Annotated in this window: 99 protein-coding genes, 1 other RNA gene and 3 pseudogenes (1 of these 103 only partly in view); 44 read left to right on the forward strand and 59 right to left on the reverse strand. The window is 54.3% G+C overall.

The features are described from left to right. Nucleotides 1-114: 114 nt before the first annotated feature. The 6 genes from EKK48_09315 to EKK48_09340 form a co-directional block, all read right to left on the reverse strand. Nucleotides 115-453, reverse strand: a complete 339-nt coding sequence (locus tag EKK48_09315; protein RTL43090.1) for a hypothetical protein — start codon at nucleotides 451-453, stop codon at nucleotides 115-117. Between the two features lie 55 nt (nucleotides 454-508). Next, nucleotides 509-1,777: an isocitrate lyase gene (gene aceA / locus EKK48_09320; protein RTL43091.1), complete on the reverse strand. Its 1,269-nt coding sequence runs from the start codon at nucleotides 1,775-1,777 to the stop codon at nucleotides 509-511. Between the two features lie 357 nt (nucleotides 1,778-2,134). Next, nucleotides 2,135-2,470: a hypothetical protein gene (locus EKK48_09325; GenBank protein ID RTL43092.1), complete on the reverse strand. Its 336-nt coding sequence runs from the start codon at nucleotides 2,468-2,470 to the stop codon at nucleotides 2,135-2,137. Nucleotides 2,471-2,549: 79 nt separating this feature from the next. After that, nucleotides 2,550-2,912 carry a hypothetical protein gene (locus tag EKK48_09330; protein RTL43093.1) on the reverse strand — a complete coding sequence of 121 codons (363 nt, stop codon included), beginning with the start codon at nucleotides 2,910-2,912 and terminating at the stop codon, nucleotides 2,550-2,552. Between the two features lie 397 nt (nucleotides 2,913-3,309). Beyond that, entirely contained in the window at nucleotides 3,310-3,783 is a 474-nt protein-coding gene (locus tag EKK48_09335) for a hypothetical protein (GenBank protein RTL43094.1), read from the reverse strand. A gap of 449 nt (nucleotides 3,784-4,232) precedes the next feature. Beyond that, complete coding sequence (locus EKK48_09340) at nucleotides 4,233-5,297, reverse strand: 30S ribosomal protein S1 (protein RTL43095.1); 1,065 nt, start codon at nucleotides 5,295-5,297, stop codon at nucleotides 4,233-4,235. Nucleotides 5,298-5,636: 339 nt separating this feature from the next. On the opposite strand from EKK48_09340, the gene rnpB reads away from it, so the two are divergent. Then, nucleotides 5,637-5,982: RNase P RNA component class A (gene rnpB / locus EKK48_09345), an RNA gene on the forward strand. A gap of 269 nt (nucleotides 5,983-6,251) precedes the next feature. On the opposite strand, the gene EKK48_09350 is transcribed toward rnpB, so the two are convergent. From EKK48_09350 to EKK48_09370, 5 genes are all read right to left on the reverse strand, one after another. Then, complete coding sequence (locus tag EKK48_09350) at nucleotides 6,252-6,890, reverse strand: tetratricopeptide repeat protein (GenBank protein ID RTL43096.1); 639 nt, start codon at nucleotides 6,888-6,890, stop codon at nucleotides 6,252-6,254. Nucleotides 6,891-7,299: 409 nt separating this feature from the next. Beyond that, nucleotides 7,300-8,712, reverse strand: a complete 1,413-nt coding sequence (locus EKK48_09355; GenBank protein ID RTL43236.1) for a beta-glucosidase — start codon at nucleotides 8,710-8,712, stop codon at nucleotides 7,300-7,302. A gap of 4 nt (nucleotides 8,713-8,716) precedes the next feature. Next, entirely contained in the window at nucleotides 8,717-10,579 is a 1,863-nt protein-coding gene (locus EKK48_09360) for an ABC transporter ATP-binding protein/permease (protein RTL43097.1), read from the reverse strand. Next, a complete protein-coding gene (locus EKK48_09365; protein ID RTL43098.1) occupies nucleotides 10,491-12,017 on the reverse strand; it encodes a hypothetical protein in 1,527 nt (508 codons plus the stop codon). The genes EKK48_09360 and EKK48_09365 overlap by 89 nt, the downstream gene beginning before the upstream one ends. A gap of 511 nt (nucleotides 12,018-12,528) precedes the next feature. Continuing rightward, the gene (locus EKK48_09370; GenBank protein RTL43099.1) at nucleotides 12,529-13,482 is read right to left on the reverse strand and encodes a hypothetical protein; all 954 of its coding nucleotides are present in this window, start codon (nucleotides 13,480-13,482) and stop codon (nucleotides 12,529-12,531) included. Nucleotides 13,483-13,726: 244 nt separating this feature from the next. Here EKK48_09370 and EKK48_09375 point away from each other — a divergent pair, with 244 nt between their 5' ends. Next, on the forward strand, nucleotides 13,727-14,338 hold the full coding sequence (locus EKK48_09375) for a hypothetical protein (protein RTL43100.1): 612 nt from the start codon (nucleotides 13,727-13,729) through the stop codon (nucleotides 14,336-14,338). A gap of 283 nt (nucleotides 14,339-14,621) precedes the next feature. Beyond that, nucleotides 14,622-14,705: pseudogene (locus EKK48_09380) on the forward strand (LysM domain-containing protein). Nucleotides 14,706-15,304: 599 nt separating this feature from the next. On the opposite strand, the gene EKK48_09385 reads toward EKK48_09380, so the two are convergent. The 7 genes and pseudogenes from EKK48_09385 to EKK48_09415 form a co-directional block, all read right to left on the reverse strand. Further along, the gene (locus EKK48_09385; GenBank protein ID RTL43101.1) at nucleotides 15,305-15,886 is read right to left on the reverse strand and encodes a hypothetical protein; all 582 of its coding nucleotides are present in this window, start codon (nucleotides 15,884-15,886) and stop codon (nucleotides 15,305-15,307) included. A gap of 390 nt (nucleotides 15,887-16,276) precedes the next feature. Next, nucleotides 16,277-16,987 carry a hypothetical protein gene (locus EKK48_09390; GenBank protein RTL43102.1) on the reverse strand — a complete coding sequence of 237 codons (711 nt, stop codon included), beginning with the start codon at nucleotides 16,985-16,987 and terminating at the stop codon, nucleotides 16,277-16,279. 57 nt (nucleotides 16,988-17,044) lie between these two features. Then, on the reverse strand, nucleotides 17,045-17,773 hold the full coding sequence (trmD, locus tag EKK48_09395; GenBank protein RTL43103.1) for a tRNA (guanosine(37)-N1)-methyltransferase TrmD: 729 nt from the start codon (nucleotides 17,771-17,773) through the stop codon (nucleotides 17,045-17,047). Nucleotides 17,774-17,907: 134 nt separating this feature from the next. After that, nucleotides 17,908-19,302 carry a serine protease gene (locus EKK48_09400; GenBank protein RTL43104.1) on the reverse strand — a complete coding sequence of 465 codons (1,395 nt, stop codon included), beginning with the start codon at nucleotides 19,300-19,302 and terminating at the stop codon, nucleotides 17,908-17,910. A 290-nt stretch (nucleotides 19,303-19,592) separates the two neighbouring features. Then, nucleotides 19,593-20,426 carry a 1-acyl-sn-glycerol-3-phosphate acyltransferase gene (locus EKK48_09405; protein RTL43105.1) on the reverse strand — a complete coding sequence of 278 codons (834 nt, stop codon included), beginning with the start codon at nucleotides 20,424-20,426 and terminating at the stop codon, nucleotides 19,593-19,595. Nucleotides 20,427-20,528: 102 nt separating this feature from the next. Next, on the reverse strand, nucleotides 20,529-21,707 hold the full coding sequence (locus tag EKK48_09410) for a hypothetical protein (protein RTL43106.1): 1,179 nt from the start codon (nucleotides 21,705-21,707) through the stop codon (nucleotides 20,529-20,531). A 905-nt stretch (nucleotides 21,708-22,612) separates the two neighbouring features. Further along, nucleotides 22,613-22,894, reverse strand: a pseudogene (locus EKK48_09415) (HU family DNA-binding protein). Nucleotides 22,895-23,384: 490 nt separating this feature from the next. Between EKK48_09415 and EKK48_09420 the strand changes: the two are divergent. Next, nucleotides 23,385-24,728, forward strand: coding sequence for a hypothetical protein (locus EKK48_09420; GenBank protein RTL43107.1), 1,344 nt, complete (start codon nucleotides 23,385-23,387; stop codon nucleotides 24,726-24,728). A gap of 4 nt (nucleotides 24,729-24,732) precedes the next feature. On the opposite strand, the gene EKK48_09425 is transcribed toward EKK48_09420, so the two are convergent. Next, the gene (locus EKK48_09425) at nucleotides 24,733-25,527 is read right to left on the reverse strand and encodes a hypothetical protein (GenBank protein ID RTL43108.1); all 795 of its coding nucleotides are present in this window, start codon (nucleotides 25,525-25,527) and stop codon (nucleotides 24,733-24,735) included. Nucleotides 25,528-25,624: 97 nt separating this feature from the next. Between EKK48_09425 and EKK48_09430 the strand changes: the two genes are divergently transcribed. The 6 genes from EKK48_09430 (at nucleotide 25,625) to EKK48_09455 (ending at nucleotide 33,338) form a co-directional block, all read left to right on the forward strand. Next, nucleotides 25,625-26,431, forward strand: a complete 807-nt coding sequence (locus EKK48_09430; GenBank protein RTL43109.1) for a DUF4239 domain-containing protein — start codon at nucleotides 25,625-25,627, stop codon at nucleotides 26,429-26,431. Nucleotides 26,432-26,528: 97 nt separating this feature from the next. Continuing rightward, on the forward strand, nucleotides 26,529-27,947 hold the full coding sequence (locus EKK48_09435; GenBank protein RTL43110.1) for a serine/threonine protein kinase: 1,419 nt from the start codon (nucleotides 26,529-26,531) through the stop codon (nucleotides 27,945-27,947). A 3-nt stretch (nucleotides 27,948-27,950) separates the two neighbouring features. Beyond that, the gene (locus EKK48_09440; protein ID RTL43111.1) at nucleotides 27,951-29,765 is read left to right on the forward strand and encodes a serine/threonine protein kinase; all 1,815 of its coding nucleotides are present in this window, start codon (nucleotides 27,951-27,953) and stop codon (nucleotides 29,763-29,765) included. Nucleotides 29,766-30,341: 576 nt separating this feature from the next. After that, nucleotides 30,342-31,877 (forward strand): glycosyl hydrolase family protein, encoded by a 1,536-nt coding sequence (locus EKK48_09445; GenBank protein RTL43112.1) that lies wholly within the window; start codon nucleotides 30,342-30,344, stop codon nucleotides 31,875-31,877. Between the two features lie 57 nt (nucleotides 31,878-31,934). Continuing rightward, nucleotides 31,935-32,177, forward strand: a complete 243-nt coding sequence (locus tag EKK48_09450) for a hypothetical protein (GenBank protein ID RTL43113.1) — start codon at nucleotides 31,935-31,937, stop codon at nucleotides 32,175-32,177. A 444-nt stretch (nucleotides 32,178-32,621) separates the two neighbouring features. Further along, nucleotides 32,622-33,338, forward strand: coding sequence for a hypothetical protein (locus tag EKK48_09455; protein ID RTL43114.1), 717 nt, complete (start codon nucleotides 32,622-32,624; stop codon nucleotides 33,336-33,338). A gap of 70 nt (nucleotides 33,339-33,408) precedes the next feature. On the opposite strand, the gene gatB is transcribed toward EKK48_09455, so the two are convergent. Genes gatB through EKK48_09475 form a run of 4 tightly spaced genes read right to left on the reverse strand, consistent with a single transcriptional unit; the run spans nucleotide 33,409 to nucleotide 37,817 of the window. Continuing rightward, on the reverse strand, nucleotides 33,409-34,851 hold the full coding sequence (gatB, locus tag EKK48_09460) for an Asp-tRNA(Asn)/Glu-tRNA(Gln) amidotransferase subunit GatB (GenBank protein RTL43237.1): 1,443 nt from the start codon (nucleotides 34,849-34,851) through the stop codon (nucleotides 33,409-33,411). An 8-nt stretch (nucleotides 34,852-34,859) separates the two neighbouring features. Beyond that, nucleotides 34,860-36,170: an MCE family protein gene (locus EKK48_09465; GenBank protein ID RTL43115.1), complete on the reverse strand. Its 1,311-nt coding sequence runs from the start codon at nucleotides 36,168-36,170 to the stop codon at nucleotides 34,860-34,862. 53 nt (nucleotides 36,171-36,223) lie between these two features. Then, nucleotides 36,224-36,994 carry an ATP-binding cassette domain-containing protein gene (locus EKK48_09470; protein RTL43116.1) on the reverse strand — a complete coding sequence of 257 codons (771 nt, stop codon included), beginning with the start codon at nucleotides 36,992-36,994 and terminating at the stop codon, nucleotides 36,224-36,226. A 1-nt stretch (nucleotide 36,995) separates the two neighbouring features. Further along, nucleotides 36,996-37,817: an ABC transporter permease gene (locus tag EKK48_09475; GenBank protein ID RTL43117.1), complete on the reverse strand. Its 822-nt coding sequence runs from the start codon at nucleotides 37,815-37,817 to the stop codon at nucleotides 36,996-36,998. 436 nt (nucleotides 37,818-38,253) lie between these two features. On the opposite strand from EKK48_09475, the gene EKK48_09480 reads away from it, so the two are divergent. Then, nucleotides 38,254-38,943 carry a hypothetical protein gene (locus EKK48_09480; GenBank protein ID RTL43118.1) on the forward strand — a complete coding sequence of 230 codons (690 nt, stop codon included), beginning with the start codon at nucleotides 38,254-38,256 and terminating at the stop codon, nucleotides 38,941-38,943. A gap of 52 nt (nucleotides 38,944-38,995) precedes the next feature. Here EKK48_09480 and EKK48_09485 read toward each other — a convergent pair whose 3' ends face one another. After that, complete coding sequence (locus EKK48_09485) at nucleotides 38,996-39,265, reverse strand: hypothetical protein (GenBank protein RTL43119.1); 270 nt, start codon at nucleotides 39,263-39,265, stop codon at nucleotides 38,996-38,998. Between the two features lie 183 nt (nucleotides 39,266-39,448). Here EKK48_09485 and EKK48_09490 point away from each other — a divergent pair, with 183 nt between their 5' ends. The 4 genes from EKK48_09490 to EKK48_09505 are packed head-to-tail and all read left to right on the forward strand — an operon-like array spanning nucleotide 39,449 to nucleotide 44,721. After that, complete coding sequence (locus tag EKK48_09490) at nucleotides 39,449-40,543, forward strand: hypothetical protein (protein RTL43120.1); 1,095 nt, start codon at nucleotides 39,449-39,451, stop codon at nucleotides 40,541-40,543. Nucleotides 40,544-40,595: 52 nt separating this feature from the next. Continuing rightward, nucleotides 40,596-41,675 (forward strand): Gfo/Idh/MocA family oxidoreductase, encoded by a 1,080-nt coding sequence (locus EKK48_09495; protein RTL43121.1) that lies wholly within the window; start codon nucleotides 40,596-40,598, stop codon nucleotides 41,673-41,675. Continuing rightward, nucleotides 41,672-42,688, forward strand: coding sequence for a Gfo/Idh/MocA family oxidoreductase (locus tag EKK48_09500; GenBank protein RTL43122.1), 1,017 nt, complete (start codon nucleotides 41,672-41,674; stop codon nucleotides 42,686-42,688). The genes EKK48_09495 and EKK48_09500 overlap by 4 nt, the downstream gene beginning before the upstream one ends. A gap of 53 nt (nucleotides 42,689-42,741) precedes the next feature. Further along, nucleotides 42,742-44,721 carry a GGDEF domain-containing protein gene (locus EKK48_09505; protein ID RTL43123.1) on the forward strand — a complete coding sequence of 660 codons (1,980 nt, stop codon included), beginning with the start codon at nucleotides 42,742-42,744 and terminating at the stop codon, nucleotides 44,719-44,721. A 134-nt stretch (nucleotides 44,722-44,855) separates the two neighbouring features. On the opposite strand, the gene EKK48_09510 is transcribed toward EKK48_09505, so the two are convergent. Then, the gene (locus EKK48_09510; protein RTL43124.1) at nucleotides 44,856-46,136 is read right to left on the reverse strand and encodes a hypothetical protein; all 1,281 of its coding nucleotides are present in this window, start codon (nucleotides 46,134-46,136) and stop codon (nucleotides 44,856-44,858) included. A gap of 322 nt (nucleotides 46,137-46,458) precedes the next feature. Between EKK48_09510 and EKK48_09515 the strand changes: the two genes are divergently transcribed. Together EKK48_09515 and EKK48_09520 are read left to right on the forward strand one after the other, a co-directional pair. Continuing rightward, the gene (locus EKK48_09515; GenBank protein RTL43125.1) at nucleotides 46,459-47,634 is read left to right on the forward strand and encodes a hypothetical protein; all 1,176 of its coding nucleotides are present in this window, start codon (nucleotides 46,459-46,461) and stop codon (nucleotides 47,632-47,634) included. Nucleotides 47,635-47,680: 46 nt separating this feature from the next. After that, the gene (locus EKK48_09520; protein ID RTL43126.1) at nucleotides 47,681-49,576 is read left to right on the forward strand and encodes a PAS domain S-box protein; all 1,896 of its coding nucleotides are present in this window, start codon (nucleotides 47,681-47,683) and stop codon (nucleotides 49,574-49,576) included. Here EKK48_09520 and EKK48_09525 read toward each other — a convergent pair. The 9 genes from EKK48_09525 to EKK48_09565 form a co-directional block, all read right to left on the reverse strand. Beyond that, complete coding sequence (locus EKK48_09525) at nucleotides 49,555-50,229, reverse strand: response regulator transcription factor (GenBank protein RTL43127.1); 675 nt, start codon at nucleotides 50,227-50,229, stop codon at nucleotides 49,555-49,557. The two genes, EKK48_09520 and EKK48_09525, sit on opposite strands and share 22 nt — an antisense overlap. Nucleotides 50,230-50,398: 169 nt before the next feature. Further along, nucleotides 50,399-50,740: a hypothetical protein gene (locus tag EKK48_09530; protein RTL43128.1), complete on the reverse strand. Its 342-nt coding sequence runs from the start codon at nucleotides 50,738-50,740 to the stop codon at nucleotides 50,399-50,401. Between the two features lie 343 nt (nucleotides 50,741-51,083). Continuing rightward, nucleotides 51,084-52,649 (reverse strand): PDZ domain-containing protein, encoded by a 1,566-nt coding sequence (locus EKK48_09535; protein RTL43129.1) that lies wholly within the window; start codon nucleotides 52,647-52,649, stop codon nucleotides 51,084-51,086. 242 nt (nucleotides 52,650-52,891) lie between these two features. After that, a complete protein-coding gene (locus EKK48_09540) occupies nucleotides 52,892-54,013 on the reverse strand; it encodes a hypothetical protein (protein ID RTL43130.1) in 1,122 nt (373 codons plus the stop codon). Between the two features lie 11 nt (nucleotides 54,014-54,024). Continuing rightward, nucleotides 54,025-54,942, reverse strand: a complete 918-nt coding sequence (locus EKK48_09545; GenBank protein ID RTL43131.1) for a DUF58 domain-containing protein — start codon at nucleotides 54,940-54,942, stop codon at nucleotides 54,025-54,027. Nucleotides 54,943-55,092: 150 nt separating this feature from the next. Further along, nucleotides 55,093-56,154: a MoxR family ATPase gene (locus tag EKK48_09550; GenBank protein ID RTL43132.1), complete on the reverse strand. Its 1,062-nt coding sequence runs from the start codon at nucleotides 56,152-56,154 to the stop codon at nucleotides 55,093-55,095. 119 nt (nucleotides 56,155-56,273) lie between these two features. After that, nucleotides 56,274-57,356: a VWA domain-containing protein gene (locus tag EKK48_09555; protein RTL43133.1), complete on the reverse strand. Its 1,083-nt coding sequence runs from the start codon at nucleotides 57,354-57,356 to the stop codon at nucleotides 56,274-56,276. Nucleotides 57,357-57,367: 11 nt separating this feature from the next. Beyond that, the gene (locus EKK48_09560; protein RTL43134.1) at nucleotides 57,368-57,952 is read right to left on the reverse strand and encodes a hypothetical protein; all 585 of its coding nucleotides are present in this window, start codon (nucleotides 57,950-57,952) and stop codon (nucleotides 57,368-57,370) included. A 17-nt stretch (nucleotides 57,953-57,969) separates the two neighbouring features. Beyond that, nucleotides 57,970-58,998: a VWA domain-containing protein gene (locus EKK48_09565; GenBank protein ID RTL43135.1), complete on the reverse strand. Its 1,029-nt coding sequence runs from the start codon at nucleotides 58,996-58,998 to the stop codon at nucleotides 57,970-57,972. 1,005 nt (nucleotides 58,999-60,003) lie between these two features. Here EKK48_09565 and EKK48_09570 point away from each other — a divergent pair. After that, a complete protein-coding gene (locus tag EKK48_09570; protein ID RTL43136.1) occupies nucleotides 60,004-60,843 on the forward strand; it encodes a hypothetical protein in 840 nt (279 codons plus the stop codon). A 468-nt stretch (nucleotides 60,844-61,311) separates the two neighbouring features. On the opposite strand, the gene EKK48_09575 is transcribed toward EKK48_09570, so the two are convergent. The 11 genes from EKK48_09575 to EKK48_09625 all read right to left on the reverse strand — a co-directional run bounded on the left by EKK48_09575 (nucleotide 61,312) and on the right by EKK48_09625 (nucleotide 76,207). Next, on the reverse strand, nucleotides 61,312-61,632 hold the full coding sequence (locus tag EKK48_09575; GenBank protein RTL43137.1) for a hypothetical protein: 321 nt from the start codon (nucleotides 61,630-61,632) through the stop codon (nucleotides 61,312-61,314). Nucleotides 61,633-61,751: 119 nt separating this feature from the next. Beyond that, nucleotides 61,752-62,144, reverse strand: a complete 393-nt coding sequence (locus EKK48_09580; protein RTL43138.1) for a response regulator — start codon at nucleotides 62,142-62,144, stop codon at nucleotides 61,752-61,754. Between the two features lie 116 nt (nucleotides 62,145-62,260). After that, the gene (locus tag EKK48_09585; GenBank protein RTL43139.1) at nucleotides 62,261-62,806 is read right to left on the reverse strand and encodes a hypothetical protein; all 546 of its coding nucleotides are present in this window, start codon (nucleotides 62,804-62,806) and stop codon (nucleotides 62,261-62,263) included. A gap of 14 nt (nucleotides 62,807-62,820) precedes the next feature. After that, complete coding sequence (locus EKK48_09590) at nucleotides 62,821-63,522, reverse strand: hypothetical protein (GenBank protein ID RTL43140.1); 702 nt, start codon at nucleotides 63,520-63,522, stop codon at nucleotides 62,821-62,823. A gap of 130 nt (nucleotides 63,523-63,652) precedes the next feature. Next, nucleotides 63,653-65,446, reverse strand: a complete 1,794-nt coding sequence (locus tag EKK48_09595; GenBank protein RTL43141.1) for a hypothetical protein — start codon at nucleotides 65,444-65,446, stop codon at nucleotides 63,653-63,655. Nucleotides 65,447-65,448: 2 nt separating this feature from the next. After that, nucleotides 65,449-67,017: a DUF444 family protein gene (locus EKK48_09600; protein ID RTL43142.1), complete on the reverse strand. Its 1,569-nt coding sequence runs from the start codon at nucleotides 67,015-67,017 to the stop codon at nucleotides 65,449-65,451. Nucleotides 67,018-67,192: 175 nt separating this feature from the next. Continuing rightward, nucleotides 67,193-69,382: a hypothetical protein gene (locus EKK48_09605; protein RTL43143.1), complete on the reverse strand. Its 2,190-nt coding sequence runs from the start codon at nucleotides 69,380-69,382 to the stop codon at nucleotides 67,193-67,195. A 19-nt stretch (nucleotides 69,383-69,401) separates the two neighbouring features. Next, nucleotides 69,402-71,591: a hypothetical protein gene (locus EKK48_09610; protein ID RTL43144.1), complete on the reverse strand. Its 2,190-nt coding sequence runs from the start codon at nucleotides 71,589-71,591 to the stop codon at nucleotides 69,402-69,404. 1,006 nt (nucleotides 71,592-72,597) lie between these two features. Further along, nucleotides 72,598-73,723 (reverse strand): peptide chain release factor 2 gene (locus tag EKK48_09615; GenBank protein RTL43238.1). Its coding sequence is split into 2 segments (ribosomal slippage): nucleotides 72,598-73,650 and nucleotides 73,652-73,723, totalling 1,125 coding nucleotides; the frame shifts between segments, so codons are not numbered across the junction. A gap of 54 nt (nucleotides 73,724-73,777) precedes the next feature. Next, the gene (locus EKK48_09620; protein ID RTL43145.1) at nucleotides 73,778-74,986 is read right to left on the reverse strand and encodes an FAD-binding oxidoreductase; all 1,209 of its coding nucleotides are present in this window, start codon (nucleotides 74,984-74,986) and stop codon (nucleotides 73,778-73,780) included. 21 nt (nucleotides 74,987-75,007) lie between these two features. Then, nucleotides 75,008-76,207 carry a hypothetical protein gene (locus EKK48_09625; GenBank protein ID RTL43146.1) on the reverse strand — a complete coding sequence of 400 codons (1,200 nt, stop codon included), beginning with the start codon at nucleotides 76,205-76,207 and terminating at the stop codon, nucleotides 75,008-75,010. Nucleotides 76,208-76,618: 411 nt separating this feature from the next. Here EKK48_09625 and EKK48_09630 point away from each other — a divergent pair, with 411 nt between their 5' ends. Both EKK48_09630 and pepF read left to right on the forward strand, forming a co-directional pair. Further along, nucleotides 76,619-77,623: a carbohydrate kinase gene (locus EKK48_09630; protein RTL43147.1), complete on the forward strand. Its 1,005-nt coding sequence runs from the start codon at nucleotides 76,619-76,621 to the stop codon at nucleotides 77,621-77,623. Nucleotides 77,624-77,700: 77 nt separating this feature from the next. Then, on the forward strand, nucleotides 77,701-79,503 hold the full coding sequence (gene pepF, locus EKK48_09635; GenBank protein ID RTL43148.1) for an oligoendopeptidase F: 1,803 nt from the start codon (nucleotides 77,701-77,703) through the stop codon (nucleotides 79,501-79,503). A gap of 33 nt (nucleotides 79,504-79,536) precedes the next feature. Here pepF and EKK48_09640 read toward each other — a convergent pair whose 3' ends face one another. Both EKK48_09640 and EKK48_09645 read right to left on the reverse strand, forming a co-directional pair. Next, on the reverse strand, nucleotides 79,537-79,851 hold the full coding sequence (locus tag EKK48_09640; GenBank protein ID RTL43149.1) for a hypothetical protein: 315 nt from the start codon (nucleotides 79,849-79,851) through the stop codon (nucleotides 79,537-79,539). Nucleotides 79,852-80,144: 293 nt separating this feature from the next. Next, nucleotides 80,145-80,960 (reverse strand): hypothetical protein, encoded by an 816-nt coding sequence (locus EKK48_09645; GenBank protein RTL43150.1) that lies wholly within the window; start codon nucleotides 80,958-80,960, stop codon nucleotides 80,145-80,147. A 539-nt stretch (nucleotides 80,961-81,499) separates the two neighbouring features. Here EKK48_09645 and EKK48_09650 point away from each other — a divergent pair. The 5 genes from EKK48_09650 to EKK48_09670 all read left to right on the forward strand — a co-directional run bounded on the left by EKK48_09650 (nucleotide 81,500) and on the right by EKK48_09670 (nucleotide 84,560). Further along, nucleotides 81,500-82,630 carry a tetratricopeptide repeat protein gene (locus EKK48_09650; GenBank protein ID RTL43151.1) on the forward strand — a complete coding sequence of 377 codons (1,131 nt, stop codon included), beginning with the start codon at nucleotides 81,500-81,502 and terminating at the stop codon, nucleotides 82,628-82,630. Nucleotides 82,631-82,717: 87 nt separating this feature from the next. Beyond that, complete coding sequence (locus tag EKK48_09655; protein ID RTL43152.1) at nucleotides 82,718-83,143, forward strand: cytidine deaminase; 426 nt, start codon at nucleotides 82,718-82,720, stop codon at nucleotides 83,141-83,143. A 23-nt stretch (nucleotides 83,144-83,166) separates the two neighbouring features. Continuing rightward, complete coding sequence (locus EKK48_09660) at nucleotides 83,167-83,571, forward strand: hypothetical protein (protein ID RTL43153.1); 405 nt, start codon at nucleotides 83,167-83,169, stop codon at nucleotides 83,569-83,571. A 24-nt stretch (nucleotides 83,572-83,595) separates the two neighbouring features. After that, a complete protein-coding gene (locus tag EKK48_09665) occupies nucleotides 83,596-83,781 on the forward strand; it encodes a CPXCG motif-containing cysteine-rich protein (protein RTL43154.1) in 186 nt (61 codons plus the stop codon). Between the two features lie 83 nt (nucleotides 83,782-83,864). Beyond that, nucleotides 83,865-84,560: a hypothetical protein gene (locus EKK48_09670; GenBank protein RTL43155.1), complete on the forward strand. Its 696-nt coding sequence runs from the start codon at nucleotides 83,865-83,867 to the stop codon at nucleotides 84,558-84,560. Here the strand turns inward: EKK48_09670 and EKK48_09675 are convergent. The 3 genes from EKK48_09675 to EKK48_09685 form a co-directional block, all read right to left on the reverse strand. Beyond that, nucleotides 84,557-85,792, reverse strand: a complete 1,236-nt coding sequence (locus EKK48_09675) for an SGNH/GDSL hydrolase family protein (protein ID RTL43156.1) — start codon at nucleotides 85,790-85,792, stop codon at nucleotides 84,557-84,559. The two genes, EKK48_09670 and EKK48_09675, sit on opposite strands and share 4 nt — an antisense overlap. Further along, nucleotides 85,792-87,255, reverse strand: a complete 1,464-nt coding sequence (locus EKK48_09680; protein RTL43157.1) for an MBOAT family protein — start codon at nucleotides 87,253-87,255, stop codon at nucleotides 85,792-85,794. The genes EKK48_09675 and EKK48_09680 overlap by 1 nt, the downstream gene beginning before the upstream one ends. Nucleotides 87,256-87,373: 118 nt before the next feature. Beyond that, nucleotides 87,374-87,796: a biopolymer transporter ExbD gene (locus EKK48_09685; protein RTL43158.1), complete on the reverse strand. Its 423-nt coding sequence runs from the start codon at nucleotides 87,794-87,796 to the stop codon at nucleotides 87,374-87,376. A 585-nt stretch (nucleotides 87,797-88,381) separates the two neighbouring features. Here EKK48_09685 and EKK48_09690 point away from each other — a divergent pair. The 3 genes from EKK48_09690 to EKK48_09700 all read left to right on the forward strand — a co-directional run bounded on the left by EKK48_09690 (nucleotide 88,382) and on the right by EKK48_09700 (nucleotide 91,178). Beyond that, on the forward strand, nucleotides 88,382-88,636 hold the full coding sequence (locus tag EKK48_09690) for a hypothetical protein (protein ID RTL43159.1): 255 nt from the start codon (nucleotides 88,382-88,384) through the stop codon (nucleotides 88,634-88,636). Nucleotides 88,637-88,734: 98 nt separating this feature from the next. Continuing rightward, entirely contained in the window at nucleotides 88,735-89,607 is an 873-nt protein-coding gene (locus EKK48_09695) for an alpha/beta hydrolase (GenBank protein RTL43160.1), read from the forward strand. A 146-nt stretch (nucleotides 89,608-89,753) separates the two neighbouring features. Continuing rightward, complete coding sequence (locus EKK48_09700) at nucleotides 89,754-91,178, forward strand: hypothetical protein (protein ID RTL43161.1); 1,425 nt, start codon at nucleotides 89,754-89,756, stop codon at nucleotides 91,176-91,178. Between the two features lie 279 nt (nucleotides 91,179-91,457). On the opposite strand, the gene EKK48_09705 is transcribed toward EKK48_09700, so the two are convergent. From EKK48_09705 to EKK48_09730, 6 genes are all read right to left on the reverse strand, one after another. Beyond that, on the reverse strand, nucleotides 91,458-96,116 hold the full coding sequence (locus EKK48_09705) for a hypothetical protein (protein ID RTL43162.1): 4,659 nt from the start codon (nucleotides 96,114-96,116) through the stop codon (nucleotides 91,458-91,460). A gap of 22 nt (nucleotides 96,117-96,138) precedes the next feature. Beyond that, the gene (locus EKK48_09710) at nucleotides 96,139-96,504 is read right to left on the reverse strand and encodes a hypothetical protein (protein RTL43163.1); all 366 of its coding nucleotides are present in this window, start codon (nucleotides 96,502-96,504) and stop codon (nucleotides 96,139-96,141) included. A gap of 316 nt (nucleotides 96,505-96,820) precedes the next feature. Continuing rightward, complete coding sequence (locus EKK48_09715; protein RTL43164.1) at nucleotides 96,821-97,342, reverse strand: nucleoside-diphosphate kinase; 522 nt, start codon at nucleotides 97,340-97,342, stop codon at nucleotides 96,821-96,823. 46 nt (nucleotides 97,343-97,388) lie between these two features. After that, on the reverse strand, nucleotides 97,389-97,925 hold the full coding sequence (locus EKK48_09720; GenBank protein RTL43165.1) for a nucleoside-diphosphate kinase: 537 nt from the start codon (nucleotides 97,923-97,925) through the stop codon (nucleotides 97,389-97,391). Nucleotides 97,926-97,956: 31 nt separating this feature from the next. Next, a complete protein-coding gene (locus tag EKK48_09725) occupies nucleotides 97,957-99,114 on the reverse strand; it encodes a glycosyltransferase (GenBank protein ID RTL43166.1) in 1,158 nt (385 codons plus the stop codon). Nucleotides 99,115-99,293: 179 nt separating this feature from the next. Continuing rightward, nucleotides 99,294-99,944, reverse strand: a complete 651-nt coding sequence (locus tag EKK48_09730) for an HD domain-containing protein (protein ID RTL43167.1) — start codon at nucleotides 99,942-99,944, stop codon at nucleotides 99,294-99,296. Nucleotides 99,945-100,540: 596 nt separating this feature from the next. Here EKK48_09730 and EKK48_09735 point away from each other — a divergent pair. The 8 genes from EKK48_09735 to folK all read left to right on the forward strand — a co-directional run bounded on the left by EKK48_09735 (nucleotide 100,541) and on the right by folK (nucleotide 106,935). Continuing rightward, nucleotides 100,541-101,665, forward strand: a complete 1,125-nt coding sequence (locus EKK48_09735) for a Glu/Leu/Phe/Val dehydrogenase (GenBank protein RTL43239.1) — start codon at nucleotides 100,541-100,543, stop codon at nucleotides 101,663-101,665. Nucleotides 101,666-101,688: 23 nt separating this feature from the next. After that, entirely contained in the window at nucleotides 101,689-102,045 is a 357-nt protein-coding gene (locus EKK48_09740; GenBank protein ID RTL43168.1) for a hypothetical protein, read from the forward strand. Nucleotides 102,046-102,074: 29 nt separating this feature from the next. Further along, the gene (locus EKK48_09745; protein RTL43240.1) at nucleotides 102,075-103,226 is read left to right on the forward strand and encodes an alanine--glyoxylate aminotransferase family protein; all 1,152 of its coding nucleotides are present in this window, start codon (nucleotides 102,075-102,077) and stop codon (nucleotides 103,224-103,226) included. 175 nt (nucleotides 103,227-103,401) lie between these two features. Next, on the forward strand, nucleotides 103,402-104,337 hold the full coding sequence (locus tag EKK48_09750) for a hypothetical protein (protein RTL43169.1): 936 nt from the start codon (nucleotides 103,402-103,404) through the stop codon (nucleotides 104,335-104,337). Nucleotides 104,338-104,472: 135 nt separating this feature from the next. Beyond that, nucleotides 104,473-105,192, forward strand: coding sequence for a CADD family putative folate metabolism protein (locus EKK48_09755; GenBank protein RTL43170.1), 720 nt, complete (start codon nucleotides 104,473-104,475; stop codon nucleotides 105,190-105,192). A 14-nt stretch (nucleotides 105,193-105,206) separates the two neighbouring features. Next, the gene (gene folP / locus EKK48_09760; GenBank protein RTL43171.1) at nucleotides 105,207-106,085 is read left to right on the forward strand and encodes a dihydropteroate synthase; all 879 of its coding nucleotides are present in this window, start codon (nucleotides 105,207-105,209) and stop codon (nucleotides 106,083-106,085) included. Beyond that, on the forward strand, nucleotides 106,085-106,465 hold the full coding sequence (gene folB, locus EKK48_09765) for a dihydroneopterin aldolase (protein ID RTL43172.1): 381 nt from the start codon (nucleotides 106,085-106,087) through the stop codon (nucleotides 106,463-106,465). Before folP ends, folB begins: the two co-directional genes overlap by 1 nt. 2 nt (nucleotides 106,466-106,467) lie before the next feature. Then, complete coding sequence (gene folK, locus EKK48_09770) at nucleotides 106,468-106,935, forward strand: 2-amino-4-hydroxy-6-hydroxymethyldihydropteridine diphosphokinase (GenBank protein ID RTL43173.1); 468 nt, start codon at nucleotides 106,468-106,470, stop codon at nucleotides 106,933-106,935. 26 nt (nucleotides 106,936-106,961) lie between these two features. On the opposite strand, the gene EKK48_09775 is transcribed toward folK, so the two are convergent. Together EKK48_09775 and EKK48_09780 are read right to left on the reverse strand one after the other, a co-directional pair. Then, complete coding sequence (locus EKK48_09775) at nucleotides 106,962-107,444, reverse strand: hypothetical protein (protein ID RTL43174.1); 483 nt, start codon at nucleotides 107,442-107,444, stop codon at nucleotides 106,962-106,964. Between the two features lie 170 nt (nucleotides 107,445-107,614). Further along, nucleotides 107,615-107,800: a hypothetical protein gene (locus EKK48_09780; GenBank protein RTL43175.1), complete on the reverse strand. Its 186-nt coding sequence runs from the start codon at nucleotides 107,798-107,800 to the stop codon at nucleotides 107,615-107,617. A gap of 480 nt (nucleotides 107,801-108,280) precedes the next feature. On the opposite strand from EKK48_09780, the gene EKK48_09785 reads away from it, so the two are divergent. The 3 genes from EKK48_09785 (at nucleotide 108,281) to EKK48_09795 (ending at nucleotide 110,985) form a co-directional block, all read left to right on the forward strand. Continuing rightward, on the forward strand, nucleotides 108,281-108,919 hold the full coding sequence (locus EKK48_09785; protein RTL43176.1) for a YdcF family protein: 639 nt from the start codon (nucleotides 108,281-108,283) through the stop codon (nucleotides 108,917-108,919). Beyond that, nucleotides 108,846-109,736: a hypothetical protein gene (locus EKK48_09790; protein ID RTL43177.1), complete on the forward strand. Its 891-nt coding sequence runs from the start codon at nucleotides 108,846-108,848 to the stop codon at nucleotides 109,734-109,736. The genes EKK48_09785 and EKK48_09790 overlap by 74 nt, the downstream gene beginning before the upstream one ends. A gap of 115 nt (nucleotides 109,737-109,851) precedes the next feature. Continuing rightward, on the forward strand, nucleotides 109,852-110,985 hold the full coding sequence (locus EKK48_09795; GenBank protein ID RTL43178.1) for a hypothetical protein: 1,134 nt from the start codon (nucleotides 109,852-109,854) through the stop codon (nucleotides 110,983-110,985). 212 nt (nucleotides 110,986-111,197) lie between these two features. Here the strand turns inward: EKK48_09795 and EKK48_09800 are convergent, their stop codons facing one another. After that, a complete protein-coding gene (locus EKK48_09800) occupies nucleotides 111,198-111,854 on the reverse strand; it encodes an HD domain-containing protein (GenBank protein ID RTL43179.1) in 657 nt (218 codons plus the stop codon). 635 nt (nucleotides 111,855-112,489) lie between these two features. On the opposite strand from EKK48_09800, the pseudogene EKK48_09805 reads away from it, so the two are divergent. From EKK48_09805 to EKK48_09825, 5 genes and pseudogenes are all read left to right on the forward strand, one after another. Beyond that, nucleotides 112,490-112,855 (forward strand): annotated as a pseudogene (locus EKK48_09805) (acyl-CoA thioesterase). A gap of 144 nt (nucleotides 112,856-112,999) precedes the next feature. Continuing rightward, a complete protein-coding gene (locus EKK48_09810) occupies nucleotides 113,000-113,479 on the forward strand; it encodes an acyl-CoA thioesterase (GenBank protein ID RTL43241.1) in 480 nt (159 codons plus the stop codon). Between the two features lie 60 nt (nucleotides 113,480-113,539). Further along, nucleotides 113,540-114,205 carry a histidine phosphatase family protein gene (locus EKK48_09815; GenBank protein ID RTL43180.1) on the forward strand — a complete coding sequence of 222 codons (666 nt, stop codon included), beginning with the start codon at nucleotides 113,540-113,542 and terminating at the stop codon, nucleotides 114,203-114,205. 49 nt (nucleotides 114,206-114,254) lie between these two features. Beyond that, entirely contained in the window at nucleotides 114,255-114,710 is a 456-nt protein-coding gene (locus tag EKK48_09820) for a hypothetical protein (protein RTL43181.1), read from the forward strand. After that, nucleotides 114,689-115,343, forward strand: partial view of a serine/threonine protein kinase gene (locus tag EKK48_09825; protein ID RTL43182.1) — the 5' portion only. 782 nt of this gene lie beyond the right edge of the window; 655 of the gene's 1,437 nt are visible here — the first part of the coding sequence; its start codon is at nucleotides 114,689-114,691; its stop codon lies off the right edge, out of view. The genes EKK48_09820 and EKK48_09825 overlap by 22 nt, the downstream gene beginning before the upstream one ends.

Consider the following 115,343-nt stretch of genomic DNA (forward strand, 5'->3'; position numbering starts at 1 on the left):
TTTTCAACTATTTGATATAGCAGAAAATCTCAAAAAAATGGGAGTGCAGAGTTACCTGCAGGCTCCCATAAGTTAAGACTCTCAGTGCTTTATTACGCGCTCAGTCAGCGCTGTTCAGTCGTGGTGGCGCATGCCGTACTGCTCGTCTTCGGCATGGTTGATGCGCAGCGCTTGCAGACGGGTCTGGCTCGGTTGTGCACCGCTGGCGATGGCGGGAACGACGACGGTGTTCGCGACACCGAGGCAGGTCCCTCCGCTTCTGCACTCGTCGCTCTGACCGAGAGCTTCTTCGACGGCATTGTTCAGTCGCATGTTCGACATTTTAAAATTCCATTCAATCTGTGTGTGTAATGGGTGTGTCTCGTTGCTGTGCGCGCCTTGTGGGAGCGACAGAAGGAGTCCACCGAAAACGGCTTTGTTAGCCGCTTCCGAAAAATTGAGATGCGTGTGCACCCGGGCAGAGGTTTTCTGCTTAAGTGGTGCACACGCCGAACATTTGATGACCGAACTAGTGCTTGAACTGCTCTTCTTCGGTGGAGCCGGCCAGCGCCGTCGTCGACGACTTGCCGCCCGTCACTGCCATGGCCAGCGAGTCGAAGAAGCCGGCGCCGACTTCACGCTGGTGCTTGACGGCGGTGTAGCCCTCAGGCTCGGCAGCGAACTCCTGCTGCTGCAGGCGCGAGTAGGCGGTCATGCCCTCGGCTGCGAAGCCGCGCGCCAGCTCGAAAGCGCTCATGTTGGTGGCGTGCCAGCCGGCCAGGGTGACGAACTGGAACTTGTAGCCCAGGTCACCCAGGTCCTTCATGAACGAAGAGATCTGCTCGTCGCTCAGGTGCGCCTTCCAGTTGAAGGAGGGCGAGCAGTTGTACGAAAGCAGCTTGCCGGGGAACTTCTCGTGGATGGCCGCGGCGAACTTGCGAGCTTGCTCCAGGTCGGGCTTGGAGGTCTCGAACCAGAGCACGTCGACGTAGGGCGCGTAGGCCAGCGCTCGGGCGATGGCCGAGTCGAGCCCGCCCTTGACGCGGAAGTAGCCCTCGTCGGTGCGCTCGCCCGTGATGAAGGGGCGGTCGCGTGGGTCGATGTCGTTGGTGAGCAGCGTGGCGTCGAGCGAGTCGGTGCGCGCGATCAGCACGGTGGGAACGTCGAGGACGTCGGCCGCGAGCCGAGCCGCCTGCAGAGTGCGGATGAATTGCGAGGTGGGCACGAGCACCTTGCCACCCATGTGTCCGCACTTCTTCTCGGAGGCGAGCTGGTCTTCGAAGTGCACGCCGGAGGCGCCCGCTTCGATCATCGACTTCATCAGCTCGTACGCCTGCAGCGGACCGCCGAAGCCGGCTTCCGCGTCGGCGACGATGGGCGCGAAGTAGTCGAGGTCGCCGCCTTCCAGCTTCTGAATCTGACTGGCGCGGGCCAGCGCGCTGTTCAGCTTCTTCACCAGTGCCGGTGCGCTGTTGGACGGGTAGAGGCTCTGGTCGGGGTAGGTCTCGCCGGCCAGGTTGGCGTCGGCAGCCACCTGCCAGCCGCTCAGGTAGATGGCGCGCAGCCCGCCCTTGACGTAGTTGGTCGCCTGGGAGCCGTTCATGGCGCCCAGTGCCGCCACGAAGGGGGAGGTGTGCATCTCGGCCCACAGGCGCTCCGCGCCGCGGCGAGCGATGACGTAGTCGTTCTGCAGGGCGGGGCGCAGCAGTTGAACCTGCTCGGGGGTGTATTCCCGCACGATGCCGGCAAAGCGTTCCGGTACGGCGGGGGCAGCCTTCGGGGAGGTCTTCTGGGTCATATACTTTCCTTGTTGAGTTGTTCGCTTCACAGCGAGGGTCTGTCTTTCATGGAAACGCTGCATGGATCGAACAACCGTTGTGCAGTTGCTCCAGCAACACAGCGCCAGCCATTGCGGATTTTGGCTGATCGCGGCACTGGCGACAGCCGAAACGAGAAAGTTGGAGTGCTTTCCCGCTGAAGATTCGTCTTCCAGTGGAAGCGAATCAGACAAAGCCCTGCACCGAATAGAGTGCAGGGTTGAAGCGGATGTCTCAGGCAAAAGGCAGGCGGCACAAAATCCGCACAGGAGGCAAAAGAGCTACCTCCTGTGCGATTTTTGCGGCCCGAATCAATCGAAGCTTGGTGCCAAGCTTACTCAGTCGAATTTGGTCGACCGGCTCTCGGGCCCGAAGAGCCAGACCAGCCAGGCGAAGAAGAGCATGGTCGTGCACAGTCCGATCACGCTGAAGAGCGCGGTGATGTTGCCCACCTGGTAGATGGAGACCACCGACCAGACGAAACCGAGTACGGCGCCGGTCTTGATGCCGGAGCTGGTGCTCTTGTCGTCGCTGGCGCCGAAGATCCTGGTTCCGACCTGTTGCACGAGCACACCCGTGCTCACCAGACAGCCGACAACAGCGGCTGCGACGACACAGACCGAGAACAGGAAACTGCCCAGGGCGGCGAAAGAGGAAAAGATGGACTGCAGCATGGAAGAAACTCCCATTGGTTCGAGTGAAGCTTGTTGTCGTTCAGCGAGCGCGAGCTCACTGAAAAAAGAGACTTGTGAGTCAGGCGGCGGAGACGAGCGGATGCGAGTCGACCAGCACCGAAACGCGCCTGCCGTCGGGCAGCCGTCCGGTCAGTCGGGTCACGTATTCGCTCAGTACAGCGTCGAGCTCGGGCACGGGCAGGTTGGCTTTGATGCGTGTGCACAGCTCGGTTCGCAGGTCGCCGTTGTAGAGACCGGCGGGCAGTCGACGTTCCATCCCTTCGATGAACTTGTAGTCGACGTCCCTGGGGAAAATGCCGCAATCATCCCTGACTCTGACCTCCTTGACGCCATCGAGTGCCGCTTGAGCGTCGATGCGATAGCGCTGGCGGTGGCTCTCGATCAGGGTCTGATGAGTGATCGGGAAGGTATCAGCGTCCATACAAAAATTCCTGGTTGTTGTGGCAAATTACGTCAGATCGTCTGCGCCTGCAACCACTCAGCAGTCACAGCTGCGTGTTTGAGTGTCATGAGCAGGGAAATCAGTTGGTTCTGAAGGTGGCGGCAGGGAGAGCAGGAAAGATAAGACGTAACTTCGTTCTAACAAACCTGGAGACACCGATGGCGCTAATTTTTGTGAATGACAACTGTGTTACACGGCGCCGATAGTGCGGTGTGGGGCGCTGCCGGGTCTGTACTGTAACCAGAACTTACAATGTAATTGCATGTAAAAATGCGCCATTTTGCCTCACTGCTTCGCGCGAAGGCATGCGGATGCGCTGGTTCGCCACCTTGCGCGAGCAGTTTTTCCGCCCCAGCTGCGCAATTTCGTTCTGTGTCTAGAGAGGTTTGGGCCTGATGCGGTCGAACTCCTCTTCGCTCACAGTCAGCTCCGCTGAGCAATCATGCGTTGCTTTCTTGAGACCTGGCACGCTATCCAGGAATTGCAGCAATCCGTCAAGCGGGAGCCAGACCTGATGTTCAATTCCTTCGATAATCAAGTCGAAGATGAAGCCCGCCTGGAAGCCTGAGACAAAGTCTCCTTCCAGTGTTTTTCTGATGTCGACAAACTCAGTTTCGGCAGTCGAGTAAGGCATGATCGCGTGGAAGACACAGGTTTCGGGAAGCAAGGCTCGACGCAACCTGGTCAGGTCCATGTCGAAGGTGCAAGGCTCACCGTAGCCCAATTCGAAGCTGACCAGCACTTCGTTGGGGGTGCTTGAGTTGTGAGTGAGAGCAAAAATCAGCGCTTCGGGTGCATCGTTCAGGAAGCTGATGCCCTGCAAGTCTGCGGTCATTGTCGAGGAGCTCATGAGATATTTCCTTTCGTCAGCAGTTACGCAACTGAATTACTGCAGTTGCGTCTTTGATAGTTGAGTGAGCGATTGATCCGGAGTTTCGGGAGTGTCTTGAGATGTAAAGGGCGTGTCTCTTGATTGTTAGTGAGAAACTGCGCGTGGTGCAAGATCGAAATCGGCAGCTTCGCTACTTTTTACAAAACTCTTCTTTCAAAGCTCGCGCAACTGGCTCTATGACTGGGTTTTCGTCCGCATTAGTGCACAAGAATGTCCCCTCAAATTCACGAACTATACTCTTGAAATTCACAAATCTGTCCTTGCCATCATATTTGGTGCAGCGGTCGACCTTATATACTAAAGCATATAAAAGAAATTGAATCGAAAACAAGGGCCCGGGCTTCAACCCGGACCCTTGTTTGATCGAGCCTTGCAGTTACTCTGCAAGCGCTGCTGCGCAGCCGCGATCAGTGCTGCTTGGGCAGGCCAACCAGCGTCAGCGAGATGCGGCGCTGCTTCACGTCCACTGATTTGATGCGCACTGAGGTTTCGGCGCCTGCGGTGAAGCTGGCTTTCGCCGCCCCATCCAGCTCCGAATCGTGCAGCAGTCCATCGATGCAGCCCTGCAGGCTGACGAAGACGCCATACGCAGTCACGCTCGCCACCACGCCGCCGGTCACTTGCCCGTACTTGAGCGAGCTCAAGACGGCGCCGATGCGACTGAGGTGCACGGTGCCGTTTTTGGCGTCGGTGCGAAGCACCTCGAGCTCCAGTTCTTCACCGACCTTGACCAGGTCGGCGACGCGAGCGGAGCGACTCTGCGCCAGTTCATTGCGGGGCAGGAGTGCCGTCGTGCCGCCCAGGTCGATGAGCGCTCCTTTCTCATCGCCGAGGATGCGTGCCACCTTGCCTTTGACCAGGGTACCGCACTTGAGAGTGGCGATGAAGTCGCGCTGCTGCTCTTGCACGGCTCGCGCGTGGCTGAGGATGACATCGCCTTTGCGCCCGCTCTGGTTGTCGCAACTCGTCACTTTCACCGGAATGTCGGTGCCGACGAGGTTATTCGGATTGCCGAAGAAGAGCAGTTCGCGCCGCGGAATGAAGCACTTGATACCGTCGATGGTGGCCTGGGCGCCGGCGAAGCTATCGTTGGCACGCGCGCGCGACAGGGCCGTCACATGCGCTTGCGTGGTAGCCTGGCTTTTGACCAGCGCCGTCAGGTTGCTCCAGGCCGCCTGGCGTTGTTCAGTCGAGGCAACGCGCTTGTGGGAGACGGTAAACTCCTCATCGCTGTCTTCTTTCTTGATCACGACGAAGCGCGATTTGTCGCCCACTTTCAGGTCACCGGCTTCGTCGAGTTCGAGGAAGGCATCCGATTTGGTGCGGATGTTGACGATGAATCCGCCCCGCGTCGAGGCCATCACCTCTCCGTCGACGATATCGCCGATTTCCGGGTTGTTGAAGGTGAGCCCGGCGAGCAGAGCTGCGAAGGCTGAGGTGGAAGAATTGTTGGACACTGTGATCGGTTTCATTGGTAATAATGGTTTGTTGATTGTTTGCTGAAACGACCACCTCTCCACGTTGGCGCTAGCATTCTTCAAATTCGAGGCACTTACCTGATTGCTGTGAGCAATCGATAGATTCGACGAGTTGTGAGAAAGGCTTTTGTTTAGTGGGTCGAGTTTTACTGGAACTGGATGTAAAGGTGGTTGTCTCGACCTTAAGTAAGTTGAAGCGCTCAAAGCAATCGACGTCTGGAGCTGGCAGAACCGGTGCAAGCTTCAAGCGGGGATTTAAGGCTCGCGCTAGCGGGCGCTCCTTTTGTGCCGCTAGCTCGCACCAACTCTGTCCGAGCTTCTATAATGGGTTTTGAAGTAACGCAGACTGTCGCGTCCGTTTCGGCGGATGAGGAAAGTCCGGGCACCACAGGGCTGGTTGCTGGGTAACGCCCAGTGCGCGTGAGCGTGAGGATAGTGCCACAGAAATGAAGACCGCCTGACTCGTCAGGTAAGGGTGCAACGGTGCGGTAAAAGCGTCACCAGCAAAGTCGAGAGGCTTTGGCTAGGTAAACCCCGCTGAAGGTGCAAGGCGAAGGTATAGCTCAGAAATTGGTTGCCCGCCAACCTGAGTTGCCGAAGCTGCTAGAGGGTATGGGAAACCATGCTCCCAGAGAGATGACAGTCTAGAACAGAACCCGGCTTATGCGTTGCTTCAATTTTCTCTGAAAAGACAAAAACTCGAGCCATGACTCGAGTTAGAGCACTGAGTGCTTCTGTTTTGTCTGTTCCAAAACCCTTGGGCAAGAGGCAGGAACGATTGGGCAAGCGCTGAAAGTGCAGTTCGTGGCGCTTGCATTGGCTATGAATTCAGTACTTTGGGCAAGAGGCTGAATGCATGTACCATAGCGAACGTTCGTGGAATTATCGTGTCACGTGTTGTCTTCTCGAAAATCCTCCTTCTGTGTTCAACCTTAGACAGCGAATGTCTCAATTTTGTGAAAGAAACTGAATAGTTTTTGTGCATGGATTGCCTGTTCTGTTTCTTTCGCGGACGCAACTTTTATAGTCCTCGATTAATGCCACCATCAGGGCGTCGGTACCCTCCATGAATTGGGAGCGAACCTGCACTGCCTCTAGATAGTGTTTTTCTGCCAGATCGAACCGTTTCATAGCCTGATACAGGAAAGCCGTGTTGTGCAGTGCCGTTGCCAGATCAGCCCGATTTGTAGAGTCCTGGTTTTGTCTGTACAGAGCCAACACTTTCAGGCTCAGTGGCTCGGCTTTTTCGTATTGATGTTGCTGATAGTAGATTTCTGCCAGGAAACTTGTGCTGAAAGCGAGCTGCTGTGCGTTGGTTGAATATTGGATTGATTGTTTGAGCAGCTCTTCGGCTCTTTCATAGTTCTGGACGGCTGCCACTTCTTTCGCTTCGGCCACACATTCAGTCCAGACCTGGTTGAGGTTTGCATGGTCCAATCGCAGAGTCTGCTCGGAGTATTTGGAAGATGTTCTCTGTCTGAATATGCGGGCGTCGACAATTCTCTTGTTGCGAGCCTGTTCGTCTAAATTGGCGGACTGATCGCGTACAACTTGTTGTTTAGCCTGTTGAAGAAGAGAGTTGAACATTGCCTTGATCCGTTTTCATTGTGCCAACGCAGTCACTTTAGACAAGTGGCAGGGAATTGTTCCGGAATGATTTGTGTATTTTTTGGAAATACTGGTTGGCTGCGGCGAGTCCGAATCGTCTTTGAACGGAAGTGTCCAGGGCGTCTGCGTGGACTTCTGGTTGTACTGTTTGTTGTAGTATCTGGCGTGTTTAAAAATTGTCAGACGGTCTGGTCTTCGTTGAAAAACCAGTAATTGACTATATTCATACGATCCGGCAGGCGACCGGAGGACCCTGTGTGAGTCCTCCGTCGACTTTCGATTGCGACATCGGAGCGATGCGCTTCTTTTGGAAATGTCTTAAACCAATGCATCGTTAAAGCAAGTCCATGGTGCCACCGCGTTCGATGGCACCATTGGTAGTTGTGGATCAGTGTTTGGTCAGGTACAGATACGCAATTGTGCAGATGATCAACGCTGCCGCACAAATCACACCAGCAGGTGAGATTCCGCTCTGCCGCCTTGATTCAGCTTCTGCACAAGCGACGGCGTTGTGCTTCGCCGTGCGTGCGAACCACAAACCGCTGTCTTTGATGGTCCGTTTCTGCGTACCATAGTCGACGTGAATCAAGCCGAAGCGCCTGGAAAAACCTTCGGCCCATTCGAAGTTGTCCATCAGGGACCAGGCGAAATAGCCTTTGACGCGTGCACCGTCTTCGATAGCCAGGCGCACTTGCTTGATGTGTTCGCGCAAGTATTCCAGCCGTTTCGCATCATGCACGCGCCCGTCAGCCGAGACGACGTCGTCGTATGCCGCACCATTTTCGGTGACATAGAGCGTCGGATAGTCATACTCTCTGGAGATTCGCGTCAGCAAGGTGCGCAGGGCAGTGGGAGTGACTTCCCATTGCATGTCGGTGTAGTGCGAGCCAGGCAGCGGATGGCTGAAGTTGCTGTTCGAGATGACGTTCCGGAAGTAATAGTTTATGCCCACGTAGTCGATCTTCTCACTGATGATGCTCAGATCATCGGCTGCCAGATCGAATATTTGGGCAGCATTTCCAGCCGGATAGTAACCCTTGAGCAGCGGATCGAGCCATTGTCCGAAGTCCCAGCGCCATGCCTCTTCGCACTTCTGCGCATCTTCAGGATGGAGCGGCTCGGGCGTCGATTGATTGAGCACAATGCCAATTTGCAGTGGGCGCGGAGCCGCCTTTCGCATGGCGATTGTAGCGAGACCGTGCGCCACAAGCAGATTGTGCGCCACCTGTGGTGCCAGTTTCTCATCGGCGATGCCGGGAGCGTGAACGGCCCAGGCATGTCCGAGATAGGCTGAGCACCACGGTTCGTTGAAGGTGGCCCAGAACTTGACGCGATTGCCGAACCGTTCCACCATTTTGGCGGCGTATTCAGCAAACAGGTGACCGACTTCTCGGTTCGCCCAACCGCCTTCGTCTTGCAGGGCTTGCGGCAGATCCCAGTGGTAGAGCGTGATGAAGGGCTCCATTCCCCGGGCTATGACAGCGTCAATCAGCTTGTCGTAGAACTCGAGCCCTTTCTCGTTGAACTGACCGCGCCCTGAGGGTTGCACGCGCGGCCAGGAAATCGAGAATCGATAGGCGCCCAGGTTGAGCTTCCTGGCCAGTGCGATATCGGCTTCATAGCGCACGTAGTGATCGCAAGCGATGTCACCATTTTCGTTGTTCTTGACTCGACCGGGTGTGTGACTGAAGCGATCCCAGATTGACTCGCCCTTGCCGTCGGCAAAGGGCGAGCCCTCGATCTGATAGGCGGAAGTACCGGTGCCCCAGACGAAACCGTCTGGGAATCTACATCGTTCCAGTTTGCTAGTAGTGTTCATCGCATTCTCCTGGTGCCATCAAGCAGATGGGGCGGGCGTGCAGCAGCGGAATCTTGGGGAATTCGCGATACTGCTTGGCGGGATATACTCTCCAGGTGCCGTCGTCGAGCAGTTCGAGCACCTGGTCGTGATACTGGGCCAGTTGGGAAGGCTGACCAACCGAGATGACGGTGCTTCCCAGCGTGCCGAGAATGGCGTAGAGGAGCGCAGTCTCACCCGGTTCCACCGCATAGGTGATCTCGTCGGCAATCACACACTCGCGTTTGCCCAGCACTACTCGTGCCAGAACAAGCCTGTGAACCTCGCTTTTCGTGAGCAGAACTTTCCAGTTTTGTTCGCTATCGAGACCACCGGACATATCAAAGACATGTCCGAGTTTGACAGATTGCAGCACTTGTTTGACGCGAGTCTCGTCGACGCCTTCCGGAACGCTGAGGAATTGCCGCAGCGAGCAGTCAGGCAGGTACGGGTCTTGAGGCAGGAACATCGTGTTTTCGAACGAGTTGCGCTGCAGATGCCCACTGCCAGCGGTCCAGAAGCCGGCCATGACTCGCACGAGCGCCGAGGTCTGAGCCGGATGCGGTCCTGTGACAAGCAGGCTGGAGCCAGCCGGAATGCGCAGATTGAGCGCATCGACGATGGGATGCTGCGGGTTCGGTCCAAATACGCTGACGTCATTGAAGACGATTTCTTTGCCTTCAGTGACTTCAATGTGCGGTTCTGTGGGCACTTTCTGAGCATTGATATCATCGATCGCTTCGATGAATCCGCCCAGTCGATTGATGTTGGCGGCAAAGCCGCTGATGCCTGCGAACTGACCGATGAGCAGAGTCGAGCCGTTGAAGATAGCAGCAAAAGCGATGCCGGCTTCAGCAATTTTGCCGAACTCGATTTCCCCATTGAAGTAATAGGGAGCCATGATTGCCATCGGAATTAGTGGCATGAGCAAGTTGTAGCAGGTTGTGAACAGTTGAATATTTCTGTTCACGGCCGCCACTCGAAGCAGAATGTCGATGACGTTTTTGAGCGCCGATCGAGCCTGAGCAAAGGCGATTGGTTCACCCTTGCAGAAAGCAATCGACTCGGCCTCGGCCCGGGCGCTGGCAACTTTGAAGCGCAGATCGGCTTCGTTTTTTGTCTGCTGGAAAGCGAGCCAGACAAGACTTTTGCCGATCAACACTGCAATTACCGAGCCGGCCGCAGCGTAACCAAGCACGGTGCCGGTCAGCGTTCTGGAGATGATCCACAGCACGCCGATGAAGCTGAGCACTTTGAAGAGAGAATCGATGATTGAAATCGACAGGCCGATAGCGGAGTTGCAGAACGTATCGACGTCCTGCGTCATGCGTTGATCCGGATTGTCGATTTCGGTGTTGAGCGTCAGCTTGCGATGGGCCTGGTTCTCGTAGTACCTGCGAAACAGGTCGGTGGAGAGCCAGCTGCGCCATAGCAAAGCCAGTCGCGTGCGCAAGTAACCGTAAAAGACTTGCACAGGAGTCTGCAGTACAAGCAGCCCGACGTACAACGCCAGGTACTTGTAGAAGTCTTCGGTCGCCTTCAATTGCAGTGCGTTCGAGAACTTGCCCGCAGTATGGCCGATGTAGATAGCCATTGCGGTGTCCGTGCACAGCAACGCCAAGACGGCTCCCAGGTGCCCGAGTGCGATCAGTCGCTTCTCAGACGCCCAGAACGGTTTGCCAATCTTGTACAGACGTTTCCACGGAAGACCTTTCTGAATTTGTGTGATTGGAACACTCCATTCAGTGCCACACCAGTGTGGTGAGGGAATTGGGCTCGAGATCAACTTTCGCTTGCCACGAGTCCAGTTCGAGTGAGATTGTCTTTGCAGTGCCCGAGTTTGTCAGCACGACAACATTGCTGCCATCAGGGTTTTTGAAGGCCACGTGGGTGAGGTCTTTGCACTCTCCCAGTGACTGAAAACGACGTGCACCACGCCGAATGAATTTGGAGAACTGTGAGAGCGCCCAGAACTGGCCGCTGTAAGAAATCTCGTTCGTCGTCGAATTGATGGTGACCAATCCGCCGCAATTGAACGGTCCGATGTTTGGTTTGCCAGACTCGTCGAGAGCCAGGTTCCACCCCGTCAGACCACGGCACCAGTTGCGCAGGTAGCGAGTGAAAGACTGCCCCCACATCGCCCAGTCTTTGCCGTAGTTCGGATCGTCGAAGCCCGGTCCGCCCTCGGTCCAGTAGGCGTCCACGTCGGGGTGTGCGTCATGAACCAGGCTGGCTTTGGCTGGGTCGCCGACGTAGCCGTGCCAGGCGATGGCACGACAGTATTTCTTCAGCTCCCACTCTTCGAGCGTCGCCAGGGCGCGGCCCCAGAGGTTGAAGTTGTGGTCGATCATCCAGATCTGTGTTTTCTCACCGGACTTTTCCAGCAGCGGACCGAGATGATAGCGCACGAAGTCGACTTCGTATTCCTGCGGCCATGAGCATTGCGGCATGTTGCCGTCCTGGTCGGTGTCGACCTCGTTCTGCACCGTGAGGGCAGAGACCGGCACACCTGCTTGCTTGTAAGCTTGCAGGAACTTGAGCAGGTACTGCGCGTAGTGCGGCATCCATCGGCGCTGCATGTTGCCGCCGAGCAGGGAGCGATTGGACTTCATCCAGGCCGGCGGGCTCCAGGGCGAAGAGAAAATGAACATCTCCGGGTTTTGCTGCATCGCCTCTTTCACCATGGGCACGATGTACTTGAGGTCATGGGCGATGGAAAAGTTCTTCAAGTCATGGTCTGCAGGATCGTCGGCGTAGCTGTAGGCGTGCGTCGAGTAGTCGCTGGAGCCGATGCAGGTGCGACAGAGATTGAGACCCGTCTGCGAAGGATGGAACAGCTCGTAGAAGAGCTTGGCGCGCGCCTCTTCAGACAGGCGGTTGAAGTTGTAGCAGGCAGCGTCCGTGAAGGCCGCGCCGAAGCCGACGATCTCCTGGAATGTGGTCGTCGGGTTGAGCACGATAGTTTCGCCGGGTGAAGCTGCGCCTGAGCGGTTCCATCGCACAGGGGCTGCAGACGCCAGGCGCTTGTCGTCGCTGGTGATAGTGACTGACACAACACCGGGCTGAGTCGATGTGTGCAGGGGAGGCAAAGTCACAGCCAGTGGCTCTGCCTGGGCAGAGGTCCGCTGGCTCTTACTTCGTCGTCGGTAGGCGTAGATGGCGCCGGCAACTGCGGCGCAGAAGAGCGCTTTCAGTTTGAAACGCATGAGAGCTCCGTTTGTCTGGAGGTTTGATGGAAGGCGGCGCACGACCTGCGAGCGCACTCGCATGGATCCGAGGTGGAGAAGGTTATTTACTGCGGGAAGAGGTTGCTCGGACGACGCCTTGAAAGATAGAACTAGAAGAAACAGTGTTATTTGATCTGTACCAGATGGGTGCCTGTGTTCGGTCTGCGAAAGTGTTACGAAAGCCGTTACATGATTCGTTTACAAAACGAATCATGCGCTCAGACGCTGCGCTAGCTGCCCGTTAACAGGTCTCTTAGATGGCACCCACGCGATCTCATATGCAGATCGATAATGGCGTAACTAGCATAGCAACGACAAATTCCCCGAGCATAATCCGTACTGCTCGAGGCGAATCGCGCGCCGTTTCGGCCGCGCTTGCAAATTTGTCGATCTGATTCCCAGGGCAAGAGGCTCAGATTACCCGCATACTAAGGTAATTTTGTGGCATTCTCGTGGCACTAACAGAAGACGCATGAACAGGCACTGTCATAATGTTCAGCCGCTTAATTTTCGAACTTTTCGCCCGTACTTAATTGTCTTTTTTTGAATTTGATTACTCGCGCACTATTGTGTTCACGATAGTATTCAAGTCTGCATTGATAGACTCCAGATCGGCGCGGCAGAAACGTACGGAAATGCTGTAGATTCTGTGCTTATAGCCAAAATAGTAGTGCTTTTCATAGCGGTCCGGGTCGCTGGGATTAGAATTGTCCTTGATGTAATAAACCGTGGCTTCAATATTTTTCCCGTAACCGATTAGCACCGTGCGTGGTGCTTGCACCTGTACGTGCTGGTGCGTGGACCAGTAATACTTGTCTTCATCGTGTGCCGCTTCCTGAGCGCTTTCTTTATCTTGCAAGCGGAAGATTATACTTTGCCATCCGTTTTTTGTGGTGGTCAGCTCGACAAAGTCTCCCCACTGAGTGGCCATTTCTTTTGCGCCCCAGGATCTGGGATAGTAAAACATCAATCCGCACTTTCGATAGACCGACAATTTATTGGTTGGTTGAAGGGTGTAAGCGGCTCGAGCTGGCGATTTTGATACTTGAGTTTGGGCTACTTCTTCACTGACTGCCGAATCTGCGGTATTGACTGTGACGACTTCGAGCGAGTTGAGTAACTCGTCCTTTTTCACAGCTCCGCTGGCAAAAGCAGATAACTCTGGTTTGGTGACTACCACTTCTCGATAACTTTTCTGGTCAAGGTTGTAGAAGCGCACCTTGACTCGCACGGTTTGTGGAGCTGTTTCTGTTACTTTGCGTGCGATCAGGAGAGCATCGACCTTGCAGTCGGTGGTCACGTCTTTTGAGGCGGTATTTGTGTATGTCGAAAGCACTACTTCATGAGCTGCCGGGAAGATTGCGGCATTGACTTTATAGCCCGGAGCAACCAGCTTTGCGTCTGTGATCGCTTTGCTGATAGTCTCTCCGCTAACTGCCGCAGCAGAGGTTTGCAAACAAGTATTCAACGTCGTCAAAAAGACTATAAGGGCACCAAATTTTCTCATTAACGCCGCTCCGCCGCTTGCTATCGATATACCCGGCTGAGCTGCTTGATCACACCTGCTTTACAGAAGTAACAGCGCCTGGCAACTTGGTTTGTGTGGGATGAGTTCAATCTGTTATTGTTACCGCACTTTCAAGCAGTCTTGAGACAACTCATCTGCCATCGTCATTGATCTTTTGCTGGACGGCCTGATGTTTTTGCTTATGCCCAAAACCGACTCAAAGAGCAGGCGCTGCTGGCATGTCATGACCGTGTTGATGCTGGTTGTCGGCATAATCTCAATCCAGTTTAGCGGATTCCAGTCGGTAAGAGCAGAAGAAGAAGAATTCCCTACCATTGAGACGCGCTTTACTCTTGGCTTAGATTGGCTTATCACGCTGAATACTACAACTATGGATCACATGTTGAACTACCCGGGTTCACTGATTCATCCAATCACACAGGTGCGTGTTACTTATTTCACTTTCGATGGACGCAAGCAGACCTGGTCCAAAGGAAAAATTTACCAGGATCTGTGGTTTTCAAACGGCAGACCTGTGGGTTGCAGGCGCTACACAAGACTGCCTTTTCAGAACGGTTCGTACGGGGCGATTTACGTTGCCCGCACCAGAGATTGCGTCAATCAGACCAGGGCGCTTGATGGCACAATCGTGCGCCTCTTCCTGGATCTTGCTCTCAATAATTCTGTCATTTCTTCCGTTGTGCTTCCTCTGGAGATATGCGACAACGCGGCCTCTGACCTCGGCTCTTTCAATTTCTATCAGGCTACGATGATTACTGCAGGGCGTTTGCTGATGCTTCATTTTCAATCGTATCCCAGAAATTTTGATAAGTATTTCGTTCATATAGTCAAGTAACGACATGATTCTGTTTGTGCCGAAGTTTGTTCTTGCGTTAAGCAAGATCGAGGCTAGCGTTGTCGCCCTCTGCTGGTGTTATATGCGGTGCCTTGAATTGTGCTGGTTGACATGGACGGCGTACCAAAATGGCTTTAATAGACCGGTCTATTATGAATTCGGAAAAATTTTTGGGAATTGAGCGAACCTTTGTTCGTGCCAAAAAGCCGGTGGTAATGCGCGATTTGCGCACACCACCGGCTGAATTCCGTCGCCCAGCGAAGTCAGAGGGGGCGGTTATTCACCGCCGCCGCCGCCATCGCCTCCGCCACCACCGCTGTCGCCGCCACTGCCGGCGTCACCGCCTCCGGTGTCACCGCCGGTGTCAGCAGGCGCCGTGTCGGTCGTGCCCGATTCGGTGCCTTCGGTGGTCGTGGTGGCCTCGGTGCCTTCGGTCGCAGCTTCGGCGTCCGCCTCGGCGTTCGCTTGCTCGGCCTGTTGCACCTCCGCTTCCGTCATCGGCTCGCCGTTGGCGTTCTCTTCGACGGTCGCTTCCTGCTCTTCGGCGATCTCTTCCTTGGTCGGCGCCGTCGTCGACTTCGACCAGGAGCCGCCGGCCGGCAGGCTGACGCGTCCGTTCGAAGAGGTCCAGGCGCTGCTCGTCGTGCTCGTTGACGAGTTCTGGCTGTTCATCAGGATCACGTAGTACCACCAGAAACCGTCGTCATAGTAGGCGTAGCGCCCATCGTGGAGGCGCTCGACCTTGACGGTCTTCTCGTTGACGGTGACGTGCTCGTGCTTGGTGTGCTTCGAGTGCGGCTTGTTATCGCAGCCCGAAAGCGCCAGCGCCAGCAAGGGCACCGCCAGAAGGAGTGAAAGTTTGATTCTCAATTCGTCACCTGTGGGGGTTTGTGTCTGAGGGCTCTCAAGTCTGAGAGGGTTTGGTCCGCCGGGCGGTTAGTCCGACGGACATTGGCGACCTGGGGCTTACTTGCCGTGGTCGTGAGCGCCGGCCTGCGGATGGGTGATGCGCCAGATCAGAGCGACGAGGAGCGCCGAGACGAGGGCGATGACGTGCAGGATGATGCGATGCACCGTCGTGTCCCACTCCACGTGCTCCAGGTTCACGAAATCCTTGAGCAGCTGCACCAGCGTGATGCCGACGACCGAAAGGGCCACCTTCACCTTGAGGATTCCGGAGTCGATGTGGTCGAGCCATTGCGGTCGATCACGGGCATCGCTGATTTCCAGCCGGCGGATGAAGATCTGGTGGTTGCCCTGGATCATCATGATGAGCAGGTTCGCCACCATGGCGATGTCCACCAGACCGACCAGCGCCACCATGATCTCCTCGCCCGTGAGCTTCGAGGAATTCATGATCAGTGCATAGTCGTCCCCGATGAACTTGGCGACGTAAACGATGAGAGCGCAGAACAGCCCGACGTTGATCGGGTAGAGAATCCAGCGCGTCGAGAAGATCGCCCTGTCGAGGATGCTGATGCAGCGACGAGCCGTGCTAACGCACTCCTGGGCGTTGGCCGGCGGAGCGTCTTGGTGATGGTCTGCCATGTAAGTTCCTTCCAATCTAGGTTGAAGAACAAGGGTCTCTCCATCCAGCACTTCGCTCTCAAGCACTCGATTTCGCGTCCCACATCGAAAGTTCGATGCGAGTAGTCCGGCGAAATTGAGTTGCAGCTGTTTTTTTGCTTGCTGTTTGCTTAAAAAGAGAAATGAGGAGAAGTATCTTTTGATACCACTTCAAAGCTCTTAAGACCTATAAAGGCGGGCTTCACAAACCGCTTTACAAGCGCTTACAATTCACCCAGACTCAGCTATGCCATGCGAGCTGAGGCAGTTGTTTGCGGTATCGCGGCACCGCTCATGATTCGGGTGTATTCAGTGCTGTTTGTATGAAATGCTAGCGCTAAGTATTGCGCATTCTGTCTTATCTGCTTCTAATCAGGTTTTTGAGCCACCCGCAAAGAGTCGATTCCACCAGGGCTTTTTCCACCAGCTCAAGTCTGACTCCAGGGTGGCGATATTTGCCTTTAATTTTTCAATTTCTGCATCTTTGGCTTCTTGCAGAGACTTTACTTCGTCGAGCTTCTGTCTTAAGTCAGGAAGTTCGGCCATGACCTGATTGCGCTCATCCAACTGCTGTTGCAGATTGTAGATAGTTTGTCTCTCTTCGCACAATCGTTGGGTAAATTCGATTGTCAGTGAATGCAAGATCTGGTCCAGAGAATGGCGCGTCGTCTGCAAGTACAAGCGGTCCGGATGATCTTCTGCTGTATCAGACACTTCTGTGACGAACACAGGCTCTGATGCGTTCAACTCCGCGATTTCCTCAGTGGTCGCATCGCTCGCCAGGGTTGTCTCGTTGTTACCGCTGGCATCACACAGCGCGTTGGCGTCGTCTTCAGTTTCTGGTTGGAAAAACTCTCCCAGCCCTTCCATGGTTGTACGCGAGGCCTGCTCAGAAAGTTCTTTAGCTTTCTTGTCTAGATACTCCTGAACTTCCTCTTGATAAAGAAACCACTTCTCTTTGTTTTTCACGAAGCGGCGTTCGCCTCTGACCGCGCCGATGTCGATCATGTTGCGAATTACTTCACGGTCAACGCCGAGAGCGTTGGCAGCTTTTTTAACGGTTACCAGAGGATGTATTTGCAAATTTACCGCCTCGTATATGCACCATATACAGAACCATATCTGACACCACAATTATAGCTATTTCTTATCGTTCAGCTCGTTAAGAAATTCTCGGTCCCGGGCGTCCAGGTTTGCGTGTTCCAACAGATCGGGTCGTCTCTCCAGAGTTCGTTTCAAAGCTTGCTGGCGCCGCCAGAGCGTAATTGCTTTGTGATCGCCGGAACGTAGCACCTCGGGCACTACCATGCCTCTGAATTCGGACGGTTTTGTATATTGTGGTGCCTCAAGCAGGCTGTTGTTGAATGACTCGTCTGTGGCCGAATCCAACTTCCCCAGTACCCCGGGAATCAGTCTGCCGACTGCATCAAGCACTGTCAGAGCAGGAAGCTCTCCACCTGTGACCACAAAATCTCCAATTGAGATTTCTAGAGTTGCCGCACAGCGAATTCGCTCGTCAAAGCCTTCATAATGACCGCAAATCAAGACGATGTCTTGCACTTTCGCCAGCGTTTCCGCCATGTTCTGGCTGAACGTTTGACCCTGTGGAGTCAGCATGCAGACTGGACTGCCGTCAGCACGTTGAATGGATTCCAGGGCCGCATAGAATGGTTCGGGTTTCAGTACCATGCCGACGCCGCCACCATATGGAGTATCGTCGACTTTGCGATATTTATCTTCGCAAAAGTCACGCGGATTGTAGGTTTTTACGGCAATACGACCGGCTTTGACACCTCTGCCGATGATGCTGGTCGCGCAATAGGTCTCGATCAGCTCAGGAAATAAGGTAATGACGTGAAAAGTTAGCATGCGCTCTCGTTCGCTGCTTCCAGACTTTCAATTAATCGGAGCAGTTTGTCTGGAACTTGTAAATGTTAGCGTAGTTTCTCTTTCAGCACAAAAGTATGTTTCTTTGCAGGTTTTGCTTGAGTGGAAATTCACGGTCAGGAATATGAGCGATATGCCGCTACGCTGTTTCCGACTTTCAACAATGACCCCGCCAGGCTCATCGCTGGTGCGAAGCTTCTATATCTTGGCACGACAGTGAGAATGGTGCCGCCTATCATCAAGGCGTCCGCACCAACTTCTGTGGCGGCACTGACACGCTCTCGTGTGCTGCCGTGCTGGAAGGCATTCTCCAGGAAGGGCAGGTCTTGTGTCCACAGTTCCACGCCGGCAAGTCCGGCAGCGGCTCCGCGTGCTCCAATTCCCATGCCCTCGAGAATTCGCGATTGGCGCAGCATGCTGGACGCGGTCAGGGCGGCTGAGGCTGCATATGGCACCTGGGTGAATGAGTAATGAGGCTTAAATGGCAGATCGCTTAGCTTGTATTCGGTTGTCTGTTTCGGCGCCGATACTTTATTCATCAAGGGCCACAAATCATCGACTGGAACCATGTATCCATGACTGCCCTGATCTCCTCTTGAAACGATGCCTATGACCTTTCCTTCGGCGTTGAATGCGGGAGCGCCACTGTCTCCGCCGGGAATATTCTGGCTGGTGGTGAGTAAAATGTGATTTGGATTTTGTTTGTCAATATCTCTCGAGCCGGTGACATCGCGGATGGTATCGGTTGAAATATATCGTCCTGGTGAAAAATACTCTTTAGTCCATCCTGAGGGATGACCGATTGTGTAGATGGGCTCGCCGCCGCGCAAAAAGTTGCTGGTGTCGGCAAGTTTGACCGGTTGTGTACTGCGATTGGTATCGATGTGAACGATAGCGACATCAGCGTTTGGGCGAGTCGCTACCACTCTGCCCGGATGTTCGATGCCATCAGATGTGGTTACTCTGATTGAATCGAGATCGCTGATGACGTGATAGGCGGTGGCTATGTCTCCATGATCCGATACAAAAAAGCCTGAGCCTGTATATTCGTGATCTGCCGATTGCCCTCTGGCATGACCGAAGACTCGCACGATGCTGGCTCTGTTTTCGTTGTACAGCTTTGCCTCATCCGAGTTTACGTGATAAATCGAAGCGTCATTTTTCTCGGCGGTGAGGTTTGATCGCAGTGTCGGGATGCGCTGTAAGTCAAGGGTCGGAGTTTGATAATTTGGAAGTTGAAAACCAGTCGGCAGTTGTGAGGTTAGAGGTGGTGTCCAGATCGGCAGGTCGATGTGCATTGGACGCCAGACTGGCGGGGGCGTCTGAGGACTTTGTATTTCGGGACTCTGCCAGCGTGGCGCTGAGTTGCCATCCTGGTTGAGTTGATTGTTCGCCGAAGGTTTTCGCTGGGAGATTTGTCCATCCAGAATCTGTTGGGCCAGATCGCCGAAATTTCCGACGGTGCCTGAAGGCGCCGCTGGTGTATCGAGGAATTTTGGAGCATCGACCATTCCAGTTTCTCGAATCGGATGGCTCGATAGTATCTGGGAGCATGGCTGTGTGCCATGGGGAGAGTACGGGGCCTGTGTGAGGTGTCTGCGACTGTCCGTGCCAGCCGGGTGCGAACAGCTGGTGAAGTGGGTGGGAGCACCGACGATGCGTTTTGGAAGGTTTCAACTACTGCATATAGGAGTAATTTGATTTTAAAAAATGGTTCGGAGGCTGTTCTGCTGGTTTTGAACCAAACAGAACAGCCCCTCTACCAAATCCACATCGTGGTGCGTTCGCTCAGGAAGAGACTTCAGGAGGCCGCGATAGCCTGGTCCAGAAGATTCTGAATCTCGAGACGGAGCACCTCAGTGGCAGCCCGGATGTCTGTGGGCAACTGCGAAATCGAGATTGGTTTCCCGATCACCACAGTCGCACCGCAGACGGGTCCGCTTGTGTAACCCGACAAGAACTTGCGCCAGAGCTTGTTCACCATCCGTCGATAAAGGCTCGTTGCCCGAGTCGGCGGGTGGTAGTAGATTGCCACCGGCAGGAATGCCGGTTCGCCTCCATCTGTGATCATCAAGTTGGCGGCTTGCAGCGCTCGCACGGCTCCGGTGCGGAAGTCGGTCGAGCGCAGCACATTGTCGAACACCAGCTTGCCCTGCGGAAACATGAGCAGCTTGTTGATGCGACGCTGTGTCAGATATCGAGCGCATGCCTCGATAGCAGCTTGTGCTCCGGTGCTGGCCTTGCCACCCTGCACCGGAACCGTGAAGGTCCCTATCCAGGCGGCAAGGGTAGCCATACCCGGCAAGCGCGCCGCTTCTTTCAGCGCGCCGATCTGGCGATATGACCAGGGCATGGCCACGCGTACTACCGCGAAGTCAAGCCCGTGCTGGTGGTTCGGCACGATGGCCAATCGGCCGGCATGCTGAGCATTTTCTCTGCCCAGCACTTTGACCGGACCGCAGGCGATGCGGGTGCCGATGTGGCAAAGAGCCGTGTAGAAATTTCGTCCGAACCACGATGGTTCGGGAGGCAGGTAACCAGCGGTCCGCATGCGCTTTCCCTCGCGTACCCAGAAGAATACGCGGTAGAGCACGAAGCAGACCGTAGCAACCGCGACTGCGGATGCAATGTTCATAGCGAATTGCCTTACTCGACGTCTTGCATTGAGATATGCAGCGCATCGAGTGCTTGGCGATTAGCACCGTATAGACGCTAATTGCTTGGCACTCTCGGCGAGCTACTTTTCCCAGGGCTGACGCGGATGCTCGACATCGGCGATTCGACTCATCATCGACGCACCGACTGAGCAGGTGATGAGGGACAGAAGTGAGGCGCCGACAATAGCGGCACCCTGTCCGGATGTGATGGTGTGGGTCGTCATTCCGATCGACGCGATGGCAGCCGGCAGGCTGAGCTGTGCAGTGGCCATGAGACCGCTGGCAGCAGGCAGCTTGACGAGCTTGCTGACGACGACGTGCACGACGACGGTCGAGACGCAGATCAGCAAAGCCAACTCGATGTTGGAGGCGCTGCTGAGAAGCGCGCGCACATCCAACTTTGCACCGAGGTCGACGAAGAAGAACGGCACGAAGAAACCCTGGGCGAGACCGATCAGCTGCTTGTTGAAACGCTTCGGGTGCCCGAGAAGTGAAACCACTGTTCCGGCGGCAAACCCGGCAACGAGAACACTCGTGCCGAAAGCCGAAGCCAGACAGGCCAGCCCGATCAAAAGCACCAGCGAGATGCGCAGATCAAGCGCCCAGCCGCGGTACTTCGAGAGCTGACGGTAGTGAGAACCGACTTGCGACGACTGGAAAGCTCGCAGCGCGTAATAGGCCGCCACTGCAGCCAGTGTCACGACGACCGCTCCGGTCATCACCTTGAAGATATTGCCCGTGGACATGGCCAGGGGCAGAGCGATGATGGTCGCAGCGTCGGCGATGGCAATCCAGGTCTTGGTAAGAAACACGGTCTGCCCTGAGAGACCTCTTTCCGAGATGATCGGCAGCACCACAGACGATGAGCTGTTGCCGATGATCAAGATGAAAATGGCCGGGCTCAGACCACTCAGTTCGCTGAGCAGAAACCCGACCGGTGTCGCGAGAGCGAAAACCAGGGCCACAGCGGTGAAGCTGTGCTTGAACGACTTGCGAAGATTCGCATCGTGAAGTGGCAGTTTGATACCTACCAGAAAAACGAGCATGGCAAAACCGACCGATGACAGAAACGCCATCGTGGGATCTGCAGGGTTGATTAGACCCAAACCTGTCTGACCGATGAGGATCCCAGCTCCGATCTCACCAACTACCAGAGGCACTGACAGTCGGCGAAAACCAGAGAGGAAGGGTCCGATCAGACCGGCGCATGCAAACAGGAAAAGTATTCCGAAGTTCATGGCAGTCTTCCTTCTCTTCATGGGAAGGTTTGCAGCCGCTGCGAAAACAAAGCAGTGAGAATATGCCGGGTAGCTTGATGTGCAGGCTCAACTCGACATACGGCTGGGGCGGGACACCTGATTTGCAGCCGGCAATTTTGCCTGGTATCGCATCAGGTGCTATGGAACGCACGCGTATACTGAGCCGGGAGACGCTGCACGAAGGCATGTCACTGTCTGGTCAGATTCTGGCGTGAAATGTGATGGTTGAGGCAGTTAAAGGGCTTTCTGGAGAAATTGTCGAACTTGTTACATTTCACAGACTATGGCAGTGGTGGTGCATATCCCTAGCGTCTGATGCCCCTGATGGATATAAGAATTTGTAATCAAAGACAGGACAAGTGTTCGCGCGAATAAGATCGCTTTCATGAATGGTCTTGCTACGCTTTTAACCAGTTATGCAGTCGCCATTTTTGTTGCTCAGTGCAATTGTGAGTGCAATCTAAAGTGTTGAAACGACTATCGCCGTGCAGCTATCACACTTTGCACAACTGACGTAGCGCGCGGGAAAACAGCTAATCGATTGGCAGGCATAGCCGTGTTAAACGGCATAATTTCTCAAACACCGTATGCGGTGCAGCCAAATATTATAAGCAGCACCGCATACGATTACGACCGGCAAATTTGTCGATTGTACGTTAAAGAGTCGCATAGCAGAAACGAGGTCTATCACTAGACCTCGTTTCTTCAATGTGGGATGGACTGACGTTACCTTACCTAATCCAAAAAAGTTAGTTGAAAGAGATCCTAACCTATCTCTTTTTTCCGCCCTTTTTGGCAGCTTTCTTAGCTGGCTTTGCAGCCTTCTTAGCAGCTGGTTTTGCAGCTTTCTTAGCAGCTGGTTTCGCTGAAGCAGCTTTAGGCTTAGCGAGCACCAAGTTTGGTTGCTTAGAACGGCCGTTAACGATGTCTTTGAGTTCTTTACCAGCGCGGAACGCAGGTACTCTTGCGGCTGCAATCTTGAGAGGGGCCAGTGTTCTGGGATTACGGCCGGTTCTTGCTTTACGCATGCGGCGTTCAAAAGTTCCGAAGCCAACAAGAGTTACTTTGTCGCCTTTGGCCAATGCGCCGGTGATGGTGTGAATGAATGCTGAAAGTGTGCGTGTCACTTCAGACTTAGGTTGTCCTGTAGCCTTGGCTACGTTTTCTACGAGCTCAGCTCGGTTCATCGGATTTCCTCCTTATGGAAATGCTCACCCCAACCCACAAGGACGGATGATAACACCAGGTCTACGAATAGACAATAGATTTGGTCAGCAAAAGACGAAAATTTCTGATCGCGCACTTTTTCAAATCACGCTGCGGTCAATATTGCAGGTCGATCGCCTTCGAGGGGGGCTCCGAACCAGTGATGATTAGTTTGTCTCAGAAGGTCGCGCAGTTCAGAGTTTCGCGAAATTGTTCTTTCATCGTAGTCTTTCGGCGTATGCATTTTTGCACCACATTGAACATGCGATGGACACCGCATTTCAACATGACATCTCTTGATACATTTCAGTTAAAATTTTTGTGCATTGCAATGCTTGCACGATGCGCTTTTCCGAATTTGATCGATTTTCGCGTCCGGTATCTAGCAAAGATATGCCTGCCCGAAAAGTTCTATAATTCAATTTTGACTGTCCCTGGAAGTGAGTTCACATCTCAAAAGTAGGCTGCCTCATGACAACATTGTCTGGAACTTCTAAACCGGTTTTGAGTTTTTTGATAGCAGTCACTGCTCTCGGGCTCTCCCTGAAACCCGCGGAGTGTCAGGCTCCGGCGTCGGGACCGTCGGGCAGCAAAAATTCTGTCGTTACGCCTGCAATTTCTAAGCCCGTCACTGTTGCGCCCAAAAACAGCACAGCAACAACAGCTCAGCCGGCACCCCTGAAAGGCAACGCTGTTCATATTGCCGACGAGGCGGCCAAGTCCATGACCAACGAGCAGATGCTAAAGGCGTCGGCCAGCGTGGTAGCGAAGTATCGCAACGGGTGGCAAATGTTTCTGCAAAATCCTTGCCGCACAGGAGTTGCACCGGCTGAGGCCACTACTTTGCCTCAAGGTCGCTTGCACTGGAGCTTTCCGGCAGAGGGTCCGATCGATTCTTCTCCTGCTGTATATAAAGGAGTCGTATATGTCGGTAGTGATGATGCAAATGTATATGCAGTAGATGAGCGTACCGGCTCTATGTTATGGCACACCAAGCTGGGCGACAAGGTGAAATCTTCCCCGGCTGTTTCTGACGGAATTCTTGTAATTGGTTGTGAGGACAAGAAACTCTACTGTCTGGACACGCGCAACGGTAAGGTTTTGTGGTCTGCAGAGTCAGGCGATCGCATTTCATCTTCCCCGGCAATTTATGAAGGTGTTGCCTACGTTGGTAGCTGGGACGGATTTTTGTATGCAGTTGATGTGAAAAGCGGAGCGATTAAATGGAAATTTCAAACCGGTGCGCGCATAACATCATCGCCATCTGTTGTTGGAGATCTGGTGCTGGTTAGTTCTCACAGTGGTTCAGTATTTGCAGTCTCTATTGCTGATGGCACTCAGGTCTGGCAGCACAAAACGGGCAATAAGATATTTGCCTCACCCATGGTTATGGGCGACACAGTATTCGTGTCGAGTTGGGACAAATATTTCTATGCACTCGACGCAGCGACAGGGCATCTGAAATGGAAATATGCCGGGGCCGAGAGTTTCAGTATTTCACCTGTAGGAGCGAACGGAAAAGTTTTCGTGGGCAATGATGACTTGAAAATGTATTGTCTCAATGCCGCCACTGGAAAAATGCTCTGGAAAACTGGAATCAACAGTCCTGTTCCATTGCTCTCATCCTCTCCGGGGCTGCTCGGAAACATGCTCTATATGGGAAGTTCGGACTCGTATGTATATGCGATCGATACTCGTAACGGCGGAATCAAATGGAAGTACAAAACGCAGCGACCTATTTGTAGCTCACCGGCAATATCATCGACTGGCGTGTGCATAGGCAGCCAGGATGGAAATCTCTATTCCATTGACTAGTCGGTCAGTTCTCCACTGATGGAGGCGGTGATTTTGCAGGCTTCTTCACTTCAGGCAAATCAACGTCATCGGTGTCGGTTGCTTTAGCCTCCAGTTGTTGAAGCTGCTGTTTCTTCGCTGCAAGTGCGGCTTGACCGCGCGCTGTTTTAAGAGCTTGAACGTATTTGGGCACTGTCGTTAGATACTTCATCGGTTCGATGTACTCGTTCGTATCCTCTTTGATGACAGTGTAATGAACATGAACACCAGTAGACCGCCCGGTCGAACCGGCGTACCCAATCACTCGACCGCGAGTCACCCACTGACCCGGCAAGACGCTGTATGCATTCAAGTGTCCGGTGATTGAGCGAACGCCGGGATAAGGATGGTAAACCTCAACAGCAACTCCGAGTGCGCCACGCCAGCCGACTCGCGTTACGTATCCGTCGAGTAACTCGTAAACACGATCGTTGAGTTTAGCGCCTAAATCAACACCGCTGTGGAAGTCGCCTTTTCCTGTTACAGGGTGAATTCGAAAACCAGCTTTGGATGTGACCACTCCCATTCCTACAGGTGTGTACATCATGTCGTCGCGCATTGGCGAAATTAAAACCTGAGGGGCATAGTACCCCTGAAAATAGTAGGCCTGCGCTGGCGGCGTGCCGCAAAAACCAGCGAACCCGGCAGTAAATAGAGCGAGAAAAAAATTCTCCGGTCGATAAGCAAACAGTCGTTGCTTATCGGAAGACAGTCTTTGCAGCAAGCTGCCCGACTTATCTGTGAGCATACGACGGCTTCCCTCGGCGCTGATCCTGTTCATATTGTACGAGCAACCGTCACTCCTTGCTTGAACTTGACTTCCGGGACAGTGTTATCCTTGTGTGCGGCATAATTTTTGAACTGATGGGGCAAATCACTTGGGCACCTACACCTTAGCTGGACTGGTATGCATTTTTGTTATCGTCGCAGTCGCTGTTGGTGGCTTGCTCGCAGTTAGACGCTGGATACAAGCGACCGACTTGAAGGTACATCATGACGTTACCGACCCTCTTTCGCAGGTTGTTGGAATGATGTTTGCAGTTTTGATCGGTTTTATGGTTAGCGATGCCATGCAGCGATTTGAAGAGGCTCGTGCCACCGTTCAGCAGGAAGCTGCCTCCCTCGCCGATATTTTTAACCTGGCAGGCGGCATGCCCAAACCGGCTCGAGACCAGTTGCGTTCGACATGCATAACTTACGCTGAGCAAATCATTAATACCGAATGGCCGCTATTGGCTCAAAGACAAATTAGCGTTCCGACCATCAGGACATATCGGTCTCTCTGGCAGCAGTGCGTCACTTTTCATCCGAACGATCAAGCCGAAAGCAACATACAACAGGTACTTCTTGGTTCTTTGACCGATATGAGCGACGCTCGTCGTCTGCGTATTGAAGCTCTCCATAATGGTCTGCCTCTGGCGCTCTGGTGGGTGCTTCTGGCGGGTGGGTTGGCGACAATCATATTCACCTATTTCTTCGGCATTAAAAACACGAAGCTTCAAGTCGTCATGACCGCGATTGTGACGCTGGTAATTTGTCTGAATATCTTTCTTCTCGCCAGTTTCGACGATCCTTTCGGCGGCGACGTCATGGTTCATCCGACAGCCTTCGAAGCTGACTTGATGATGTTCAAAACTCAGTGGGATCCAAGCAAGGATGCAGAACAGGACGTGGTAAAGCCTTAGCCAGGATTCGTCTCAACTGATTCAATTATCTTAGACCCGCTTTGCTCCGCTTCGGGTCAGTCGGCGCCACTCTGGGCATATAAAGGCAGAGGAAATTATGGAACCGAACGACTCACCTAAGTTAGTAATCAGGTACAAAGAAGACCAGGCTCGTGCTGCCTTGTTTCTTGCAATTGCCCTGGCGCCGATCTGGGGCATCTGGGCCCTGTATGTCTGCAGCTGGTTGGCCAAAGCTGTGATCCAGGGTGGGTTCGTGGGCTATGAAGACCTGTTCTGTTTGTTGCTCTTTTATTTGAGCCTGGTTGCGCTTGGCTCGTTTACCGTGCTGGTTTGTCTCGATAACAAGTTTGCGCTTACTGAGGATGGTCTGGAATTACCACGGCGTTTTTTGTTTGATCTGGCTCTTTTAAGGAAGCGGCCATGGTCGCATCTTGATCTTATTGAGTTCAAGAATGACGAATTGATTATGCGCTTCGGCAATACGTTGCAGAAGGGGCAGGTGCGGTTTCGCTTAGCAGGAGTGAAAACCTCAGATCTTAAGGACCTCGTTGTCGCAGTCCGTTCTAACGCCCCTGAGACCCGCTGTGTTTTTGATCGCAGAGCTGTTGAAATGGGCATCCCGGGCATTCAAGCAAATCCCTCAGATGAGAGCTTCACTGCTATTTGGGAGCGTGACCTGGCCAGTCGCTTCGGCAGTACCGCCTTTGTGCCGCTGGAAGCGAAGACGAAATTGCAAAACGGTCGTCTGACGGTAATCGGGCAGATTTCCTTTGGTGGCTTGTCGGCTGTTTATCTGTGTAAGGACAATCTTGGTGAGACGGTCATTCTCAAAGAAGCCGTCGTTCCCCTCAATGCAGATGCTGCCAGCAAAGAAAAGGCGCTTGAGATGTTTAAGCGTGAAGCTAAAATCTTGCAGGCGTTATCGCATCAAAATATTGCTCGGGTACTGGACCACTTTGTCGAGAATGGTCGTGATTACCTGGTTATAGAGCACATCAATGGTGTGGATTTGCGTGCATACGTGAAGGAACACGGACCTCAGCCGGAGCGATTGATCATGCGCTGGGCTCTGGAAGTAGCAGATATCCTCGCCTATCTTCACACTCAGAACCCACCCATCATTCATCGCGACGTGACACCCGACAATCTGGTTTTGGATCGCACAGGCTCTATCAAACTGATTGATTTTGGAGCCGCCAATGAATTCATTGCCACCGCCACCGGTACACTCGTCGGCAAGCAATCATATATTTCGCCCGAGCAGTTTCGAGGAAAAGCTGTGCCTCAAAGCGATATTTACGCGCTGGGCTGCACTCTTTATTATCTTGCCATCGGGTCCGACCCTGAGGCTCTGTCACAGTCCAGTTTGCCAGGCGATAATGCGGCGAAGATGCCGGCTTTGAACAAACTGATCAAAGATTGTACAGCTATGGAATTGGAAGATCGCTTACAGAATATGGAAGCGGTTGCCGCGGAGGCACGACAGTACATTTTCAATCTGCAGCAGCAAGGCTAATTTATGCAAGAAGAGGCACCGTCTCGCGAAAACGATGTGAAATTGAAGGAGCAGGTTGAGCCGGTAGAGCTTGTCGTTTCCGGTGATTCCTCATTGGAGCCGTCGATTTCATTGGACCAGTCGAGCCAGGCGCTATCTGAATCTCAGTTGGATCGCGATCGTGAATGTGTGGATCCTTCCGAGAGTCTTTACAATCATTCGACCGCCGGCATGGCCTTTCAGGGTGCAGGAGGGGCGGCGTTGCAGGTGGCCGGATCGGCTGCCTATCAGCCCGGTATGGCCAGTTCATCATCAGCCTGGGATCGTCCGTTCGATGTCAACCGGGCCGGCTTTTCACCAACAGTGGTGGCATCTTTTCAAGCCATTCTGATCAGTGTTTTTGTTCTTATTTTGTTTGCTATTTTCATGCAAACCGTTCAGACCATGGGCGTCACTGATTGGTTCACAGAGCCGTATGCTGCCAATACATACATTCCGCCGCAGTTCTTAGGCTTGACTCTTAAGAACATCGGCAATCTGGATCAGGTGCTGGCTTTTTTGCCTTTTGCTTTTGTGGGTTGTTGTTTGTTGTCCGGTCTGGTTGTCTACATCGCCCGTGAATCGCGGTCCAGGGATATTGATTGGACTGATTCTCACCTCATGTTGGAGCATTCCGGTCCGCTTACTCTGGCTGTTCGCTGGTCTGCCATCGAGCTGGTTCAGCAATTTTCCATATGGGATATTTTCAACGGCAAGCAGCCAGCCTTCCTGATCAGAACGCGTGAAGGCAATCAATTCAAGTTGAAACTCTCTGATATCAGCAAGAAGCACAACATCGGAACTTTTTTCAGTTTGATCAAAACAAGCGCGCCAAAAGCTGCTTTGCATGTTGATCCGGGCTTTGCATCCGACAACTCTTATACTGAGCTCTGGCTCAAGTATTTTTCAGTGCCTGCCGAACGCCAGAAAACCGGTATGTTGGAGAACTGCATGCTTCTCGATACGGGGCGTTATGAAATTATTGGTACTGTAGGTGGTGGCGGGCAGGGCACCGCCTATCTTGCTAATGTCTGCGTTGCCGGTACGCACCGAAGCGAAACAGACGAAAATCACATTGTTTCCATCGATCCGGCTAACCTTGTTTTGAATGAGCAAGTTGTTTTAAAAGAGTATGTTCTGCCTGTGCATCGAGGGCAGCTTACAGCTGAGCGAACTGCTGAGAAGTTAAGAGCTGAAGCCGAGATTCTGCAAAAGTTGGATCACCCTCAGATAGTCAAGTTGAAAGACGCTTTTGTTGAAGACTTCCGTGGCTACCTTGTTCTTGAATACGTATCGGGTGAGTCCCTGAAGACTCTGGTCGAAAGGCTGGGCGCTCAGCCGGAAACGCTAGTTATCGACTGGGCTTTGCGCACCTGCGATATTCTCGAATACATGCACGGTCAGTCACCACCTGTAGTGCACAGAGATATTACTCCCGACAACTTGATGTTGCAGGAAGATGGAACAGTAAAAATTGTCGATTTCAACGTTGCTTATCAGGTCGATTCGTCTGCAACTTCAACTGTGGTTGGCAAGCATGCTTACATCCCGGCCGAACAGTTTCGTGGCAAAGCTGTTCCTCAAAGTGACATCTATTCGCTTGGCGGAACACTGTTCTTCCTCCTGACAGGAAAAGAACCAACTCCTATTACTCAATCGCACCCCAGGCGTGTTGTCTCAACTATTTCAGATGAGATGGATGCCATAGTGGCCAGAGCAACTTGCTCTTCGTTGTCCGAACGTTATGCGGATATCACCGAGCTAAGAGCCGATTTGCAAAAATTGGCGAAGCGCGCATAAGCACGTAGATTAAAGTCTGCGAGAGGAGTCGGAACCTCCTCGCACAATTTTGAAGCTGAGCGGATCTTTTTCACGTGACATGCGCGGTTGACTCGTCAGGTGATAGCGCAAAGTCCGCTACTGATTGCGGTGCTGTTTGAGTGGGAATTGTCCTGTTTGGAGAGCATCTCGAACTGCTGCTCCGGTTTACGCCAAACCCAGTGTTCATCAGTATTTTAACGGACCTCGGCATACGGGCTTGAGTGTGCCTGTAACAGTTCGCTTGGTTCGTGCATAGGCCCATGCTCTGCCCTTGTTGACATCCTGCGCTAGGTTACGCGATTGTGAACATCCAGGCGCCCACATTCCTGCGTCCCCGCACCTTGTGCCGCAAGGCGTCCACTGTGTAGCTTCAAATTACCCCTTTCTTTTCGTCAGCAAAAAACACCGACACCAAACCCGTTTCCTGACAAACATCTCGGACTTTGACTGCAACCAGACACCTGGTTGAGTCGAGCCCACCCAACAACCCATCCGGCAGGCAGGTCGCGTGACACCAAGAACGGTGCTGCGGCTTGCTCACTTTTGTCCTCAGCGATGCCAACCAGCATCGTGATCTGGACCGCCGGTCTAAGACTAGGAGAGTCAACCATGACAAAGAACACAATCGCTGTCATGGCGCCCCTTCTTGTTGCTGACCCGGCGGCGGGTCTCAACCAGGACGAATGGCGCCATGCTTGGAGCAAATTCGACGAACAGCTCGCCACCGCAAAGCGCCTCGGCGCTCAGGCTGTTTCGGTCGACATCTGGTGGGGTCTTGTTGAGAAGGTTGAGCGGCAGTACGACTGGTCGTACTACGACACCATCTCCGACCACATCATCAACGCGGGACTCAAGTGGGTTCCCATCATGTCGCTGCACCAGTGCGGCGGCAACATCGGTGACACTGTCAACGTGCCCCTGCCTGCCTGGATCTGGACGAAGCTTGGTTCAAAGCTTGTTTCGCGCGATGTCAATGCCGTCAAGTACGTCAGCGAGCAAGGTAACAGCAGCCCTGAATACGTTTCCTGCTGGGCCACCAATCTGGTTCTCGACGATTACACTGCCTTCTTCGCCGCCTTCCAGAATCACTTCGCCGGCAAGGCCAGCCACATCGCTGAAATCAACATCAGCCTCGGTCCCGCTGGTGAGCTGCGTTTCCCCTCGTACAACAGCCATGACAAGAACACCGACTACCCGACTCGGGGTGCACTGCAGTGCTACTCCGAGCTGGCGCGGAAGTCTTTCGTGGACTACGTGATGACCAAGTACGGTGACCGCGACGGCGTGCGTCAGGCATGGGGCGAGTTCGAGAACATCGAGCCGCCGGTCGATGCCGAAGCGTTCTTCGCGCACAAGGTCCACGTCAACACCAGGTACGGACAGGACCTGTTCGACTGGTACACGTCGTCATTGTACGAGCATGGCCGCAAGGTCATGACGGCTGCCCTGGGCGTCTTCTCTGCTGACAGTGCGCCATTCGTCGGTATCGACCTCGGAGCCAAGGTTCCGGGTGTTCACTGGCGCATGGGGCACGTGGAGGGAGACCGCATCGTTCTCTCCGACCGTCTGGCTGAACTCAACGCCGGGCTGGTGCGCACGAGCGACTGGAACAACGATGAGAGCCACGGCTACCGGAACATCATCAGTCTGTTCCGGCACTTTCAGTGCATCAAGCCCGGTACGCGTGTGGTCTTGCACTTCACGTGTCTAGAGATGGCTGATGGTGAAAACGAGTCCCTGGCGTTCCAGTTGGTTCGCTGGGTCGGTGCCGAGGCGAAGCGCCAGGGTGTGGTGATCAAGGGCGAGAACGCTCTCAATTACACCCTCTACAACGTGGAGGCGTGGCAGCGTCTGCGTTCAGCCATGTCGCTGTACGCGGGTCTGACCATCCTTCGCATCAACGATGTCACTGACAACGATGTGGCTCGTCGCGAGTTTCAGGAAACAACCAAACTCGCGGCGACCACTGAGAGTCCTGCACCGACCGTTGACGTCATGCAGGGCTGTGAGTGCATCGTTCGCTGGCCGATCAACCAGGTCCTTCACTTCATCCGAGCTGCGTGCCGTACACAGGCCGCGGCAGGCATGTAACCCAGGGCGCCTCGAAAGAGACGCCTGCATCCAACTGTAAGTTAGTTAGGAGGCTTTATGTCTACCACACAGTGCGTTCTGCGCGAGGTCGCTCGCGGTGATCACCAGTACGTCCCGGTCACGGACGTCATCAGCCGGATGGGTGCGCTCATTCCGGGCGAGACCATCTTCGTCGGCGAGTTCCGCGGTCAGGTCGAGCGCCTCGGTCCTTACGGGTCCGACGAGCGCGTCATCTGCCTTCCCGTGTCCAGCCTGACCACGACTCGGGCGACGGGCGACGAGCAGCTCTCGGTTCACTGAACCGACCAAAGATGTGGAGGGTGAGTGTGGTGCGCAAGCACCCACTCGCCTCATCCACATTTTTCGGTGTCAGATCTACTTGTCTATACAGTAAGTTTTTTTTGACGACTGTTATACTATAAGTTTTAGTGTTAATCCGGGTGGTTATCCTGAGCCGGCTAACTGCATAACCAAATTTGTCACACAATTTTCCTGCTTTATTACAATCGCTCCGGTATGTTGATACCACAATCCGGTTCGACGGCAGGCTAATACCGCAGTTGATCTGATTGTTCGAATTAAAGTGCCGCTACCGAGCTTGCCCTGAGTAAAAAATCATCTGCAACCGTTGCGCACTATATTTGGTGCCCACATTCAGGTTGTTGTGATTCAGTTGAGTGTTCGTTCAAGGATTGTCCGAGAGACTGCTGCGAATGCATTGAAACCGATTTTAAGGAGATAGAAATGAGCAAATTTGATACTTCAGCGGAAGGCGCAATGAACGATCCTCACGTTGCAGCAGGCTTTGCTGATCATCAGGTAGCAATGTCGCAGAATCAGTGGTCGTCAATGCAGAGCGCAGTTAAATCTGCCTCCGATCTTTCATTTACCAGAGCGCGGCAGGCCGACAGCGGATATCTCGACTGTGAGCCGCTTGGTGAAGGCGCAAGAGATGGTGCGGCAGCAGCATGTGTAGGAAAGGGCGCAAGAGCTATTGGAGAAGCTGCAAGCGCTATTGGCGACAGTGCCAGAGCAATCGGAGCAGGTGCCAGAGCCCTCGGTGACGCGGCTGGCACTCCTGACGAGCTGCGATCCATCGGAGCGGCAGCCCGGGGCATCGGTGACGCGGCTGGCATTCCTGACGAGCTGCGTTCTATCGGAGCGGCAGCCAGGGCTATCGGTGATGCAGCCAGTGCGGTCGACGACATTGGTCGTGCTTTGAATCATGATGGAGCTATTACAGACCTCGTCCATCGTGAGCGCGTCGGCGATGGCATCAAGGGGCACGATCTGACCCTGTCCATGTACGGTGATGGCGGTGGTTATCTTGAATTCCCTGAAGTGCACGGCCCAATAGGTTTTGTTCCAGAAAGTCAGAAGGGGCGATGGGAGCATCACTCCAGGCATCAGGATGGTGAAGACCCGATGTGCACTGCCTGGGAAATGGGAGGCAAACGCTAAGTTTTACGATTTTATATGGAAGGGAAGCGCCACTACTTGTAGTGGCGCTTCCTCGGCTTTTAGCATCATTCTAGTCCGGCTCTGGTAACTCGCCGTCAAGGAGCTTGTTGATGAGCTGCGGATTCGCTTTGCCTTTGGTTGCTTTCATAACAAGACCGAGAAAGTATGGACGCAATTTGTCTGGTTTTTTCTTGTAGTCCTCGACTTGGGCAGGTGAGCTGACAACTATTTCCTGAACGATCTTTCTAAGTTCGTCTTCGGATAGAGCCTGCCCCAGTCCCTTGTCTTTGATCAGTTTTTTTACGTCACCTGCAGTGCCCAACAATTCTGGCAAAAGCTGCTTGAATGCTACGTTGGATGTGAGAGTGCCTTCCGCTACAGCTGCAATTAGATCTCTTAAATTCTCCGGCGTGATGGTAAGTTCTGAGAATTCTTTCTTGTTGTCGCGCATGTAGAACGCAATTGCATTTGTTAGCAGGTTGGCGGATTTCTCGGCGTCGACGCCGAGGTCAAGCACGCGGTCGTAGAAGTCGGACATGGCGCGCGACTCGGCCAGGATGCCCGCGTTGTATTCAGACAGTCCATGCTTGCTGATGTAGCGCTGGCGCCTTTGCTCCGGCAGTTCCGGCAGAGAGGCTCTGATTTCATCGACCCAGTTTTTGTCGATTGCCAGTGGTACTAAATCTGGTTCTGGGAAATAGCGATAGTCGTGTGAGTCTTCTTTCGATCGCATCGAGAATGTGGCTTGTTTGGCTTCGTTCCACAGTCTCGTCTCTTGAACGACTCTTTCTCCACTATCGAGCAATTGCGCCTGTCTCTCTATTTCCGATTCGATGGCATCACGAACAGACTTGAAACTATTCATGTTTTTGATTTCGGTTCTGGTGCCGAATTTTTCTTGACCGACAGGGCGAATTGAGACGTTTGCATCGCAGCGGAAGCTTCCTTCCTCAAGATTTCCATCGCAAACTCCGATGTAGCGCAGAATATTTCTCAGTTCAGTCAGATAATCACGTGCTTCTTCGGCGCTGCGTATGTCAGGCTCAGAGACGATTTCCAGAAGTGGTACGCCCGAGCGATTGTAATCCGCATTGCTGTGTGTCGAACCGTGCAGCCCGGCAGCGCCTGCGTGGACGAGCTTGCCTGCGTCTTCTTCCAGATGAGCTCGGTTGATGCGAATCTTTTTGCCGTTGATTGATAGGTGCCCATTCTGACAGACAGGGCGGTCCAGCTGCGAGATCTGGTATCCCTTGGGTAGGTCGGGATAAAAATAGTTTTTGCGATCGAATCTACTATCCTCGGCGATCTGGCAATTGAGTGCCAGTCCGGTTCTTATGCCGAATTCGACTGCTTTCTTGTTGAGAACGGGAAGAACACCGGGCATGCCTACACAAACAGCGCAGGCATGGTCGTTTGGGGCGCCGCCAAAATCAGTCGGACAGCCGCAAAACAGCTTGGTTTTCGTTTTCAGCTGGGCGTGCACTTCCAGTCCGATTACTGGCTCGTATTTCAACTTTTCGGTCATTTCGAAGATTCCTTATCGGGATTCGTATCGCCACCTGGCACTGCAGCTGGAGCGGGGGCCGGATTTTCCGGGTCGGCTTTGCCTTTTTTGATCAACTCTTTGGCTTTGTTGTCGTTTTCTTTCTGTACTTCCAGCCCTTGATTGACAGTCTCGATGTGACCGGGTCTGCCCACGATCATATGCAGGAGCGGAGCCCGTTTGTCGAGCACCTGGCTCATCTGCAGGGCTGCGAAATTGATATGTGTGGCGGCAGTTCTCACCTTTTCTGACGTGCTCATCAGGTTGTCTTTCAGATCTTTGTTTGCCAGCACTTTGTTCAGATTGGCCATTGATTCTTTCGCGTCTGCCAGAATCTGTTTCACATCACTGCGCACGCCCTGGTCATCAGAGAGTTTGCCGACTCGCTCGACGGCACTTTTGATATTCTCAGTCGAAACGTTGAGCTTGTTGAGCATCGTGATCACATCGTCCCGAGTGCCTTTGTCGCCGACTACACTGGTTAATTCATGAATGGCCGCCTGAATGTTGGCAGACGTTTCTTTGGCTTTCTCGGCTGTCTCCTTCAGGTCAGACGATAGCGCTGGATTGTCGAGCAGGCGATTGACCTTGCGAGAGGTCGTACGCCAGTCGTCAGCCAATGCGTCGATTCGACGGAATGAGGTTTTGGAATTGACACGCAAATCGTTAGCCAGATTATCGAAAGTCTGAAACGATTCTTCACCGCGTCCAAAAAATCCTTTGGCATTTTTGGCTGCCGCCTTGGTATCAGAAGCGGCATCACCAAATTTTTTCGACGTTTCGCTCAGACTGTCAGCCGCTTTGGCGATGCGTTCTGCTTTGGCATCGAAATCGATTTGACCGATATTGGTGGCGATTTTGTTGAGAATCAACTCGGTTCGCACCGGGTCTACACCGGTCTGGATGTCTGATTCGGCTACGACTTCTTTGGATGCGTCGGTGCCTTCAGGTAGTTTCACTTCGATGTATTTTGCGCCGACCAGCCCCAGGGTTTGAATGGTGTAAATGGACCCCTTGTAGACCGTCGCTTCTTCGCTGTTGATTTTTAGAATGACATCAACAACTCCGTCTTTTAGTTTGATTTTTTCGACAACGCCGACCCGCACTCCGTTGATATTCACTGGTGCATTAGTGTTCAGACCTGCCACATCGTGAAACGTTACAGTGAAGCGCTGTGGCGGCTTGGAGGCTATGTTCTTGAGCCAGGTCCAACCATAGGTGAGGAGCATCACCGCGATTGTTGTGATGAAGCCTACATACATAGCTAGATTTGGTCTACTGGAATCCATTAGTTTCTTCGTTTCTGCTCGGGGGGTTCTCTGTTGTGTTGCGGGTTTGGGATTTAGACGTTTGCTGCCAGCATCGGGCCTTCCTTGGTAGCATTGGCGAACTGTTTCATGTATGGATTTTCAGAGATTACTGCTTCATCGGGTCGTCCTTCCCATACGATCTTACCTGCGTGCATAAGAATTACCCTGTGTGCTGTACGTGTCCATGTCGAATGTTGATGTGTGACTACGATCGAAGCTGCATGAAGTTCGGTTTCGAGTGTGATCATGTAATCTTCGATGACGGTTGATATGACCGGGTCCAATCCCGTAGTCGGTTCATCGTAGAAAATAATTTCCGGATCGTTGACTATAGCTCGGGCAAAGCTGGTTCGTTTTTGTTGCCCACCTGAAAGGTTGCTGGGATAAGCCTGTGCGAATCCTTCCAGCCCGACCAGTTTCAATGTGTCATTGATTTTCTTTTGTTGCTCGGCTCTTGTCATTTTTAAGCTTCGCAGCGGCAGTCTCAAATTCTCCTCGACGCTGAGCGAGTTGAGCAGGGCTGATCCCTGGAAAACCAAGCCGTATTTGTCTGACGCCAGTTCGATAGTGCCGCTGTCGGGTTGGATGAGACCGCACAAGAGTTTCAAGATTGTAGATTTGCCGCAGCCTGATGGTCCGATGATGCCAAGCGTCTCGCCCGCATAGACGTCAAAGCTGAGGCCACGTAAAACATGGCGATTTCCGAACGATTTGTGCAAATCGCGCACCTTGATCATGGCTCGTCCCCGCTCAGATTGCGGGCGCGGACCTTTGAAAGATTCGCCACTGGAACTTTGCGTCATGTTACCTCGGAGCGTAGGTGAGAGAGGTAACAACGTAGTTGAAGATGAAGATCATAGTCATCGTCCAGACAATTGTCCGTGTTGTGGCTATACCCACGTCTTCTGCGCCACCGCGCGTGTGCAGACCGATAGCACATGAGAACATGACGATAATGGTGGCATTGATCCAGGATTTTAAAAAGTGGACGTAGAAGTCTCTGTCTAGAATAGTCTGCCTGACTGAGTCCAGGAAGGTGCTGGGTGGTACGTTTGCGGCTGTCTGGGCGATCCAGATTCCGGCGATCAGTCCGACTGCCATAGCATAGACAGAAAGTACAGGCATCATGCAAAATGCGGCTACGTAGCGCGGCACTACGAGGAACTGCACTGGGTCGATGCGCATTACTCGAAGGGCGTCGATCTGCTCTGTGATCATCATTGTTGTCAACTCGGCAGCAATCGAGCTGCCCACTCTGCCGGCTACCATTACTCCAGCGGTAATCGGACCGATCTCGCGAACCAGAGCTAGCGAGACCACGCCGCCGATGGCTGTGTCCGCACCGAACAAAACTAATTCTCGTGAAATCTGCAAAGACATGGCGAAGCCCGTGAACAGTGCGGTTAATGCCACGACGACCACCGATTTGACGCCTATCATGTAACACTGCCTGATTGTCTCTTCCTTGTCGATCTTACCGGTGAAGATGTATTTCAGTGTGCGGCCGAACATGAGCATTACCTGACCAATTACTTCCCAGCCTACGGCAAACTGCGAAACCACGAAGGTCAGCACTGGAATGCGAAAAGGCTTTTTCGGTTTGGCTGGAGAAACAGTTGAAGTCATGGGTCAATTTTACTTGCTTTGACAGGGCCTACCAAGCGATTTGAACTGGCAGCCGTCATAGCGTCACGCAAATACAGGTATTTTCTCACTAATGTAGTAATCATTGACAACCGGTTGCCAGGCGCATCTTGCGCGCACAAGAGATAACGACGACCGTCGCCCGTTATTGTTTCCGGTTCTTCTGCTGCACCGTCTGTAGTATCAACAGTTTCTTAAGTGTTGTTTGAGCGAGATCTGTTTCTTGCGTCCGGGATATCAGCATTCAGGTGGTTTGACCAGAGCCTTCAGTTTGAGCATGGTGGAAACCGCAAGCCGAAACGCCCACAGAGCTTGGCTTGCGATCTGTTGGGCGGCATGAGGGGTGATTTCCCCATCGACTTCTAGAACGACAAAGTTAATCTATTGGAGGCTGATGAATTGAGGAATCACTGACCAGATGAGACCAATGGACATTTTTTCGGAGAAGAGCAGCATCCGTGATGGACGGCTCGACAAAGCTTGCAGCTCAGCTCTCGTTTACGAGGCGCACTCACTGTCCATCCAGAGTCAGTTCCACCGGGCAGACAATAAGCACGATCCCAAGAATCCCAACGGCAAGCCGGTAGATGGCGATTTCAACAGTGCAGTTGGCTTCGGCAAACGCGATCAGATGGCGCTGGCTTCCCTGGTGTTCTGCAACCCCTTGATGATGCTCGGTATGGGCGCCGCGCTTGGTGTGTCAGACACGATTCGGATGAATCGGGAGCAGGCGCTCAAGGAAGCCCCAATGCGCCGATTGAGGCAGGTAGCGCTGGAGTCGCGCCAGGAGCCGAAAGATGAGCGCACTCTGCTTTCTGTTCCTACCGACAGCCTGGCTACGAGAATGAACTTCCGTCCGGAAAGCACTTCGTCGCGTAAGTCAAAGCTGGAATTCAAAAATCGTCAGGAAAATGTCTTGTACCCGGCTGAATTTCGTAAACCGGATCCGGAGCGCTCATGGGTCAAGGCCAGTAAATTGCTCAAGCGAAAACAACAGCTCGTCGACCAACTGGCAAAATGCCGTGGCTTCTTGCCTTTGAATCTGGTTTCAGCACTGGCTGCAAAGATCGAACTGCTCGATAAAGAACTGAAAAAGATGGGCTGTTAACCCATCTCCTCAGTGGTCGCGCTGCCTGGCGGACATCTTGCAACGTTATTCTCTAGAACCAGCGGTGGAATCGGTTGTCCCATCTGCGCATTGCGCGTTGCTGGTCGCGAATAGCTTCACGCCGTTCGTGCCGCAGCTCCCGGATCACACCGCGTCTGTTATCGTAGTAGCCGTTGTTGTAGTAGCCATTGTTGTAATAGCCGTAAGGCATGGCTTCTCGATTCCAGTAGCCGCGATGGTGATCGTGGCTTTGTGCGGCAGGCATGAAAAAGGCGCTGCTGCCGATTACCGCGAGTGCTGCGGCCATTATCTGTTTCTTCATTTTGATCCTCCTCGCATCTTTCCACTGGTGAGCAGTCCGATGTAAATCTTTCAGGCTCTGGTGCGTTGTTTCCTCACCACGGGTTTGAAGACGCGATTGATTTATGATTTGGTTCCTACTTAGAGATCCGGAACATTGAATGTAAACGAGCGTCGGCCGGTAAGTAGGTTTGGAGGAACATTCTTGAAGCGCTCCGGAATATCGGCGACGATCATCGCTGGCTCGCTCTGGCTCTTCGATTCAGCCGTTTGCCTGGCTGAACAGCCGGTGCCCAGACCGGCACCCGATTTTCGCAAAGAGCAAAGTACCTTTCGCTCCGCATCTGGTGGCGAGACGGAACGAGCAATCTTTACAAAACGGGCTGCTGTTCCTGCCGATTCTGATAATGAAAGTAGTTCAGTGTCCGATCGAAGTGGCTACAGTCGCGCTCCGCTCAATGGGCAGGTGAGCAGAGAAGATGCTCTGGCCGCCAACAGCTTGTTTGGTGGAAAGGTCGGTGCTCTCATTAATACACCGCCTGTGGTGACCGGAGCTGTTTCGAAAACTGTACCGCCTGAAATGTTCAAAGCCTGGTTGGAGAAGGCTCATCCTGGTGTACTCCTGACTGTCGGCAATAGTCCCGGTAACGTTCTCGAGGTGAAAGGGCGGTGGGATGATTCCGGGCGCACATTGCGCGCCCTCGGCATACAATATGAACGCATCGGCAGTGGCGAACTGCGCGACTGTCCGCTCGAAAATGTAAAAGTGCTAGTCATTAATTGCGCCGGCACTGCGCCCAAAGATTCATATCAGCGCATTCGCGACTTTGTTGCTCGGGGCGGGTATTTGCTCGCTACTGACTGGGCCCTCGACAACCTGGTGGAGAAGGCTTTCCCCGGTTACATCGAATATGATCGCAAAAAAAATGAAGAGGCTATTTATGATGCCTACGTAGTCAACCCAGAGCCTGTCCTGTTTGCAAACGCCGTCACTAATGCTCACTGGAAAATGGACGAAGCTTCTCATCTTCTGCGAGTTTTAAAGCCCGGCAGCGTTCGGGTGCTGGCGCGCAGTCATAAACTGGAGCACGAAGATCCTGGTGGGCAGGGCGTTCTGGCGGTCGTGTTCCCATTTGGCAGAGGCTATGTGATGCACATGACCGGTCACTTCGACAACAATGGTTTTTTCAAATTCACAAATTCCCTTCCCGACCCCGCACCGGTTATCGGGATCAGTTTGAGGCAGGCGCTCGCCTCAAATTTTGTCGTGGCAGGGTTGACCGGCACGAAGATTCCATGAATGCAACTGTGCTAACCTAGCCTGGCACTTTGCTGGGGTGGTCGCGCATCAAATGAGTTCGAGCAATAAAAATTCTGATCAACCTGCTCCCGTCCGGCTTGGTCTAATTGGGCTTGGATTTGCGGGCACGGTTTTGCATCTGCCGTCTCTGAGCCGTAATTCTCGGGCCAGAATTGTTGCCGTCAGTGATCTTTCCGAATCGAAGTTATCTCAGTTCTCCGCCGACTTCCCTGACTTGCATGTGCGCAAAGAACTTGACTATCGCAGCATCATCCACGATCCAACCATAGATGCGGTGTTGATAGCTTCACCTACACCTTCGCACGCCGCTATTGCCGTCGATGCTCTCAAGGCGAATAAGCACGTTTTCTGCGAAAAGCCGATCAGCAATACTATTGCTGATGCTCAGAAAATGATTGATGAGGCTGAGCGTCATCCTGACTTGATTTTGATGATTGGTCAGGTGCTGAGGTTCTGGCCTGAGTATGTTCAGATTAAAAAGCAGATTGAATACGGAAAGATTGGTAAGCCTATCATCGCACGCACTTATCGCGCTAATCCTATGCCGGCATCTCAGTTTTATGAGAAGGATGAACTGAGCGGTGGTGTGATTGTCGATCTGGGCTTACATGACATAGATTTTTTGTCGTGGGCGCTGGGTCCAGTCAAATCAGTGTTTGCGCAGGGAGGCAATCTTTCTGGGAGAGGCGATGTAATTGATTACGCTCAAATCCACTTCAATTTTGTAAGCGGCGCAATTGCTTACATGGAAGCGAATTGGGCTCTGCCTGAGAATTTCCCGTTCAGCACGGCTATCGAAATCACCGGCACTGGTGGCATGATTGCTGCTGATAACTGCGACTCACGCGCTTCGTATCAATTGACACTGAAAGGGCAGAAGCGCTTTACGGCAGCGATTGCGGAGTTGAACGGATATCACTATGAGCAAGAGGCATTTTTAAAGGCAGTGCAAAACAAAAGGGAGACGCCGATGAATGCCGCTGCCGCTCTCTACTCTTTGCGTCTGGCGATGGCCGCTAAGGAATCAATTAAGACCGGCAAGTTGATTGTTATGGATGAAGCAACAAAGACTGCGAGCGCTTCGGCGAGTTTAAACGAGGTCGCCAAATGATCAGATTCGGATTGATTAGTTTTGCTCACATGCATGCTGACAGTTATGCCTGGGTCTTGCGACAGATTGAGGAGGATGGCGGAGAGGCTCGTCTGGTGGCGGCGTTTGACGACAATTTCGAACGTCTCGAACTGAAATCCAGGCAGTTCAAAATAGAAAATGTTTTTCAGGACTGCAATCAGTTGCTATCCAGGGCTGATCTGGACGCAGTTATCATTTCCTCTGAGAATGCCAGACATGAAGAACATGTGTTGGCTGCAATCAAAGCCGGTAAACACATAATTTGCGAGAAGCCGATTACTGTCTCAAATCAGTCGATTGAGAGACTGCAGTCTGCATTCAGTCAGTCGAAGCAGCGTATATTTTTCCAGACAGCGTTCCCTATGAGATACGATGCCACGGTGGCGGAGGCCAAGCGAACACTGGATGCCGGAACACTTGGCGCAATCAAGGCTATTTCCGCAACCAATCACGGTACCTATCCCGGCGGGTGGTTTGCTGATCCTCTTCAATCGGGAGGTGGCGCGGTCATGGATCACACCGTTCATGTGGCTGACTTGATCAGGTTTTTCACGAATGATGAATTCGCATCTGTCAGGGCTTTTCGTGGTGACAATTTGCATCCCAATATTTCTGTAGAAGATAATGCTCTGCTCTATGCTCGCCTGAAACGCTCCAATATTCCTGTTTCCATCGATTGCAGCTGGTCTCGCATGCAGGGATGGCCAATCTGGGGCGACGTCAAATTGGAGTTGGTCTGTGAGCAGGGGGTGCTCAAAATTGATTGTTTCAATCCGCACCTCGACCTGGTTTCAGATGGAAGGTTTAGTTGGCATGGAATGTCCGAAGACCTGAACAAAAAAATGATTCTTGGTTTCTGCCGCGCTGTGTCTGAAAGTTGTGAACCGACAGCATCTTTCAGTGATGGTGCTGCGGCTGCCGCCGTCGCTTTTGCCGCCTACAAATCGCTCGAGAACGGTGAGACGGCAAGTGTCTGTGCAATTGAACAGTGAAAACCCGCCCCTCTGGGTATATATATTGTCACGGGGAATTCGAGGCTCCGGTTATGACAGACGGTCCAAAGCAAATCAAAGAGGCACAGCCACGCACCGAAGATTCCGGCGGTGTGCTTTCCGGAGCTACTGATATGCTGCAAGCTGCGGCATACTCATCCGTGCAGCAGCCTTTGAATGGCATTACTCAATTAGTGCGTCACCTGACTCCGATTCATGTAGATGCGCCCCACTTGTTCAGCGCGCCTTCTCATGACAACATGTGGACCAGTACGGGTAATATAGCCGGCAGCGTGGCAGACTTTTTTGTGCTTTCCAAAGGTGTTGGCGGACTGCGTAGCTCCGTCATGGGAAGAGCCGCATCAGTGCCTATTCTCGAGGCTGGAACGACGGGCGCGTTGTTTGAACTGGCGCAACCTGTGAATGATCATGATTTTGCTGCTAACAAGCTTAAAAGTGCGGCACTCGGGTTCGGCACCTTTGCCACTATGGACGGTGCAGGGCTGGGGCTGAAGCGCATGTCTGTAGTTAGAGAAGCTCCAGGGTTGATCGGAGCTGTTGGTGTTAATGGAGTAGCAGGTGCGGCCGGTGGTTTTACTCATTCCATTCTCGGTGCGGAATTGAATGGGAAGACACCGACTTACAATGAAATCAGAAATGATGTTGCTTCTTACGCCGCATTCGGCGCTATGTTTGGTGCTCTAGACCATGGCACAAATGTCGGCAAGACAGCGATTACTAACAGGATCAATGAAAGAATCTCCAAAGGTGAGCCGATCTTCTCAATCGGTCCGGTGGAGGTTCATCCCCGAGATTTCTATAAAACTGCCCGTGAAAGTGCGCAGGTAGATGCTTTGACAGGGTTGAAGAACAAAGCTGGCGGCATGGATGTTTTGAAAACGGAAATTGCTCGCAGTGGCAGGTCTGATGAACCGTTGTCCATGACATACATGGATCTCGATGGGTTCAAGGGTGTAAACGACAAGTTTGGACACAACCAGGGCGATCTGGTTTTGAAAGAAGTGGCCGATTTTCTCAAGGACTACTATAAACGCGCTACAGATGTGCCGATTCGGGAAGGCGGCGATGAGTTTATGGTGGTTATGCCTAACACGGCGCGTGTTCATGCTGATTCACTTGCGGCCGGGCTGGAGAGCACGATGCGTCTGGGTGTTGCCAAAGAAGCTCCTGGAGTGGAGCTTTTGGCAAACAATTACTCAGCGCGCATCGAAAAGATTCAGAATATGCCTCTTGCTACGGTGAGCGGCGAAGGACAGACGCTGAGCGATCTGGCTGAGCAACTCTTGTTTGCTCGTATGCCGTTGACCGGTGAACATGTCACGCCTCAAAGTGTTGCAAGTGAAGTGGCCAGGCTGAAGCTTCGAACCGGACTCTCTGAGTCGGAAAATCTGGCCGGGCGCACTCTGCAGGTTTACAACGAAAGCGACCTGGCAACGTTTGCCAGCCAGGCTAGTTACGGCTTCCTGCCACAGATAGGGCAGTTGTTGAAAGTGAAAGGTTATGCAACTGAAGCCCAGATCCATGAGGCGCTGCAGGTTCAGGCGGAGGCTCCCGCTGGTCAAAAACCACTTCTGGGGCAGATCTTAGTCGAAAAAGGATATGCGAAACCGGAGCAGATAGAAGATGTTTTTCGCGACCAGATGATTGCGAAAGAAGCGCTCAGTCGCATTCTCGAGTCAACTCCCGGTATCGACATGTCAAAGGTAGGCATCAAGCCATTCCGCGTTCCGGAGCGTATGTACGTGCCTGCCGACATGACCCTGATGCGATATCAGATCCCGGATGTGGCCAGACCGGCACTCAGTCCCAACGGCATCAGACGGCTGAATCCATATGAGGCGCCGGTACCGGGCGAACTGGTCGTTGGTACCAGCACGGGCGTAGTTGAGTACAAAAGAGGCGAGTCTGTCACTGATTTCAAACAGCGCGGCGACGAGTTGATGTTTGAAAAGAAGGCGGAAAGAAAGCAAAAAGGGCTTCGCAAGGACCGTGTCGTAGAGTCAATGAGTTGAGCTGTGAGGATTCTGGTCTGAACGCTGCGAAGCCAGTCTGCGGCAATCGGATCACACTGATACCGTGCCTGGTATCACTGTGATCCGAGCCTGATCAACTGGTTGGCAGTTGGATTGTTCCCAGCCCCTGCCTGTTATAAGTCTGAACCATCGAAGAGTTTGGCCAGCACTTGATTGTTTCTGAGGTTCAGGTCCAGATTTAGTTTCTGTCCTACTCTCAGTTCGCCGCCCTTGCGTCGCTGATCCGCCACCCACAATTGATGTGACACTTCTTTCAGTTCTGCGCGGCTGAAGTCTTTGTGACCGGCGAGAGTCAGTAGTCTCTCCGCTGCATGAGCGTATGACTCGCCTTTGCCAACTGTTAGAGCTGCGTTGATTTTATCGTCGTGGAGTTTTTGACGAGCGCCTTCTTGCATTCTGGCTCGGTCGGCTGCTTCTCTGAGGTCGGCTGCTTCTCTGAAGCCGGATGCTTCTCTACGACTGCCTTCGAGTTCAGGGTAGTAGGGAGCGAGTGAGCGTCTGTGCTCGTTCACTCGCTCAGTGGCACCGACTTGATTTACGGTTTTCTCTCTTGTAACCCCCTGTTCTCGCTCGTAATCCTTCTGCATTTGCTCCTGGCGAGGCGGCAAATTCTCGATCGAGACCGGTGTTTCGGCACGTGCAGCGCGTTTTTGGTTCTGGACTACATTTGGATCCAGTCCGCTTTCTCTCTCGAATTTATCCAGTGCCTCTTTATTGAAATCGTTAAAGCTGAAGGTCGGTTGGTTCTTTTGCAAGGTCAAGATCGTTTGTTTGTCTTCCGGAGTCAACGTTCGGGCGACGGCCTTGTCTCCAGCGAGCGCTGCATCGAATGTGCCGCCGACAATGTTGCCGTCTTTATCCTTGCTCAATTTGTCATAGAGTGAAACACCATCTTTGCCTGGAGCATGCAAGTTCATGATGGCGCGCTGTTGCTCTACACCATCATTTATGTCCTGGTCTGCGATAGCTTTTGAATTGCCGCCGTACCAGGTTTCTCCCCAGGTGCTGTAATTGCGAATGGTGTCGTAGTTCTTTTGAATGTTTGCAATGAAGGCAGCTTGCACTTCATTGACGTCGCGTCGGTTCTTGTAGAGGTCCAGTTCTCCCGTCTCCAGTCTGCCATTGCCGCTTGTGTCGATCTTAGAAAAGTTGGATTGCGCTTCAAAAAGTGATACTGTTGGTAATACCTTGTCGTCTTCCAATCGCTTTGTTATTGCGGCACTGTAGCCCTTTGTTTCCTCAGGGGTGTGCTTGTCGCGAAAGGCGTTTACTTCGCCCATTGCTTTAGCATATGCTTCTTTGTCACCTGTTCTTACCGCTGATTCAATGCGATCTGCTGTTTGGTTTGCTGATTTAGAAACATCTTCTGCCGGGTTGCGACTTGGATTTGCCATGGGTAATTTCCTTTGGTGCAGGGCGACTTGGCTTGGGTGAACTCACAATAATGTTGTCAACGTGAAAAAAGTATGAGTAAGCAGCGCAATCAATTTATATAGATGTTCGATTTCGCTGACAGCCGGTTTGAGGCGATCGAGGCTGTTTATAAAGGTGGGAGAAGTGTTCCACCCTGCTGTTCAGGGGCTTCTCACAAAAATCTCACGTCACTGAGAGTACTTTTTGTCTAATCCGATTTTTGATTAGTCCTGTTCGCTGCAATGAAAATGCAAGAACTTCGACCTAGTATCTGTTTAAGTCATTATTCGAGTGTGAATTGAAATGGTTTTGCACAGTTCCTTACACCGCACAGAGGCGATCTCTGCCCCACATATGGCTGCAGGCGATCGTTCTCAACCTTTGATCCATCAAATTACTCTCGACGATCACAGCCGGTTCCGTGATGCAAATTCAGTGTCGGCGACTGGTTCTGAGCGCACACATCTTGCCCACGCTGATTTGAAAATTACTGATCTTGAAAAGGATAAATCCGTTCTGTTGGATAAGGCAAGTACGCCAGACGATCGGGCAAAAGCTGCCAGAGAACTGTACGAAAGCGGCATTACTGAATTCAAATATAAAGACGAACAAGGGGCTGAGAAGACATACAAAATTTCCGAGACTGTTACAGAAGGGAAAAAACAACTTAAGACTGACGATGGAAATGGCTTCGAGACAACCTTTGAATATGTTCAGGATGAGCACGGTAACTGGATCTTCGTGCCTCGACAGAGTGCAGGTGGGCTCTCCCCTGCTGCCCAGATGGGCGAACGTGGCTCACATGCTGGTGGCGCGCGTGGTGGCGGCGCTGGTATGAGCGGTGGCGGCGAGCGTGTGCCCAGCGTTAGACCCCGTGGTATGAGCTATTCTGCGCCGGACGCCAATGGCGTCGGACACTACGATGCTCCATCTGGCGGAAGATCATTCACGCCAGGCGGCGTTGATTCGCATGTATGGCAAGGAATTCAGAACACGGATGGATCTGTAGCAATAAGATTCCGCGGCTGTCAGGTTGACACTGACGGAGCTGGCGCCCGTAACCACCCGGAGGACGCCACGCGTCAGAACCAGACCAGCTTGAAGCTGTCAAACGGGGAATCGCTCAATACCGACACGGATAATTTCTTTGTCTTGCCCCCGAGCGTCGCCAGAGCCTACCATATCAAGAAAGGAGACCTTGGTTGGCTGGTTGATGAAAAAACCGGTAAGGCTGTGCCCGTGGTTTTCGGCGATGCCGGACCGGAAGGAAAGTTTGGCGAAGCTTCAGTGCATGCGCTTAAATCTCTTGGATTTACGAATGTCAGTGGACGCAACGGCGTAGACAAATCGCAGCCGTTCAAAGTCGTTTTTGTTCCGGGTTCCGGCGACGGTACAGGCGACATCGCCAGAGATTCACAGGCCATGGCTGCTAAGTTGGAGCGAACAGGCAAGGCTGGCGGGGCGACACAGCTCTCTTGAGATTGGCTCGCTGCTGGTGCGTTTCGGCGCTTAACGCCGCAGGCATATGTTGATACACTCAGTGTATTCACACGTGAGCCCGATGCAATTCAATTTCAAGCTCTCACAGAAGGCCCTTATCCTCATTGCTGTGCCACTGATATTTGAAGTGGTGTTTATTGCCGCGATGGCCTGGCTTGTTTACAGTGCTGAGCAAGAAGCGCAGCGCGAGCTGATGTCGAAGGAAATTGTGTCTACGGCCGACAACATCGCCAGCCTCACCGAAGAGGCGTTCATCTCTCTTTATGCATATAACAAAGAGGAAGATCCAAGGGCGTTGGCTCGCTATCACGCCAGGATGAGCAACATCAAAGACAGCCTCAACCAGCTGATTAAGATGACGAGCAACAAGCCGGCCGAACAAGAATTGGCTCAGAAGGCCATGAAAAGTTATGAGGAGGGTGAAGACGTTGGACGTTATGTTCTCGGTATCATTGAACGACACGAACACATCGACAAAGTCGACGATCAGGCCGCCAGCCAGCCGCCGCTGAGAATGCGTGTTTTCAAAGTTTCACGCGAACTGACATCACTAATTCACAGGTTGGCGAGGCTCGAGCGCGACCAGAGCGGGGTTCTGTCACTGCGAACTTTTCGCGATATGGAGCTTCCAGTTCTGGTGGCAGCTCTGACGTTGAGTATAGTTATCGCCGTCGCGCTGGCCCTCTTTTTCAATGCGGGCACGTCGCGAAGATTGCGTGTGCTCATGGATAATTCCAATCGGCTTGCAAGAGGCGCACCACTTGCTAAAAGACTGGATGGGCATGACGAATTGGCTGAGTTGGATAGCGTCTTTCATACGATGGCCGACGTACTTCGACAGGCGATGATGAAAGAACGTGCCATCGTTGAAAATGCTGTCGACGTCATCTGCACGGTCGACGAAAAACTCTACTTCAAGTCGGTCAGCCCCGCAGCCCGAGAGGTGTTCGGCAAAGAGCCGGAAGACCTGGCTGGGCTGAGATTGGCTTCCTTAATCGTTGCTGATGATATCGAGCGCGCTACCGAGGATTTCGAGAAAGTGCGCAGCCAGCCCGAGTCACAATTTTTTGAGAATCGCGTCAAGCGTGGCGACCAGATGGTAGACGTGCGCTGGTCGGTGAACTGGTCGGCTGAGGAGAAAGTCTATTACTGCGTGGTTTCAGATATCACTGCTCGGCGTGAGGTGGAACGTCTGAAGCAAGAGTTCGTTTCTATGATGAGTCATGATCTGCGCACTCCTTTGATGTCTATTCAGGCGTCTCTCTCATTGCTGTCAGCGGGTGCCTCCGGTGAATTGCCTGCCTCTGCCAAACGTAATGTGCTGGATGCGGAACGGAACATTTCGTACATCATTAGTTTGATCAACAGTTTGATCGATGTAGAACGCATGGATTCAGCCAGACTCCAGGTTTACCTGGCTCCTACGGAACTTTTGCCGCTGTTGGAAGCTGCTGTTCAGGCAGTGCGAAGTTTGGCTGCTAATAAGGGGATCGCGCTGGAATGCAGCAAGGTCGATCCGGATGTCGAAGTAAATGCCGATGGCGACCGCATTATTCAAGTGTTGATCAATCTCGTCTCCAATGCCATCAAATTCTCTTCGCGTGATACCACGATCAAGTTAATCGCCATTTTTAATGGAGATGGCAATGTCGAAATTCAAGTCAGTGACCAGGGTAGAGGCATTCCCGCAAGCGACATCGATTCTGTCTTCGAGCGCTTCAAGCAAGTGAAAACTTCCGACGCGACCAAACATAAAGGTTCCGGTCTTGGTCTTGCTATCTGCAAGTCGATCGTTGAGGCCCACGGCGGCAAAATCGGTGTGCGTAGTGTCGAGGGTGAGGGCACCACTTTCTGGTTTACACTGCCGCTTGTTGGTGATTCAGTGGAGACGCCGGCCGATCAAATATCTTCTATCTTGTAGCCCAGTCCATGTATGGTTTTGATCGGGCATTCGCCGCTGCTGGTCGTTACTTTTTTGCGCAGAGTCTTGATGTAGGTGCGAATCGTGTCGTCGGACGCTTCCGAGTCTGAATCCCAGACGGCGTTGAGCAGGGCTTTGGAGCTGAACACCTGGTTCGGCCTGCGCATCATGTAATCGAGAAGGGCATATTCTTTCGGCAAAAGTTGAATGTCACGCCCCTCATTTTTGACTTTGAAAGTGCTTGTTTCAAGCGAGAGATTGGCGCATGAAATAACCTGAGGTTGCAGTCCCGGGGTTCGTCTGATCAAAGCTCGCACCCTGGCGGCCAGCTCTTTTACGTGGAAAGGTTTGGTGACGTAATCGTCTGCCCCTGAATCCAGACCAAGTTCTTTATTTTCAATTGAATCTTTCCCGGTCAGGAAAATAATAGGTGTGATGCCGCCCCTGGAGCGGAAAGACTTGCATATCTCCAGCCCGGACCCGTCCGGCAAGCCCCAGTCGAGAATGATCACATCGTATTGATAGGCTGCTAAAAAGTGGTTGGCGTCAGATGCATCGTTGGCAACGTCTACGGTAAATTTTTCAAAGACCAGCCATTCCTTTACTTTTGCCGCCAGTTCGACGTCGTCTTCTATGATCAGAATTTTTGCCATAAGCTGCTCAAAAATTTCACTCCCAACATTGGCTATACCTTTTAGCGGGCGATGCTAACCGTGCTTAGATAAGGGGAAATCTTGTGATACTATTCATTATAGTTGGTTGTGGCAAAAAATGGTGGCGTATGTGGGGTCACTAGGACCGTCACAACGCCACCATTTGAGTTCAGTCGCCGACCACGATGGCTTCGATGAAACCAGCGTCGGCGAGCTTCGCAGCCATGACGCGATGGCGACCGTCTTCGATGGTGTAGCCACCACCGGCGCGGCGGTGCAGCACGACGCGAACCATATCGAGATTGCGCTCGAAACGGTCACGCATATCATCGATCTGCTGTCCGTCGCGGCGCAGCAGCTTCTCCCAGGTAGCGTCGGAGATGTAAATCTCGTTGAGCGCCACCCAGACAGTCGCTTCCTTGTTCTGGCAGTCGTTGTCGCGATCGTCGAAACGATCGTAACCGCGGCTGCGGTAATCGCGGTCAAAGCGGGTGTTGCGGGACTTGCCCATGATGCCTCCTTCTCCGGGGGCACCTGGTGCACTGCAGCGACGCGGGATTGCGCCGCTCCTAGTCCAGTCGTGTCGGCATCAGGCGGGCTGGGGTGAAGCGCGCCTGCAGTGCCGACTCATGCACCAGGTCCCCTAGAATAGGTTTGGACTGGTCATGGTTACCTCCTTTCGGTTTGGTGGCACCGCCGGTGGCAGTGTCATGGTTTCTCCACTGGATTGCACCCCGCCTCAATCTGAATTTCAGCGGGGTGCAATGCCGATGAAGATGGCAAGAAAGGTCACAGAGAACCTTACTAGCAATCTTCAGCATGGGTGGCTTGGGCTATGTTGGTTGTGCGCCGGCCTATTTGCCGTCGCGGGACTTTTTGAAGTCGTCTTCGTTCTTCTTGCGCAGTTCGTCGCGCTTCTTTTGCAGTTGCGACCGCGCATCAAGCATCGACTTGACTTGCGTCTGCGCTGCTTTCAGCTGAGCGTCGGTGCTGGCATCGTCTTCATCGAAGTTGGCAGGCTGCTTCACCTCGATGTTGGGAATCACACCCACCCAGTCCATCGCCTCTCCGCCGGGCAGGAATTCGAAGCTCGTGACGTGCATGCTGCGACCGAATGGCAGCTTGAACACCACTTGCCCGACGCCCTTACCACCCGTCGGCATGCCGATCACAATGGCTCGGTGCGTGGCTTGCAGTGCGCCGGCGAGAATTTCCGAAGCGCTGTAGCTGTCGCCGTCGACCAGCACCACAACCGGCATGTCTTTCGGCAGCAGGTTGAGCATGCGTTCCTCGGGCTTCATGCCGGTAGAGTCCGGATTGGCGCTGGAAGTCTGCGTGCGCAGGGCGAAGTTGGGCTGCACTGCGAGGCGCAGCGTTACCAGGTCATCGTCGTGGCGTTCGTGCTGTTCGAGGATGGTGCCGTCTTCCAGGAAGAACTCGGCCATCGCTTCCACGTATTGCAGGTTGCCGCCATGGTTGCCGCGCAAATCGAGGATGAGCGCTTTGCCTTTGGCCGCTTTGGTCAGGGCGTTGAACATCTCCTTCACCGAGAACTGCGACATGAAGTTGTCCAGCTTGATGTAGGAGACTCCGTCGCCGAGGTCTCTGGAGTGCACCACTGGCACGATGTAGTCGTTGCGGACGATCGTGACGTTGAACTTTTCAGTGGCACCACGTTCGATTGACAGAACCACGGGCACACCGTTGTCGCCATGAAGCAGAGCGACGGCTTCCTCAAGGCTCTTACCCTCGACCGACTTGCCGTCAATGGCGACGATGCGGTCCTTCTTGCGCAGGTTCTCTCGAGCAGCGGGGCTGCCGTCGATCACCATGGCGATGAAGAAGGGATGTTCTTTCGAGATTGCCTTCGCACCAAGCGTGGTGACCACCAGCCCGGTACCGGCAAACGTCGGTTTCTCGCTTGTTTCCTCTGCCTTGGTGTTCACAGGCAGGAAGTAATAGTCGAAGCGCTGATTCAAGCTTCGCACCATCTCCAGACAGGCAGCGTCTGCACCAGCTTCGGTGTCGAGCTTGCCGTCTTTGGCGTGTTTGTTCTCCCATTCGGCCACCCACTTGGCGCGAACAGCAGCGTCGGTAAGGGCGATGTGTCTGTCGCGAAGGGCTTCGAAAGTGGCTTTGTACAGTGCGGCCCCATCGAACTTCGCCGGAGTTGCCGACGGCGCGTTCGACGTTGCCTGACCAGCCGTACTTGAGCCGGGTTGGGCGCCTGGCAGGGCAGCCGGAGGAGCGGGCTTCTGCACCCGGGTACCGTCGGCCTTCTGCACCCGGGTACCGTCGGCCTTCTGCACAAGAATTGAGTCGTTGACAGCGTAGCTCTGCGGAACTGAAGGTCCGCAAGCAAGCGTAAGCATCATCACCGCTGCCGTGGCGATGAAGCGCGCGATTTTATTGGTTTTCATGATAGAAGCTCCCACTGCGAAGTTGTGCTTCGCGGGAAAAGGTCACTTCAAGCCGCGTCCGCCGATGTCCGAACAGTCGGCATCCATGCGCTTCCAACCGGTTGGATGGAGAGCGCAGGAATGCCTCTGCTCGCACGCGACTGCGTACGCGGGGTCTCGTGCCTCTAGTTAGAAAGCCGCCGGCGCGCGTGCACCAGATGTGCACGCACTCCACGCCGACGGCTTGAAAAGACTTGGTCCGCCTATTCGGGCTGCGGAACGATCTGCTTGATCTGAGCGATGAGCTCAGCTCGTTCGGCTGCCGACAGCAATTCGCTGCTGTCGCCGCCTTGTTTGGCCACGTAGAGCGCTGTGTCGCACTTCTTCAGGGCACTGACCACGAGGTCGTGGTTGGGCGAGTCTTTGAGCATTTCGCTCACTTCCTCGCGAGTGCGGGTGCCGGCACCCAGGTAGCCCTTGAGCGCGTCGACGATGAGGCGATACTGGCTTTCGCCGTAGCCTCCAGCTTCGCCGTCCTTGAACACCTTGTTGAGGGTCGACCAGGCCAGCTCGTTGGGCGGAATCTTGCGACCGGGGCGCTTGCGCCACAGCCACGTGCCCAGCGCCGTCAGCAGGCAGAAGCCTATCAGGCCGCCGCCGCCGTAGATGAGCGACCTGGTTGCCCAGGGCAGCATCACCGCGGCTGGTTGCATGTTGCCTTCGTTGAGGGTTTCGCCGTTGTCCAGAGTGTTCGATCTCGTCACCATGAAATCGGGCGTAGTGAGCACTTTCCAGTCGGGCTTTTGTGTGGCGGCGACGACCGAGGTGGCGTAACGCAGGTCGATGTTGAAGGCAACGCTCGGCTTGGGCACGAACGTCTGCACCTTCAGGTCGATCGTATAGAGCGTCTTGCCGTCACGTTGGGTCGTCGAAATCGAGACCGGGTTCTTCAGGGCCAGACGGAACTGGTCTGTGCCGTCGAACTTGAGGATGTCCCTCTGCAGCGTGTTGAAGTCGATGGTGACACCGTCCTCCACGAGCAGAAGGATGCGCACATCGACAACGCCGCCGATGCGGTTGCCGAACTGCTGCTTGTTACCGACCCAGATCTTGATCTTGCCGTTCTCGCACGATTTGAGAACCGGGTTTTCCGGCTTCGGGTCGGCTGCAGGGGCAGGCGGCGTGTAGTCGAACCCCTCATCGGGGTAGCCACTGGCCGAAACAGACGGGTCGACTGCCTGCACCACACTCGGTGCGGAGCAGGAGGTAGACTGGGGCGCCGACGATGTCGCGTCTTGGGCGAGCACGACGGCCGGCGCAGAAAGGAGGCTTGCGGCAGTGAGGGCAAGAGCCATCACAGGCAGCCTGAGTTTGATACTGATCATGACTGCTCCTGTTACCGGCGGTGACCGCCAAAGAGAAGCATCATCTTCGGAACGGCTGCATCACCTTCCTCTGTGCTGAACACGGCAGTTTCGCAGTGAGCAGCTTTGAGGTCGGCGAGCAACGCGTCGCGATGACGCTTGTGGTTTGCCGCAAATTCTGCGCGCGACTTCTCGGACAACCAGATGGTCTTCCATTTGCCGCTGCGCATGTCTTTGAGCGTGTAAGGACCCCATCCTTTGGGCAGCTCACGTTCGCGCTGGTCTTCGATCACGACACAGACGATGTCGTGCACCAGCGACGCGCGTTTGAGGGCCGCCTTCTCGTCTTCGCTCAGGTCGAGGAAGTCGGAGAGGATGAAAACCAGAGCACGATGGCGAGGCAGACTTCTCAGGCTCTTCACCAGGCCGCTGCCTTCGCCATCGCTTGCTGCAGCCGTTTCGATCACGTCAGCGACGATCGGGTAGAGCGCGCGCTTGGCGTTGACGGGGTTGCGCTTCTGCAGCAAGCGCTTCTCCGAGTAGGCCATGAAGCCCACTTTGTCTTGGGTCTTGCCGGCAGACTTGATGGCGGAGCCCGCCAGTTCAGCCGCCAGAATTCGCTTGGTGGCACGGGCAGTGCCGAAGTCCATGGTTTTCTTCACGTCGACCAGGACGAAAACGTTGATTTCTCGAGGTTCCAGGTATTGGGTGACGAGCATCGTTTGACCACCGGTCTGAGCCGTTGCCGGCCAGTCGATGTCGCGCGGATCGTCTCCCGGCTCGTATTCGACACGAGCCATCACGTCGTGACCACTGGAACCACGAGACTTGCTTCTGCGCTCGCCGCCGCCTGGCATGATCGTTTGCGACCGCCAGCGCACGGGGATTGCACAGGAGGCAATCTTGCGGATGACACCGCTGATTGTCTCCTGAGTCTCTTGAGTTCTCATGTGAATCTCCTCGAAAGTTCAGGTAAACGAAAGGACCATCGCGAGTTTCGCTCGCGGTGCTTAAACCAGTACGGTTCGCTGTGTTTTCTCAACTACAGCTCCCTGCATTGACCCAAGCACCACTGCTTGGTCCGCGATGGTCCAGGCGCGTTACTTGCTTGCGCTCGTATCGACTACCTTGACGCGCTCGAGAACCTTCTTCACGACCTTGTCGGTGGTGACACCGTCGTGGATGGCCGCATCGGTGAGGATGATGCGGTGCCGCGCGATGTGCGGGAAGACCCGCTTCACGTGCGACGGTTCGATGTGGTCGTCGCCGTTCAGGAAGGCGTAGGCGGCGGCGGCATGCAGCGTGGCGATTTCGCAACGCGGCGAAGCGCCGAAGGCGATCTGCTCGCGCAGCGCCTTGGCGTCTTTGCCGTGCACGGCATCGAACGACCGCACTTCTTCGTCGTTCTCCGGGTCGCCGGGGCGGGTGCCGCGGGTCAGGTCGACGATGTACTCGACGAGCGGCAGGGTGGCCTGGCTGCACAGCTCGAGCACCTTCACCTGCATCTCGAGGAGTTCTTCCACCGAGACGACCTTCTTCACCTTCGACTGCGCCTTGCGCCCGTGCACTGCGACGTTGCGCAGCATGGCGATCTCGTTTTCGCGCGAGACGTACTTCATGTTCAGCTTCATCAGGAAGCGGTCGAGAGTGGCTTCGGGCACCGGGAAGACGCCTTCGTTCTCGACCGGGTTCTGCGTCGCCAGCATGATGAACAGCTGCTGCAGGTTGTAGGTCGTGTCGCCGATCGTCACCTGGCGCTCCTGCATCGCTTCCAGCAGAGCCGAGAGCGTCTTGGGCGTGGTGCGGTTGATTTCGTCGGCGAGCAGGATGTTGGAGCCGACGATGGCGCCGACTTTCTTGACGAAGTCCTGCAACTTCTGGTTGAACACCTCGACGCCGGTGATATCGGTGGGCTTCAGGTCAGGCGTCATCTGGATGCGCGCCGACTTGGAACCGTCGATGCCGGCCCGCAGGGTGTTGACGAGGGTGGTCTTGGCGGTGCCGGGAACGGCTTCGAGAAGCACGTGCCCGTCCGCCAGGAGGCAGACGATGATCATGGTTTTTTCTTCGTCGTAACCAGAGACGACGGTGTCCAGCTCCGCGCGCAGCGCGATCGCCTTGGACTGCAGTTCTTTGATGTCTTTCACTTTGAAAGGCTCCATGTGGTGGGAACGACACGACCGGTACCGCCGGCCTGGCTTGTCGCTCCCAGTTAGAAGCACCGCGTGCGGTGCTTCGAGGCTTCTAGGTTGGGGTTGGAAGAAACGTGTGCGCAGCGGTCTTACGAACGCCGTTGAAAGCGTTGCAAGATGGCGCCGCGCAAAATCAATCCGAACAAGAGCACAAGGGCAAGCCCCAGCGGATACTGGTAAACGTGCTTGTCGTGTGTCTGTGCTTTGCTGCCCGTGAGCTTCGAAGCCCACTGAACATTCAAGGGCTGACGCGGGTCAAGACGCACGTAGGTGCCGTCCGTTGCCTCCCTCAGTTTTTCAAGATTGCCTTCTTCGATGCCGGTTGTCACCGTGGCTTTCTTGTCGTCCTGGATGTAGCCGGTCATCTGACCGGTCTCCGGGTTGTAGACCGGAATCGGAACCGGTGTGTCCGAGCCCACGCCGACGATGACGACGCGAATGCCGCGTGCTTTGATTTCATCGAGCACCTTGCTGAGAGCAGCCTGGTCGCCCGTGAAACCGCCATCGCTGAAGAGCACGATCACCTTCTGGACGTTCGACTCTTTGGCGTTGTCGAAGATCTGCAACGCCATTGACAGACCCTCGGCATAGTCGGAACCACCGCCGGGAGCGTTGCCGACGTTCATCCAGTTGTCGATCACCCAGCGCAACGATGCGAAGTCGTCGGTCAGGTCTGCCTGGTCGAAGCCGTTGCCGCAGTAAGTGGCGATGCCCATCTGGTTGCCCACGATGGCGGGCATGATTTGCCCTGTCATCACCTGCTTCACGACCTCGAGGCGCGTGCCGTAAGGTCCGGGTACTTCCGCTGCCGGCACACCTTTCTTGGGCGGCATCACCGGACGGAAGTCTTCTGCGTTCATGCTCTTCGAGACGTCGGAGACGACAACGACGCGCAGGCTGCCCGACGGCACCGTATCTGGTGCACGAGGCATGATCGGTCCGGCGGCGGCGATGACGAGCATGGCCATGGCTACGACCCAGGCCAGCGCAACGCCCGCCTGGGTCCGCACCGAAGGCTTGGCGCTGTACTTGTCGACCAGCCGCTCTTCACCGTATGCCTTGCGAGCATTGCGGCGAGCCTGGTAGGCGAGGAGAAGCGCGCCGGCAGTCAGTGGTATCACACCGGCCAGCGCGAATAAGAGATACGGTCTGAGGAAGCTTAGCGTTTCCATCGGTAAGCCTCCTAAATGTTGTTCCGGTCACCCTTGCCAGGCATGTTGCCAGGTTCGGTGCCGGGAACTTGCTGGTTGCTCGGCTGACCCTTGCCTTTGCCCTTGCCCTTGCCTTCTTGCTGAGCCATGGCCGGGTTGTTCTTGAAGAGGAGCTCGAGGTCGTACTGGGTGTAGCGAGCCTCTGCTTCCATCTCCTGCGCCCGGGAGAGCAGCATGTCGTTGTAGTCGTTGCCGGGGTTCAGCATGAGCGACTCTTTGAAGGCCTGGAGGGCAGCAGGACCCTGCTTCAGCTGCAAGAGGGCTTTCGCCTTCTGGAAGCTGGCACGGGCTGCCACGTTGCGGTCAGGTGCCGGGTAGAAGAAGTCGTGTAAGGCAGTTTCGTTGGCCGCGGCGGTTTTGTAAGTCGCCAGCGACTGGTCGAAAAGTTTCACTGCCCCCTTCATGTCGCCAGCCTCGTAGGCTTGAAGACCGGCGTTGAAGCTGTCGACCGGGACGTTCGTCCAGGTCGCGAGGTAGAGACCGCCCAGCATCATCAAGGCTCCTAACAGTGAGCCGAGACCGAGCCAGCGGTTTCGTTTCTTGCGAAAGATTTTCATGATTGTCTCACTTGTAGTTAGGCGTCATCACGGACCAAGACGGTCGATCCGAGGTAGAGCAAGCCCAGAATCAACGCCAGACCGAGAAACCACTCGCTGATGTCGCGTTGCGACACCACCGGGTCGACCTGGGTGGTCGTTTTCTCGAGCCGGTCGATGGTAGCGAAACCGTCCTGCATGGCCTGGGTGTCGCCAACCGGAATCACCATGCCGCCTGCCTCTTCGGCGAGACGCTGCAGGTCGGGTTTGGAACCGCTTCCCCAGGATTCACCAACACCGAGCACGTAGAGCTTGATGTGCTCTTTCTTCAGCAACTCGACGAGTTCTCCGAAGCGCTTGGTGTTTATGGAGTCTTCTCCGTCGGTGACCATGATCAAGACTCGCGTCTCGTCAGGTTTGGTGATCTCCAGCAGGTGGTTGATGCCGCCCTGGATGCCGCCGACGTTCTGGTTGGAGTCGTCGGGACCGCTGAAGTTCGTACCACCGGCGTTGTACTTGACGATCAGGTAGAGCTTGCGGTTGATCGTGTTCAGGTCCAGGGTGAGTGGCCACACGTAGTAAGGCTGGTCGTTGAAGAGCATCAGTCCGATGCGGTCGCCCTTGCGGTTCGGGCTGTTGACGAAGAGTGATGCTCCTGCCTGTGCAGCATCTGCACGGGTGGGTGCTTTTGGTTCCACAGGCGTGCCGTCGCCAGCCACAGGGTTGGGCTTGGCGGGAGGGGTGCCGGTGAAATCCTGTTGGTTCTTGACGGTCAACTTCGAGTCCATCGAACCCGAGACGTCGACGTCGAGCAAGTAATTGCGCGTCCGGACGGTGGTCTTCTCGCTGTACTCGGTCAACTGAGGACCGGAGAGAGCGGCGACGAGCACCAACCAGAAGGCAACAAACAGAGTCATGGGCAGTCGCCCCAGCAGTGGCACCACGCGCAAGCGCGAATGGAGCTCCACTTGAGGATGCCCGAGAGTGTCTCTGCGTCTGCCTGCCAGCCACAAGATGGGGACAAGCAAGAGGGCTAACGCAAAGAACCCTGGCGAAGCGAAGTTCATTTGAGACCTCCTTTCAGAGCCGGGTCGACGGGGGCATTCAGCTCCGCCATCGATTGCTCAGATAGTGTCCATGCAGCTCCAACTGGAACCGGCGAAGTAAAGCGGACTGGGCCACGCCTTGTCTAAGGTGTAAACCGGAAAACGCTCTATAACGCTGATGGCTGTAGGCTGTGCTGTCTGGAGAAGGAAAAGGAAAAGTGACGAACTTAGCCTAGGAAAGGGCCAGATCTAAAGCAAATGAATAAAGAAATGGTTAGTAGTTACTTCGCGCGCACTATGAGTACCAGTTAAGTTCTCAGCCATTCTTTCAGGCTTATAACTTCACAGGTGATCGGTGGAGAGCCTCATGGAGTGTCACTGTTACAGTTCTAGCCCGGCAATGTTTCAAAATTGCTTCGCGTGTTGCCAAGACCCGACCGGGTGATCAACACCTTTAGCGCAACGACGCTAAATCGTCCATTTCGACCGTGCCAGTCTGGTGTTGCAAGAAAAACTGTTCTTGGCATGAACCAGCGAAAAATGAACGTAGTTTGTCGAGCGATATCGTTGCCATATGCTATCGATAACTAGCACATTTGAAACGCCTGAAAACCTGTCGACGCAAGGAATCAGGCCCGGTCGGCGTTTTACAATTAGCTGGTCTTCGCGCGAGAACTCTCGCAGACTCTTCTCAAGCATGCCATCGCGCCGCGCAGACCCTTCTCCGGTATTTCCTGCGGGGCGGATGTTCTAGAACGAAAAGATCTCTTTGAGATCTTCTTTCTATTGCTAAAGCATTCATAAAACCTTTAGCTTTGAAGCATATCCAACCCCTCTTTCAAAAAACGAAACTTTTTACCCGAATCCCCAGTTAACTTCAGCGAAATTGACACCAGATGCAGTGCTTTCAGGCATGAATTTGGTGCCGGTTTCGCGTAACTGTCGGTTTTCATAACCCTCATCCCAACTGCACGTCACGAACGATTTCGAGCGTGTGGCTGGTTTGACTAAAACAAGGAAACTACCATGAGCAGCAATTCTCTCTATGCGCTGGTGAGCGTTTCGCTCGTCAGCTTGCTCGCTCTGGCAGGTCTTCTGGCAATCCCAGTCAAACCTGCTCAGATGCGTCGCATCGTCTTCGTGCTCGTCGCGCTCGGTACCGGCACCATGCTCGGTAACGCGATCGTGCATTTGATTCCCGAGTCGTTCGAATTCGTCGACAAGGGCGCTATCGCCGGAACGACCGTGTCCATCCTCATCCTCGCCGGCATGACCTTCTGTTTCGTGATGGAGAAGGTGCTCAAGTTGCACTGCCATCACGGCACCGAGCACGTTCATGAGGATAAGGACTGCCATGCGCACGAGTGCGAAGAGGAAGATGATGACGAAGGTCATCACACTCACGCGCACGTGCATGGCATTCACCCCACCGGTCACATGAGCATGATCTCGCACATGGTCGACAACCTCACTGACGGCATGCTGATTGGGTCGATGTACCTGATTAGCATTCCTGCTGGTGTTGCCACCACGCTGGCCATCTTGATGCATGAACTCCCCATGGAGTTCGGCAGCTTCGGTGTGCTGGTCAAGGCTGGCTTCAGCAAGCACGGTGCGGTGCTCGTCAACCTGGCTTCTGCGATTGTGGCGCTGGCAGGCACCATTCTCGTCCTCGTGCTGGGCAACAAGGTGCAGGCTCTGCCTGTTTACCTGACGCCTATCTGCGGGGGCATGGTGCTCTACATCACGATGACGGCTCTGATTCCGCGCATGCTGAAGGAGACCCATCCTCTGCGTTCGCTGCTTCAGGTCGGCATCGCCAGCATCGGCGTCATCATCATGATCTTGCTCAAGATCTACGAGTAAGCGCCTGGCAGGCACACGTCATCCTTACGGAGGCTGTGCCTGTACGCGTGCTGCTCATCGGTCTGCAAAAAACTTGCCTTACGTGTAAACGAAGGCGCCATGCGTGGTTGAGGTAACTCGCCCCGCATGGTTTTTTTGCGCCATGTTGTACTATTTGTTATCGTAGTACAGTCATTCTTCTTTTGGAGACCCTGGAAGGCGTTTGTACGGTCTTGTTGCCTCGGCGTATGATATTCCTCAGTTTGTCTCCAGTAACCACGCCCGCAGGACCTTACAGCGCTCTCTCTTGAGTCCAGGAGTGCCGGTAGTGTGATTGTGTATCATGGCGCGTTTCTCCCGAAATTGGCTTTCGCTAATAACTATAAGCCATAATAGGTATTTGAAAAAAATGTGTGTTGCCGACCAGCTTGAGGAGAGGTTCCTCGCGCCGGTCGGCACAACACAGTTGGTTCAGGAGCTGGCGTCTTGTTAGAAGACTTCCGCCTCGTAAAAGAACGGTCCAGCAGCCCTTACCTTGTCGGCCGGTTGTTCGAGCTCATCGTGCTGACGCTCGAATCCTTCGAACTTGCCGGGCAGTCCCTGGGCAGCCTGAAGAGTGTCCGTGTAGATGATGAACATCCCCAGCAGGAAGCCGACCTTGACTGCAACGAGCCCGGTGTGGCGACCGCCGTGGGTGCGGATGAATGACCGGACTGTCTTTTCGAGAGAGGCTCTCTCGGCTGGGGTGCCCTCGTAGCGCGGCGGACCGACGTAGAGGACCTGGTAGAGGTTGGTAGGCATGGCGCACATCCGATTTCTCGGTCGTTCCCAGAAGCAATTTGCTTCGCTTCTGCGTGCTTCTCACGCAGAGGTGTTGCTGGGAAGGCATTGCGCTCGAGCCAGCCCTTGACCGGCCCGAGAATGATCGTCTACTGCTTCAAGGTGCCGTGACGCAGCTTGTCCCAGAGCAGGTCCTTGCGAACCGCGGCTGTGGCACCTGCTTTCAGCATCTGTTCGTTGAGCGAATCGGCTCCGCTTATGGCGACCACCGGCAGACCGAGACGCACCAGATAAGGTGTTATGTCCCAGCCGTTCATGTTGCCGCCTTTGATTCTGCCGTCCAGCAGAGCCAGGTCGTACTCGCCCTTTGTGAGGGTGCTTTCCGTGCCGGTCGGGTTCATGAGGATGACCTTGTCTCCTTCCACCCTCACCCGCACGAAATGCACAAGCTCGCCGCCCAGACGGTCGATGAGAATCTGGAGGATTTCTCCAAAGTAGAACTCGTCGTCGAGCAGGAGTACTTTCTTGCCGGCTATTTCCACGGCAGCTGCTCCTCTTTGATGTGTTAAAGCCAAAAAATGAGCCTGAAATGCAAAAAAGAATTGAGAAACGGTGGTGCCTGAGCACCACCGTTCCCAACTCTCAGCCGCGCCCGACGTTACTTGACGTCGAACGAAGCCTTGAACTTCTTGCCGTTCGGGAGCACCGTCGAGCCGCCCGTTCCGCCGTACCAGCCGCGGTAGCGGTTGACCTCGTGGAACTCGATGTCGGCCGGCCCGCTGTGACGCACCTCGAACACGAACGTGCGCGAGCCGTACTGCGGGTTGTTGCCGTTCTGCATGAACTGCCCGGTCGACTTCAGCTTGAAGCTGCCGTCGAGAGGCTGAACGACGTCCCACTCGGCGCCGGAGTACTGGTCTTCGTCGAGGACGATGTGGATCTCCTCGCCGATGCGGATGCCGCCGAACTTCTTGCCGTTGTCGCCCATGCGCACCGTGGTGACATAGACGTTGGTGGCAGCGGTGGTGGCAGCCTGGGTGAGCGAATCGGCGTCCAGCGGACCGGCGCACGACTCGCACGAATCCAGGTCATCCGAGCACGTGGCGCAGAGCTGGTGGGCGAACGCCGAGGTGATACCGCCACACTTGGTGCACTTGCCGGGAACGGCAAGCGAATTCTTCTTGCTGCAAGGATCGCAGAGCATGGTTGGGGTCCTCCTTAGCGCTTGCTCTTGCAGCCGGTGCAAGAGCAGACGAACGTGACCGAGGGCCGCTCCGGCGGAGTCAGGCTGACCAGGTCGTTGCAGTCGGGCGGCAGCTCGGGCACCACCATCTTCGACAGGCTGCCGGCAAGGGCCGCCATGTGGTCGGGAATGGTGCGCAGCTGGAACTCGAGCTCGTACTCGATGTCGGGCGGCTGGTGACCCACGATCTCGGGGTCCTTGGCCAGCCGGGCGACGACGAAGAGCAGGCCGGGCTCGTTGGGGATTTGCTTGGGCTCGAGCGTGCTGGGCTCGCTGCCGTCACCTGCTTCGGCGACGTCGGTGGACGGCGCTTCCAGCAGGGTGATGCCGTCGTTGACGGACTTCTCGGCAGGAACGTTGACCACCGTCTTGTCGGCGGGGTCGCGGAACATGAGCAGGTTGCCCTCGGCATCGCGCTCGAGGTACTGCACGCCCTTCTCGATCTTGGCCGCGATGAGCAGCTTGCCGTCCTGGTAGACGAGCAGCTCCGCACCGAGGCGAGACATCACGCGCAGACCGACCGCTCCGTGCGGAACGGCGCAGTACGTGACACCGGAGTGCTCGAGGTTGTACTCGAGCGGACGCGTCCACAGCTTCTTGCCGGGCTCATTCAGACTGTCGGTCCGATGAACCACGTCGATGCTGAGGGTGCGCCCAATGCTGTCTGTCATCTTCATTGGGGTTCTCCTTTTCGAATTTAGCTGCACCACAAGTGGTGCGTTTAAACACTGGAATGGAACGAGAAGAGGGGCTCAGCCACGCTTTTCAGCGCAACCAAGCCCCTCACGCCGGGAGTTCAGCCAAGCCTCAGCTCAGCCAGCGCTCCTTGACGTTCTCGCCATCCTCGGTGAAATACTCGTACGGACGCGGCGGACCAAGCGGACGACCACGCTGGTCGGTCTTGATCTCCATCGTCAGGAGTCGTACGGGAGAAGCGACGCCGCGCAGACGCCAGAAGAACTTCAGGGTATCGCGGCACTCGGACTGCAGGAGCGGCCCGAAGTTCTCGTCGAAGGTGTGCAGCAGCGTCCAGCTGTTGTCACCGAACTTGCCCGTGTCGACCAGCTGGATGTTGGGCACCCAGTGACCGGCCGTGCGGAAGACGATCTGGCGACGCGCCTTGTGCTTGTCCGTGTCGAAGCTGTAGACCGTCTGCAGAACAGAACCGATCTGCTTGAGAGTCTGCGCCGGCACCGGGAAGATGGGCGTGCCCATCGACTGGTGGTACTCCTGGCTGGACTCCTGCACTTCCGACCACTGCCCGAGAATCTGAGCCAGACCCTCGAGGTTCATCGGCAGCTTCTTGTGGATCAAAGCCGGACTCCAGCCGTTCTTGGCCAGCGTCTCGTTGATGATGCGCATCACCCGGTAGACCCACTCCAGGGCCTGCTCGTTGATGTACTCGAACAGCTCCTCGTTGACGAACTCGTCCATGAAGCGGCTGTCGTCGTAGTGCCGGCGCACCTCCATCATCTTGTCACGGTTGCGCACCGCGACTTCGACGAGCTTGGCGCGCTTGCCCTCCACCGGCATGCCGTCCTTGTCCTTGGTCATCTTGAACTGCTTGACCTGGACGGTGCCCTCGTCCTTGCCGTACTTGCGGTCGATGTAGCGCCAGACATGCTGCCCGAGGGCATAGGGGTCCGTGTACCACATCATCGGCATCTGGTCGTGCATGGTCCACGACTGGGCGAGGTCGAAGCGGTATTCGAAGGGCAGGTCGATCTCAGGCTGCAGGAGCAGTTCCCGCTGCCAGTACGACGCCCAGCCCTCGTTCATGAACTTCGTCCGGCCCTGGGGCTGGAAGTAGAGCGAGCGGTCGCGCACGATGCTGATCAGCATGCGCACTTCCTCGGGCAGGTTGGGCGTGTTCTCGGGGTCCATGAGGAACCCGAGCAGGTCGGCCGTGGGCTGGATCGGGTAGCGCTTGAGCTGCGCTTCGATCATGTCGCCCTGGATCTTCAGCTGACGCTTGACCGAGGCCGACACCTCACCTTCCTGCTTCTCCCGACGACGCACCTCGACGAGCTGCGCCTTGAGCTGATCGCGCAGCTCCTTGTCGGTGAACTTGCCCGGAATCGTCGGCAGCCAGCCGACGTAGTTCTCGATCGCATGGATGGCGTCCATGTAGTACTCGACGGTCTCCCAGCCCCACTCCGGGTTCTGGACGAGACCTTCGATCTTGTTGCGACCGAGCTTGAAACGCTTGAGCACCGTCTCCGGCTGCGTCTCCGCGAACATCTTGTTGTTCTTGAAGAAGTCGACGTGGCCCCACACGGCGTGAGCCATGACGTGGAGCTGCATCGGCATGGAGTTGGTGCTCGAGAGGTAGCACACGGACGGGTCGGTGTTGAGCACCATCTCGTAGATGTGGCCGCCGTAGCCGTTCTGACGGTTCTTCTCCGCCTCCTTGCCCTTGTTCCAGTAGTGGTAGTCACCCGGAACGCCGACGAAGGGGAGAATCTGCGTGATCTGAGCGTCGTGCATGTACCAGTAGTCGATCAGATAGGTCGACAGACCCATCCGCTCGCCGGCCCGACGCATGCGCTCATCATAAATCATCAACTCGGCCATCTCGGCCGCGTAAGTGTTGTCACTCATGATTAGGCCTCCTTCTGGCGATCCTTGTCGAGGATCTGCTTGAAAGCGTCGGGGACGTCAGCCAGAGTTGCAGCCCTGGCCATACCGACGTACTGCTTCACTTCGGCCGGCAGCCCGAGAAGAGCCCGACCGGCGATGTCCCAACCGCCGCCACGGCTCCACGAAGTGACGCACTCCAGGTAGCCGGCGTAGTTGAAGGGCGCGGTGATGATGCGCGTCCACCACTCCTGGATCACCTTCTCGCCGTCGAAAAGCTGACCATCGGTGGCATGGAACATGTAGCGGTTCCACTCGCTGGCCGGGAACGGACCTGCCGAGACGTTGGTCTGCTTGCAGGTGGCGCCGTTCTCCGCGATGCGGTAGAGCAGATCCCAGGCGGGAACCGCAACCGTGCCGCCGCTCGCGCCGATCTTGAAGAACTCTTCCTCCGTGTTCCAGAGGTAGTCCTGCGCGTCGTGCGAGATCTTGACGATCGCCACCTGCTTGTACTTCGTACGCAGGAAGAGAACGCAGATGAAGAAGTACGCCTTGGCGACGATGATCGGGTCACCGTCCATGGAGCCGGAACGGTCGAGGATGAGCCCGACCATCGCCTTGCTGTCCGGATCCTCGCGCTCCTCGATGCGGTTGAAACGCAGGTCGGTGTTGTGGAAGGGCACCTCGTCGATGCTCGGGATGAGCTCGCCGTCGCGCTCCTTCGCGTACACGTAACCCTCGATGCGCTGGCGCAGCGCCTCGTTGATGGTGTACGGAGCCACCGTCTTGTCGGTGTTCTCCGCCAGGTAGTCGTTGACGTAGCCGACCAGCCACTTGCGGTAGCCGGCGGCATCGGTGACCAGGTCGAGCGGGTTGGCGCTCTCGACGGCGGTGAGGAACTCCTCGATCTGCGGTCCGACCATCTGGTAGATGGGCTGAGGCAGAACCGGGAAGCTGTCATCCGAAGCCGTCGCGTAGAACACGTAGGCCTCGAACGCCGCCTGGCACTTGCCTTCGAAGTCGTCGACGAAGTTGCCGGGCTGGCTGTTCTTCATCGCCGAGGCGCGCTTGAGGCGGGCCACTGCGGTCTCGTGCTTGTTCATGCGGGCACGCGGACCGACCTGGCTGACGCCGCGACGCTTGTGCGTGCGCACCATCGACTCGGCGAACATCTTCTTGAGCATGTTCGGCAGGCCGAGCGCCTCGAAGAACATCTCGATGAACTCTTCGAAGCTCACCTCGATGAACTCGCCGGGGTCCTGACCGGGCTCGCCCTTGCCGCCGCCGCCCTGACCGTTCTGGTCACGACCGGGACGCCAGATCGGCTCCTTTTCGGGGTCGACCGGAATGCGAATCTTGCCGGGCTTGGAGATGATCGGGTTGTCGCCGATGATGTCTCCGATCTTGCCCTTGGCCTTCTTCTTCTGACGGTCCCGGTACCGGTCTCGCGACGGACCCGTGGGGTCGCCGGAGTCAGGCGGGGGACTGATGTTGTTGCGATTGGCCAGAATCGGGGCCTCGGTCAGGCTGGCGGCGTCTGCGCCGACTGCCATGACGAAGCGATTCTTGGCCGAATCCTTTTTGGTTCGAGCCATGACTAATACCTCCTATAGATTCTCACGGTGTGAGTAGAAACGTTGTGCAAAAAAGCCAAAACGCTGGTAAAGCAGACCCCGAGGCAAAAGGGACCGGTCTTTCGACCAGTCCCTCCGCCCCGGGAATCTACTTATAGAGCAGCCTCAACTTCCCCGCACAAGCGAGGTCGTCAGATTACCGCTCGACCAGGAAGTCCGAGTTCTCCTCGGCCTCACGCAGCAGCTCCTCGGCGCTCCAGTCGGAGAAGCCGTACTGCTTGACCAGACGGTCCTTCGCGTCGCCGATCTTCCGACGGTCCTCGTCGGTGCGAGCGTTGGAGCTGGTGAACAGGCGGGCGCCGGCGCGCACCTTCTTCAGAACCGAGCGCTCGATGCAGCGCCGCACCGCCTCGTGGCAGGTGTAGGGCACGTTCGGCGTCCGCTTCTCGGTCAGGTGCTGGTTGACAGCCGCCAGGATCTCGGCGCGGAACTTCGGAGCCTCGGCGCTCGTCACGCCCCAGTCCGGATCCGTCTCGATCTCCCGCATGAAGGTCTCGTCGCCACCCACGGGACCGCGCGCGTAGCCACCGGTGCCGCGCACCGCCTGGTTCAGCGCGAAGGCGCGGATGTTGTCGAGGTACTTCTGCCACGTGTTCTCGCACTCCTCGGGGAAGCTCTCGATGAGCGAAGCGAGGACGATGTCACGCAGCGTCTTCTTGCGCACCTCGTCGAGGTCGTTGGCGATCAGGCCGAGCAGCCGCTCGAGCGCCTTCTCGTCGGTGACGTTCGACTTGAACCACTCGCGCAGGCGCTCGCGCACCAGGCGGCTGGTCACGGTGTTGCCCTTGCCCACCACCTCGGCAGCGACCGAGTTGATGATCTTGGCGGTCTCACGGGGCGACATGCCCTGCAGACCCTCGCGCGCCGAAGCCGACTCGCGCAGGTCGTGCACCGTGAGCTTCATGCCCATGCCCTTGGCACGCAGATCGCGACCGTCGTAGGCCTCGACCTTCATGTTGCGGGTGACCTGGGGGTTGTCCTCGAGACGGGTGAGGATCTCCAGGTGGGCGAGGTAGTCGAACACGTCGGGGTCGACGTGCACGCCGGAGGCGGCGAACTCGGACGAGCCCCAGATCTTCTCGACGACACGACGGGCTGCCGACTTCTCCACCGGGTAGGGGAACCAGATCCGGTAGAAACGGTCGAGGTACGGCTCGTTCTCCTTGATGCCGACGAACTTGTTGTACTCCGACTCGTTGGAGTTGATGATGACGATGCCGTCGAAGCCGACCGAGCCGCCCAGCGGGTTGGGCAGACGCACGCGGCGACCCTGGAGGGCCTCCAGCAGGATGCGCTGCGCCTCCGGCGGGTTCTTCAGACCCTCGGTGAGGATGACGATGCCGCGGTTGCCCTTGTTGAAGGCACCGTTCAGCGTCACCGACCGCGGGTCATCCGAGTCGACGCGACCGATCATCGAGAGGTTCTCGGCGCCGATCCACTCCGCGATGTCGAAGTTGATCGGGTTGACCTCGGAGACGTCGACGATGCCGACGGAGCCCTCGAAGTCGCTGGAGAAGCGGAAGGACACGACCGGGTAGTCCTGGATCGCGATCGGGTGACCGACCTTGATCTTCAGACCGCGGACGAGGTCCTGCACGATCGGCTCCGGAGCGAAGACGACGTTGCGCGTCGACTTCGGCAGACCGAGGCCGTAGACCACCGCCGAGACGAAGTCCTCGGTCGGCAGCTGGGCGATGCCCTCGAAGGTCGCGGGCAGGCCGGCGCCCTTCAGGATCTTGCTGACGCGCTCGTTGATCTCGATCAGACCGCGCAGGCCGCAGGCCTCCATGATCTCGATCTTGATCTCGACGACGCGCGCGTCGAAGTCCTCGGCGCCCTCGGCGTCAGCCTTGTCGGCCGCCACCGTGTGCACCATGTAGAGCAGGTTGAGCGGGTTGTCCCGCACGCGGCTGTCCTTCAGGTACGGCACCGGCTCGGCGTTGCGGAACAGCGCCTTGAGGGTGTTGTCGAGGTCGGACTTGCCGGACGACGGCGGCCCGATCTGGACGCACGCCTGCTTGGACGTCTCACCGCCCATGGCAGCCGGGAAGAGGTACTTGGTGCGCATCTCGTGGAGCGCGCGCTCGGTACCGAAGAAGTTGGCGGTCGCGTTGGACGCGACGAGGTTCTCGTTGCCGTACAGGCGCTGCACCTGGAGCGAGCGGGCCTCGTTGAAGCCCTTGCTCGTCCACAGACGGTAGAAGCGCGAGTGAGCAGACTCGACCGCGGCCGGGTACTGCTTGGCGAAGGCGAGCAGTTCGGCGAACGTGCCCTTGAACGGAGTCTTGGGCAGAGCCGCCTCGGAATTGGTGATGATGGTGTTCATGATAATCCTCACTTTCGATTTAGCTCTGGATCCAGAGCTTGTAGTCACGGAAGTACGTCAGCGCCTGCTGGCGGGTGTAGTCGTTGTAGCCGAGCTTGTCGAAGCGCTCGAGGGTTTCCCGACGCAGCTTCTTCTGCTCTTCGTCGAGCTCGATTTCCGACTTGAGCAGGTTCTCGAGGACCTTGGCGGTCTCCGAGTTCAGCTTCTTGCGGATACCGTCGGCGATCTCCTGGAGCGACTGCCAGGTAATGATGCTGCTCTCGGAGTTCTTGAGGCCAGCCTCGTCCTCCTCCAGCTGCATCTGAGTCGCGAGACCGATGCGGGTCTCGATGGAACGGCGGAAGGCGTCACGATCCTTGTCGGTCGTCATGCCCATCCACTTGTCCATCTCGTCCAGGAAGGCCACGTCGACCTTCACCGTGCGGGTGGACGGAACTCCAGCCTGGACGACCTCCTCGCGGACGGTCTTGTCGCCGATGGAGTAAGCCTTCGCGTGCAGGCGGTAGCGCTCGAAGAGCTCCGTTGCACGGCGGTCGAAGTCAGGCGAAGCAACCTCGAAGAGCTGACGGACGAGCACCCGACGGTACTCCTTCTCGATCACACCAACCTCGCGGTCGGAGTAGCTCTTCGGGCCCTTGAGGTAGCCCTCGACAGAAGCCAGCACCTCTTCCTGCTTCTTGGTCAGGCCGGGCTGCTTCTTCATCTCGGCGATCTTGCCGCGGAGATAATTGATCAGACCGATGGCGCTGACGCTCTTGTGCTTCGACTCGAGCGCAGCTTCGGTGATCTCAGAGACGATCTTGAACATGTCGGTCATGTGGAGACCGAACATGCCCTCGTCGGCGCCGGCGTCCTGCCAGAACTCACCGACGTGCCAGTACGCCTTCTCGGTGTTGCCGAGAGTGCCCGCGGTTCCGGTGCTTGCGGCGCCACCAGTCGAGCCGGTGGTCGTCTTGGGCTTCTTCTCCACGCGCAGCTGCTCGCCGTCGTACATGCGAGCGCGAGTGACCACGTCGACGTCGTGCTGCACCTTCATGCGGCTGATGACCGCGGTCAGGGCGAGCAGCTTGAGCGCCATCGGGTCGAAGTGCGGCTGGTCACGCATGGCGTTGACCGCGTCGCGGTAGGCAGCCTCCTCCTCGGTGACCGAGGTGTTGTACGGCACCTGGATGATGGCCATGCGCCGCGTGAACTTGTCCTTGTCCTTCTGAGCGGACATGAACGAGTCCCACGCCCCATCGTTGGTCTGACCGATGAGGATGGCGTCGAGCGGCATCCAGCCCGTGTCGACGGCGTTGGGGTTGGCCAGCTTGAACGGCGAGCCGGGCAGAGCCACCTCGTTGCTGCCCATGCCGGGAATGCGACGGTCGTTGGTGGCTTCCAGGAGCAGGTCGAGCTCCGGGTTGACGGCGCCAGGAGCGGCTCCGAGACTGAAGATCTCGGGCATGTCCACGACGCCGCGCGAGCCGCGCTTGAGGACAGACAGCAGCGTCTCCTGACCAGACCAGGTGGAGATGCCGAAGTTGCGGCTGGAGAGCCGAACGTGCTCGACCATGACGTCGCCCAGATTGGGCTCGGTCTTCACATCCTTGCCTTCGCCCATGACCTGGGTCCAGCAGTGATGGCACGGACGTCCGGCGGTGGCGACGAGCTGGCGCAGAGACGGCTTGCCCGCCTGCTTCGCTTCCTCGTCGGACATGCCGATCGCCTTGGCGATCGTGTCGAGCCGCTCCGGAGGGAGCAGAGTCAGCAGGTTGATGGGGTTCTCATGCACCGGGCAGCCTGCCACGGAATGCACGAGCTCGCCCTCCAACGTGTCCTTGATGGCCATCGCGAGCGCGCCCTTGCCGGAAGCAGGACCGCCCTTGAGGATGATCGCCAGCCTGAGCTGGAGACCATTCTGCGACGCGTTGTACAGGTGTTCCATGAGCAGCGCGACCGTGCGCTGGGAACCCTTAATGTGATCGAATGCCTTCCACGAGGAGACACGCATCTTCGCTAGCATGCGAAGGTACGGGCGTCGCTCCGGAGGCGCACTGTCGATCTCGATTTCGCCGCGACTTTCGATCGCGCGAATGAGCATCGAGGCGGCGGTGTCGGCGTACTCGGGGTGATCCTTCAGCGCCAGGAGGAAATCCTGGAACTTGAGATCGCCCTGCTTGACACCAGCCAACCCCAAGAGCTCTCGGAGTTGCGTGACATCAGACATGGTTACCTCCTATCTGTATCTAGGACGCTGCGAAAGGATTTACCGCAGCGTGCAGAAGATCGTGCTCGCAGGGGACTACGAACACACGAAAGAAAAGCCTTTGCGATGTTGCTGCGACGTTTCCTATGAAAGGAATCTCTTCCGACGTCGTATGAGCGAACTGAGCTAGTCCCTTAGCACATCGCAGAGAGACCGGTTACCCAAACTACCTTGAGACTTCGCATCGAAAACACCAGAGTCGAGCCGGCCTTGGTCAGGGGATGAGGGATTCCTGTTATTGGCGGGGGCGGCTCGGACAGATTGGTGGTTTGGCTACGGAGACCTGAGGGCGGAAAGGGAGGAAAAGATACCTTGGAACCTAACAGAAACAACAATTTCTTCCAAATTGGTCTGGTCGCCCCTGGGGCGTAGATGCTTGAAATCTAAAGAAAAGGCTAATCGCTACTTTGCGAGGTCCGTTTTGATCGGTTCGCGCATATACAACATGCCCATCGGTGCTTACTGAAGGCGGTTGTCATGTGTGTAATCCTGACATCCTCTCCCGGCTATTTTTGGGGTACATTATATGCATTGGAAATCGATTAAGCGGAGCTCAGAATCCGCTCCTGGCCTAGGTTTTGAATCCTTAAGGCAATGTTTAATAGGTAGCGCGACTCAGTGAGGGGCAGGCGTTTTCGCTGATCCGAAGACTGCAATCGCTGACCGGTGGGCAAATGTTCTTCTGCTATGGAGGAATATGAGCGGTGTCACATCTGGTGCACGTATATCAATAGTAATTCGATGGTCGATCGATCGTATAGCCTGAGACCCTTGCCTCCCATGGATTTCAAGAGGCACAACCGGGCGAGCTGCGCTAGAGTTTTAAAATGGCGCAGATTGCTGCGCACCACCTGCGATGCTTCCCAAGCGCTTGCAGTTGTTGGAGCTCGCGTAGCTCTTGGCTCGCGAAAAGGTTTTTGAGCGGCCCCGCATTTTTGTCTGATCCGGGTTGTTAGCGCAGGTATTTTCAGATTTGCTCGGCGTTTCTTGCCACGGCTTTATAGCGCAGATACGATTCTATAAAAGGATCGAGGTCGCCGTTGAGAACACCTTCGACGTTGGTCGTCTCGCACTTGGTTCTCACGTCTTTCACCATTCGATCGTCGAGGACATAGCTGCGGATGGCGTTGCCGAATGTAGCCTGTACATTTTCGCCGCGCAGCTGGGAAAGCTCTTCGTCTCGCTCGGCCTGGCGAATAGCAAGCAGTTTTGACCGCAGTAACTCCATCGCCAGTGCTTTATTCTGCAGCTGACTGCGTTCTTGCTGGCACTTAACGGCGATTCCGGTTGGCTTGTGCACAATGCGCACGGCTGACTCAACTTTGTTAACGTTCTGTCCGCCAGCTCCTCCAGAGCGCATCGTGGAGACTTCGATCTCGTCATCTTTGATTTCGACGATTGAATCGATGTCACTCATAAGCGGACTGACTTCGACCGCTGCAAAACTGGTCTGTCTGGAATCGCTGCCTTGTTTGAAAGGTGATTTGCGCACCAGTCTGTGTACGCCTTTTTCGCAGACCAGGTAACCGAAGGCGTACGGTCCATCCACTTTGAACGTGACACTTTTCAGACCTGCTTCTTCGCCATCAGACTGGTCGAGCAGTTCTGTTTTGAAACCGCGGTTCTGACACCACCTCAGGTACATGCGCAGCATCATCTCTGTCCAATCCTGAGCATCGGTGCCGCCAGCGCCGGCATTTATCGTCACCAGTGCAGCAGAATCGTCGTAATCACCTGAGAGCAGTCTCTGAAATTCGAAACGCTCCAGTTCGTCGTTGAGCTTTTTGCAGCCGCCTTCAATTTCGCCAGCCACCGACTCGTCGCTTTCCTCTAGTGCAACTTCGAGAAGTACTTCAAGATCGCTGAACTGCTTTTGCCAGTTCTTGTACTGTGTCAGTGTGCCGTCGAGGCGGCTCATGCGTTGAGTTATCTTTTGCGCTTTGGACTGGTTCTCCCAGAATCCGTCCTGACTGGCTTCCTCTTGCAAGCCGACAAATTCGTTTTCCAGATTTTCTGGATCAAAGATATTCGCGGACTTTCGTCAAGCGCTCCTGAAGTGCTTCGATTTCGCGTTTAAGTTCCGACAACGACAGTGCCATGTCCAAATCCTTTATAGTGCAACGTCAACATTGTACTAAAGGACGCGGTTACGGACCCTTTTGTTGACCGGCTGCTGTAACAGTTTTGTTCGTCGTCAGACCGGGTCGACCAGCGTCGAAAAAGCCTGGCCATTTGCCGTCAAAGGACATCTCCACCAGCAGTTTGCTCATATTCAGTCCATATCCAAGACCGTGCCCGTTGAAAGCGACGGCATAAAAGAGACCGGGTATTTGTTCGTACTCACCGACAAGCGGCAGTCCGTCCGCCGTGATGCCCATGAGACCGGACCAGCGGTAATCAATTGGCACACCGGCTACATCAGGGAAACGGTCTTTCAGGTAAGAGAGCAGCGCATTCTGGACAGGCTTGGTAATCATGTCGGCGTAGCCAAGCTCCTCGTTCAGGAATAATTGTCGGCAGCCGCCTAGAAGCAGGCGGTTGTCGCTCAGTTGCCGGAAATATTCCCATCCATAATTGGCGTAACAGAGTCGGTTTACGATCTGTTTTCGCAACGGCTTTGTGACGAGAGCCTGCCCGCGTGCCGGCTGAATTTTGTCGGTAAACGATTGCATGAGCAGTGGCGTGTAGGCGTTGGTGGCAAGCAGCGCTCTGTCGCATTTTAACGTGCGAGTGGCTGTTTGCACGCTCACGCAACCATCGTATTCGATGCGTACAACGGTCTCGTCTTCGAAGATTCTGGCATTGCTGGCAGAGGAGAGGGCTCGCACGAACTTGACCGGATTGATGCCGACATCGTTGGGGTTGACCATGGCTCCGTAATAATCGCGTTCGAGCGGGTCTTCTTTCAAGAATTCCAGTTCGAAGCCGTCTTCACGCATCAAATCTGCTGATTCAGCCAGTTCTTCCAGTTCTTCAAGCGAACAAGCCAGCAGGTAAGAACCGCATGGATCGTAATCGAAACAGTTGCCGTACTTATCTTTGAACTCTTTGATGAGCCGCTGGTTCTCTTCGGCAAATCGAAAAATGCTTGCTGCTGTCTGGCGCCCATAAAGTTTGACGGCGTTATTGTAATAGCTTTGAATACCACGCAAGACGAAACCGCCATTGCGTCCGGAGCTGCCATGGGCAAGTTTGCCGCTCTCGACCAGTGCCACTTTCAGTTGAGGTCGCTGCGACAAAATGTAAGCACAGCCCGCACCGATTACGCCACCACCGATGATGACTACGTCATAACGCTCTTCCGCCTTAGATTCAACTGTGCCTGGCGCGTCGTCTAACCATACGGGAAGGGTCATGGCTCTCCCTGTTGCGAGGGGTTATTGATAGTTGGTCGGCAGCAATCTGTTGGATGGTTGGACTTGCAGCGTGTTTTTGCTGGCCACGCCTTTGGTTTTGACGACCAGTGGCACAGCCGCCCAGGCATTGGGAAGTTCAGGCATCTGGAACGTAATCGAAGTGGTACTGCATGCGGTGATTGTCGCTGTCACCCCGCCGACAGAGACGACGTTGTCTGCGGCGTTGGGGGCGAACCCTTTGCCGGTTACCGTTACTGCATATCCGGGAGGCGCTCCGTAAAGGTCTGTTGCTGTCAGCTCAGGAGCATTGCCCTTGATTGTAATTTTGAGCGGCTTGGCAGCGATGCCGCCCACTGCCACGTTCAATTTATTTTCTCCCGCAACAGCGTTTTGAGGTACTGTGGCAATCAGTGTCTTGGCGTTGCCGCTTGTGATGGTGGCTAACTTATCGCCGACCCAGACTTGGGAAACACCGGTTTTGTTGGAGAAGTTTCTGCCTGTGATCTTGATCGAGTCGCCGGGCGCAGCGGTATCAGGTGTGACAGCCGTAAGCACGGCTCGTTGTGTGGTCAGTTTCCAGCTGATCGCAGCGGCTGGTACCCCGTAGCCTTGGATCAGCAGCTGGTTGTCTCCGTTAGCACTCAATGTGCCGTCCATCTTCAGTTGTAAGACACCGTTCTTGAAATCTTTTTCTGTTGCCAGTTGTTGACCTGCAAGGAAGAGACGCACCGCTTCGAAGGCCGGGTGATTGGCGTTTCCATTGGTTACAGTCAATGTCAACGGTAGGGTGTCTTGTCCAGACTTGACTCTGATGTAGTCGTAAAACTTCTGCCAGGAAGGCTTGTTACCCGTCCCAGATGCGACACGGGGGCTTGATGAAGTGACCACCACTGAGTCATCCGTCTTGGTTGTTGTGGTCGGAGCAGTGGTAGTGGCTGCGGCGTCAGCGGTCTGGCTGCTTGCCGCTGCGGTCGAGCTTGCTGTCTGCGTTGCACCGCGAGTGCCGGCCGTGCCTTGCGTTGTTGACCAATTTGAAGGTGCGGTGCCTGGTTGCGCCGGTCGGGCACGATTGGCTTGTTGCGGCGCGCTGAATGTGGTTGGCACGGGAGACTTGCTTTCATTTTTGGTTTCCGCGGAGCTTCCCTGGGCTAAGACAGCCAGGTTTGCCAGTGGAATGCTCAGAGCGAGCGCAACCACTGCGGCTAGAGCGGGTTTAGTCATGAAAAGCTCCTCTCAATATCTCGTGCGTTTGTCAGGTCGATGTCATCCAATTATAGATACTCGACGAGTCAAGAGCGCGGCTTGTTTACGCAGATTCCGTTTCTTCGATGTCAAGCAAAACGTCTGACCTTCGACAACATCATAGCGAAGTCCTTAAATTCGTGTTGCAATATCTGTTGAAAGGACGCAGCTGAGAGCATTTCCAGCATTCGGGAAGGAGCTGGTCAGTTGGCAACGGGCCCGGGTCTTCTAAACAACCGTGATCTTGGCTCAAAGAAATTAACGTGGCGAAGGACATATTTGTAAGATATAGCTTTGTAAAAGCGGTTCTTTGAACCCAGCAAAGCGCTTATAATTCCAAAAACCCACGAGGGGTATATTTGAGCGCCATTTTTTTCGGAGCAATTATTCATGGCTGACGTTTTGTGTTTGGGTGAGCTTTTAGTCGACTGGGTCTGTACAACGCTTGGAGCCGAACTGGATCGGGCTCAGTCGTTCACAAAGGCTGCCGGTGGTGCACCAGCGAACACTGCCGTAGGTCTAGCCAGGCAGGGCGTATCGGTGGGTTTTATCGGGCGCTGCTCCGACGACCAGTTCGGTATGTGGCTGCGCTCGGTGCTCGAGGCCGACAACATTGACACTTCAGGTATGAAGTCAGATCCCAACGCTCAAACTCGAATGGCATATGTGGTCACCACGATGACAGGCGATCGCAAGTTAGCGGAATTTTCCCGGGTCGCCTGTGCTGATGCACGTTTAGAACCCGGTGACTTGAAGCCCGATCAGTTCGCCAAAGCCAGTGTTTTGCACTTTGGATCGATCTCTTTGATTGCCAGCCCTGCTGCAGAAGCGACTAAGAAAGCGGTTGAAATGGCCCGCAGTAACAAGCTTTTGATCTCTTACGATCCAAACGTTAGATTGGGATTGTGGCCAAGTCCGGAAGCTTGTAAGTCGAAGATTCTTGAAACTCTGAAGTGGGCCGACATGGTAAAAATCAACGAAGACGAATTGAACTTCTTGACTGGATCTCGTGATTTTACTGCCGCTGAAGAATTGCGCAAGACTCACAATATTCCGCTTCTCATTATCACTCTCGACTCGCGTGGAGCTTACATTTCGACAGCCAAAGGCAATCGAACTGTGCCGGGATTTCAGGTTTCTCTCGTGGAAGCAACCGGCGCCGGTGATGGATTCAATAGTGGCGTTATCGCTGGTTTGATGCCGCACATAAAGAACGCTCCAGATCGCAGAAAAGTTCTGGAAAATATGGAGATTAACGAGCTGTCTGAGATCATCAGACGGGCCAACGCTATCGGCGCGCTTGCTTGCACAAGACCGGGCGCGATTCCGGCGTTGCCTACCAAGCAAGAGATCGATGTTTTCCTGGAAGAAATGTCGGCTCAGGCTTCCTCGTAGAGTTGGCTCGAACTTCCCTCACCTGACGCCACTGTCTGCGGTGTGACGTCGAAACAGATACAGTGAAAGGAGTGCCTATGACTGCTCAAACTTTGCCTCGTCGTTCTGAAGTTCCGGAACACATGACCTGGGATTTGACCACCATTTATCAGAGTAATGATTTATGGGAGTCCGATTTCACAAAAGTCAGTGAGACTCTGCCGAAAATAAAAAGCTTTCAAGGCCGGCTTTCAACATCATCGAAAACGTTGCTTGAAGCTCTGACTTTGATAGATTCTGCTTCTGAGATTCTCGGTCGCCTCTATGTTTACGCAAACATGCGTTCTCATGAGGATCTCGGTGACAGCACTTATCAGGCGCTTGCCGATCGAGTCAGTACATTGATGGCTGAGTTCGCCTCCGCATCATCTTTTACGACGCCTGAAATACTTTCATTGAGCGCGCTGCAACTGAATGACTGGTTGAATGAGACGCCTGAATTACAAGTTTATCGGCACCAATTCGATGAGTTGAATCGCCGTCGTCCCCACGTGCGCAATGCCGAAGTGGAAGCGCTGCTTGCTGATGCCAGCGAAGTTATGGAAAGTTCCGATCGCGTCTATAGTTTGCTCACCAATGCTGACTTTAAGTTGCCAAAAGTGCCCGATGCAGAAGGCAAGGAGGTTCAACTGAGTCAGGGTAACTATGTGGCCCGGTTTCTCGAGAGTCACGATAGGGAGGAGCGCAAGCGGGCTTTCGAAGCCATGTTAGGCACGTACGCCCAGTACAAAAATACAATTTCAGCAACTTATTCCGCCCGCGTCAAAGCAGATATGTTTTACGCTAAAGCTCGCAACTACGAAAATTGCCTACATCAAGCTCTTGAATCCATCAACGTTCCGGTAAGTGTGTATACGACCCTGGTGGCGACAGTCGAGAAAAATCTTCCCAGCTTGCATCGGTATTTGCGCCTGCGTAAGAAAGTGATGGGTTTGCAAGACCTGCATATGTACGACCTTTACGTACCCATGGTAAAGGAAGTCGAGTACAAAATCGCCTTTGAACATGCGCGTGAAAAAGTAATCGACGCGCTTGCACCACTAGGCAAGGACTATGTGGAAGCCCTCAAGCATGGCATGTTATCTCGATGGATCGATGTTGTGGAAACGCACGGAAAGAGATCGGGAGCCTACAGCTGGGGAGCCTTCGGCACCAATCCATTTGTTCTTTTGAATTATCAGGAGAGCATGGATTCTATGTTTACACTGGCGCACGAGATGGGACATTCCATGCACTCGTACTTTACGCGGCAGTCTCAACCATTCCAATATGCCGACTATACGTTATTTGTAGCCGAGGTCGCTTCTACCTGCAATGAGGCGCTTTTGACTGATTACTTGCTCAAGACCACAGATGATAAGGCTTTGCGCATGTATATCATCAACCACGCCCTGGAAGGTTTCCGCACCACACTTTTCAGGCAGACTCTATTTGCCGAATTCGAAATGCAAGCGCACGCTGCAGCAGAATCTGGTCAGTCTTTGACTCCCGAATACTTGTGCTCGATTTTCAAAGCTTTGAACGAGAAATATTACGGCGCAGAGGTTATAGTCGATGATGCCATTGAAATCGAATGGGCTCGCATTCCGCACTTCTATTCCAGTTTTTATGTCTATCAGTACGCCACTGGAATTTCGGCTGCCACCGCGCTGGCTAAGCAAATCGTCAACGAAGGCCAGCCCGCTGTGCTGAGATATCTCGGCTTTCTGTCGAGTGGCTCCTCCGACTACAGTATCGAACTTCTCAAAAAGGCAGGAGTAGATTTATCAACTCCGCAGCCTATTCAAGATGCGCTCGATACCTTTGCCCGTTATGTGGACGAGTTTGACAGCCTGTGCTGACTTTGGTCGCAGCTGTTGTTTTTGTTCGTGCTCTTAGTGGCTCACCGTAGTTGTTGAGCTGGTACCGTTGGGTGTGATTACGGTATTTCTGTTGACGCTTACCGGACGCACTGAGATAACTGGTTTGGTTCTGTGGCGCGTCGTGGTTGTCTTCTGAACCGCCACCGGTGCAGCCTTTTTTGTGGTGGTAGTTGTTGTCGTCTGGGAAGCCGGCACGGATTTTGTTGTACTGGTGTTGGTAGATTCTGTGGTCGTCGTAGTGGCACCGGACGCATCGGTGCTGTCTTGAGCCGGCGCAGGTGTGCCTAGAGCTGCCAACGACACGAGCGTCAACAATACATTTTTCATTTTCCTCTCCTTCAAATTGATATGGATCCAGAGTGTGTTAGTTGTCTTGAACACCCTGTCCAGTCAACTGCTAGGCGGACGTCTGCGCCGGAAAGTTCCTACGGTTAATGGCAATAATCTTTGTTCGTGTTTCGTCTGACTAACCCGTTTTCTACTATTTCATATAAGAAATATGGCAAAAGAAAAAGAGGGAGGAAAAGATCTGGTTGAACCAAGACTCTTTTCCTCCCTGCAATTTCAAAATCAGCCTGCGACGCCTGACATCACTCCGTCATCATGCCGAGGCGCGACTGTCAGTGCTTGTCGCAATCACAATCTTCGTCGTGCTGAGCGACCATTCTCTCGCGCTTGCGCAGAAGGCGAGTGATGGCACGGTCTTCAGCCTCGCGCCAGTCCTTGACGGAGAACGTGTCATGACCGGTGCCGGCGGGAAGCTCGGTGTCATCGAACGACCAGCCCTTCTCGAGCGGCAGGTAGATGAAGTTCGTCTCGGTCAGGCATGCACCATCGGAACGGCGACTGTTGCCAATGAAGGCAGACAGCTCCGGATCGATGTTCAGGTCGATGATTGCTTCGCGCACGCGCTCAGCCTTGTCATCGTTGGGTGTGACGATGATCTCGTCGAAGACAGGGTCGAGCCCGCCCTGACGAATCTTGTACTTCTGAGCCTCACGATTGCCGATGGTGACGGCGATGATGAGGAAGTTGTGATGGGCGCGGCCGAGTACAGAAGCGGCGTTGGCGAAGAGCTTGGGCTGACGGAAGAAGGGCGAGTTGCCGATGTCTTCGCAGATCAGTGCGATTTCGCGGCGACGGCGCACCTTCTTCTCCTTGCAAAGCTTGCCGTAAGCGGCAACCATGGAGTTCGGAAAGCGGTCGCGCTCGAACCCGTGCACATGAGTGTTGCCGAGGTCGGTGTCGCGAAGAGTGGCGATAGCATGCTTCTTGTCGAAACCAAGCATCGCCATCAGGAAACCAAAGCGCTCGATGGCGCTGTCGAAGTAGGGCTGGCACTCGAGGATCGTTCCGTCAACGTCGACGAAGAGCGCAGCCACCTTGCCGTTTCGGGCGCAGAGATTGCGTCCGGGCATGCTGCATTTGCTGGACATAGTGACCTTCCTGTGGACAGACGATTCGCTCAATCCAGTAAGAGCTTCACCGGCTCAGTTGGATCAAGCGAATCAACGTCTGAAGTAGTTTGGAAAAGCGCACGAACCAGGGTGGTTGAAACTCACTCGCGGTCGTGGCGAAAAAAAATAAGCTTCTAGGTGATTAGAAGAAGTCTGGGATTCGGAAACTTGTATATAGAAACAAAAAAAGGATGCCTAAGCTTAAAGCTGTTGGCATGTCAATCGAAACCCGGTTGACAAGCGGCTTCTGGTGTCGTCTGGGCATAACAGACGGCAATTTCGTTGCTTCTGGCGCAGTTGTTCTCTGGTTTTCGGCGTAATGTCACAGCTCATTTGGTTGCGCTAACGCGGTTTCGATGTAGGCTTTCAGGGGACAAGCTGCCTTGCCTGGATGTCATTAGGTACAGTATAATTCGGCGATAATGGTGTTAGTTGACTCGATGTTTATCAAAAGAAATTTCTGCCATATTGTTGCTGCTCTGACATTGGCGATTGGAGCAGTTTCGAACAGCAGCGCCGTGGCAAAAAGTTCGAATGCGCAACCAGATAAGATCGATACTGCCGAAGCTGAAGAGCTGGTAAACAAGCTTGCGCATCAGCCGGAGTTGCTCTGTATTCGCTATTTGCACTATTTTTTTGGTCGACCTGAAGATTCCCCTGCTAATCGATTCAATACGACTAAGCACTACGTGTGGTATCGTCCTAATCGTCGCGGCGTCAAGTATGAACTGGTGCAAGAGGAGGCTCAGCCAGGCATTGTTACTGAATCTACGTTGTTGTTCCACACTGATGATTTGGATCTTGATTTGCAAAAGGTGGAGAGTAAGTTCGGTAAATCACCGCGTAAGTATTTCGACCAGAGCAGCGCTCCCACCGAAGAATATTCTTTTGCACCAAATACGGTGATTAGTTTTACTCAGAAACCAAATACATTTCAGGTCAATCGAATCGCTATCAATTACAAAGGAGACCCGCTGCCGCCGCCAAGTCTGGAAGATATGGGAAGAGCGCAGATGCAGCGCAAAGGACTGGCGATGGATCATCTCAACCATGGCAGATTTCGTGAAGGCATAGGCTGTTTGAGTGAACATCTGGGCGAAAATCCAGAGGACATTGAGGCGCATCTGGCTCTGGCTCAAGCTTTCAGAGCTAATTGCCAAATTAATGAGGCAATCGCTCAGTACCGTTATACGCTCGCCAACTCCGGCAATAATCCGGACGTGCAATCTCAGTGCATTAAGGATCTGCAGGAGATGAAGGTACTGCCTTCTGTCGCTGCTGATACTCAGCTGCAACAACATAATGTCAATCTGAAACAGAAGGGACAGAGGCTGCGCCGAGGTGATCTGGCGTCAAGCAAGAAGATGTCTCAGCAAGGGCAAGACCCATCCAGCGCGCTCAATGTTCAACCGCTCGATCCGAATGCTGGTCGCGCGCCTGGTGGCATGCCGATGGCACCAAATTTCAACGCTAATGGACCAGACCTTGGACCTGCGCCCATGCCTGGAGTGATGAACATGCAAATGCCTGGCAGTTCGATGCCTGGGGCGATGAACACGCAGATGCCCGGCAATTCGATGCCTGGGGCGACGAACACTCAGATGCCCACAGGTCCTTCCGGCAAAGCGCCATCTAACGAACCGTTTTGACTGTACTGCTAAGCTTGTCACCTGTTGGTCGGTCGATTTATTAATCAGCTGGACCGTTATTCGTTATTGTTTGTAGGATGATCTGCCATGGACGAACAGAAAGAGCGATTTTGCCGCGAACTTATTTCGGTTGCCAGAGAAGCAGCACTGAAGACTTATTCTCCATATTCTGATTTCCCTGTTGGCGCAGCGGTGCTTACTGGCGACGGAAGTCTCTACACTGGCTGCAACATAGAAAACCGCAGTTTCAATGTGTCGATTTGTGCAGAACGCACTGCTTTCGCCAAGGCGATTTCGGAAGGCGCGAGACAATTTAAAACGGTTGCCGTTTACAGTCCACGTGGGGGCGATTGCTGGCCCTGTGGGCTTTGTCGCCAATTCATGTCTGAGTTTGGGGACCAGGTCGAAATAATAGTAGAGGCGAAGGACGGAAGTTTAATCTGCCGCAAACTAGCCGAAATATTGCCAGAACACCCACAGGCGCCGGAAAAATCTCTTATAAAAAATGCTTGACATTCCCTCGGGGTAGAGTATATTTGACCTATCTCGACGTATCCCTTCAGATCTCATTCTTACCAATCATGACCGCCCAAAACAAACCGGGAATATTTGATAAGCCGTCAGCCCCACGTGATGGGGTGATGGAGTCGTTCACCAAGGGTGTAAATGCTTTTCCTGAGGCATTCGATGAAGCTCGTGCTGCGACTTTTGGTAGTCGAACTGTCTTCAGAATGGATCAGAAACCGGTTGAAGACCCTAAGTCAAAAACTAGTGATGTCGCACTTGCGGCTACGCTCAACAAAGGTATTGAACAGACGGCCAGCCTTTATCCGAAAGACGAAATTCGCTTGATGGCTGAAAGAAAGGCTGAGGATAAATTATTCGGACAGCAGGCTAAGCCGAAACTAGAACCCTGGCACCCAGACTACAAGGTTGCCTGAGGCTTAGTAGAAGCCTAGAGTTTTATGCTTGAAGAGCACTTTTTCGCGTGCCCATATTGCTGGCAGCAAATTTCGATGCTGCTGGACTTTAGCTCAGGCAGCCAATCTTATGTCGAGGATTGCGAAGTGTGCTGCAATCCGATTTCGATTGCTTATGAATGTGATGATGAAACGCTTACATCTTTTTGTGCAGAACCGCTCCAGTCCTGACGTTCATTGATGACTCTGAAGAATTGAACTATTGACAGGATTCTGACGTATTACTTATTGTGGTTAATACGGAGGAAACTGCGATGCCAGAGCCAGTTGAAGAGTTGATTTCAATGCTCAGATTTGAGCTTAGATCTGGATTTGAGTTGGTTGCCTCACGTATTGACGAAACGAATTCGCGTATTGACGAAACGAATTCGCGCATTGACCAAACGAATGGACGACTAGACCAGACCAATGTGCGACTGGACCAGAGCATTGAGCGACAGGACCAGAGCATTGAGCGACAGGACCAGACCAATGCGCGACTGGACCAGACCAACGCGCGACTGGACCAGACCAACGCGCGATTGGACCAAAGCATTGAGCGAATAGACCAGACCAATGCGCGAATAGATCAGACCAACGCGCGATTGGACCAAAGCATTGAGCGAATAGACCAGACCAATGCGCGAATAGACCAGACCAATGCGCGAATAGATCAGACCAACGGGCGATTGGATCAAAGCATTGAGCGACTGGACCAAACCAATGAGCGTATAGACCTAGCAGTCAATCGCTTGGATGCGACTGTCGAGCTGCTGGGCACGGCGGTTCAGCGATTGGATCGGCTTGAAGCCAATTTTGATAGTTTTTCCCATGAGGTTTGCGGAAAGCTCGATGGCATTGCGGAATTCTTGATAGCTTCCGAGCGTAATTCGACGAGATTGGACGTCCGCATTTTGAAACTTGAAAAAAGAGTTGATGATATTGAGCGCGGGCAGAACCGCTCCGCCTAATTGCGACGGTCTTGTTGATTCACCGGAGCTTCTCCATTTTGTGTAGCGTCCAGGTCGTGTCGAGCCGATAGTTTTTCGATTAGTGGTTCTAGTTGCTGGGCAACGAAAGCATGACCCCTGGATGAGAAGTGGTACTCCAGGAAGTATGAATGGAAATCAGCATCGAAAAATGGTCGGGTCAGATCGAGAAATGCAAAGTTTTGACGATGAGCCAGGAGCTCGAATAAACTTTGCTGCCGTTGTAAGTCAGGATCCTGAACAACGTTAGGAAAGATAATCAAGGCGAACTTGCCACCGTCTGCGGTGATTTCCTTGTTTATTCTGGTGAGCAGGGCTTCGGTAACATTGTCCGGGTTTTGTTTGGCATAAGGTACTGTCCATGTCGATGGTCTGTCATTCTTCACAAACGCGTTGGTTAGATTGGTTAACCAGCCCATCCACTTCCTGTAATTGTGTTCGTTGATGCTCAACACTAAACCCGTCGCCGAGATAACTCCGTAAATGCGACTGTTCTCTTTCAGGTAGTCCCAGAAAGGATGAGGTTTTAGCTTGCTGCTGCAGGCTTCAAGCACGCTTGGATCCATCTGTAACTGATTGTTTGCGTCGAGGTAAAAGTACGGTCTTGGTTGAGAAAGCACCGTTGGTCCCGGCGTAAAAATGTTTTCGACTGAATCGCCTCTGTTGTAGAGCAAGAGAACGATGTCGGGGTGGTATTGGCGCACGTCGCGCTCGTACTGCAACAGCTGCTGTCCTGTCGAGTAGCCCGAACAGGCGAAATTTATAACTTCGTACTTTTGTCCGCCCTCGTTCAAGAGCCTCTCTACGACTTTGCCGTAGGTTTCGTTGAGAGGAACTTGCATGCCTTCGGTCGATGAATCACCAAGCAATGCGATCCTTCTCACGCCAGGTGATTTGCTTATCTGGTGCTCGCTGTCGCGCAATCCTGATGAGCTGAGTTTGTCGTGCGAATAGCCTTCCATGCGCCATGTGACAAGTTTGCCCGGAATGTGCTTCGAGCCGAGCTGTTTGTCGGGTTGGAGAAATTCTTGTTCCCCGATTCCTGCAAATTTGAAAAATGTTTCTAAAACAAGAACCGCCAGAATTAACAAGATGATGAACTCGCCAGTGCGGAGAAGCCATCGTTTCTTGGCTTTTGGAGCGCCTGGAGGCAGTGTGATGTCCTGCGTTTCTGATTCTGTCTTTACTTGCTGTGGTGTCATAAGTGGTGTCATCAGAATTGGAAGTATATAAAGGGAGCAACTTGCATGGGTGCAAATCCCAAAATTACAATTGCGATGCTTAAATAGGCAACTGTTTGAGCTGGAGCCGAGTTTAGCCACCAGTGCAGGACGGCGGCGGCATATTTATTGCTGCTCTTTTCAAAGAAGGCTTTGATTAGAAGGAAGCACCAGTAAAGCGAAAGTGCCAGGGGTAAGCATGATGAGAGGAAGCTGTCGACGACTATGCCGGATGCTGCTGGAATGTACATCTTCTGCGCTATGGCGAATGCTTGAGGCAGTCCATCGGCTCTAAATAGAATTCCAGCCTGGAACAGAAAGAAGATTGTGAAAGCTATGCCGGCGCAGTGCCAGATGGGCGTTGGGCGCAACTTGGTCAGCGCAGGAATTTTGGAAACCAGATCGTGCCACTCTTTCGATAGCACCAGTCCCATGCCGTGAAACGCCCCCCAGATCACGTAGTGCCAGGCTGCACCGTGCCATAATCCACCCAGCACCATCGTAATGAATACGTTTCTTCGCACTTTCCATGCGCTTCCACGAGAACCGCCTAGTGGGATGAAAAGGTAGTCACGTAGCCATGTGGAGAGAGACATGTGCCAGCGTCTCCAGAAGTCAGTCAAGTTGGCCGCCAGAAACGGTAAGTTGAAATTCTCTGGAACCTTGTAGCCAAAGAGAAGCGCGGAGCCTCTTCCTATATCTGTGTAACCGGCGAAGTCGAAAAAGATTTGAAACGTAAATCCAGCAACGGCGATCCATGCATCCAGCATGCCAAGTTTGTCGATGTGACTGAAACCCGCATTCACAACGGCTCCCAGATTGTCTCCCAGTACAATTTTTTTGAAGAGTCCCTGAAAGATGAGGAATAATCCGTCGTAGAAATTTTGAAATTTGAAGACGATTTTTTCATCGAGCTGGTGGATAAAATCCTGAAAACGCTTGATTGGTCCTGCGATTTGCGAAGGAAAGAAGGCTGCAAAAAGAGCGAAGTCGCGAATGTTTTTTACTGGTTTGTGGCCGCGATAGATATCTGTAATGTAATGAATGAATTCAAAAGTGAAAAATGAAATGCCGAGCGGCAAAATGATCTTCAAAGCAGGGCTCTGGAGAGTGGCAGCCTGAGCGCCTGCTGTGTGAGTGATCCAATTGACGGATTGCACCACTGAATCGACCAGAAAATTTGCGTACTTAAAGAAGCAAAGGCATCCGAGGTTGAAAACCAGACCCGCCGTCAAAAGAGATTTTCCTTTTTCACGGTGTTTGTCGATGGCAATGCCGATTGCGTAATTGACCAGTGTGAGAGCCAATATCAGCAAGCCGTAAGCCGGCATCCAGTTCATGTAGAAAATGTAGCTTGCCACCAAAAGTAGTGTGCGGCGGAATTTTTCCGGCAGCACCCAGTAAAGCAAGACAACGATCGGCAGAAAAACTAGATATGTAAAGCTGTTGAACAGCATCGCAATTACCCGCTACGCCCGAGAAATCAAGGGTTGAGCGATGATAGCATGCTCTGCACTTGCAAACCTTTTCTGGGTCACATATTAGCTGCGTCTTCTAATTGCAGTCAGGTGCAGACTAGTTCTTGAGCGGAAGGACATTCAACTGTTTGATGCCGCATCCAGCTGCCGCGTCCATAACAGCAACGACATACTTTTGCAAAGCGTCGCCTTCAGACTGAAGATTGAGAGGAATATCGGTTTGCCCTGCGGTGGTTTGTTCGGCCTTGATCGCTGCTGCGACACCGGTTGTATCGGGCGGATTGACGGGTTTTCCGTTCAGCATGATCTGACCGCTGGCTGTTACTGTTACGTCTATTTTCGGTCCCTTGCTGGGTGGGCTGGGTGAGCCACCACGCTTGGGCGGTTCAACTTTCAAAACAGTGGTGTTTACCAGTGGTGCAATCAAGATCATGATTACGAGCAGCACCAGAAACACGTCGGTGAGCGGAGTGACATTGATTTCGGTAAATACTTCGCCGGCGCGACCGCCAATTGCCATCTCTCATCAACCTCTGCTTGTAACTGGATGTAAGTTTAACGCCTTCCAGGCTATCTGAGCCACCTGAAAAACCCTGATGTTAAGGCTGTCCGCTTGACAAGCTTTTCTGCAGAGACGACCTCGCAGGTCGTCGGTGGCTACGTCAGCCGCGCTAACTTCTTATCTCATTACTTTTTCGGATCATGACTGGTAATTAAAGACATGCTTTAAGTCTTTAAGTCAGGCGTGCCGCGCGAAGAAGAAATTATAGAGCCTCTAGATCCTCGCTGCACAGGTTTCTCCAGCAACTTATCATTCGTTCTCAGGATGTTGCCTTTGTCAAGAGTCTTGCTCTAGGGTCAGGGTCTCATCCCGTTTTCTTGTTCTACCCGGCTTAACAGCAAACCAAGTAGTCCCTGCCTAGCACGACACCGTCACCTGCGCATTCATCAAGCGTGTGTGTGTTGCCGTCTGTCAGTCACATCGATGCGCACTCCGGTCGCTCGGTGCTTGGAGCAATGTTAGCCATTTTGTTTTCAATCCGACGCAGGCGGTTCGCTTTGATGAGGTGCGTTCCGTGCTCGTGTCACAAACGAAAGTGAAATTATGAAAATCGTACAACCGCTCCAGATCCTGGGCGCTCCCGAATCGACCGGCCGCGAAATCCCTTCCCCCAGCGGTGAGGGCACTGGCCGCATCTACGCCGACGGCAGCGTGCTGTGCCTGACTACCGGCAAGTGGTACGCGCCCGAAGCCGCTGACACCGAGCTCATCGCCATGCGCCGCGAGTTCGACCGTGTCAACGGCATCACCGTTTCCGACCGCATGGGGATCAGCACTCCGCTGCCCCACCGCTTCTAACCATCCGCACCCTCGCAGAGAGCTGAAGAACTAGCTATCGCTCAGGCGACAGTTCTCCAACACACCGCCCGTGGTGCCCTAGACGAGGACGCGCATCGTTGCGCCCTCCAGGGGTAACTATCATGAAAAAGTCCACCAAGCTCATGGCCGGCTTCGCTCTGGCTGACCTTGTTCTCTGGATTGCCCTCTCACCTCGTTTCGCCACCAGGCTGTATCACTCCAAGCTCTTCAAGAGCAACGGTGTGCGCGGCTCGATGGACCTGGTTCGCCAGTACGACGAGGTGGAAACTTCGCCCATCGACTTCCAGGCGAAGGACGGCACTCCTCTTCGAGGCTGGTTATACAAGCATCCGACCAGCAAGAAGGTTTTCATTTACAACCAGGGTCGCAGCAGTGACCTGGGTAAGGCGCTGAACTACGCGAAGGTGATGTTGGCGGCTGGTGCTTCGGTTTTCTCTTACGAGTACCGCGGCTTCGGCGACACGCCAGGAGAGCCTTCCGTGGTCGGTATATGCGAAGACGGTCTGACCGCGTATGACTACGTGGTCGAGCAGCTCGGCTATGAACCAGAGGACATCATCATCTACGGTGAGTCGCTCGGTGCCGGGGTTGCTGCCTACGTTTCTGAACGCCGCAAGGCTGCCGGACTCGTACTCCAGTCTGGCTTCGCATCGCTCGAGCGCATCGGCAAAGACATGTTCGCTGCGCTCAGGGTCTACCCGAGTTGGCTGTTCCCTCGTCCGAAGCTGGATAACGCCAGGGCGGTGACCAAAAATCACCCGCCCCTGCTGGTTATCCACGGGGTTCACGATGAAGTCATCCCCGTCCATCACTCGCGCCTCATCTTCGACGGCGCCAGTGGCTCCAAGCAACTGGTTCATCTGCCCAACTCCGGTCACACCGACCTGGTCGAGGCTGATGGTCCGGCGTTCGTAGGTGCGCTCCAGAACTTCCTGACCGCGCTTGCGTAGTTTCTCAAGCCCGGCTGCCCGGTGTCGAATCGGGCAGCCTGAGGCGCTTTGCGTCTCGTTTCCGCGCATTGTCCAACTCAGACAAGACGCATTTTTCCTCCAACAACACTAGAAAACCAGGCTCAGACCTGGAATAGGAGAAGCTTATGAATCAACTTCTGAATTACGTTCGAAACGCGCATCCGCGGCTGTTCCGAGCCATCTTTCCGCTGCTCGTCAGCGTCTACGGCGACCGTGCCTTCCGTCTGCTCGCGAAGTTCATCACGCATGACCACTGGGATTGCGACAACAACGCCGAGACGGTGCTCGCTCTGCTCTTCCTGCGCGGCAAGTTCGATGTTCTTCCCAAGGACGTCGTCAAGCACCTGCGCGCCGTCGAGGTGGATCGGTCTCTCACCGGCGACGCGTTGATGCGGGCTGTCTGTCTGAACCCCAACTTCCAGGTGGCACTGGCTCGGTATCGGCGGTTCATCGTCCAGGAGCCTGGCAAGGTCAACCTGGGCGATTACGTCAAGATCATCGCCGACAACAACGTCGCAGTCATGCAGACGGAAGAGGAGCTGCGGCTTTTCACCCGTCAGCGCATCGCCCGTGCCGTCGCCGAGAACGTCCAGGGCATGGTGTGGCGCGGCGCCCCGCTCTACCACACTGCCGAAGGACTGAGTGGTGACGACGTCGTGCGCGTCATCGCCGAGGAGTGCGACAGGGCACCCTTCCCGATGGTGCTCGAGCTGTGCGCTCTCCGTCACGAGGCGCGCGTCCCTGTCTTGCACGACCGGGCGGAGAAGGTGGCTGACCTCTGCATCCGTTTCACGGACAGCGTCGGCTACATGGACTTCGCTGCCGACGAGACCTCTTTCCATTCCCGGGAAGACTATCGCTGGTATCTCATCGACGCCGTTCGTGCCTGGACCGTACGTCTGGCCCTGGGGCGTCCGCTCGTCATCGACACGCACATGGGCGAGACCGTGGCGGTCGGCGACTCGGACCGGCAGATGCTCGACCAGGTCGAGGCGCTTCTTCAGAAGCTCGCCCGCAACATGGCTGGGCTCGCTCGTCGGGCTGATGGCGATGTCGGCCTGGTGGAAGGACTCGAGACCATCTTCGGCAGCTTCAGCGAGGCGGAGAAGCCCCGTTTCGAAGCGGCTGAAGTCGAGGTGCGTCGTCTCATCGCTTCGCGCGGTTTCACGGCGGACCTGAAGGGCGGGAAGGCGATGTTCTTCTCGGTCTTCCTCGGTCACGGCATCAATGACCTGGTCAGCGATCGCCCGCGTTCCATCTGCGTCAGCTCCAACCTGTATCTGCTGCCCGAAATCGGCTCGGTGGACAATCACAGCATCGGTCAGCTCTTCGCCGAGGGCAAGCCGATCACACTCGGTCCTGATGGTCTCGACCCGCTCGGCATCGTCGATGCCAGCCAGGACTACGCTCTGCTCTGGCACAGCAAGCATGCGTTCCGTCTGCCCGACTTCAAGCGCATCGCTTTCACTGCCGTGAACACGTTCAATGCGTCGCCCGAGAAGGTGGCCAGAGCTCGTGCTGCGGCGGTGAAGTTCTACGGTGAGGAGTAATCGCTGTTTGCTGTAAACCGGTATCGGCTGCCGTTCTGGTAAACCGATATCGGCGCGCAGCGGAGAGCAACGGTTGAAAGACCGTGAGGAAGGTAGGTGGGCTTCGGCCCTCCTGCTTTTCTCAAACCCCCTATATACTATAGCGTATCGTATAAGGTCATGATTTTTTCCAACATTTGTCGTGACTGAAGCGCCACGGTTACCACTTCCTAGGACGGACGTCAAAATGCCACCATTCCAGGAGGAGCGGTGGCATTCTCAATCGGCAAGAGGCAGGTGTTAAAACTTGGGAGCGCCCTCATTCAGGTCAATTGGCTTGGCCGGTGGCTTCGGAGGTGTCTCGTCTTGCAACGGCACGGGTCCCTCGAATGTCGGGGGTGGCGGTGCGCTGCCTTTCGCTGGACCATCTCCCGACCCAAGCTTCGGCACTTCCAGACCCTTCGGCTTGGGGGGCTCGAGGTTCTCTACAGGACGTCCATTTTGTTCGAGTAATCTTCCTCTTTCCGCTGATTGAGCACGACCGACCATCAACTTCTGGAGTGCATCGTAGTCGTAGACGAAGCTCATGAAGCCTAGATGTCCGGCTTGCCAGCCTTTTTCCGTGATGCTGGCTCCTCTCAGTGTGGCACCAAATCCGTTGGTTTTTAGAGGCGCTGTTGCCATGCCCTTGACTCTTCCAAAGAGACTGGCTTCTTTCGCGTAGAAATTCAGTGGCAGAGAACCGACCGGCATGCCACCAAAGATCAGAGCGCCATTGCCCAGTAAAAAGCCCCTGGTCAACGTGTTATTTTCAAGGCTCTGATAGTTGGCTCGCATCAATGACTCCGCATAGGAGTACTTTTGACCTGTAGCTGGATTGATGTCTCTGTCGAGTGAACGAACAGACTCGAGGGCAAACAGACCACCGCTAGCTGAAGCCCAATTGCCGTACATGCTGCGCACGGCGAGTTGACCTGTACTGGCGGTAGCAAGGTCTAATTTCGTGAACGGGTTGACGACGTTTTTGATACCGCCCATGGTGTTTTGACCGAGTCTGGTCAAAAATGGGGTCGATGCTGCGGCGGTTCCTTCTGCTGTTGCCTCGGCTAGCGGTGCCAGCGGTGCCAGATGTCGTGCCAGGGTGGCAGACTGGGCCGCGTTCAGTCCGAGCTTGCAATTGGCGAAGACTGCTGCATCTACAGTTCGGCCTGTCGCGACGACCAGGTCTTTGTTTTTGGCCATCCATTCGACTGTTTCTTTTGGAAGACGAATGTTGGCTCTGGCATAAAATTCGCTCAGCTGCTCGACTTTGAGAATTTTTCCGCTGCCTGCTGCAGCGCCTTCTGCGACTTTGCCGTGCGTTTCCACTACACGCAGGAGCGCACCTTCCTCGGTGGCACCACGGAAGAGGAATCTGTTGACTGCGCCGCGAGTAGCATAGATGCCGCCTATCCCCGCAACACCTGCGGTGGCGTGAATGAGACTCGTACTGAAGTCTTCAGTTTCGCCAGTGGCCTGGTGATGCAATAGCGCACGGGTGCCGACTGCACTGCCAAAGGCAGTGGTGCCGATGGCGACTTTGCCACCCAGTGAAAGTGTTCTTTGTGTTGCTAGAGCGGCTCCTTCCGCCGTTATTGCCGCCTTTTCAGCTGTCAGGGCAAATTTGAAGATAGGTCTTCTCAAGGCCAGTGATGCTAGATAAGATGCGACGGTCACGGCCACAACACCGGCGGTGGCATCAATTATGCCGTTAGACCAGTATGTGTCCCATTGTTTCTTATCTTCCTTCAATTTCTCCGAGGCGAATTGAGAGAAGTCTTTCGCCATGGATAGCAATTGCGGGTCTGCTTTTGGATTTTTGGTCAAGTCGATATTGTAGAGGCGCAACTCAGCAGCCCGGGTGTCGTTGATCATCATGATCGCTTGATCTGGCTTGAAGATTCCCGGTGTTTCCGGATCGCGTCCGCTCATGTAAAAGCATGCAGCAGTCTTGCGACTGGAAATCGGCATGTAGAGCAAACCATCATCTTTTGAACTTGTCGAACCGGCGATTTGTTCAAACATGACACCGAGATCTGCTTGATTCATGCGCTTGATGTTCGGGTTGCGCATGTCAACGGAGAGCTGTTCGAGTTCATCGCGGAAAAGCTGCAGCGGCAATTGATCGGACAGCTTGATGCGCTCGAGATACATCTTTTGAGCAGAATCGAACTGTTTGTATTCCGTCAGCAATTGTGCATATTGCGCGCGCAGTTGGATGCCAATCGTCGCTCTGGCAAAGGTGTTGTTCAGAAGAGCGTGTATCTCTTCTCTTTCAGGCACGGTCAGGGCCTGACCGTTGTCTTTCTTGCCTGATTTCAACCACGAGACTAGCTTCGTTGCATCAGCCGTGTCTTTCTCGGTGTAGAGCGAATCGGCTATTCTAATGCCGTCTTCGAACTGTTTCTTTGTTGCAGCTGTCATGCCCTCTGTGCGCAACATTTGCTTGGCTTGATTGATAACCTGTTCCGGCCTGTAGCCCTGATTCTCATCACTGACACCAGCAATGGTTTCTCTGTTTGTTTTCGAGGTTTCACGCGGAGGGTCACTGCGCAGGAGTAGAGCGTCCGCAGCGATCGGCAATTGATTTGCGTTGAAGCCAATTTTTTGCGCCAGAGCTTCTACTTCTTTGTTGCTAAAAAACGCCTTTTGATAGGTCGCTGGAATGGCGGCCATCCCCTCGACAAATTTTGTCGCGGCAGTGCTCATGTCGCCTGCTTGTTCTGCGCACAGTGCAGTGAAGAAGCGCGACATGAATCTGCCTTTGGTGGCAGCGACCATCTCTTGCTCGTCCTTCAAGGTCTGGTTGAATTTGACCAGAAACTCCTTGCTGGTCAAACTTTCAAATTGGTCGTTGAGTGAGACAAATCTCGGTGCAGTTTGAGTGAGATATTGGCGCAGAGCTGCGCGCTCGGAGTCTGGCAACGCAGGGTCCTGGAATTTTCTCGCCGCCTCCAGAACGGGCGCCGTCATCTTCTCCTTCTCTTCGATTATTGCTCGTCCGAATTCCTGTGCTTTGGCTATTTTTTCTGGAGTCAATTGTGCGTTCAATTCCGCCGAGAGTTTTTCCAGCGCCGGAATTTTTTTCATTGTGGTTTCGAATTCGGCATCTGCTTTTGAAATAGCCTTTTCGAAATCTGGCTTCATTTGACTGAATACGGTGGACGGATTACCACCACGCGCAATTGCTTCTTTAAACTTATCCAGCTGGAAGAAAATTTGTTCTTCGGCACTTCCGTTTGGATTGAGAACCGGTTGTTTAGTATCTTTCAGTGGATGTACTGTGTCGGTCGGCGTTGATGCGGTGAGGCCAAAACGCTCTGCGGTTTTTTGCCAGTAAGCATTTTGGGCCGCGTCACGACTGTTGTTCAGAGCCATTGCCTCTGCCATCATCGTTTTTGCTTCTTCAATTCTTCCAGCTTTCTCCAGAGCCAGAGCAAAGGTAAATCTGGTCACGGCGGCTTGATTGAATTCTGCCTGGTTGTCTTTATTCTGGAATTGCTTTTCAATTGCAGTTTGCAGTTGCGCGTTGTTGAAAATAAGCTGCAGTAATTGCGGTCCCATAATTTGATCGCGCTGTTGCAAAAGCTGTTTGAATTCAGGATTCAAAGCAATAAGTTGGGCCTGAGCATTAGCGCGTTCCTGCGCAGTGCCGACTCGGTCAATCTGGCTAAACAATTGTGCTGCGGCCATCTGTTGCTCTTTTGGCATGCGTTCCATGAGTGCCACAGCAGATTGGTCAAGCGCCGCGATCGCGTTTACGATTTGTGGGTTGGCAGTGGCGAATGTAGCGATTGCCTTCAGGGCTTCGTGTTGTTTCTGAATGTACGGTTGGATGCGTGGAGACATGCCAGAGTCAGCGTTGTCGATAGTCTGCAGGAATTGTTGGAAAACCTCGGGACTCATAGCCTTGGCGTTTACAACTTTGGCGAAGAGCAGAGCTGCCACTTCGATAGGCGTGTGATTTTGTGCGTCCAGCTTCGAGAATCTACCCGCCGTCATGTCACCAGGAGTGGTGGCGATGGGGGCCTCATAGGTGGGTCCGCCGGGTTGGCGCTGCAGGGGCTGTACGTCGTATGGCGCCGCATAGGTCGGTTGTTGAGGAGCCGGCTGTCCGGGACGTGGCGGTACAAATTGTTGCTGAGGAGCAAATGTCTGTGGTTGCTGAGGAGCAAACGTCTGTGGTTGCTGAGGAGCAAATGTCTGTGGTTGCTGAGGAGCAAACGTCTGTGGGGCAAGGCCAGGCTGTGCCGGTTTAGCTGGCTGACCGGGTTTATAGAGAGCAAGTTGCATGTCCTCCGGTATCGTAGGTTGCGGAAAACCTGACGGAAGCTCGTCACTTGGCTTTGCCGTGCGTACACGCTTTGAATTTTCCCCGTCTTCGAAGGCTTCCTTTAAGTGCCTTTTGAAATTTAGATCCGAATTCATTTCAGGATCAAGTTCTTGTGCACGGACGAGCAATTTTGCACCGTTGAATTGATCGCCGTGTCGAATCAGTACCAGTGCATAGTTAGCCAGGCTAAAGCCGCGGCTTCGCTCCAGGACGTGCAAGTCGGCATCTCGCTGAAGCAGTTCTTTACGTTCTTGAGGAGAAAGATCTGCATCCTTCAATGCTTCTTTAATGTTGCGTCTTTCACGAGCGACTGCTACTTGATCTACCGTCTCGGCACTGCGAATGGCAGTTGAATAGGCGCGTGTCGCGGCTGCCATGTCACCGCCGGCAACGTAGTTGCTCGCTTTCTCCAAATTGCTGATTATGTCGTCGAGCTTTTTCATCAGCTCTGGCGTCGACATTGCCTTCCGGTCTTGCGGCGTGAAGACTTCACTGCGCAGCCGGTCTTCAGGATCCGACTGTATATCGGCAGCGACCGGCTGAGTAGTTGTGCGTTCGGTTAAGCTGACTCGGCTTGGATTGCCCATTAGAATCGTCCTCTTTTGTTGATTAGTTGTTTTGCCAAATTGACGAGGCGTGATCAATTTGGTGATCTACAGCGTGACGGAAGTCTGCGTACGTCAGGCTTCGTTCGCTCAGAGCGAGCCGGGTTCTATGCAAATCGCAGTGCTCGAAAGCTGATGCTGAGGGTGATTCGAGTTGTGCTACGAATTTGCCGAAGTCGCGAATTGATTTGTGATCAGGCCGATTTTCTACCTCCGGCAGTTGAATTCTGCTGCTCTGTGCAGCATCAGTTTGATTGGGAGCGAAATTATGCAATGTGTCATTTTGTTGTTGCCCGTGAGCTGAAGGCGCGATGCAAGTTGCCATAGCCGAGATCAAGTTTGTTGCCTGGAATTGAAAATAGGATGACACTTAATTTCTCCTGCTCAATGCACCACTGTAGTGCTGCGCAAGAATGCTCTTGAGCAGCCGTCTCAGACGTTTGGTCGTAGTTTTTTTTTCTGCTGAACTTTTGGTTCGTGTGTTGATACTAGATTTGAATTGTTGCCGAAAAATGTCTGGTCATCTTCTGGCTTAACACTCTGCATTTTTTATACAACTAAAGGGTATAGTAATAAAGCTGTTTTTTAGTCGTAACAGAGACGGCCTGCCGATCCGCATTTGTTTGTGTGCCATACGAGAAGGAGAAGTGCCCTCCAGGCACTTCTCCTTCTCGCAAGGTGTCAGCTCAGCTGGTCGGGAACGAGGTCCTCACCTGCTGGTCCTGCCGGTGCGCCTTGCTGAAGTGAGCCCTCCAGCGCTTCCACTGCAAGCCCGGTCGGTACAGCCCGAGCTGCCAGCGCTCGCGGAAGCTGAAGACGATCGACAGCTCGCGCCAGGCGCAGGCCGGGTCGTCGCTCGTGTGCACGGCGTTGTCCCTGATCGTCACCCCGAGCGCGTGTTGAATCGTGCCGGGCTTAGCCTTGGCAGGGTCGGCGTAACCCGCCATCGAGGTGATCAGGGCGCAGCCGTCCTCGCGAACGAGAATCAGCGCCTGCACCGGGCCCGAGACCATGAACTCGACGATCAGGTCGAACCATTCCTGGTCGCGCCACATGTGGTAGTGCTCTTTCACCTGCTCCCTGGTCAGCTGCACTCGCTTGCTCGCCACGAAGCTGAAGCCCGCCTCGTGGTAGAACTTCACCACATCTGCGATCTGTCCACGGCGAACCGCTCCCGGCTTGACGTACGAGAACGCCAGCTCTTTCATCGTGTTTCCTCTTCTCTTTCGTCTTCTCTTGTCTGTCTTGACCTGGTTACGCGCTGCGCCGCCACCAGGCTCTCATGCCCAGTGTGTAACGCTCGCGGATCTGAAAGAAACGCCGCAGCTCGATTTCGCCTTCTCCCGGCGATGACGTGTGCACTGCGTTGTCGGTGATGCTGACGCCGTAGAGTCGCCTCCAGGTGCCGGGCTCAGCCTCGATGGGCACGGTTGTTCCGGCCAGCTCCTCGAGCCTCTGCGCGTCGCCCAGGGCGGCGATCGCAACCGATGGTCCCGAGGTCATGTGGTCCAGCAATCCGTCGAACCACGCTTCTCGTTGCCACCGCCAGTAGTGCGAGGTGACCTGGCGGCGCGTCAGAGTGAGGTGCTTGAGAGCCAGCAGCTGGAAGCCTTCTTGTTCGAGGCGGCTGATGATATCGCCAACGTGCCCGCGCCTGACGCCGCCGGGTTTGACGATGATGAAGCAGTATTCGTTCATTTGATGGTCATCTTTTCTCTCGTCTCCTTGCTGCACATTAGTCCAGGAAGTATTCACACTGCGTTCATGCCGTTTCTTGGCATAATCGTTCAATGTCACTTCCAAGACAAACCGCTGCGTGGGTTTACTGCATAGGCAGTTCTATCGAGTCGCAGGTCGCGGTCAGAACCGGGTCGCCCAATCCCAGCTGCCTGGCATGTTCCGACAGCCACCTGGGTTCGTCGCAGTCGACGCCCGGCGGCTTGATCACGGTGCCTGCGCTTGGCATGGTCAGCCACCTGCGGTAGCAGTCGAGAGCCTTCCGTGCGATTACTGCCGCATCGAAGTGCTGCCTGATCGCATCACGACCAGCCTGGCCCAGCTGCGTCAGATGCTCCTGGTTCGACAGCAAGCGCAGCACTTCGTCTGCCCAGGTGTCGAGGTTGTCATTGACCACCACTCCGGGAGCGCCTTCGATGTAACCGTTGGTGGCTTCCGTGGTGGCAAGCACCGGCAGTCCGGCGGCCTGGTAATCGAGCAGCTTCTTCTTCTGTCCACTGCCCACGAGAAGCGGTGCCACAGCCAGTGCGATGTTGGCCGTCACAGTGTTGAGGTCGCGCACCAGTCCGGTGAATTCGACACCCTCTGCCTGACAGTTGATCAGCTCGTCTGGCCCTCGTCCGACGATGAGCGCCGAGATCTCGTGCCCACGTCGTCGCAGGTCGCCGATCAGCTCGACCAGGAACCAGGCCGCCTGAGTGTTCGGGTGGTAGAAGAGATTTCCGATCATGAGCAGTTGCTTCGACTCGGGGCGAGCCCCCCAGGCGTTGCGTTCGGCGAAATTGATTCCGATTGGAGCGATCAACAGCCGCTTCTCGTCCACTCCGTAACGCCGCATCGTCTGCGCCTCGCGCTCGGTGAGCACGGTGACGAAATCAGCGCTGAGGGCGGCACTGCGTTGCCAGTCCGCCTGTGTGGAGACGATGTCGTCGTCATGACCGGCGTCTCTTGCCAGTTGCGCTTCATCGTCGTGTGCCTCGTAGATGAGGCGGGCGCCTGCTTGCTCTGCCCAGTGCCTGCCGTTCAGCGCCACCACTTGCGGGTCGGCGATGATGATCAAGTCCGGGTTCAACTTGCGCAGAGCTGGAACGAGATTCTGAGCCGGTCCGTAGAGCAGGTCCGGATTCACCAGCACGCCCTCGAAGTGCCACTGCTTAGCTGCGCTGACCGTCATACCGCGGTCGCCCAGAACAAACGAGACATTGGCTCCGGCTGCCCTCAGGGATTCTGCCAGTGTCACCATGCGCGCCGGAAGTCCAGCTGTGGCTACACCTGTTGAGAGGTTGGGTGTGTCGAGGATGATGCAGACGCGAATCCTCGAGCCCGTCGACTCTTCCACATTTTGCCTTTCGATGTCGTCGTGCTATTGCTTTTGCTTTGATATAGGATGGCTGGTGCGTGCCATTCAGATGGGAGAGTGTGCTACTGCTGGGCGGCGTTGCCGCAGCACTTCCTGGTCGCCCACAGCTTGTCGCGCGCTTCCACCGAGAAGAGCCAGTTCAGGTGCTTCCAGAGGTGGCGCACCGTCTCGTCTTCCGTCTGCAGGTCGCGCAGCGACCACTCGAACTCCGGCATCTCGTCGCGGTAGAGCTCGTACTTGCGCTGATAGCCGGAGACCGCAGCGTGCTCGACGTTGGCGATGCGATCGCAGAGCTTGACGATGACGGCGCCGTAGACCATGCGGATCTTGCGGTAGGCCTGGAACTTGCGCTCGGCGCGTGTGTCTGCATCGCCGTCGGTGCAGGCCCAGATCAGAGCCACCTCGTACGGGTTGAATCCCGCCTTGAGCAGGTCTTCGATCGTCTTGTCGGTGTCTTCCAGCATGTCGTGCCCCCAGCACGCCGTCAGGATGGCCAGGTTGCGAACACCGAATCGGCGCGCGACGGCAGCAGTCTCGGCCAGGTGCACGGAGTAGGGGTGGTAGCCGTCCATGCCACCGTCATCGGTGGCGGTGTTGCCGTACTTCTGGTCGCCATGTGCGTTGGCGCAGTACTCTTGCTTGGCTTGCAGGTTCACGTTGGTCGCCTTTCTACGACGTGACCGGTCAGGTTGATTGATTCTCGTGTCGAGCATACCCGCTGAAAGTGTGATCGGCCCGGTTTCGAGAGATGTCTCAGTCGACTCGCGCTCTGGCGAGTGAAATCTGCGAAAACGTTGGGCGAGGGCTCGTAGGGGTGAGGAGTCTCTCGGAACGAAAGGGCTAACGGGCAAGTTGCATTTTCACTATGCGGGCCGATTTGATGAGCAAACAATGAGAAGTAAACGATTGAAACTGCTATTTCCAAAAAGTTTGGGTGCGCTAGGTGTTAATGGACTGGCCGGCATGCTGCAAAATTGGAAAAACCGGCCGCAGAGTTTCTCTAAACGGTGCAGTTGACTGAGCTGCGTCAACGATTGCTTGACCGGGATCTGTCGCCAGCAGGTGCTTTTATCGAAATAACCTTCCCAGTCTGATCGAGCTTTGAATGACGAGGGAATTCTTGTATTCCTCTAACAAATCTCAAAAATAATTCAAAAGTACTTGAAAGACCCGGATGTATTGTCAGTCTTGCCATAGAGGGCTCAGATAATTGCGAAAATCTGATTATTGGCAAGCAAAAACGAAAACAATAGTACAAACATGTGGGCTGAAGCCGCGCAACACTTTTCATTAAGGAGAACTCCAAATGGTGGGAATCTTCAACGATCTGGAGAGCTACGGACACGAACAGGTCGTTTTCTTCCATGATAAGGAATCTGGATTGAAAGCTATCATCGGAATCCACAGCACTGTTCTTGGACCAGCCCTGGGCGGCTGTCGTATGTGGAATTACGCTGACGAAGCTGCTGCATTACGCGATGTTCTTCGTCTGTCGCGCGGTATGACCTACAAGGCTGCAGTTGCCGGTCTCAACCTGGGTGGCGGCAAGGCTGTGATCATCGGCGATGCGAGAACACAGAAGACTGATGAAATGATGGCTGCATTCGGCAGAGCAGTTGAGTCTGTGGGCGGACGCTACATCACGGCTGAAGATGTAGGCATGAGCGTCAAAGACATTGATTTGATTCGCAATTTCACTAAGCATGCAGTAGGCGGCAGCAATGAAGGCGGCAGCGGCGATCCATCTGTCATGACCGCGTTTGGTGTCTTCCAGGGCATGAAAGCTGCTCTCAAACATGTCGGATTGGGCGGCGGCAGTCTGGAAGGGCTGAAGGTTGCTGTTCAAGGTGTAGGAAACGTCGGCTATCACCTCTGCAGCTATCTCTCTGCTGCTGGTGCCAAGCTCATCATCACAGACATTTATCCGAAATCTGTAGAGCGCATAGTGCAGGAATTTGGCGCAGAAGTTGTTTCGCCAGATGAAATCTACAGTGTCGAATGCGATGTTTTCGCTCCATGCGCTCTCGGTGCCATTCTCAACAATCGCACCATTCCTCAATTGAAGTGCAAAATCGTTGCCGGTTCTGCTAACAACCAGTTAGAGACCGACTCTGATGGAGCCGCATTGCAGGCAAAGGGCATCGTCTATGCTCCTGATTACGCCATCAACGCCGGCGGTTTGATTAATGTCGCCGCAGAACTGGATGGATATAATCCTGAGCTGGTCAATCAGAAAGTCTCCAAGATCTATCAAACGATCGAAGACATTCTCAATCGCGCATCCTCAGAAGGTATCCTGCCACATCAGGCTGCAGATAAATTGGCCGAACAAAGACTGGACGAGGTACGCAAATCAGCCAATGCCCCCAAGTCTTTTCAAAACCCAAGCAGCCGAAACGTCGGTCAAACAAAAAGCCTCGTGATCGCTAAGTAGGCAGTTGTTCTAAGGAATCTCGATTGTCGTTCAACACTGTCTACAGCGATTTAGAATGTCCTTTCTGTAAAGTGAAAGTGACTTCTGGTGTTGGTTTTCAGGTCGGTGCGATCGAGAACAAGAACTACAAAATTGGCGACAAGCTCAATTGGGACGGCAGTAAATGCCGTCCCTCTGTGCGTCCGGCTGACGGCAACATCAAAAGTATCGGTTACTTCAACTGCGACAATATCCGTTGCTCAACCTGGCAAGACTGCTATCCGCAAATACAACAAGCACTTGTTACAGTCGAAAACGACATCATTACTGACGTTTGCGTTTTTCATGAACGACGTGAAGGTCAAAACTTTGACATCATAGAACCGAACGGTCTATCCTAATCGCCTCTTTTGGAGCGATTACCATGCCTATTCAACCACGTGAGTTCTTGATGATTCCCGGCCCGACACCTGTGCCGGATGCTGTGCTGGAGTCGGTGGCGCGCCACCCGATCGGACACCGCACCCCGGAATTTTCCAAGGTCGTGCAGGATGTCATTCAAGATTTGAAGTGGTTGGGAAAGACTGAAAATGACGTCTTTGTCCTTACCGCCTCTGGCACTGGTGGCATGGAAGCGGCTGTCTCCAACACGATAAGCCCTGGAGACAGAGTTCTCAGTCTGATCTGCGGTGTATTCGGCGAGCGCTGGGCGAAAGTTGCGGAAGCATTCGGTGCTGAAGTGGAGCGTATGACAGTCGAGCCCGGCAAAGCAATCGATCCCAAAGCAGTGGAAGCGAAGTTGGCTTCTGCTCAGCCCAAGTTCAAGGCCGTGACGATAACTCATAACGAAACATCTACCGGCGTCATAAACGATCTGCAGGCTCTTGCTGCTGCTGCCAAAAAACATTCTGCGCTTTCGGTAGTCGATGCCGTCACCAGTTTCGGAGCGGTTGATTTACCGATTGATGCCTGGGATGTTGACGTGGTTGTCACAGGCAGCCAGAAAGCTTTGATGCTGCCTCCCGGTCTGGGCATCATCTTCTTTGGCAAACGCGCCTGGGAAGCCAAGGCGAATTGTCAGAGCAAAAGTTTCTACTTCGATTTGAAGAAGTACAAAAAATCGCTCGACGCGAATACAACGCCGTACACGCCTAATGTTTCGCTCTTCTGCGGCTTGGCAACGGCTTTGAAGATGATGCGCGAGGAAGGCACAGAGTCCATCTTTGCTCGTCACATGCGTCTGAAACAATCATTGCGAGCTGGTTTGCAGGCGATGGGGCTGGAGCTCGTAGTTGACGAAGAGGCGGCCTCTCCTACCATTACCTCAATCAAACCGCCGGCAGACCTGACTGTCGATGCGATTCGCAAAAAGCTGAAAGAGCGTTACAAGATACTCGTCGCTGATGGACAGGAAGAGCTGAAAGGCAAAATTTTTCGCATCGGACACATGGGCTACGTTTTCGAGCGCGATGTTTTGATGACACTGGCATCACTGGAAGCAACTTTGATCGAACTGGGTCACAAAGTGGAGCCCGGCAAAGCAGTACGTTCGGCTTCAGATTTGCTGGCTGCCAGAAAGTAGTTTCTGCTATCGATCTCTCTGCGCATCGACTTTTCGTGGGACAATCCCCACGGTGGAGGCGCACGCAATGTTGCAGTTTCAATAAGAGGAACTTAAACTATTTGAAATAAATAGGCACAGTGCTGCTTTTAGTGGTATCAAAGAGGTCTAAGTTGGAACGTTTGGGAGTCAGACCATGAAGCGGTCATTAACCCCGAGATCCCTTGCAATTGTCGCAGTAAGCGTTGGACTGTCGTTTGCAACATTCTTGCAGCCAGCTCACGCTCAGTATTATTTCAACAATCTGCCGTACGCTCTCAGTTCGTCTTTGATTTATCCGATCGGGCGAATGTTTCTCGGTGGCGGCACCAGCATCTACAACATCGCCAACCCCTACTACTTGACGAATCGGCTGGTTAACGGCGGCATCAATTCGAGCGGATTTTTCCGGGCACCAGGTTATGGACCGATGCCAATGGGAGTAGCTGGTTACACCGACGAAGAGCCCTTGAATTCGCCTCGCCAGCGCAATCGACCGTTCAGGTACGGTCAGTGGGGCGTCGACCAGACGGCATACGCAGGCGGTTACATTGCTCCTAATCCAAATGCGGTCGTGCCGCAAGCAGTGGGTCAACCCGGCGCGCCCGGTATGCCTGCCATCATTCCTCCTCAGCAAGCCAATCAGATGCCACCGACTGCGCCGCAGCGTGGCAAGAAAAAGCACTCGAAAAATCAGCAGGTGGCTCAGTATGCACCACAGGCGGTAGCAAGTGCAGCTGCTCCTCAGCTGCCAGCAAGTTCTCCGGCTCCGCTTGCCCAGGGTTTTGTCACTATGGTGAATACCAAATACGACGGCGATATATCGAAAGCTCTGTTCAGCCCAGAAGGCAGGTCGTGGGCCCACACGGTTGGGCTTGTTGATAATAACGACATCTTTAGCGCTGATTTAAGTCAGGAACGCGTTTTAGTGATTGGCAAGATCTTCAAAGATCCGGGACTGGACCCTGTCAGCAAACTGGATGCAGTCAAGATATTGCTGCGCACCTCGCCTGCTTCCAGCTCAGCAGTTGCAGCGCCTGCGATAGTGCCCGGCGCGCCTCAGACTGCAGCAGCACCAGGCACGAGCAACTGAAGCAATCTGGTTTGAAGCGAATGTTGCGCTTTCCCCATGCTCGTTATCGAGTGTGACGAAGCTGTGTTGTCATGCAGATTTCGGCTCGGCCGGTTCGGTATATTTAGGCTCCCCGGATGTCATAAAGGAGTGCTCATGAATACTGAGTCTTTTACGCAAGAATTGAACGCGCGAATCGCAAAGTACGATTTGCTCAGCCATCCCTTTTATAAATCTTGGAGCATGGGTGCACTCAAGAAAGATGAGATTAGAGAGTACGCCTGCGATTACTATCATCATGTAGCCGAATTTCCCAACTATCTCGATACGCTGCAAAAGCGCTTGCCTGAAGGGGAATTGCGTAATGTAGTTCTTGAAAATAAGGGTGACGAAGAAGGTGTTCAGTCTCGTGACGGACGTTCTCATGCTGAAATCTGGCTTGATTTTGCTCAGGGAATGGGCGCCAGTGCCGAAGATATCGTAGATCATGAGCCGATTGAAGAAATTGAACAACTGATAGCCACCTTCAAAGATGTTGTTGCAAACGGCTCCACCGCTGAAGCACTGGCTGCCCTCTATGCCTACGAATCACAAGTGCCGCGCGTGGCCACTGAAAAAGAGCGCGGTCTGAAAGATCACTATGGTGCTGATGATAAGACCAGCTACTACTTTACTTTGCACAAATCGTTCGATGTTTTGCACGCGAGAACATGGCTCGAACAGATTGCCCGTGAAGTTGGCACCGACGAGGCTGTGCAGCAAGCGGCTCTAAATGCTGCTGAAAGAGCTGCAAAATCGCTCTGGAACGCTCTTGATGGCGTTGAGCGCGAGCGCCTCTCGATCGCAAACAGCGGCACAAGCGTTTGTTGCCACTAGATAGATGAGGGCAGATGCTAGGCTTGAAACCCGTCGATAGTGATCTGTCGAGACGCCTGCATCGCGGCGCTCTGCGTGTGCGAGATTTCTCTCACTCGTGGGGATCTCGCACCCTGATTATGGGAATTGTTAACGTCACCCCGGACTCCTTCTCTGGAGACGGGGTGCTTAACTGTGCGGATGCAGTGGCTAAAGCCTCTCTGCAGGCTGATTCTGGCGCCGACATCATCGATATTGGTGGGCAGTCCACACGCCCGGGGCATGAACCGGTGTCAATAGACGAAGAGTTGAAGCGTGTTTTGCCTGTACTTTCTCAGTTCAGGCAGCAGATGCCCGCCGCTCTTGTTTCTCTCGACACCACTAAACCAGAAGTTCTGCAGCAGGCTCTGGAGGTGGATTTACTTAATTCCATCTGGGGAATCAGCGATCAGCTGCTTGCCATAGCTGTCGAGCGTGCACTGCCTGTGGTGGTAATGCACAATAAGGAGCGTCCGCAATACTCTTCCAGTGTAGTTGATGAAGTCTTGCGTTATCTGGATAATCAGGCGAGAAAGGCAGTTAGAGCCGGTCTCAAGCACGAGCATGTTATTCTCGACCCGGGCATCGGATTCGGTAAGACGGCAGAGCACAATTTGCAAGTTTTGAACCAGTTGCATCGCTTGACTGCGCTGGGCTTTCCTACCCTGATAGGCACATCCCGCAAGTCATTTTTAGGTAAATTGACCGGCAAAAATGTGGACCAACGCCTGGCTGGTTCGCTTGCTACGGTATCGCTGGCGGTGGCGGCAGGAATAGATATTGTGCGTGTTCATGATGTCGCGCAAACCAAAGAAGCTCTAGCTGTCAGTGACGCCATAATTCGCCAGACACGCCCGTCTGGCTGGGAGAGCTGATGTCTGAAACGGTGGACCGATCTTTGCCTGTAGATGTTATTCGCATTGATAAGATTGTCGCTCGCGGAAAACATGGCGTGACGGCGGCCGAGCGCGAGCAAGAATTGCCGCTGGAGCTTTCCGTGGAACTGCTCGTTGATCTCTCTAGAGCGGCTCAGACAGACAACATTGACGACACGATCAATTATTCGACTTTGAATCAAGCGATCGTGTCGGTTGTGCAAACCAGATCCCGGCACCTGATTGAAAAGTTGGCAGAAGACGTACTGGAAGTGATTTTTCAGGACCAGCGTGTCAGGCAGGCGACTGTTCGTATCGCCAAGCCTGAAAGATTGAACGGAGCTACTCCCAGCGTTACGCTGGTACGCAGGAACGAATAAGCATGGTCTATGCATATATTGGTCTCGGGTCTAACCTGGGAGATACGGCTCAGAACTTGCGCAATGCTCTGCGCGAAGTAGAGGCTTTTGGTCAGGTTTATGCCAAGTCGCGCCTCTATCATTCCAAGCCGTGGGGGGTCACCGATCAGCCGGACTTTTGTAATGCAGTTATTCAGCTTGAAACGTCACTTTCGCCTCAGGAATTGTTGAAAGGCTTGAAGGACCTGGAGAAGCGCATGGGGCGTGAGGAATCGCGGCGCTGGGGCCCTCGCTTAATAGACCTGGACATTCTCACTTATGGTGAAGAAGTAGTGAGAGATGAAAATTTGACTGTGCCGCATCTGCACATGAACGAGCGAGCGTTTGTCTTGATGCCGCTTTGTGATATCGACCATAACTACAAGGACGCCCTTATGGCGCTTCCGGTTGAATCAAGAGAGGAAGTGCAGTTGACCGGTCTGACCTGGTAGATAGGACCGTCAGGCGTCTTTCAAGGCTAAAGATTGACACCGAAAAGCCAGCGAAAGAACTGCCAGGTTCTGCTTTTGTTCAGCTTTTCCAGTAACTCGTGCGTCTCTTTCAATTCTTCTTCGTATTCTTGGATTGATTCAAGCAGAGCGTGGTTCTCTCTTTCGATTAAGATAGCTTTGGCCGCTCTGGCTCTGAACTCACCCAGCACCTTCAGTTGCTCTTGCATGCTGTCTACCTGAGACTCCAGGTAGCCGATGCGGTACATCGCACCTTCCAGCCTGACGGCGGCAAAATCCAGACTCTCCAGCACGTCACCTACATGTTTGGCTGTAGTATCGGCGCGGGTCTGCGTTGATAAGCCGGTTGATTGAACGGTTGTGGTTAACTCTGTCGAGGGCGGTCTCACCTCGGCTGGTGGCTTCGCATCTGGTGTCATATCGATCACGCCGGTATTGTTGAACAATGCGTCAATGGCCGATGTGGTCGTTTCAGTAGGTGCAATGTCCATCGCTAGATCCTTCCGTTCTCGGTACTAATCCGGGTCCCAGAAGATTATGAGCCTATCGACGATTGCTGTCTAGTACCGTATCCGGTGGGCACTAGATATGGTGTAGCTTGTAGTGGTAATGATGGATATATTGTAGTGGTACCACCGGTGCTGGCAAAATATTGCTCATCTCAGTTCTTTTTCTCAGTCGTGCTGCTCCTATTCTCGCCGCCGGCAGTTTTGCTGCCGGTTGCTTCGTTTTCAGGACGAATTGCTTTGGACAGGGCGTTGGCCGCGTCTGCGATTGCTTTGCCTAAGTCCTGGTCGCGATTAGTCTCAAAGTTGTTGAGACTATCGTTTTTAACTGTATCTGACATAAAACCAGCCTCTATTGTGAGTCAAGGTTTCTTTCTGTCAGTTGTTGTTGGTAAGTGTGCGGAGGAACGTTGTTGCCAATTCTTCCGCCTTACCATGGTCGCCTCTGGAGCCTGAATTGTGTGCTAGTACGGGCTATAAAAGCGGTTAGGAAAACATGTATCTTTCCAGGGTTGGGTCTGTCACTTTGCAAGCTTCGCTAGGACATATTTTCTAATAAGCCTATAAAAGAGAGCTTCTAGCATTTTTATATACCGTTCTGTGCTGGCTTTTCGAGCGCCATTAGCGCTAGGGTTAATCATTCCTTCAGTTTCGTTTTTTTCGCCGATATTTAAACCCTAACCCTTTCACCGCCAACCAAAACCTTAACCGGCTGCCACCTAGTGGGCTGCGAGTCGTTTAACGCTTTGGCTGGTCAACTTGAACATCCGTACGCCAGAGGCAGTGTTGCAACGCTGAACCGCTGGTAGTTAGGAGCATCCATGCACGATCACAGCGATTCAGTCACGCCCATTGTTGTTGTCCTCGGTGGAGGCATGAGCAACGATGGCCGCGGCGGACCAGCAACAATTTTACGAGCCCGCAAGGCCGTCAAGTTGGCGAAAGCCAACCCCACCTGGACCTTCATTCTCTCGGGAGATGGACGTGTTGACCCTGCCTCGTCAGACTTGACCGAGGCTCAGTTCATGGCGCGCATCCTCGTTGAGGCTGGAGTTGACGGTTCTCGACTGCTGCTCGAAGACGAGTCTCGCGACACCATCGGCAATGCTGTTCTGGTGGCGGCTCGTTATCTCAGGCACCTGCAGCCGCGGACCCTGTACGTCGTCACCTCGCCCTTCCACTCGACTCGCGCCCTGCTGCTCTTCCGCGGCGTGCTCGGTCCTGCCTGGGACGTGCAGGTGGCAGCATCATCTCCGGCGCGCGGCGATGCAACGCGTCGAGCCAACGAGCCTGGTGGCATCGACTGGACAAGGCGCTTCTTCGCCGGCATCACGCCTGGCGACCTCAAGGCTTGCATCCGCAAGCTGATCGCTGACCGTCCTGGCTATGCCACCAGCCGCACACTGCAATTTGACGACAACCCCGATGGCAGTGATACCACGCTCGGTACCGCTGCCTGATCGCACAGCGCCGAAGGAGGCCTATGTCATGCAAACTTCAAACCGCTCAGGCGGATTCTTTCTGATTGGCGGCAAGTCCAAGACTTGTTTCGCCGTTTTTCTGAAACTGGCTGGCGGTTCTGACGCGAAGATCGTCGTCATTCCCCACGCCAGCAGCGTTCCGTCCGAAGCCGCTGCCGACGTGGTCGAGCAGTTCGCTTTGCTCGGTGCGCGCAATGTCACCGTGCTCGAGCCGCCGACACTGTTTCGAGCACGCGTTGCTTCTTTCCTCTGGAAGCTGGGTGCTCGCTGGCTGAGTCGGTTCGTCTCAGACACGGTCATTCCCAGCGGGACTGACGCCGTGTATATCTCCGGTGGCGATCAGGACCAGCTCGTTGAGAAGCTCGGTGCCGGTGGCATCGCCACTCTCCGTGCATTCAGTCGCGCCGGTGGGTTGGTCTCGGGTACCTCGGCTGGCGCGGCCTGCATGGGGAACTACATGATCACAGGAGGCATGTCAGACGGAGCAATCCGTGCCGGCTCGCTCCGAACCGGGCGCGGACTGGGGCTGACTGGGCGCATTCTTTTCGACACGCACATGAAGCGCAACCGCTTCAACCGCCCCATCGTCGCACTGGCCACTCTCGACATGGACGCTGCTTTCGGCCTTGATGAAGACACCGGCGTCCACATCACGAACGGAACGGCCAGTGTGCACGGTGTCGGCAAGGTCTGGTACTACCGGCGCGGCGCCGATTTCGGCGTCGATTTCTCGGCTGGTTCCGCGCACGGTGTGAACGTCGAAGTTCTCACCGCAGGTGGTGTCATTGCCATCTGACCAGCTGGTCATTCGGTGCGATTGTAAACCGTTGCTCGGCTTGCAATCGCATTCTATCCACCGCCTGCTCACAGCGGGCGGCTTTGTCTGCTAGCAGACACAAGGACTGATTCTTATGACGACAACAACGAATCCCGCAGCGATGGAAGAAACTCCGTTGGTGCGGGCACAGCGAAAGCTTTACGAAATTTCCGGCGGCAGCAAAAACAGCAACAACGTTCGCGCCGCCCGGTTGACCACTGCCGACCGCATCGCTTTCTTCAACAGCTCCGAGTTTCGCGAGTGGGTTGCCTCTGAAAAGGCTGCCGGTCGTGAAATCTTCTGGCTCAAGGATGTCGACAAGACGCAGGCTGCGGGCGACATCTTCACGTTTTTCTTCAAGTGGCGAGCTGACAACAACAAGTTCACAGCGGCGCAGTTGAAGGTGATCGAGAAGTTCCTGCTGCGTCGGCCCCACGCCCTCGCCCGCGGGCTGATTCGACTGATTCGCGGTCTGGCGCGCATTCCCAATCGCCTGGGATTGACCACGGCTGCTCCTCGTTTTGCCAACTCTACTCCTCACCACGTCGTGGAATCTTGGCAGAGCAAGGAGCAGGGCGGCGACGGCATAAGCCTTCTGGACTTCTGGTCCGGGGCTTACTGGCCGTCGCAGGTCGGTCTGACCGAGGCCGAAAAGGTTGCTCAGGTGCAGGAATTTGCGCACCACTACGCAGCCAAAGTTTTCCCCGGCGTGCCCGAGGAAAACCGTCTGCTGGAGTCGCTCGGCGTGCATGTCGTGATCGTCTCCAACGGCGACCAGGACCTGGCTCGAGCTGTGGCTGGGGTGCTCGGCGTCAATCCGCTCAACGTGGTGGGTTCTCACCTCACCTACGGTGCGGACGGGCGCGCCACCGGCGTCAATCACAGCTACGATGTCACCGATGAGACGTGGTTGAACCGCCCTCAGCCAGGTAAGCCCATCAGCTTCCACTACTGGATGCACATCAACCGTGGTCGCTTCGGCTGGGATCACATCGACGAGGACAAGATCGTCATCGCCGGGCGTGATGGCGATTCCGCTGCCAATGATGGTGGCATGATGATCATGCTGCCTATCCCGGCTGCCCTCGGCAACTTCATGGTCGACGTGCCTGGAGAGCCGGCTCGCATCGAGAAGTTCTACAAGCTGGCGGCCAAATATGGGTGGACGAAGGGCAAGTTCTTCACCCTGGTTCAGGCGCCGTCGCGTACCGGTCACTTCCCCGACTGATACCGCATTTGATGCGTCTGGCTTGCCGTCTTGCATTTGAAAACTAGTCGGGATGCTCCTGGTGTCTGGCGGGAAACCGCTCGATGCCGGGAGCTCTCGACTATGTTTTTTCTTTTCTTTTTGCTAACTAGATACTGTAGTACTCAATGTTTATCCCATGAATGCTGCCAGTCTGCATTCGGCTGTAGTTCTTTGATCGTGCCGATCCGCAGTTAATTTGAGGCTGCTAGTAGTTCTTCTAGCGCGTCGCACAGACTGGTTAGTTCTTCGTGCAAGTAACCATCGGTTGCTTCAGCGATTGGCAGATATTCAGTGCGAGTTTCGACAAGATAGCGCTGTTGAAAAACAAGGTCATTACAGGTTAAACATTCACGCATGTTATCCAGTCTGTCAGCCAGTTTTACAAGACGCGTCGGCACCGCTGCTTGAGCGATTCTCTCGTGATAAGTTTTGAGTTGCGCCTCACGTGGAATTTTTTTGTCGGGTGCTGGTTTTGTCAAAACCGAGACCATGAGTGCGATTATGCGTCCAAATTTGCGCTCGAGATCGCTTGTCGTGACTCGACCGTTGCTATCCTCCACCACATCATGCAAGATCGCAGCACAAATCGCTTCTGTGTCTTTCAGACCCAGCTCTTCGAACAAAATCAAAGCAACCCGCATGGGGTGTACGATGTAAGGCTCACGCAGATCTGGATCTTGTTTGGAAGGTTTGCGAAACTGTCCTTCGTGAATGGTTTCGGCAAGTGCTAAAGCTCGCGTCAGCAACACGCGTTTTGGATGCTGCAGGTCATCGACTCGCAGCATCAATCGGTGTCGGAGTTCTCCGCGTAAGCCGGTCATTTGCATCTCTTTGAAAGTTTCTAACAAGATTATACGCAGTCTCTCACTGGTATTGGACAGTGAAATTTTGTCGGCTTCTATCTGTCATCTCTGTTGAGTTTGAGGCTGAGTTCAGGGTTGGATACAGAGCTGTTCTATTTTCGCCAGGTGCGCCTGGAAAGTTGTTTCTCAAGGCATGCTGAAACAAGCTGCGCTAACTCTGAAGTCAGGTGCTTGCGAGAGCCGAAACAGGCTTCGTCCTGCTGGTTGTCAATTGGCTTGGCGAAGCGGCTCTGGTTAGAGCCGCTGATGTGCCGCTTCTCAGGCTCTTTCTTGTGTCGGCAGTTTGAATTTGCTGCGCCGGATCCCCTTTGAAACCCTGTTGGTGAGCAGGCTAGCGCGCGCTAACAATCATGAACTTCCTTCAACGTCATTGTTTTGGCCTTATTGAGAGCGTTAGTTTTAGGGCGTCTTTGATTTTTAACTTTCAGCAAATTTTTTTCACACACAACCGCCCTTCCGATTTTGCAGTCTGACTTGAACGCTACGACGCGCTTCGTATGTGTTCGCTTAGATGTTTGCAAACGATTCAGGGCGCAATGCTAGCTTCGCTCTGTGCGCGAGCTCGCTGTCTAACTTCGTTCGGATGCTGTTCTACGGTGTCCAGTTCAGTGAGGTCAATCATGAACGAGAATCACAAGTGTCCAGCTGTTCGGGTCGGGATGTTTCCCAAAGACACGAACGCGACTGGCACGAATATCTTCGGCGGAGTCATTCTCAGCCACATGGATATAGCCGGTGCAATCGCTGCCCGCGAGGTCACCGAGCACCGTGTTTTCACCGTCAGTTTCGACAAGGTTGTCTTCAAGCAGCCGGTCCACATTGGCGATGTGCTTACTTGCTGGTCTGAGGTGACGAAGATCGGTCGCACTTCTATCACGACCAGAATCGCCGTCGAAGCGCAGCGTCGCGGCGTCTTCATTCCCGTCACCGAAGGTGAGGCGGTGTACGTTGCGGTCGATGATGACGGGCATCCCGTGCCGGTCAACAGTCCGCTCACGTCTGCTGAACCATGTAAGTGCGGCGCGGTCTGCCATCACGACAGCGGTCGCTCTGTGACACCGAAAGCGGTGCGCAAGAAGGTGGCGGAATTCACTCTCGACTCGCCCAAGTGCCCCGCTGTTCGTATCGGCATGTTCCCGAAGGATACAAGTGTGGCCGGCACAAACATCTTCGCCGGTGTCATCCTCAGCCACATGGACACCGCCGGAGTGATTGCCACGCGCGACGTCACCACCAACCGGGTCGTCACCATCAGTTTCGACAAGGTTGTCTTCAAGCAGCCGGTTCATGTGGGAGATGTGCTCACCTGCTGGTCTGAAGTGACCAGGGTGGGACGCACCTCCATCACCACCCGCATCGTCGTCGCCGCTCAGCGCAAGGGCGTCTTCATCCCGGTCACCGAGGGTGAAGCGGTCTACGTCTCCGTAGACCCTGACGGTAAGCCGACTCCGGTTAGACCGGAAGGGACGACGACTGCGGTCGTCAGCTCCTCCAGTTGTGGTCCTACTTGCAGCTCATCTGACTCTGCTTCCGGCAAAGGCAAGAAGAAAAACAAGAAGCGGAAGACCAGCAAGAGCAAAAAGAAGTCCAAGAAGAAGGGCGACAGGTGACACCACATCCGGTGTGCACTCTGAGCGCCCTCCTCCCCTAATTTCGAGAAGGACCAGCCTATGGCCGAATATCTTGTTCTGGTGCGTCACGGCGAAACGTTGCCCAACGTCCTTGTGGAAAAACAGGCTGATGGACTGTTCTACGAGGTGTCAGGCTCCGATGAAACCGTGACGCTTACCGACCTTGGTGTGCAGCAAATCGTGAAAGTTGGGAAGTGGCTCGCCCGACTGTTTACGAAAGACAATCCACTGGGTCGCATCATTGTCTCGGGGTACAGGCGCACTCGTCAGTCAGGTGAACACCTGGCGCAGGAGCTGCCTTACCCTGTTCTTTTGGCTGAAGATCGACGCTTCGACAAGAGGAGCTATGGCGACTTCTGGAACATCACCTATCGTGGTGTACAGGAGTTGCACCCTGAAGAGTATGCTCGTTTTCTGGCGGAGGGACCGTTAGACTATGCCCCTCCCGGTGGCGAGAACTACCCGCAGCTGTTCGCTCGTGTCTCTGACGGGCTTAGCGATATTTCGAAGCTGCCCGGCAACAAGTTGATCGTCTGCCACCTCGTCGTCTTTCTGGCTATCCAGCGCGAGTTGGAGGGGCATGCAGACGACCATGTGCACGCCAGTTATGAGGCGAGCGCGTTGCCCAATGCTCACACTCGTGTCTATAAGCGCGAGAGCCCGGAGCAGCCCTGGCAGCCGGTTGACGTTGTAGCTTGCGACTGATCAGGTGGAGGAGTCACTGTGTACATGCGGTTCAAGCCGCACGTACATAGTGACTTCTTCGCCTTTTTGCACTTTTTGGGGCTGGCCTTATTTCGGCCGCTTTTTGTGCTTTAAGGGCTGGCCTTATTTCGGCGGCTTTTTGTGCTTTAAGGGCTGGCCTTATTTCGGCCGCTTTTTGTGCTTTAAGGGCTGGCCTTATTTCGGCCGCTTTTTGTGCTTTAAGGGCTGGCCTTATTTCGGCGGCTTTTGTGCTTTAAGGGCTGGCCTTATTTCGGCGGCTTTTTGTGCTTTAAGGGCTGGCCTTATTTCAGCGGCTTTTTGCACTTTAAGCGGTTGGCCTTATTTCGGCTACTTTTCGCACTTTAACGGGGGAACAGGGATTCTTAGCTCTGGCAGCTTCGGTCATGAGAGCAAACGTGCGGTGTCGCGTTCCATTTTGGGGGTAGAACAGTGTGAGGGCGAACTCTGTATCATCGAGAGAATATGGCCGAACTACAGTTGGTAATTAGTTACAAGCCTTTGGTGCTGCGACCGTTTTATTCGGTGGCTTATCTCGCCAAATGGCTTTTCATCATAATCATCCCAACGTTGTGGCTGTCAGCTTTGCTTGCTTTTCTTCTCGTACCAGCGCTGCATAACTCACTCTATAGTCAAATCGGGCTTTGCGTCATTTTTCTTGGAATAGCTTATGCAATGTTTGCTACCCTGGTTGGTCTAATTTTGTGGCCCTTTTACGACCATCAGATAAAGTTGTCCAAAGAAGGCATAGTGCTGCCATTCTCGACGGCCAGCACGCGGGGCAGGAAAGCGGGTTATGTCTGGTCTGAATTCAACTCGGCTTCAGTTGCTCAGAGTGCGGACTCGTGTAAGTTGCTACTCGGATCAGCTGATGGCAAAAAGCTTGTTTTAGACACTAAGGCGTTTGAGAAGTCTGAGTTGGAACAACTGTTGCTCGGCATTGAGCTATGGGGCACAAGCATCATGCGCACCCCTGAGTTCATGGATTATCAAAGTAGTCTGCAAAACGAGATGAAAGGATTGGACGTAAACTACACGCGCATGTGGGAGGAAGAGCTGAGCAGGAGGTTCAAGGCTACATCGTTTCTGCCTCTGGAGCCGAAGCAAGCGCTTCAGAGTG

Source organism: Candidatus Melainabacteria bacterium, from assembly GCA_003963305.1.
In the GTDB taxonomy this organism is placed as follows: domain Bacteria; phylum Cyanobacteriota; class Vampirovibrionia; order Obscuribacterales; family Obscuribacteraceae; genus PALSA-1081.

Excerpts from the sequence above, each read along its gene's own strand:
- EKK48_09725 (RTL43166.1), bottom strand. The coding sequence starts at position 99,114 with ATGGTGACACTGGCAGAATCCCTGAGGGCAGCCGGAGCCAATGTCTCG.
- EKK48_09425 (RTL43108.1), bottom strand. The coding sequence starts at position 25,527 with ATGAACAGGATCAGCGCCGAGGGAAGCCGTCGTATGCTCACAGATAAG.
- EKK48_09810 (RTL43241.1), top strand. The coding sequence starts at position 113,000 with ATGTTCCCGAAGGATACAAGTGTGGCCGGCACAAACATCTTCGCCGGT.
- EKK48_09485 (RTL43119.1), bottom strand. The coding sequence starts at position 39,265 with ATGAAGAAACAGATAATGGCCGCAGCACTCGCGGTAATCGGCAGCAGC.
- EKK48_09600 (RTL43142.1), bottom strand. The coding sequence starts at position 67,017 with ATGGCTCGAACCAAAAAGGATTCGGCCAAGAATCGCTTCGTCATGGCA.
- EKK48_09480 (RTL43118.1), top strand. The coding sequence starts at position 38,254 with ATGAGACCAATGGACATTTTTTCGGAGAAGAGCAGCATCCGTGATGGA.
- EKK48_09455 (RTL43114.1), top strand. The coding sequence starts at position 32,622 with ATGAGCAAATTTGATACTTCAGCGGAAGGCGCAATGAACGATCCTCAC.
- EKK48_09790 (RTL43177.1), top strand. The coding sequence starts at position 108,846 with ATGCCACCAGCCGCACACTGCAATTTGACGACAACCCCGATGGCAGTG.
- EKK48_09570 (RTL43136.1), top strand. The coding sequence starts at position 60,004 with ATGAGCAGCAATTCTCTCTATGCGCTGGTGAGCGTTTCGCTCGTCAGC.
- EKK48_09350 (RTL43096.1), bottom strand. The coding sequence starts at position 6,890 with ATGTTCAACTCTCTTCTTCAACAGGCTAAACAACAAGTTGTACGCGAT.
- EKK48_09730 (RTL43167.1), bottom strand. The coding sequence starts at position 99,944 with ATGCTCGACACGAGAATCAATCAACCTGACCGGTCACGTCGTAGAAAG.
- aceA (RTL43091.1), bottom strand. The coding sequence starts at position 1,777 with ATGACCCAGAAGACCTCCCCGAAGGCTGCCCCCGCCGTACCGGAACGC.
- EKK48_09775 (RTL43174.1), bottom strand. The coding sequence starts at position 107,444 with ATGGACATTGCACCTACTGAAACGACCACATCGGCCATTGACGCATTG.
- EKK48_09645 (RTL43150.1), bottom strand. The coding sequence starts at position 80,960 with ATGTCCAGCAAATGCAGCATGCCCGGACGCAATCTCTGCGCCCGAAAC.
- EKK48_09400 (RTL43104.1), bottom strand. The coding sequence starts at position 19,302 with ATGGTCGATGCTCCAAAATTCCTCGATACACCAGCGGCGCCTTCAGGC.
- EKK48_09585 (RTL43139.1), bottom strand. The coding sequence starts at position 62,806 with ATGCTCTGCGATCCTTGCAGCAAGAAGAATTCGCTTGCCGTTCCCGGC.
- EKK48_09755 (RTL43170.1), top strand. The coding sequence starts at position 104,473 with ATGAATACTGAGTCTTTTACGCAAGAATTGAACGCGCGAATCGCAAAG.
- EKK48_09655 (RTL43152.1), top strand. The coding sequence starts at position 82,718 with ATGGACGAACAGAAAGAGCGATTTTGCCGCGAACTTATTTCGGTTGCC.
- EKK48_09630 (RTL43147.1), top strand. The coding sequence starts at position 76,619 with ATGGCTGACGTTTTGTGTTTGGGTGAGCTTTTAGTCGACTGGGTCTGT.
- EKK48_09525 (RTL43127.1), bottom strand. The coding sequence starts at position 50,229 with ATGGCAAAAATTCTGATCATAGAAGACGACGTCGAACTGGCGGCAAAA.
- EKK48_09680 (RTL43157.1), bottom strand. The coding sequence starts at position 87,255 with ATGCTGTTCAACAGCTTTACATATCTAGTTTTTCTGCCGATCGTTGTC.
- EKK48_09640 (RTL43149.1), bottom strand. The coding sequence starts at position 79,851 with ATGAAAAATGTATTGTTGACGCTCGTGTCGTTGGCAGCTCTAGGCACA.
- EKK48_09715 (RTL43164.1), bottom strand. The coding sequence starts at position 97,342 with ATGAAAGAGCTGGCGTTCTCGTACGTCAAGCCGGGAGCGGTTCGCCGT.
- EKK48_09750 (RTL43169.1), top strand. The coding sequence starts at position 103,402 with ATGAAGCGGTCATTAACCCCGAGATCCCTTGCAATTGTCGCAGTAAGC.
- EKK48_09540 (RTL43130.1), bottom strand. The coding sequence starts at position 54,013 with ATGATCAGTATCAAACTCAGGCTGCCTGTGATGGCTCTTGCCCTCACT.
- EKK48_09340 (RTL43095.1), bottom strand. The coding sequence starts at position 5,297 with ATGAAACCGATCACAGTGTCCAACAATTCTTCCACCTCAGCCTTCGCA.
- EKK48_09625 (RTL43146.1), bottom strand. The coding sequence starts at position 76,207 with ATGACTAAACCCGCTCTAGCCGCAGTGGTTGCGCTCGCTCTGAGCATT.
- EKK48_09705 (RTL43162.1), bottom strand. The coding sequence starts at position 96,116 with ATGGGCAATCCAAGCCGAGTCAGCTTAACCGAACGCACAACTACTCAG.
- EKK48_09410 (RTL43106.1), bottom strand. The coding sequence starts at position 21,707 with ATGAAGAGAAGGAAGACTGCCATGAACTTCGGAATACTTTTCCTGTTT.
- EKK48_09465 (RTL43115.1), bottom strand. The coding sequence starts at position 36,170 with ATGGATTCCAGTAGACCAAATCTAGCTATGTATGTAGGCTTCATCACA.
- EKK48_09815 (RTL43180.1), top strand. The coding sequence starts at position 113,540 with ATGGCCGAATATCTTGTTCTGGTGCGTCACGGCGAAACGTTGCCCAAC.
- EKK48_09445 (RTL43112.1), top strand. The coding sequence starts at position 30,342 with ATGCCAACCAGCATCGTGATCTGGACCGCCGGTCTAAGACTAGGAGAG.
- EKK48_09665 (RTL43154.1), top strand. The coding sequence starts at position 83,596 with ATGCTTGAAGAGCACTTTTTCGCGTGCCCATATTGCTGGCAGCAAATT.
- EKK48_09475 (RTL43117.1), bottom strand. The coding sequence starts at position 37,817 with ATGACTTCAACTGTTTCTCCAGCCAAACCGAAAAAGCCTTTTCGCATT.
- folB (RTL43172.1), top strand. The coding sequence starts at position 106,085 with ATGTCTGAAACGGTGGACCGATCTTTGCCTGTAGATGTTATTCGCATT.
- EKK48_09690 (RTL43159.1), top strand. The coding sequence starts at position 88,382 with ATGAAAATCGTACAACCGCTCCAGATCCTGGGCGCTCCCGAATCGACC.
- EKK48_09515 (RTL43125.1), top strand. The coding sequence starts at position 46,459 with ATGGTTTTGCACAGTTCCTTACACCGCACAGAGGCGATCTCTGCCCCA.
- EKK48_09610 (RTL43144.1), bottom strand. The coding sequence starts at position 71,591 with ATGTCTGATGTCACGCAACTCCGAGAGCTCTTGGGGTTGGCTGGTGTC.
- EKK48_09530 (RTL43128.1), bottom strand. The coding sequence starts at position 50,740 with ATGGGCAAGTCCCGCAACACCCGCTTTGACCGCGATTACCGCAGCCGC.
- EKK48_09335 (RTL43094.1), bottom strand. The coding sequence starts at position 3,783 with ATGAGCTCCTCGACAATGACCGCAGACTTGCAGGGCATCAGCTTCCTG.
- EKK48_09565 (RTL43135.1), bottom strand. The coding sequence starts at position 58,998 with ATGAACTTCGCTTCGCCAGGGTTCTTTGCGTTAGCCCTCTTGCTTGTC.
- pepF (RTL43148.1), top strand. The coding sequence starts at position 77,701 with ATGACTGCTCAAACTTTGCCTCGTCGTTCTGAAGTTCCGGAACACATG.
- EKK48_09685 (RTL43158.1), bottom strand. The coding sequence starts at position 87,796 with ATGGCAATTGGCGGTCGCGCCGGCGAAGTATTTACCGAAATCAATGTC.
- EKK48_09795 (RTL43178.1), top strand. The coding sequence starts at position 109,852 with ATGACGACAACAACGAATCCCGCAGCGATGGAAGAAACTCCGTTGGTG.
- EKK48_09560 (RTL43134.1), bottom strand. The coding sequence starts at position 57,952 with ATGAAAATCTTTCGCAAGAAACGAAACCGCTGGCTCGGTCTCGGCTCA.
- EKK48_09405 (RTL43105.1), bottom strand. The coding sequence starts at position 20,426 with ATGAACATTGCATCCGCAGTCGCGGTTGCTACGGTCTGCTTCGTGCTC.
- EKK48_09385 (RTL43101.1), bottom strand. The coding sequence starts at position 15,886 with ATGGCAGACCATCACCAAGACGCTCCGCCGGCCAACGCCCAGGAGTGC.
- EKK48_09330 (RTL43093.1), bottom strand. The coding sequence starts at position 2,912 with ATGGACGCTGATACCTTCCCGATCACTCATCAGACCCTGATCGAGAGC.
- EKK48_09495 (RTL43121.1), top strand. The coding sequence starts at position 40,596 with ATGAGTTCGAGCAATAAAAATTCTGATCAACCTGCTCCCGTCCGGCTT.
- trmD (RTL43103.1), bottom strand. The coding sequence starts at position 17,773 with ATGCTAACTTTTCACGTCATTACCTTATTTCCTGAGCTGATCGAGACC.
- EKK48_09535 (RTL43129.1), bottom strand. The coding sequence starts at position 52,649 with ATGAAAACCAATAAAATCGCGCGCTTCATCGCCACGGCAGCGGTGATG.
- EKK48_09700 (RTL43161.1), top strand. The coding sequence starts at position 89,754 with ATGAATCAACTTCTGAATTACGTTCGAAACGCGCATCCGCGGCTGTTC.
- EKK48_09450 (RTL43113.1), top strand. The coding sequence starts at position 31,935 with ATGTCTACCACACAGTGCGTTCTGCGCGAGGTCGCTCGCGGTGATCAC.
- EKK48_09545 (RTL43131.1), bottom strand. The coding sequence starts at position 54,942 with ATGAGAACTCAAGAGACTCAGGAGACAATCAGCGGTGTCATCCGCAAG.
- folP (RTL43171.1), top strand. The coding sequence starts at position 105,207 with ATGCTAGGCTTGAAACCCGTCGATAGTGATCTGTCGAGACGCCTGCAT.
- folK (RTL43173.1), top strand. The coding sequence starts at position 106,468 with ATGGTCTATGCATATATTGGTCTCGGGTCTAACCTGGGAGATACGGCT.
- EKK48_09370 (RTL43099.1), bottom strand. The coding sequence starts at position 13,482 with ATGAGAAAATTTGGTGCCCTTATAGTCTTTTTGACGACGTTGAATACT.
- EKK48_09780 (RTL43175.1), bottom strand. The coding sequence starts at position 107,800 with ATGTCAGATACAGTTAAAAACGATAGTCTCAACAACTTTGAGACTAAT.
- EKK48_09325 (RTL43092.1), bottom strand. The coding sequence starts at position 2,470 with ATGCTGCAGTCCATCTTTTCCTCTTTCGCCGCCCTGGGCAGTTTCCTG.
- EKK48_09550 (RTL43132.1), bottom strand. The coding sequence starts at position 56,154 with ATGGAGCCTTTCAAAGTGAAAGACATCAAAGAACTGCAGTCCAAGGCG.
- EKK48_09505 (RTL43123.1), top strand. The coding sequence starts at position 42,742 with ATGACAGACGGTCCAAAGCAAATCAAAGAGGCACAGCCACGCACCGAA.
- EKK48_09590 (RTL43140.1), bottom strand. The coding sequence starts at position 63,522 with ATGAAGATGACAGACAGCATTGGGCGCACCCTCAGCATCGACGTGGTT.
- EKK48_09670 (RTL43155.1), top strand. The coding sequence starts at position 83,865 with ATGCCAGAGCCAGTTGAAGAGTTGATTTCAATGCTCAGATTTGAGCTT.
- EKK48_09675 (RTL43156.1), bottom strand. The coding sequence starts at position 85,792 with ATGACACCACTTATGACACCACAGCAAGTAAAGACAGAATCAGAAACG.
- EKK48_09440 (RTL43111.1), top strand. The coding sequence starts at position 27,951 with ATGCAAGAAGAGGCACCGTCTCGCGAAAACGATGTGAAATTGAAGGAG.
- EKK48_09375 (RTL43100.1), top strand. The coding sequence starts at position 13,727 with ATGACCGTGTTGATGCTGGTTGTCGGCATAATCTCAATCCAGTTTAGC.
- EKK48_09365 (RTL43098.1), bottom strand. The coding sequence starts at position 12,017 with ATGCGAGTGCGCTCGCAGGTCGTGCGCCGCCTTCCATCAAACCTCCAG.
- EKK48_09500 (RTL43122.1), top strand. The coding sequence starts at position 41,672 with ATGATCAGATTCGGATTGATTAGTTTTGCTCACATGCATGCTGACAGT.
- EKK48_09555 (RTL43133.1), bottom strand. The coding sequence starts at position 57,356 with ATGGAAACGCTAAGCTTCCTCAGACCGTATCTCTTATTCGCGCTGGCC.
- EKK48_09470 (RTL43116.1), bottom strand. The coding sequence starts at position 36,994 with ATGACGCAAAGTTCCAGTGGCGAATCTTTCAAAGGTCCGCGCCCGCAA.
- EKK48_09620 (RTL43145.1), bottom strand. The coding sequence starts at position 74,986 with ATGACCCTTCCCGTATGGTTAGACGACGCGCCAGGCACAGTTGAATCT.
- EKK48_09605 (RTL43143.1), bottom strand. The coding sequence starts at position 69,382 with ATGAACACCATCATCACCAATTCCGAGGCGGCTCTGCCCAAGACTCCG.
- EKK48_09420 (RTL43107.1), top strand. The coding sequence starts at position 23,385 with ATGACAACATTGTCTGGAACTTCTAAACCGGTTTTGAGTTTTTTGATA.
- EKK48_09510 (RTL43124.1), bottom strand. The coding sequence starts at position 46,136 with ATGGCAAATCCAAGTCGCAACCCGGCAGAAGATGTTTCTAAATCAGCA.
- EKK48_09785 (RTL43176.1), top strand. The coding sequence starts at position 108,281 with ATGCACGATCACAGCGATTCAGTCACGCCCATTGTTGTTGTCCTCGGT.
- EKK48_09435 (RTL43110.1), top strand. The coding sequence starts at position 26,529 with ATGGAACCGAACGACTCACCTAAGTTAGTAATCAGGTACAAAGAAGAC.
- EKK48_09575 (RTL43137.1), bottom strand. The coding sequence starts at position 61,632 with ATGTGCGCCATGCCTACCAACCTCTACCAGGTCCTCTACGTCGGTCCG.
- EKK48_09595 (RTL43141.1), bottom strand. The coding sequence starts at position 65,446 with ATGAGTGACAACACTTACGCGGCCGAGATGGCCGAGTTGATGATTTAT.
- EKK48_09520 (RTL43126.1), top strand. The coding sequence starts at position 47,681 with ATGTTGATACACTCAGTGTATTCACACGTGAGCCCGATGCAATTCAAT.